Origin of the sequence: Alistipes montrealensis (genome assembly GCF_018362775.1) — a bacterium.
GTDB classification, from domain to species: Bacteria; Bacteroidota; Bacteroidia; order Bacteroidales; family Rikenellaceae; genus Alistipes; species Alistipes montrealensis.
Genome location: NZ_JAGYXY010000009.1, coordinates 1 through 105,738, shown reverse-complemented (window position 1 = coordinate 105,738; position 105,738 = coordinate 1). Strand labels below are relative to the sequence as shown.

The 105,738-nt window shown below is 57.2% G+C and carries 89 protein-coding genes and 3 tRNA genes; 55 read left to right on the top strand and 37 right to left on the bottom strand.

The genetic code is table 11. The features are described from left to right. Positions 1-335: 335 nt before the first annotated feature. Together KG007_RS13880 and KG007_RS13875 are read right to left on the bottom strand one after the other, a co-directional pair. Positions 336-881 (bottom strand): UpxY family transcription antiterminator, encoded by a 546-nt coding sequence (locus KG007_RS13880; RefSeq protein ID WP_213349735.1) that lies wholly within the window; start codon positions 879-881, stop codon positions 336-338. Between the two features lie 404 nt (positions 882-1,285). Then, positions 1,286-2,041 (bottom strand): phage integrase SAM-like domain and Arm DNA-binding domain-containing protein, encoded by a 756-nt coding sequence (locus tag KG007_RS13875; protein WP_249413377.1) that lies wholly within the window; start codon positions 2,039-2,041, stop codon positions 1,286-1,288. Positions 2,042-2,375: 334 nt separating this feature from the next. Between KG007_RS13875 and KG007_RS13870 the strand changes: the two genes are divergently transcribed. The 10 genes from KG007_RS13870 to KG007_RS13825 all read left to right on the top strand — a co-directional run bounded on the left by KG007_RS13870 (position 2,376) and on the right by KG007_RS13825 (position 11,824). Then, on the top strand, positions 2,376-3,650 hold the full coding sequence (locus tag KG007_RS13870; protein WP_213349733.1) for a site-specific integrase: 1,275 nt from the start codon (positions 2,376-2,378) through the stop codon (positions 3,648-3,650). Between the two features lie 40 nt (positions 3,651-3,690). Continuing rightward, a complete protein-coding gene (locus KG007_RS13865) occupies positions 3,691-4,458 on the top strand; it encodes a type IV toxin-antitoxin system AbiEi family antitoxin (RefSeq protein ID WP_249413375.1) in 768 nt (255 codons plus the stop codon). Then, positions 4,451-5,359: a nucleotidyl transferase AbiEii/AbiGii toxin family protein gene (locus KG007_RS13860; protein WP_213349730.1), complete on the top strand. Its 909-nt coding sequence runs from the start codon at positions 4,451-4,453 to the stop codon at positions 5,357-5,359. The genes KG007_RS13865 and KG007_RS13860 overlap by 8 nt, the downstream gene beginning before the upstream one ends. A 595-nt stretch (positions 5,360-5,954) precedes the next feature. Continuing rightward, positions 5,955-6,293: a helix-turn-helix domain-containing protein gene (locus tag KG007_RS13855; RefSeq protein ID WP_213349728.1), complete on the top strand. Its 339-nt coding sequence runs from the start codon at positions 5,955-5,957 to the stop codon at positions 6,291-6,293. A gap of 2 nt (positions 6,294-6,295) precedes the next feature. Continuing rightward, entirely contained in the window at positions 6,296-6,661 is a 366-nt protein-coding gene (locus KG007_RS13850) for a DUF6291 domain-containing protein (RefSeq protein WP_213349726.1), read from the top strand. A gap of 25 nt (positions 6,662-6,686) precedes the next feature. Beyond that, positions 6,687-7,631, top strand: coding sequence for a PriCT-2 domain-containing protein (locus tag KG007_RS13845; RefSeq protein WP_249413374.1), 945 nt, complete (start codon positions 6,687-6,689; stop codon positions 7,629-7,631). Between the two features lie 436 nt (positions 7,632-8,067). Beyond that, positions 8,068-8,403 carry a hypothetical protein gene (locus KG007_RS13840; protein WP_147619861.1) on the top strand — a complete coding sequence of 112 codons (336 nt, stop codon included), beginning with the start codon at positions 8,068-8,070 and terminating at the stop codon, positions 8,401-8,403. A gap of 30 nt (positions 8,404-8,433) precedes the next feature. Beyond that, entirely contained in the window at positions 8,434-9,021 is a 588-nt protein-coding gene (locus KG007_RS14025; protein ID WP_249413373.1) for a hypothetical protein, read from the top strand. Positions 9,022-9,376: 355 nt separating this feature from the next. Further along, positions 9,377-10,138, top strand: coding sequence for a hypothetical protein (locus tag KG007_RS14020; protein WP_249413372.1), 762 nt, complete (start codon positions 9,377-9,379; stop codon positions 10,136-10,138). 273 nt (positions 10,139-10,411) lie between these two features. Next, positions 10,412-11,824: a KAP family P-loop NTPase fold protein gene (locus KG007_RS13825; RefSeq protein ID WP_213349722.1), complete on the top strand. Its 1,413-nt coding sequence runs from the start codon at positions 10,412-10,414 to the stop codon at positions 11,822-11,824. Between the two features lie 114 nt (positions 11,825-11,938). Here the strand turns inward: KG007_RS13825 and KG007_RS13820 are convergent. Continuing rightward, positions 11,939-12,013 (bottom strand) — tRNA-Pro (locus tag KG007_RS13820). A gap of 102 nt (positions 12,014-12,115) precedes the next feature. On the opposite strand from KG007_RS13820, the gene KG007_RS13815 reads away from it, so the two are divergent. From KG007_RS13815 to rpsT, 6 genes are all read left to right on the top strand, one after another. Continuing rightward, positions 12,116-13,255 carry an ABC transporter substrate-binding protein gene (locus KG007_RS13815; protein ID WP_213349720.1) on the top strand — a complete coding sequence of 380 codons (1,140 nt, stop codon included), beginning with the start codon at positions 12,116-12,118 and terminating at the stop codon, positions 13,253-13,255. A gap of 1 nt (position 13,256) precedes the next feature. Continuing rightward, a complete protein-coding gene (locus KG007_RS13810) occupies positions 13,257-14,183 on the top strand; it encodes an energy transducer TonB (protein ID WP_213349718.1) in 927 nt (308 codons plus the stop codon). Continuing rightward, on the top strand, positions 14,184-15,191 hold the full coding sequence (locus tag KG007_RS13805) for an iron ABC transporter permease (RefSeq protein WP_213349716.1): 1,008 nt from the start codon (positions 14,184-14,186) through the stop codon (positions 15,189-15,191). It begins immediately after the preceding gene. A gap of 2 nt (positions 15,192-15,193) precedes the next feature. After that, a complete protein-coding gene (locus KG007_RS13800) occupies positions 15,194-15,958 on the top strand; it encodes an ABC transporter ATP-binding protein (protein WP_213349714.1) in 765 nt (254 codons plus the stop codon). A gap of 232 nt (positions 15,959-16,190) precedes the next feature. Further along, positions 16,191-16,262: transfer RNA gene (locus tag KG007_RS13795), tRNA-Glu, on the top strand. A 190-nt stretch (positions 16,263-16,452) separates the two neighbouring features. Then, complete coding sequence (rpsT, locus tag KG007_RS13790; RefSeq protein ID WP_195461887.1) at positions 16,453-16,704, top strand: 30S ribosomal protein S20; 252 nt, start codon at positions 16,453-16,455, stop codon at positions 16,702-16,704. Between the two features lie 185 nt (positions 16,705-16,889). Here rpsT and KG007_RS13785 read toward each other — a convergent pair whose 3' ends face one another. Further along, positions 16,890-17,465, bottom strand: a complete 576-nt coding sequence (locus KG007_RS13785) for an adenylate kinase (RefSeq protein WP_195461886.1) — start codon at positions 17,463-17,465, stop codon at positions 16,890-16,892. Positions 17,466-17,558: 93 nt separating this feature from the next. Between KG007_RS13785 and thiL the strand changes: the two genes are divergently transcribed. The 4 genes from thiL to rplI all read left to right on the top strand — a co-directional run bounded on the left by thiL (position 17,559) and on the right by rplI (position 19,841). Further along, entirely contained in the window at positions 17,559-18,596 is a 1,038-nt protein-coding gene (thiL, locus tag KG007_RS13780) for a thiamine-phosphate kinase (RefSeq protein WP_213349712.1), read from the top strand. Positions 18,597-18,754: 158 nt separating this feature from the next. Then, positions 18,755-19,099, top strand: coding sequence for a 30S ribosomal protein S6 (rpsF, locus tag KG007_RS13775; protein ID WP_195461884.1), 345 nt, complete (start codon positions 18,755-18,757; stop codon positions 19,097-19,099). 3 nt (positions 19,100-19,102) lie between these two features. Beyond that, the gene (gene rpsR, locus KG007_RS13770; RefSeq protein WP_010265192.1) at positions 19,103-19,381 is read left to right on the top strand and encodes a 30S ribosomal protein S18; all 279 of its coding nucleotides are present in this window, start codon (positions 19,103-19,105) and stop codon (positions 19,379-19,381) included. A 19-nt stretch (positions 19,382-19,400) separates the two neighbouring features. After that, entirely contained in the window at positions 19,401-19,841 is a 441-nt protein-coding gene (gene rplI / locus KG007_RS13765; protein ID WP_195461883.1) for a 50S ribosomal protein L9, read from the top strand. Positions 19,842-19,971: 130 nt separating this feature from the next. On the opposite strand, the gene KG007_RS13760 is transcribed toward rplI, so the two are convergent. From KG007_RS13760 to KG007_RS13745, 4 genes are all read right to left on the bottom strand, one after another. Further along, the gene (locus KG007_RS13760; RefSeq protein WP_195461882.1) at positions 19,972-20,892 is read right to left on the bottom strand and encodes a DMT family transporter; all 921 of its coding nucleotides are present in this window, start codon (positions 20,890-20,892) and stop codon (positions 19,972-19,974) included. Between the two features lie 118 nt (positions 20,893-21,010). Continuing rightward, positions 21,011-21,922 carry a DKNYY domain-containing protein gene (locus KG007_RS13755; RefSeq protein WP_249413371.1) on the bottom strand — a complete coding sequence of 304 codons (912 nt, stop codon included), beginning with the start codon at positions 21,920-21,922 and terminating at the stop codon, positions 21,011-21,013. 401 nt (positions 21,923-22,323) lie between these two features. Beyond that, on the bottom strand, positions 22,324-24,156 hold the full coding sequence (gene rpsA, locus KG007_RS13750) for a 30S ribosomal protein S1 (RefSeq protein ID WP_213349710.1): 1,833 nt from the start codon (positions 24,154-24,156) through the stop codon (positions 22,324-22,326). A gap of 254 nt (positions 24,157-24,410) precedes the next feature. Then, positions 24,411-25,832: a bifunctional metallophosphatase/5'-nucleotidase gene (locus KG007_RS13745; RefSeq protein ID WP_213349708.1), complete on the bottom strand. Its 1,422-nt coding sequence runs from the start codon at positions 25,830-25,832 to the stop codon at positions 24,411-24,413. A gap of 93 nt (positions 25,833-25,925) precedes the next feature. On the opposite strand from KG007_RS13745, the gene KG007_RS13740 reads away from it, so the two are divergent. The 3 genes from KG007_RS13740 (at position 25,926) to gcvP (ending at position 31,390) form a co-directional block, all read left to right on the top strand. Then, complete coding sequence (locus KG007_RS13740) at positions 25,926-27,596, top strand: nucleoside kinase (protein ID WP_213349706.1); 1,671 nt, start codon at positions 25,926-25,928, stop codon at positions 27,594-27,596. Between the two features lie 82 nt (positions 27,597-27,678). Further along, positions 27,679-28,335, top strand: coding sequence for a hypothetical protein (locus KG007_RS13735; protein ID WP_213349704.1), 657 nt, complete (start codon positions 27,679-27,681; stop codon positions 28,333-28,335). Positions 28,336-28,567: 232 nt separating this feature from the next. Then, positions 28,568-31,390 carry an aminomethyl-transferring glycine dehydrogenase gene (gene gcvP / locus KG007_RS13730; RefSeq protein WP_213349702.1) on the top strand — a complete coding sequence of 941 codons (2,823 nt, stop codon included), beginning with the start codon at positions 28,568-28,570 and terminating at the stop codon, positions 31,388-31,390. A gap of 67 nt (positions 31,391-31,457) precedes the next feature. Here gcvP and KG007_RS13725 read toward each other — a convergent pair whose 3' ends face one another. After that, on the bottom strand, positions 31,458-31,943 hold the full coding sequence (locus KG007_RS13725; RefSeq protein ID WP_213349701.1) for a hypothetical protein: 486 nt from the start codon (positions 31,941-31,943) through the stop codon (positions 31,458-31,460). A gap of 134 nt (positions 31,944-32,077) precedes the next feature. On the opposite strand from KG007_RS13725, the gene KG007_RS13720 reads away from it, so the two are divergent. Then, the gene (locus KG007_RS13720; protein WP_213349699.1) at positions 32,078-32,614 is read left to right on the top strand and encodes an FKBP-type peptidyl-prolyl cis-trans isomerase; all 537 of its coding nucleotides are present in this window, start codon (positions 32,078-32,080) and stop codon (positions 32,612-32,614) included. Between the two features lie 107 nt (positions 32,615-32,721). Continuing rightward, complete coding sequence (locus KG007_RS13715) at positions 32,722-33,906, top strand: WG repeat-containing protein (protein ID WP_288332346.1); 1,185 nt, start codon at positions 32,722-32,724, stop codon at positions 33,904-33,906. A 70-nt stretch (positions 33,907-33,976) separates the two neighbouring features. Here KG007_RS13715 and KG007_RS13710 read toward each other — a convergent pair whose 3' ends face one another. The 8 genes from KG007_RS13710 to KG007_RS13675 all read right to left on the bottom strand — a co-directional run bounded on the left by KG007_RS13710 (position 33,977) and on the right by KG007_RS13675 (position 50,585). Beyond that, the gene (locus KG007_RS13710) at positions 33,977-36,274 is read right to left on the bottom strand and encodes a GH92 family glycosyl hydrolase (protein ID WP_213349697.1); all 2,298 of its coding nucleotides are present in this window, start codon (positions 36,272-36,274) and stop codon (positions 33,977-33,979) included. Continuing rightward, positions 36,275-38,761 carry a glutaminase domain-containing protein gene (locus tag KG007_RS13705; protein ID WP_213349695.1) on the bottom strand — a complete coding sequence of 829 codons (2,487 nt, stop codon included), beginning with the start codon at positions 38,759-38,761 and terminating at the stop codon, positions 36,275-36,277. Positions 38,762-38,792: 31 nt separating this feature from the next. Continuing rightward, complete coding sequence (locus tag KG007_RS13700) at positions 38,793-40,970, bottom strand: hypothetical protein (RefSeq protein WP_213349693.1); 2,178 nt, start codon at positions 40,968-40,970, stop codon at positions 38,793-38,795. A gap of 100 nt (positions 40,971-41,070) precedes the next feature. Beyond that, the gene (locus KG007_RS13695) at positions 41,071-41,886 is read right to left on the bottom strand and encodes a DUF3823 domain-containing protein (protein ID WP_195461872.1); all 816 of its coding nucleotides are present in this window, start codon (positions 41,884-41,886) and stop codon (positions 41,071-41,073) included. 18 nt (positions 41,887-41,904) lie between these two features. Beyond that, complete coding sequence (locus KG007_RS13690) at positions 41,905-43,962, bottom strand: RagB/SusD family nutrient uptake outer membrane protein (RefSeq protein ID WP_213349691.1); 2,058 nt, start codon at positions 43,960-43,962, stop codon at positions 41,905-41,907. Between the two features lie 36 nt (positions 43,963-43,998). Beyond that, a complete protein-coding gene (locus tag KG007_RS13685; RefSeq protein ID WP_213349689.1) occupies positions 43,999-47,160 on the bottom strand; it encodes a SusC/RagA family TonB-linked outer membrane protein in 3,162 nt (1,053 codons plus the stop codon). 22 nt (positions 47,161-47,182) lie between these two features. After that, positions 47,183-48,622: a glycoside hydrolase family 76 protein gene (locus KG007_RS13680; RefSeq protein WP_213349687.1), complete on the bottom strand. Its 1,440-nt coding sequence runs from the start codon at positions 48,620-48,622 to the stop codon at positions 47,183-47,185. A 106-nt stretch (positions 48,623-48,728) separates the two neighbouring features. Continuing rightward, a complete protein-coding gene (locus KG007_RS13675; protein ID WP_213349685.1) occupies positions 48,729-50,585 on the bottom strand; it encodes a carboxypeptidase-like regulatory domain-containing protein in 1,857 nt (618 codons plus the stop codon). A 321-nt stretch (positions 50,586-50,906) separates the two neighbouring features. Here KG007_RS13675 and KG007_RS13670 point away from each other — a divergent pair, with 321 nt between their 5' ends. After that, positions 50,907-53,390, top strand: a complete 2,484-nt coding sequence (locus tag KG007_RS13670; RefSeq protein ID WP_213349684.1) for a Kelch repeat-containing protein — start codon at positions 50,907-50,909, stop codon at positions 53,388-53,390. Positions 53,391-53,455: 65 nt separating this feature from the next. Here KG007_RS13670 and KG007_RS13665 read toward each other — a convergent pair whose 3' ends face one another. Then, positions 53,456-54,943: a glycoside hydrolase family 125 protein gene (locus tag KG007_RS13665; protein WP_213349682.1), complete on the bottom strand. Its 1,488-nt coding sequence runs from the start codon at positions 54,941-54,943 to the stop codon at positions 53,456-53,458. 397 nt (positions 54,944-55,340) lie between these two features. On the opposite strand from KG007_RS13665, the gene KG007_RS13660 reads away from it, so the two are divergent. From KG007_RS13660 to KG007_RS13630, 7 genes are read left to right on the top strand one after another with little or no spacing between them, the layout of a single operon-like run. Next, on the top strand, positions 55,341-57,071 hold the full coding sequence (locus KG007_RS13660) for a DUF4954 family protein (protein ID WP_213349680.1): 1,731 nt from the start codon (positions 55,341-55,343) through the stop codon (positions 57,069-57,071). 18 nt (positions 57,072-57,089) lie between these two features. Next, positions 57,090-57,947 carry a vWA domain-containing protein gene (locus tag KG007_RS13655; protein ID WP_213349678.1) on the top strand — a complete coding sequence of 286 codons (858 nt, stop codon included), beginning with the start codon at positions 57,090-57,092 and terminating at the stop codon, positions 57,945-57,947. 2 nt (positions 57,948-57,949) lie between these two features. After that, positions 57,950-58,915 (top strand): WG repeat-containing protein, encoded by a 966-nt coding sequence (locus KG007_RS13650; protein WP_213349676.1) that lies wholly within the window; start codon positions 57,950-57,952, stop codon positions 58,913-58,915. Between the two features lie 23 nt (positions 58,916-58,938). Then, positions 58,939-59,868, top strand: coding sequence for a thioredoxin-disulfide reductase (gene trxB / locus KG007_RS13645; RefSeq protein ID WP_213349674.1), 930 nt, complete (start codon positions 58,939-58,941; stop codon positions 59,866-59,868). Between the two features lie 10 nt (positions 59,869-59,878). Then, a complete protein-coding gene (locus KG007_RS13640; protein ID WP_213349672.1) occupies positions 59,879-60,289 on the top strand; it encodes a hypothetical protein in 411 nt (136 codons plus the stop codon). A gap of 5 nt (positions 60,290-60,294) precedes the next feature. Next, complete coding sequence (locus KG007_RS13635; protein ID WP_213349670.1) at positions 60,295-61,218, top strand: ribonuclease Z; 924 nt, start codon at positions 60,295-60,297, stop codon at positions 61,216-61,218. Further along, positions 61,215-61,970, top strand: coding sequence for an RNA methyltransferase (locus KG007_RS13630; RefSeq protein WP_213349668.1), 756 nt, complete (start codon positions 61,215-61,217; stop codon positions 61,968-61,970). The genes KG007_RS13635 and KG007_RS13630 overlap by 4 nt, the downstream gene beginning before the upstream one ends. A gap of 248 nt (positions 61,971-62,218) precedes the next feature. Here the strand turns inward: KG007_RS13630 and KG007_RS13625 are convergent, their stop codons facing one another. Then, positions 62,219-62,536, bottom strand: a complete 318-nt coding sequence (locus tag KG007_RS13625; protein ID WP_249413370.1) for a hypothetical protein — start codon at positions 62,534-62,536, stop codon at positions 62,219-62,221. A gap of 416 nt (positions 62,537-62,952) precedes the next feature. Between KG007_RS13625 and pdxA the strand changes: the two genes are divergently transcribed. The 5 genes from pdxA to infC all read left to right on the top strand — a co-directional run bounded on the left by pdxA (position 62,953) and on the right by infC (position 67,940). Beyond that, a complete protein-coding gene (gene pdxA / locus KG007_RS13620; protein ID WP_213349663.1) occupies positions 62,953-64,047 on the top strand; it encodes a 4-hydroxythreonine-4-phosphate dehydrogenase PdxA in 1,095 nt (364 codons plus the stop codon). A gap of 27 nt (positions 64,048-64,074) precedes the next feature. After that, positions 64,075-65,007, top strand: coding sequence for a CPBP family intramembrane glutamic endopeptidase (locus tag KG007_RS13615; protein WP_213349661.1), 933 nt, complete (start codon positions 64,075-64,077; stop codon positions 65,005-65,007). Between the two features lie 4 nt (positions 65,008-65,011). Continuing rightward, the gene (locus KG007_RS13610) at positions 65,012-65,212 is read left to right on the top strand and encodes a hypothetical protein (protein WP_195461980.1); all 201 of its coding nucleotides are present in this window, start codon (positions 65,012-65,014) and stop codon (positions 65,210-65,212) included. An 87-nt stretch (positions 65,213-65,299) separates the two neighbouring features. Beyond that, entirely contained in the window at positions 65,300-67,252 is a 1,953-nt protein-coding gene (gene thrS / locus KG007_RS13605; RefSeq protein WP_213349659.1) for a threonine--tRNA ligase, read from the top strand. Between the two features lie 190 nt (positions 67,253-67,442). Beyond that, a complete protein-coding gene (gene infC / locus KG007_RS13600; RefSeq protein WP_317194951.1) occupies positions 67,443-67,940 on the top strand; it encodes a translation initiation factor IF-3 in 498 nt (165 codons plus the stop codon). Here the strand turns inward: infC and KG007_RS13595 are convergent. Further along, positions 67,930-68,241, bottom strand: coding sequence for a hypothetical protein (locus tag KG007_RS13595; RefSeq protein WP_213349657.1), 312 nt, complete (start codon positions 68,239-68,241; stop codon positions 67,930-67,932). The two genes, infC and KG007_RS13595, sit on opposite strands and share 11 nt — an antisense overlap. A gap of 69 nt (positions 68,242-68,310) precedes the next feature. Between KG007_RS13595 and KG007_RS13590 the strand changes: the two genes are divergently transcribed. The 3 genes from KG007_RS13590 to KG007_RS13580 all read left to right on the top strand — a co-directional run bounded on the left by KG007_RS13590 (position 68,311) and on the right by KG007_RS13580 (position 70,854). Continuing rightward, positions 68,311-68,952, top strand: coding sequence for a hypothetical protein (locus tag KG007_RS13590; RefSeq protein WP_213349656.1), 642 nt, complete (start codon positions 68,311-68,313; stop codon positions 68,950-68,952). Positions 68,953-69,065: 113 nt separating this feature from the next. Further along, positions 69,066-70,031, top strand: coding sequence for an acyltransferase (locus tag KG007_RS13585; RefSeq protein ID WP_213349654.1), 966 nt, complete (start codon positions 69,066-69,068; stop codon positions 70,029-70,031). A gap of 169 nt (positions 70,032-70,200) precedes the next feature. Beyond that, on the top strand, positions 70,201-70,854 hold the full coding sequence (locus KG007_RS13580; RefSeq protein ID WP_213349652.1) for an acylneuraminate cytidylyltransferase family protein: 654 nt from the start codon (positions 70,201-70,203) through the stop codon (positions 70,852-70,854). A gap of 31 nt (positions 70,855-70,885) precedes the next feature. Here the strand turns inward: KG007_RS13580 and KG007_RS13575 are convergent, their stop codons facing one another. Next, positions 70,886-71,767 carry a hypothetical protein gene (locus KG007_RS13575; RefSeq protein WP_213349651.1) on the bottom strand — a complete coding sequence of 294 codons (882 nt, stop codon included), beginning with the start codon at positions 71,765-71,767 and terminating at the stop codon, positions 70,886-70,888. Between the two features lie 66 nt (positions 71,768-71,833). Between KG007_RS13575 and KG007_RS13570 the strand changes: the two genes are divergently transcribed. Beyond that, positions 71,834-72,763 carry a glycosyltransferase family 2 protein gene (locus tag KG007_RS13570; RefSeq protein ID WP_195461970.1) on the top strand — a complete coding sequence of 310 codons (930 nt, stop codon included), beginning with the start codon at positions 71,834-71,836 and terminating at the stop codon, positions 72,761-72,763. A 10-nt stretch (positions 72,764-72,773) separates the two neighbouring features. Next, a complete protein-coding gene (locus tag KG007_RS13565; protein ID WP_213349649.1) occupies positions 72,774-73,634 on the top strand; it encodes an alpha/beta hydrolase family esterase in 861 nt (286 codons plus the stop codon). Positions 73,635-73,685: 51 nt separating this feature from the next. Here KG007_RS13565 and clpB read toward each other — a convergent pair whose 3' ends face one another. Then, on the bottom strand, positions 73,686-76,283 hold the full coding sequence (clpB, locus tag KG007_RS13560; RefSeq protein WP_213349647.1) for an ATP-dependent chaperone ClpB: 2,598 nt from the start codon (positions 76,281-76,283) through the stop codon (positions 73,686-73,688). Between the two features lie 374 nt (positions 76,284-76,657). On the opposite strand from clpB, the gene KG007_RS13555 reads away from it, so the two are divergent. The 6 genes from KG007_RS13555 (at position 76,658) to KG007_RS13530 (ending at position 83,901) form a co-directional block, all read left to right on the top strand. Then, a complete protein-coding gene (locus KG007_RS13555; RefSeq protein WP_213349645.1) occupies positions 76,658-77,320 on the top strand; it encodes a hypothetical protein in 663 nt (220 codons plus the stop codon). A 103-nt stretch (positions 77,321-77,423) separates the two neighbouring features. After that, on the top strand, positions 77,424-79,295 hold the full coding sequence (locus tag KG007_RS13550; protein WP_213349643.1) for a DNA polymerase III subunit gamma/tau: 1,872 nt from the start codon (positions 77,424-77,426) through the stop codon (positions 79,293-79,295). A 101-nt stretch (positions 79,296-79,396) separates the two neighbouring features. After that, complete coding sequence (gene tyrS, locus KG007_RS13545) at positions 79,397-80,695, top strand: tyrosine--tRNA ligase (RefSeq protein WP_213349642.1); 1,299 nt, start codon at positions 79,397-79,399, stop codon at positions 80,693-80,695. Between the two features lies 1 nt (position 80,696). Then, entirely contained in the window at positions 80,697-81,050 is a 354-nt protein-coding gene (gene folB / locus KG007_RS13540; RefSeq protein WP_195461964.1) for a dihydroneopterin aldolase, read from the top strand. Positions 81,051-81,100: 50 nt separating this feature from the next. Beyond that, the gene (locus tag KG007_RS13535) at positions 81,101-82,450 is read left to right on the top strand and encodes a sodium-dependent transporter (protein ID WP_213349640.1); all 1,350 of its coding nucleotides are present in this window, start codon (positions 81,101-81,103) and stop codon (positions 82,448-82,450) included. 29 nt (positions 82,451-82,479) lie between these two features. Then, positions 82,480-83,901 carry a calcineurin-like phosphoesterase C-terminal domain-containing protein gene (locus tag KG007_RS13530; protein ID WP_213349638.1) on the top strand — a complete coding sequence of 474 codons (1,422 nt, stop codon included), beginning with the start codon at positions 82,480-82,482 and terminating at the stop codon, positions 83,899-83,901. Between the two features lie 68 nt (positions 83,902-83,969). On the opposite strand, the gene ribH is transcribed toward KG007_RS13530, so the two are convergent. Both ribH and KG007_RS13520 read right to left on the bottom strand, forming a co-directional pair. Beyond that, positions 83,970-84,500, bottom strand: coding sequence for a 6,7-dimethyl-8-ribityllumazine synthase (gene ribH / locus KG007_RS13525; protein WP_195461961.1), 531 nt, complete (start codon positions 84,498-84,500; stop codon positions 83,970-83,972). 9 nt (positions 84,501-84,509) lie between these two features. Beyond that, positions 84,510-85,193 (bottom strand): tetratricopeptide repeat protein, encoded by a 684-nt coding sequence (locus tag KG007_RS13520; protein WP_213349636.1) that lies wholly within the window; start codon positions 85,191-85,193, stop codon positions 84,510-84,512. Positions 85,194-85,298: 105 nt separating this feature from the next. Here KG007_RS13520 and recF point away from each other — a divergent pair, with 105 nt between their 5' ends. After that, complete coding sequence (gene recF, locus KG007_RS13515) at positions 85,299-86,465, top strand: DNA replication/repair protein RecF (RefSeq protein WP_195461959.1); 1,167 nt, start codon at positions 85,299-85,301, stop codon at positions 86,463-86,465. 14 nt (positions 86,466-86,479) lie between these two features. Next, complete coding sequence (locus tag KG007_RS13510; protein ID WP_195461990.1) at positions 86,480-86,752, top strand: DUF721 domain-containing protein; 273 nt, start codon at positions 86,480-86,482, stop codon at positions 86,750-86,752. A gap of 119 nt (positions 86,753-86,871) precedes the next feature. Here KG007_RS13510 and KG007_RS13505 read toward each other — a convergent pair whose 3' ends face one another. From KG007_RS13505 to KG007_RS13495, 3 genes are all read right to left on the bottom strand, one after another. After that, positions 86,872-88,065: an OmpA family protein gene (locus KG007_RS13505; RefSeq protein ID WP_213349634.1), complete on the bottom strand. Its 1,194-nt coding sequence runs from the start codon at positions 88,063-88,065 to the stop codon at positions 86,872-86,874. A gap of 180 nt (positions 88,066-88,245) precedes the next feature. Continuing rightward, complete coding sequence (locus KG007_RS13500; RefSeq protein ID WP_213349632.1) at positions 88,246-90,798, bottom strand: adenosylcobalamin-dependent ribonucleoside-diphosphate reductase; 2,553 nt, start codon at positions 90,796-90,798, stop codon at positions 88,246-88,248. 190 nt (positions 90,799-90,988) lie between these two features. Further along, positions 90,989-91,363 (bottom strand): RidA family protein, encoded by a 375-nt coding sequence (locus KG007_RS13495; RefSeq protein ID WP_213349630.1) that lies wholly within the window; start codon positions 91,361-91,363, stop codon positions 90,989-90,991. A gap of 159 nt (positions 91,364-91,522) precedes the next feature. Here KG007_RS13495 and KG007_RS13490 point away from each other — a divergent pair, with 159 nt between their 5' ends. Together KG007_RS13490 and KG007_RS14065 are read left to right on the top strand one after the other, a co-directional pair. Then, on the top strand, positions 91,523-91,951 hold the full coding sequence (locus tag KG007_RS13490; protein ID WP_213349628.1) for an META domain-containing protein: 429 nt from the start codon (positions 91,523-91,525) through the stop codon (positions 91,949-91,951). Beyond that, positions 91,948-92,394, top strand: a complete 447-nt coding sequence (locus tag KG007_RS14065; RefSeq protein WP_288332271.1) for an energy transducer TonB — start codon at positions 91,948-91,950, stop codon at positions 92,392-92,394. Before KG007_RS13490 ends, KG007_RS14065 begins: the two co-directional genes overlap by 4 nt. A 45-nt stretch (positions 92,395-92,439) precedes the next feature. Here the strand turns inward: KG007_RS14065 and KG007_RS13480 are convergent, their stop codons facing one another. From KG007_RS13480 to KG007_RS13460, 5 genes are all read right to left on the bottom strand, one after another. Next, complete coding sequence (locus KG007_RS13480) at positions 92,440-93,438, bottom strand: malate dehydrogenase (protein WP_213349627.1); 999 nt, start codon at positions 93,436-93,438, stop codon at positions 92,440-92,442. A 75-nt stretch (positions 93,439-93,513) separates the two neighbouring features. Beyond that, positions 93,514-94,110, bottom strand: coding sequence for a recombination mediator RecR (recR, locus tag KG007_RS13475; RefSeq protein WP_195461953.1), 597 nt, complete (start codon positions 94,108-94,110; stop codon positions 93,514-93,516). Then, positions 94,111-94,929: a tetratricopeptide repeat protein gene (locus KG007_RS13470; protein ID WP_213349625.1), complete on the bottom strand. Its 819-nt coding sequence runs from the start codon at positions 94,927-94,929 to the stop codon at positions 94,111-94,113. A 4-nt stretch (positions 94,930-94,933) separates the two neighbouring features. Continuing rightward, positions 94,934-96,799 (bottom strand): BatD family protein, encoded by a 1,866-nt coding sequence (locus KG007_RS13465; RefSeq protein WP_213349623.1) that lies wholly within the window; start codon positions 96,797-96,799, stop codon positions 94,934-94,936. Positions 96,800-97,033: 234 nt separating this feature from the next. Continuing rightward, positions 97,034-98,647: a fumarate hydratase gene (locus KG007_RS13460; protein WP_195461950.1), complete on the bottom strand. Its 1,614-nt coding sequence runs from the start codon at positions 98,645-98,647 to the stop codon at positions 97,034-97,036. Between the two features lie 268 nt (positions 98,648-98,915). Between KG007_RS13460 and KG007_RS13455 the strand changes: the two genes are divergently transcribed. After that, positions 98,916-99,908 carry a class II fructose-bisphosphate aldolase gene (locus KG007_RS13455; protein WP_149886994.1) on the top strand — a complete coding sequence of 331 codons (993 nt, stop codon included), beginning with the start codon at positions 98,916-98,918 and terminating at the stop codon, positions 99,906-99,908. Positions 99,909-100,115: 207 nt separating this feature from the next. Here KG007_RS13455 and KG007_RS13450 read toward each other — a convergent pair whose 3' ends face one another. From KG007_RS13450 to KG007_RS13440, 3 genes are all read right to left on the bottom strand, one after another. Continuing rightward, a complete protein-coding gene (locus KG007_RS13450) occupies positions 100,116-100,562 on the bottom strand; it encodes a hypothetical protein (protein ID WP_195461949.1) in 447 nt (148 codons plus the stop codon). 179 nt (positions 100,563-100,741) lie between these two features. Further along, positions 100,742-101,701, bottom strand: coding sequence for an alpha/beta hydrolase (locus KG007_RS13445; protein ID WP_213349621.1), 960 nt, complete (start codon positions 101,699-101,701; stop codon positions 100,742-100,744). Between the two features lie 175 nt (positions 101,702-101,876). Next, the gene (locus tag KG007_RS13440) at positions 101,877-102,827 is read right to left on the bottom strand and encodes an NAD-dependent epimerase/dehydratase family protein (RefSeq protein ID WP_044054450.1); all 951 of its coding nucleotides are present in this window, start codon (positions 102,825-102,827) and stop codon (positions 101,877-101,879) included. A 114-nt stretch (positions 102,828-102,941) separates the two neighbouring features. Between KG007_RS13440 and KG007_RS13435 the strand changes: the two genes are divergently transcribed. After that, positions 102,942-103,013: transfer RNA gene (locus tag KG007_RS13435), tRNA-Thr, on the top strand. A gap of 226 nt (positions 103,014-103,239) precedes the next feature. On the opposite strand, the gene KG007_RS13430 is transcribed toward KG007_RS13435, so the two are convergent. Beyond that, complete coding sequence (locus KG007_RS13430) at positions 103,240-104,505, bottom strand: Gfo/Idh/MocA family protein (RefSeq protein WP_213349619.1); 1,266 nt, start codon at positions 104,503-104,505, stop codon at positions 103,240-103,242. 172 nt (positions 104,506-104,677) lie between these two features. Then, positions 104,678-105,738, bottom strand: a 1,061-nt coding sequence (locus tag KG007_RS13425) for a 3-keto-disaccharide hydrolase (RefSeq protein WP_213349617.1), incomplete at its 5' end; no start/stop codon positions are given.

Here is a 105,738-nt window from a genome sequence, read left to right as displayed (position 1 = left end):
CCGGGTGCGGGAAGAGTCCACGCACCAGCAGGTACGCGACGAACGTCGAGAAAACAGAGACGACGGTATCGATGGCTAGGATAAGCCACGACGAAAAGTAACGTGACGAAACGTACTTCTCGATTCCTAAACCTGACAATAAATGATAAAGCATGGAGTGAGGCGAAAAATTACCGGAAACCTGACCGACAGGATAGCCGGAATGCAATATGAATCGATCCCTGCCGGAACAGGGATAAGCCGATTATCGGTGACCTAAAATAAAAATTATCGAAATTCCCGCCTGCAGAGAGATCTGCGGACGGAATACGTACAGGTTCGGCAGAATAGACCGATTAATCCGTCGTGATTTTTTCGAGAAAACTGCCGGGAATGTAAGTCGTCGCCACAGCTACGACCCCTTCGATCGAGACGATCAGCCGCCGGTTGCCCTTGATGCGTCTGATATACCCCTCGGCCCCCTTGAAAACACCCTCCGTAACGCGCACCCGGTCGCCCTGGCGGAACTCCGCCGGCACTTCACCGAGGTATTCCAATCCGGGGTCGTCGATCGATGTAACCAGCATAAAGGCATTCATCTCCTGATCGGGAATGACGGCCGGCTTTTTGGTATCCCGGTCGAAATAGACCATCAGCGGAGTAGTCGGCCTTACCCGCTGCATCAGTTCAAGCACCGAGCGTTCGGCCTGCCGGACGAACATCAGTGAAGAGACAGCCGGTTCTCGGCGGCAGATCGTCCTGCCACCGACGGTTGTTTCTATGGAACGTAACGGGATATAGGTTTTTACACCGTCCTGTGCGAGAAGCCTTTCGACATCGAACACCCGGTTGTAAAAAACTTTCAGTGCATACCAGTGCTCTTCGTCACTCTTGTCGAACATAGCTTGCTAAAGGGCATACTTTACAATCCCCCGCAGATAAGAAACCAGCCCGTGCAAGGCAGTTTTTCAGCGAGGCAATCGGGGGTTGGCCGCTTGTAATCCGACACCTGATGCAACCGTTCCTGACCCAGGAACAACACCGAAACCCCTGTAAAAAATGCAACCTCCGAAGAAGAGGCAATTTTTACTACACAAAAGTATGAATTATTGGCTGAATAACCAAACATTTCATTTCAATCTTTTCGATCCAAAAGTTTCAGCAATTAAACAATTGCCTATATATCAATATTTTACACAACAAATAATTATCACATGCGTCCAAATAGACAACAAAACACCCGTTTTGTTCTATTCGGCAATCCGAACGCGATAAAACCCATAAAAAATGCGACCCGAAGGCCGCATTAAACAGGGTTCAAAATTACCGGAAATCTACTCGATCCGTTCTGCCCCCTCCCCTGTGAACAATCAGCGTCGATAATCTTCATCATGTCTGTCTTGCTCAACGCTCGTTTCGGTGTACGGGTGTTGAATTTGCTAATCTTGTACTCGTTGAATGGGTTTTTCTCCCTGCTGACAATCTTTGCCTTAATTGCTCGGTTGAACATCGCCCGTAAAGTCCGCATCTGGAAACTCAATGTCGTTTCCTTATTGCCTTTCGACCGCATCCATCCCTCGAAAGCACTCAAAAACGCTTCGTCTATCTGACCGAACGTATAGGACAGCGGTTTGTCAGCGTTAAAGGATTTGAGCACGTTGTAGGAGTTCAGATAGGCATAAGCATTACCAACCGCTCCCTCCCGCTTGAGTTGTTCCACCGTCCGCAAATAAAAACTCTCTACCGTCTCGGACTGGATTTGCTCACGGGTCTGTTCCTTTACGAGCGTTTCAGCCGTATAGTCTTCATCGCGGGCGGCTTTCTCCAATAATTTGGTTTGATACTCGGATTTGACTTTCAGAATGATTTGCTGGATGTACTTGCGGTCGGGACACTTGGGTTTAGGCTCGTTGCGGTCGAAATCCCAGTTAGACGGATGCACGGAAACACCCAAACTTTTCATCGTCCGTTTACGGTCTTTCGTAATGCGCAACATGAGCGGATGCTCCCCGTTGGCGAGGGTTTTGCTTTTGAAACAAACAACTGAAATAGTGGCGTCCATAGCCTTTTGGCGGTTTACACCACGGTTTCACAGACCGTGTAAACCAACGTAAAAACGGGGTCAGAGGCCACGAATCAATCAACCGCCAACAAACGAAAAAAGGCTCGGCAATCATCAGATTACCAAGCCTTTCCATCAGTCGGGGGGGGGTGACTGGATTCGAACCAGCGACCACACGCCCCCCAGAGGAGAAATTTATTTTTTCCGATAAAAGTAATTAACTTTATTTTAGTATATTTACATCACGTACAGATAATTGCGATTTTGACTTATTGTCATCTATTGCGATTTTTCTTGTACCACTTTTGTACCACCAATTATTTTGCATCGGGAAATGGCCTATTCGGTTCGCATCGTTTTACGGAAATACAAACCCAATTCAATGGGGTATCACATTCTCCAATTATGCGTCACTAAAAACAGCAGTCGCAAGCGCATCAGTCTGAAATTATACGTCGATCCGGCCTATTGGGACAATTCGGCCGAACGACTTATCATCGAACGGAATTTGAAAGGTGAAAAACAGCGGGAGGCCAATAAGAAACGCATTCAGGACAATGCCTTTCTGGACAAGGTCAAGGCCCGCGCCCGCGAGATTATCGAGAAGTTCGAGATAGACGGCATCGACTGGACGCTGAATCAATTTGAGGAAACATTTTTGAGCCCCTCCAAGCAGGGCAAATTCTGCGCATACCTCGAAAGCCATATTCAAACACTGCGGGATACCGGCCACACGGGCAACGCCAAATGCTATTTCGAAACACTTCGGCTGCTCAAATATTACGACGGCAAACTGAATCAACGGCTATTCTCCGACATCGACCTGCGTTACGTGCGCAATTTCGATACGTTCCTGCAAAAGCGAGGTTGTAAGGGCAATACCCGCAAATATTATTTCAAGGCATTGCGAACTATATTGAATCAAGCGAACCGGGAGGGTATCGGCTCGGAGGCAGCCTATCCTTTCGGAAAAGGCGGCTTCGAGATCGCCAAGCTGGAAGAAGCGACGGAGAAGCGTTACCTTCCGCCTCAAGACTTGCAAAAACTCAAAGATACGCCCGCACAGAATCCCCAGAACGAATACGCCCGGCAACTCTTTCTTTTTTCTTACTACTGCTACGGAATGTCGTTCGTCGATATGGCCTACCTTACGACCGATCATATTCAACGGCTGGCCGACGGAAATTATATCGTCTACAAACGCAACAAGATTAAGCACCAAAAGAACGTAACTGCCATCCGAATCCATATCACGCCGGAGATTCAAGGATTGATCGAACGGCTGAAATCTGCCTCGCCAACCGTCGATAACTATTTGTTACCGATTATTACCTGTTCCGGCTATACGGGCGAGAAGCTATACAACCACATCCGAAGCCGTTACGCCAAATATCAAAAATATTTGAAATCGTTGGCCGAAGAACTCGGTATCGATTATCATTTGACCAGCTATGTAAGCCGTCATACAATGGCAATGACCTTGCAATACAATAAAATCCCGCGCGAAATCATTTCGCAGATGCTCGGTCATGCCGACCTCGAAACGACCAACACCTACCTCGACAGCTTCGACAACAAGGTAATCAACGAGGCGGCAAAAGTTTTGTAATAGACTAATAATGGTTTAATATTTTTTGTATATTTGCGCTATGAGCGTAAAAAACAAGTCGAAAATAAACCAGTTACTACAAGGGGTTCCGACTGGAGCCGTGTATCTGACCTCGTGGATGAAGCAAAATAATATACCGCACTCCACCCAACACAGATACGTCGAATCCGCTTGGCTGACCCCCATAGGGACAGGTGCAATGATCCGCACGGGCGATACGCCGACGTTATACGGAGCCATATACAGCCTCAATACACAGGCTGACAAACATCTGACAATAGGAGCCATGTCGGCATTGGAGATACACGGATATTCGCACTACCTTCCGATGGGCAGACCGACCGTTTCGCTGTCTGCGCCACAAAAGGAGTATTTACCGCTTTGGTTCAGAAAATACGACTGGGGCGTTACACTCCGGCTGTTTACCACCGAAATATTCAATTCCGACACCGGAATCACCACCACCCGACAAGGGGTTTTCGAGTTGCCGATCTCTACCCCGGAACGGGCGTTTATGGAGTGTCTGCACCTCGCTCCGCAATATTACGACATTACCGACCTCTATTATGTGATGGAAATGCTGTCGATACTCCCGCCGAAGAATGTACAACGACTGTTGGAGGAGTGCCGTTCCGTCAAAGTGAAGCGGCTGTTCCTCTTTATGGCCGAAAAGGCCCGTCATGCGTGGTTCGAGGCCCTTGACCTCGACCGGATAGACCTCGGCAGCGGCAAGCGGGTAATCGCCAAAGGAGGCGTTTACGATAAGAAATACCAAATCACGATTCCGGCAGAACTGAAAAATGATTAATCAAGAGTACAAAGAGCGCGTGCGGCTGTTGCTCCGCATCATCCCGATTATTTCGACGGAAGAATGTTTTGCCGTTCACGGCGGCACGGCAATCAATCTGTTCGTGCAAAATCTGCCGCGATATTCAGTAGACATCGACCTGACCTACATTCCCGTCAAGCCGCGGGAAGCAAGCCTCGCCCATATCAAAGAACGGCTGAAAGCGGTAAAGGCAAAGATCGAGACTGCGATACCGGGCATTGCAGTACGCGAAGTTCCCAACAAACTGATCTGCACCCATAACGGGCATTTCGTCAAAGTGGAGGTAAACGACGTGAAGCGCGGCATCATTGCACCGCCCATCGAATTACCCTTATGCGACCTTGCCCAAGAAGATTTCGGCGTATTCTGCAAAGCCCGCATCGTGCCGCTGTCGCAACTCTATGGCGGCAAGATCACGGCGGCACTCGACCGCCAGCACCCGCGCGACCTGTTCGATGTAAGTCTGATGCTCGATTATATCAAAGACTTTGACCAGATTAAGCGCGGTTTCATCTTCTGCCTGCTGGGAAGCGACCGCCCGATCTTGGAGTCCCTTAATCCTAATTTCAACGACCAGCGCGACGCCCTGACCAACCAATTTGAGGGCATGTCCTCAACGCCGTTCACCTACGAGCAGTACGAAGCGACCCGCCGCCGACTGGTCGAGTATATCAACGACCATCTGACACCGACCGACAAAGCATTTTTACTCGGATTCGAAGACGGGACGCCGGATTGGGACGCATCGGAATACCGGGATTTCCAGCATTATCCGTCGGTTCAATGGAAACTGCTTAATATACAGAAATTAAAGTCTCACGACCAAAAGAAGCACGAGGATGGATTGAAGAAATTGAAAACGTTCTTTTTCGGTTCATAAAGCTACGTTTGTCATGTATTCCCCGCCTATTAAATACGATGATTTCCTACAAAAATTCTCGACAGAAGCAGATGCGTTTCAATTTTATCAAACGTACTGTGGAATCTATTGTCCCTCATGTGGAGATAAACGGTTTTCTTATTTACGAGATGTCAAGCCCTACATGGCCTACTGCAAAAAATGCCATAAGGAATTCTCGATATTGAAAGATACGATTTTCGTTCGAAAGGAGACAGACTTCAGATTTTGGCTCTACATCGGGTATCTGCATTACCGAATGCAAACAGATATGATAATCGATCGCCTCAACATAGCAGCCTTACAGCGGGACATGCAGGGAACCACCTACAAATCACTGTGTCGCATCAACCGCAAACTGGCACACTGGTTCGATGAGATAGATGCTTCCGACAGAGACAATTTATTCGCATCGCTTCACAGAATATTAAAATAGACCTGTTTTTTGTACTTATAGGGATATTTTCAATGACACTCCCCTGAAATCCTCGGATTTCAGGGGATTTTTTCATATGTAGTCCAACTAAGTATACATTATGATAAAAACAGACGAAAACCCATATAATTCAATAGAAACATGAACAAATTCACCGATGAAACCCCGATCGCAATGCTGACCGTGGGACAACTGAAAAAGATTCTCGGCATCGACCGAATCTTGGGTAATCTTACTGCGAATCAAGCTCCGACCGAGCAAGTAATGACCATCGAGGAGGTCGTGCGCCTGACCGGATACAGCAAGGCGACGATTTACAAATTTACGAGCGACCGAAAGATTCCGTTTCGCAAGCCGGAGCATAAAGGCCGTAAGCTTTACTTTAACCGTGAGGAGGTTCTCGACTGGTTGCAGAGCGAATCACACCCGACGATCGAACAGGAAAACATCCAGAGAATAAACCAATTAAAAAAGCATTAACCATGAAAACTGAAACAACAATGAGCAAGTCAGTATTCGACCCGGAGGTTCCGCCCCGTGAAGGGTTCATCTTCTACCGTACTTTTTACGAAGCGCTGGCCTCGATGAAGAACAGGGCAAGATTACATCTCTATGATGTGATTATGAGATACGCCCTCTATGGCGAGGAACCGACGGATCTCAACGGGGAGCAGATGCGAATTTTCATAATAATCCGCCCCCAGTTGGATGCCAACGAACGGAAACGGCAAGCAAAGTACAAGGAGAAGGCAATCAAAAAGAATAAAAAATCCAACGAATTTTTCACAAAAACTGAAGACGAAGAAAATGACAATTTACCAATACTCAACGATATACAATATGAATAGGTCGCTCCTAAAAGATAATTCTAACATGAAAGAAAACGAATATGACAATGGACACACGGAAAGGCAAACAGTCGGTTCGAATCCCTCAAAACTCCCTCTGATCAAAGTCTCCGTATTCGAGAACTATTACGCGACAGAACCCCTCGACTGTGTTGACCTGATAAAGTGGTTCAAGACAGCCCGATTCAAGGAGCAGGTCATCGCTTTCCGCACGACCTCCAACGAGAAGGTCCGCCAACGGATTAAACGCAACCTGCCGTGCATCACTCCCAGCGGGATATTCAATACTCGGAGCCGTGACGGGCTGGTTCAGCACAGCGGGTTCATATGTATTGACATCGACCACAAGGACAACGGCGTATTCGGGCCGGAGTGGTTCGAGAAGAAGAAACTCGTCGCCAAGACCTTCGACAGCTTGTTCTGTGCAAGTATGTCGATCAGCGGGAATGGCCTGTGCCTGATTTTCCGCATTGCTCACCCGGACATGCACCTGGCACAGTTCGACGCTCTGGTTCGGGAGATCTACGAGAAAACGGGGCTCGTCGCCGACCAAGGGTGTTGCGATGTCTGCCGCTTGCGGGGAGCCAGTTACGATGCCTACCCATACATCAATCCGCACGCAAAGCCTTATCGGGGCGTGCTGAAAGAAAGAACGGCAAGGGCCAAAGTCCGGACAGCCCGGGAAAAGGAGCTGCTCGATGAAAAGGTCTATAAATTAATCAAGAAAATCCGTGAAGAGAAGAAGGATATCACCAACGACTATCACGACTGGTATTGCATCGGATGCGCCTTGGCGCACGAATACGGCAAGGAGGAGGGGCTTCGGTTATTTCATCTGGTCAGCATGCACTCCAAGAAGTATTACCCGACCGAATGCGACGAGCAGTTCGCCAAATGTCTGCGAAGCCGAAAAATCGGGATCGAGACCTTCCTATGGATTTGCAAGAAACACGGGGTGACGTTCAAGTAGCCCACCGTCCCGCACGCGGAGCCGGAACCTTGTCGAAGGGTTCCGGCTTCTTTTTATTATATCTGCATCCCTGCGTAGATAGTACCCGAAAGCATGTTTGGCGAAATTTGCACAACAAGGCCCCGATGGGTGTCGTCAATTGCGAAATATTTTTTACCTTTGTCTTGTCGCGCAAGCGGCGTATATTGGTGAAAGTGTTTCGATTTAACCTCGAATAGGAATCTGGAAAATTCAATTTGCTGAGGGTAAACGACGGCACTCATCACTTGTATTGGTATGCGAGATATAATCCCCATACTATACAGGTGTGGGGTCTTGTGTCAGTTTATTTCAGCAAAGGTATTCCAGAACCTCTATTCGAATAAAACGGGCAGCTCCACACTTTCTTTTTGTAATCATGCCAAGTCGGGGCTGGGTGGCGCAAACACTTACCGTCATGGAGGAAATTACAGCCTACTCGATTCTCAAAGAATTAGGTAACGATGCGTTGTACAAGTACATTTACGAGAACATCGCCGAACTCACCTTTGACTCGCACCGAATTACTAATTATTTTCCGCAAGATTTCCAAGACTGTTACGAACGTATGCTGATCGCACATGCGGACGAAGGCGACATCCGGAATCGGAATGCTATTATTGCAAACCGTATAGGAATCTATCTCGGTCACAACAGCAGGGCCTTGCAGATTGAAAAGATCGGAGAAGTTACGTCTATAAACATGAACGGAGAAGAAACACCGACTTCGCTTTGGAGAAAAACAGCCATGTAACACTACCTTTAACTATCTAATAATAAAACTATGGAAGAATTTTACTCGCCTGTATGGCAGGAATACCTCGGCGGAGTGAGCGGCATTGTATTTACAATCATCATCATTCTTTTATTCGTTTTCACGTTTCGATACTTGCGTAAAAAACCTATTTCGCCCACTGCTCCGTCCCAAGTTCCGCAGGCGCCGGATGAAATGCCCGCTGTTGAAACCTCACAACCAGAACCGCTATTGATTCATTGCCCGGCCTGCGGGACGGAAATATCCCGCTACGCCCCATCATGCCTGAAATGCGGGCATCCAATCTGCCCGACCTCAAATCCAAGAGCTGCGTCGTCGGATCATAACCAGACGATAATCGTTCAAACTCCCGTTCGTCAATCTAACGGGACAGGAACCGCCGGATTCGTTTTATCTCTTATCGCCCTGATTCTGTCATGGCTCCCGGGAGTAGGCTGGGTGGTTTGGTTTCTGGGATTCCTGCTGTCTTTCATCGGCATATTCAAAAGCCCGCGAGGCTTAGCGATTACGGGCTTTATCATTTCGATAATCGACCTGATTATTTTAGTTGCACTGGTCGGAACCCTTGCCGCCATCATAGCCCCATTTTTCTTCTGATATAAAGAACCTTTAACTATGAATCACAACATGGACAATACACCGCAACCCACAGAGCAATGTTTGGAAAAGCCAACAGTCAATATCGGTAAATTAGGATTCATATTATCCCTTATTTCAATCCCCTTATGCCTCATAGCACCGACCAGCCTCCTTTTATCATGTATCGGAGCCTCCTATCGCCGTACAAAACGGACGACTGCCGGAATAATAATTTCAACAGTTACGATGCTATTACTGTTAATTCTTGTCTTTTGCATGTATTTGAGCAACAGACAGCAGCGACAATACGCTCAAGAACTGCAACGATATACCGAGCAACAAGATGCACTGCGATACTAAAAACATGAGACTTATGACCAATACCGACTTTTCAGCCCCCAGAGACATAACTCCCAATCGAATGGGTACAGCAGGTTTTGCCCTTTCCATCGGATATACCATACTGTTTATTCTATATGCAATAGTAGCCGAGGCGATTGCAAACGCCGGAATCCATATGACAGACTCGGTGTTTTCCTATTTATCGATGGTCTTAATACTAAATGTATGGCTACTCGGACTGATATTTCCCATCGGCGGACTGCGCTCACAACCCAAAGGGAAAGCAATAGCAGGATTAATCATCTCTCTATTGCCGATAATTCTGTTTCTATTTACTGCAATAATAGTAAGCCCACAAATATCAACACCTATCCGTTTTGAAAACGAATTAAAAGAACGCAAAACACAGGCCATCGAACGCATCAAGGATGTCCGCACCGCCCAGCGTGCGTTCAGAGCCGAATATCAGCGTTATGCTGAGGATTTCGACGAATTGGAGAGATTTCTTCATGCAAATCCAACCGAATTAAGATGCGACATCGAGCAACTCCGTTACATACCTAATTCCGACAACGAGTTTATCATGGAAACCGGATTTACCAAGACATCCTCTAATCGTACCGCCCCTTTCATAGAAGTTCGCGCCCCTTACAAACTCTTCCTCGATACGATCAAATATAGACGGGAAATCATCGACCTAATTGATGACGAGGTAAATAATTTCAACCGTTATCCCGGCATCAAATTCGGCTCGACAAATGAAGCCGATAATGATATTGGCAATTGGGAATAAAATTAATTTCTCGTATATAATTCCGGTCGAGGATAAAGCACATAGTTATAAGTTGTTATCCACATCCTTTCCGAATCTTCATCCCGACCATTCTTAGTTGTCCCGACCTGCCGCAACCCGGCAGGTCGCTTTGTTAAATCCCGACAGAAGATACTGCGACGCGATTACAGCTCATATAACCACGAACCCGATAAATTCATTATCTGCCTGTTTGGAACGACTGTATAAGGTAATATGATTTTTTGTATCTTTGAGAATAAACTCTATAATAAAATGAAATTCAAACATTCAGACATTGAAATTCCCCGTGAAGACCCTTTCAAAAATTGTAAACTCAATCGTCAGCCTAATGCTATTATATTAACACAAATAGTCCAAAATTACTCTGATAGCTTCGTCTTGTCTATTAACGGAGAATGGGGAACTGGGAAAACCACGTTTATGAAAATGTGGGCAGCATACTTAAAACAACAAGAGATAACATCGATTTATTTCAATGCATGGGAGAATGACTTTATCTCTGACCCAATGATTGCGTTATTGGGAGAACTACAGCAATTAAAGACTTCCAAAACAGCCAAGACATTAAATTCAATATTGGACATTGGGAGTAAAATCGCTATCAAAGCTATTCCAACATTAACCAAAGGCATTGTGAAACATTATTGCGGTAATGAATTAGCAGAAGCCGCAAAAGACGCCCTCAAGGCTGGAGCAGAGATATTCAAAACCGAGGTTATTGAATATGAGAATAAAAAGAATAAACTTGTAACTTTCAAAGAAGAACTATCCAGTTTTATTGAAAAATCTGTTCCTAACAAACCGCTTATTTTCATCGTAGATGAATTAGATAGATGTCGCCCGGACTATGCCGTCGAAGTTCTGGAAAAGATTAAACATTTTTTCTCAATAAAAGGGATTGTTTTTGTCTTATCTATCGATAAAGAACAGTTGAGTAATTCTATACGAGGACATTATGGCAGTGACCGCATCAATGCGGAAGAGTATTTACGCAGATTTATTGATGTTGAATATTTATTGCCGAAACCCGACATTGAATCATATTGCAAATACCTATATGAATACTTTAATTTCAAAGAATTTCTTGAGAGCGACGAAAGGTATCGAAATGGATTAAGCGGCGATAAAAATAATCTTTTAAGATGCGCTACCGAAATCATAAAGGCCCAAAACTATTCGTTGCGACAAATAGAAAAATTATTTGTTCACACTCGTTTAGTGTTATGTTCTTGTAGTAGTCGCCACTATGTATTCCCTTCATTAACGTTTATGTTGATATGTATCAGAACAATTAATCCTCAATATTATCAAAAGATTATAAACCAACAATTAACCCTTGACGAATTAGTCAATTTTATTCCTACTATATTTCCTGTCAACATATTTAACAACAAATCCTCACTCTCTCATACAGCTTCACTATGGGGTTTGGCTGAGTTATTCTATTGTTTTGCTCAAAGTTTTTTGAGAACACCACAACCTTTGCAATTAACAGATGATAATGTAGATTCAAGTAAACCGAAATTGACCTTTACAATTGAATATGTAGATAATGAAAAGTTAGCCAATGCAATCATTGGCTGTTATAGGTTCTATTCTGACGCAGGTTGGGGTCACATTATAAAATCAATTGATCTATTGAACCCCATATTAGAACAAATCTAATTTTCGAATAGCGACCATTTATGTACCACTTGTGTACCACCGTCATTTTTCCGGCCATATACCACAAAAGAAAAATCCTCGATATTCGATTGAATATCAAGGATTTTCCATCAGTCGGGGTGACTGGATTCGAACCAGCGACCACACGCCCCCCAGACGTGTACTCTAACCGGACTGAGCTACGCCCCGATTCCTGCCGCGGAGGATTTCCCTTCGCTTTGGGACTGCAAATATAGTATATTTTTCAAAAACAAACACATTTCCGCAGGATTTTTTTCTATTTTTGCGGAAATGAAACGATTTTCACATTTTTTACTCTCCGCTGCCGCGTGCCTCGCAATAGCCTGCGGAGGCCCCTCGGGACACGCCCTGAGCGACTTTACGACCGAAGTCTATACCCCGTTCTATGCATCGGGATTCGACATCCGCGGAACCGGCAAGGACGCCTCGACGCTCATCACGGTCCACAATCCATGGCAGGGAGGCAGCAATGTAGAGCAACACCTGCTGATCCTGCGCGACGGCGCAAAAGCCCCCGCGAACTTCGACGGACAGGCCGTAAAAGTCCCCGTCCGCCACGTGGTCTGCATGTCGTCGAGCCATGTGGCGATGTTCGACGCCATCGGACAGGTGAAACGCATCTCCGGTGTTTCGGGCATCGACTACATCTCGAATCCCTACGTTCAGGAACACCGTCTCTGCGGCGAGGTCCGCGACGTGGGCTACGATACGAACCTCAATTTCGAACTGCTTGCCGCCATGCGCCCCGACATCCTGCTGCTCTACGGCGTGACGGGTGAAAATACGGTCGTCACAGGCAAACTCCGCGAACTGAATATTCCTTATATATATATCGGCGACTATGTGGAGGAGTCCCCGCTGGGCAAGGCCGAATGGCTGGTCCTTGCCGCCGAGCTCTGCGACCTGCGTACCGCCGGCGCAGACACCCTGCAACGCATCGCTCGCGACTACCATGCCCTGAAGGCACAGCCTGCACCGGATGCGCCCCGTCCGAAGGTAATGCTGAACACCCCCTACCGCGATACCTGGTTCCTGCCCCCGACCCACAGCTACATGATCCGCCTCGTCGAGGATGCCGGCGGAGAATACGTCTATACGAAGAACGATTCGAATGCGTCGGTGGCGGTCGACCTGGAGGAAGCCTACCTGCTGGCCAACGCAGCGGATTTCTGGCTCAACGTCGGTCCCTGCAACACACTGGCGGAACTGACGGCCCAAAACCCGAAATTCGCCAATATCCCGGTCGTACGCGACCGTAAGGTCTACAACAACAACCGCCGCCAAACGCCTTCCGGAGGCTCCGACTTCTGGGAATCGGGCGTCGTGCGCCCCGACCTCGTGCTGCGCGACCTGCGGACAATCCTTTCCGGCGGCAGCGATGCGACCTACTATTACAAACGCCTCGAATAACATGAAAGCCGTCATCGCAATCCTCCTTTCGCTTTTCGCCCTTCAGGCCGCGGCTCAGCCCAAGGAATCCGACGCGTGGTTCCACTACTATTCCGACGGGCGGGCTGTCGCCAAGCGCGACTCGCTTTACGGATTCATCGACCGCAACGGCGTGGAAGTCATACCGTGCCAGTACCAGAAAGCCTACAACTTCAACGACGGCATCGCCATGGTCCGCCACAATTTCGAGGTCTTCGCCATCGACACCCTGGGCAACCGCCTCGACCGGAAGGTCCGAATCCCCAAATTCCGGGGCCAGGAGTTCGAGGGCTTCGTCTATTGGGTCTGGCGCCGCTTCCCGTTCACATCGAGCGACGAATACGCGCAATTGCGCAACCAAACGGCCAACGTCGTCATCACCATCGGCAAGGACGGCCGCATCACGGACTGCGAAAAGGCCGACGACAGTCCGGAATCCATTTTCTGGAAAGTTCATGAAATCATCATGGATTCACCCGCATGGACGCCGGGGGAGGTGGACGGCAAGCCGGTTGAAATCCGTTACCTGCTGCCGATCGAATTCGGCCATTTCCGTCCGCTGAAATGCCGTCCGATCGACGCCGAGGGCCGGTATATGGGCGGCAACCTCGTTTACCCGCTCTTCCGGAACGGCTACGCCTACAATTTCTACGGCTGGTTTTTCGGCAACCTCCGGTTCCGGAACTCGAACGAATACCAGCGCGCCGCATCGGGCCGTGTCCGGGCCGCATTCACCGTCGACACGAAGGGCTCGGTGCGCGACATCGAAATCCTCAGCTTCCACAACGAGGTCTGCCGGAAGAAAACCGTAGAACTGCTCAAGAAATCGCCCCGGTGGATACCGGGAACCGTCGACGGCCAACCCGTAGCCGTCCGCTATGAACTGACGTTCAATTTCAGATTCCGCTAAATGAAAACCCGCAGGACCGCCATCCTCTTCACCGCACTCAGCCTGCTCACTGCGGCGCTCTTCATCGCCGACCTCGCCGTAGGGTCCGTCGCCGTACCGCCGGGCGATGTCTGGGCGGCTCTCACGGGCGGCGCCTGCGATCCTGCCACCAGCGACATCATCCTTAAAATCCGCCTGTTGAAAGCCGTCACCGCACTCTTCGCCGGCGCGGCTCTTGCCGCCAGCGGTCTGGAAATGCAAACCCTTTTCCGCAACCCGCTGGCCGGGCCCTACGTATTGGGCGTCAGTTCGGGCGCCGGACTCGGCGTCGCGCTGTTCCTGCTGGGTGCACCCCTGCTGGGCGTCGCAGGACACTCGTTCATCCAGTCGCTGGGCGTCGCCGGAGCGGCATGGCTGGGCTCGGCCCTCGTGCTGGCCGTCGTCATGGCCGTCAGCCGCCGCATCAAGGACATCATGGTCATCCTGATCCTCGGCATGATGTTCGGCTCGGGCATCAGTTCGGTGGTCGAAATTCTCCAATACCTGTCGAGCGAAGCCGCGCTCAAATCGTTCGTCATCTGGACCATGGGGTCGCTCGGCGACGTTACGGGCAGCCAGCTTGCGCTGCTGCTTCCCGTCGTCACGGCAGGCCTCGTACTGGCCGTCGCCGTCATCAAGCCCCTCAACCTTTTATTGCTGGGCGAGAACTACGCCCGCACGATGGGCCTCAACGTCCAACGCACACGCACGCTGATTTTTCTTTCGACCGTCCTGCTCGCCGGTACGGTCACTGCCTTCTGCGGTCCGGTAGGCTTTATCGGACTGGCCGTGCCGCACCTCGCACGCATGCTTTTCGCCTCGGCCGACCACCGCATCCTGATGCCGGGATCGATGCTCGCGGGCGCCGCCCTGCTGCTGGTCTGCGACCTCGTCGCCAAGAGCCTCGCCCTGCCGATCAACACCATCACGGCCCTGATGGGCATTCCGGTCGTCATCTTCGTCGTCGTTCGCAACCGCAATATTTTCTGAGCATGAGCATCACCCTGCGCCATATCACACTCTCCTACGGCAGCCGCACGCTGCTCGAAAACGTCACGGCCTCCTTCGAACAGGGCTCGCTGACCGCACTGATCGGCCGTAACGGCACTGGTAAAAGCACCCTGCTGCGGGCCGTCGCCGGACTGGGCGAAACCGCCGCCGGCGAGGTGGAACTCTGCGGCCGCCCGTTAGCCGCGCTTACGCCGTTGCAGCGGGCCACAACCGTGGGATTCGTCACCACCGACAAGGTCCGCATCGCCAACCTGGCGTGCGAGGATGTCGTGGCGCTGGGACGCGCCCCCTATACCAACTGGATCGGACGCATGCAGGAGACCGACCGCGCCGTCGTCGAACGGTCGCTGCGCCTGGTCGGGATGTCCGGCTTCGCCCGCAAGACGATGGACCGCATGTCCGACGGCGAGTGCCAGCGGGTGATGATCGCCCGCGTGCTGGCGCAGGACACCCCCGTCATCCTGCTCGACGAACCCACCGCCTTTCTCGACCTCCCCAACCGCTACTCCCTGGCGATGCTGCTCCGGCAGTTGGCCCACGACGAGCAGAAGTGCATCCTCTTTTCGACGCACGACCTCGACGTGGCGCTCTCGCTCTGCGACTCGGTGGCACTGATCGACACCCCGGCGCTGCACCACCTCCCGGCCGACGAAATGGCCCGCAGCGGATTGATCGAACGGCTCTTCTCCGAATCGAACGTCACGTTCGACGCCGCAACCCGGCACATCCGCATCTCGCACGACTGAGCCGATACAGGCCGCCCGTATCCCGCACTCCTTACCGAACGGCTGGCAAACAGCCGTTTATGCCCAGCCGATCTGCATGGCCGCAACGAAATACAGCAATGAATTCCGGCAGGCGCAGACAGGATTTTTTTCGTTCGGACTCTTTTTTCTCATTTTTTTTTGCACAAGTCACTTTTTTGCTTACCTTTGCACCGCTAAAGTAACCCCATTCGGGGTATGCGATAGTGGTAAGGGCCCATTCGTCTATCGGTTAGGACGCAAGATTTTCATTCTTGAAAGAGGAGTTCGACTCTCCTATGGGCTACAAACGAAGGGGCCGGAAAGGCAGCGGCAACGGGAAGGCACACATAGCCCCCGAAACATCGGAAATCGCCGGCAACGACCCCTACGGGTGAAAAACTTTTCGAGGAGCGGACCTGCGGGTCTATCCGAAGGCGGCCAAGGCCGTTTCAAGCCAAGCAACTGAAAAAAGTAAAAATAAAAATTAACGAATTATGGCAAACCATAAGTCATCGAAAAAGAGAATTCGTCAGACCCTGACGAAGCGTGCTCACAACCGTCTGTTCCACAAGACGGCCCGCAACGCCGTGAAGGCTCTGCGCACGACTACCGAGAAGAGCGCCGCCGAAGCACTTCTTCCGAAGGTAACCGCTATGCTCGACAAACTGGCCAAGCACAACATCGTGCACAAGAACAAGGCCGGCAACCTGAAGAGCTCGCTGCAACTGCACGTGAACGCGCTTTAGCCGCTGACCGAAAAAAAGTAAGCGCCGAACCTCTTGAAGGTTCGGCGCTTACTTTTTTTACCGGCCGCAGGAATCGGGTGCAAACGTTCCGCCCTTGCAAGATACGACAGCCAACCGGACCGGCAACGACCCTCAGGATCGTCCGCCCCGCCGAAGGAGAATCGGCTCTCCCCTGCCGCGACCGCCTATTTCAATCCGTCGATCACCGTAGCGATGCGATCGAAAACCTCGTCCATCGTCCCTGTGCCGTTGACCGAGGCGTATTTCCCCTGCGCAGCGTAGTAATCCGACACGATGGCCGTCTGCGCACGATACACGTCCAGACGCCCGCGAATCACCTCTTCCGAAGCGTCGTCGGCACGGCCCGAATCCTTGCCGCGCAGCAGGATGCGGCGAATCAGTTCCTCCTCGGGAACGTGAATGTCGACCATTACATCGACCTGGAGACCGTGTTTGGCCAGGATTTTGTCGAACTCCTCCGCCTGTACCGTGGTGCGGGGGAAACCGTCGAAAATACAGCCGGCGGCATTCATGTGCTCGGTGACATAATGCTCGATCATGCCGATTACGATCTCGTCGGGAGCCAGCCGGCCCGACTTGATGTAGGCCTCCATGCTCTGTCCCAGTTCCGTACCCCGGCGAATCTCGTCGCGGATCACCTCGCCCGTGGAAACGTGATCGATTCCGTAGTGTTCCTTTAAGCGCTGAGCCTGCGTGCCTTTGCCGCAACCCGGAGCGCCGAATAAGACGATATTTACCATAACTAACCCTTTTTGTAATTGGACCGGGCAAAATTACGTTATTTTTTGGGGAAACAAGAGTATTTCCTTAATTTTGTAAAAAATTTTAGATTCATGGATCAGAAAAAACGCACCGAGATCGCTTCGCTCGGACAATTCGGACTCATTGACCTGCTGACCAGCGAGTTCTTCCCGAAAAACGCTTCGACGCTCAAAGGCGTCGGGGACGACGCCGCCGTGATCGCCCCGGCGCGCGGCGAAGCGGTGCTCTGCACGACCGATTCGTTCTACGAAGGCGTCGACTTCGACCTCACCTATTTCCCGCTCAAACACCTGGGCTACAAGGTTGTGACCGCCGGCGTAAGCGACATCCTGGCCATGAACGCCCTCCCGGCACAGATCACCGTATCGCTCGGCGTCTCCTCGAAACTGCCCGTCGAAGCCCTCCGCGACCTCTACGAAGGGATCGCCTTCGCCTGCAAGGAGCAGCAGATCGACCTCGTAGGCGGCGACACGCGCGCTTCGCTGACCGGTCTGGTCATCACCGTCACGACGCTGGGCCACGCCAAAAAAGACGCGGTCGCCTACCGCAGCGGCGCGCAGCAGAACGACCTCATCTGCATCACGGGCAACCTCGGCGCAGCCTACATGGGCCTGCACCTGCTGGAACGCGAGAAACGCGTGCTGGCAGGCCTGAAAAACCCCGAACCGCAGTTCAAAGGCTACGAATACCTGCTTGAAAAATACCTCAAACCGCGCCCCCGCACCGACATCGTCCGGGCGCTGGCCGAGGAAAAAATCCGCCCCACGTCGATGATCGACCTTACGGACGGACTCGCGAGCGACCTGATGCAAATCTGCAAATCGTCCGCCTGCGGCGCGCGCATCTACCTCGAACGCATACCGATCGCCAAACAGACCTCGGCGCTGGCCGAAGAGATGCACGCCGACCCGGTCGTCGCGGCGCTGAACGGAGGCGAGGACTACGAACTGCTGTTCACCGTGCCGCTCGCCATGCAGGAACAGATCATGCGGCTGGGACTGGTGGACGTTATCGGCCACATCACCCCCCAGTCCACCGGCGCCTACCTCATCACGCCCGACGGCGCAGAGATAAAACTCAAGGCCCAGGGATTCCCGGAGTCCGTTTAAAAAGCGGGATTCATGCGCCCGGCCGTTATGCCTCCCGGGTAGTCATTCGCGATAAATCGCCGAAAATGAGAAATTTTTGATCCCTAATTTTTCATTTTTAATTTTAATGCGTATCTTTGCGGTCCCTTTGGGGATTTAATTAACTAATTAAAAGCATTATGAACAATTACGAAACCGTTTTCATTGTCACGCCGGTTCTGTCCGATGCACAGGTACAGGAGGTTGCTGACAAATTCCAGGGTGTTATCACCGAGAACGGCGGTCAGATCGTGAACAAGGAGTCGTGGGGCCTTCGCAAGCTCGCTTATCCTATTCAGAAGAAGACCACCGGTTTCTACTTCCTGGTAGAGTTCACGGGCGAAGGCCCGATCATCAACACGCTCGAGACGCAGTACCGCCGCGACGAGCGCGTGATCCGTTTCTTAACTTTCAAGCAGGACAAATACGCCGTAGAATACTCGGAGAAGCGTCGTGCTAAACTTTCTAACAAGCAGGAGGAGTAAACCATGGCACAGGACAACAAAGCACAGTCGGAAATCCGTTACCTGAATCCCGTATCGGTAGACGTTAAGAAGAAAAAGTACTGCCGTTTCAAGAAACTCGGCATCAAGTACGTAGACTATAAGGACGGAGAGTTCCTCAAGAAGTTCCTCAACGAGCAGGGCAAGATCCTTCCCCGCCGCCTGACGGGTACTTCGCAGAAGTTCCAGAAGAAGGTCGCTCAGGCCGTGAAGCGTGCGCGCCACCTGGCCATCCTGCCCTTCGTAACCGATTGCATGAAATAATTAAAAGGAGGACAAGACCATGGAAGTAATTCTGATCAAAGATATCGAAAACCTGGGCTACGCCAACGACATCGTCAACGTGAAGCCCGGCTACGCCAACAACTACCTGATCCCCCAGGGCTACGCCAAGTCGGCTACCGCCTCTGCCAAGAAGATTCTCGCCGAGAACCTGAAGCAGCGTGCTCACAAGGACGCCAAGATCCTGGCCGACGCTCAGGCACTGGCCGAGACCATCGCCAACCTGCCGCTGTCGCTGGCCGTGAAGGCCGAAGAGGGTAAACTCTTCGGTACGGTTACCGCTACGGACCTTGCCGAGGCGCTCGCCGCCAAGGGCATCACCGTAGACCGCAAGCAGATCAGCGTCGAGGCTATCAAGACCGTCGGCGAGTTCGAAGCTACGGCCCGCCTGCACAAGGACGTGAAGGCTACGATCAAGTTCTCGGTTTCCGCTGCCGAGTAACGCGAAGATACACTTATTACGAAAAGAGCTTCCCCAAAAGGGAGGCTCTTTTCAGTTGATGGCGATACGCTCCGAAGCCCTGTATGTCCACCCCGACCAGGGACTGGAAACCGGTAGTCGCCGACCGCAATTAATGCGGACTCGCCGCAGGCGGATCGACCTGCCGGGGCTTCACCAGATAAGACCGGAGCACCAACCCCACCCCCGCGAAGATCACCAACGCAAAAATCACCGTATCGGCATGCAGCTTATCCAGTCCCATCGCGACGGAAATAGCGATCGCCAGCACGGGCTGCAAATAGGTGTAAATACTCGACACGGTGGGTTGCACGGTCTTGAGTGCATAATTGAGCATCAGGTTCGGAACATAGGTCGGAACCATCAGCACGAAAAGCGCCGGGAACAGGGCGTGATGGGCAATGGCCGTGAAATCGGTGTGTACGATCGGTCCGATACCGAACGGCAGCGCCATGACGGCCGCCGCACAGTAAACCCATCGCAGGACCGTCGTAATGCGGTATTTGGCAATCAGCCGCTTGAACCACACCATATAGACGGAAGTAGCGCAGGCACACAGGAAAATCATCACATTGCCCCAGAGGTGCGAATGGGCGTGGCTCGACGAAGCCCCTGCGAGCACCACCGCCACAGCCCCCGCCATGCCGAGCACAAGGCCTGTGATTTTGAGTTTCGTGAAGCGGTCCATCCCCAGCAGCACCGAGAGCACCAGCACCAGCAACGGCACGATGGTGTCGATAATCGAACCGTCGATCGGCGAGGTCATCGACAATCCGAACATGATGAAAACCTTGCGCAGCACGCCGATCAGCAGCGCAGCGCCGATCAGTTTGCGAATATCTCCGCGCTCGACCTTCTCGGCTTTCTGCCACAGCAGCGGCACGAGCGAAAAGAGCGCCGTAACGATCAGCGACGCCGAAACCAGCGCCATCGGGTGCAGGTAGCGGGGCAGGACGATGTTGTAAAAAGGGTAATCCATCGCCCAAAGGATATTGCACACCAACAGGGCCAGGTGGGGTTTCAGTTTGTTCATCCGTTTCGTCGTTTACCCCGCAGAAAAACAAAAACAATGCCCGAATCCCAACCCGTTCCGCCGCAGAAAAAAAGGCCTTCCCCGCAGGGAAAGCCCGATGTATAACAAAACCCGTCTGCTATCGCCGCTCCGGTATCCGGAACGTGGACGGAGAAGCCCCCGGAACCGCCTTGCCCCGGTAAAAGACCGTCCATGCGTCTTTTCCATATCCCCATCCGAGGTTTTCGAACGAGGACGAGGCGGCGCCCGTCACCTCACGCCCCTCGAAAACCACTTTCCACGGGTCCTTGCCGTAGCCGCCCCCGAGGTTTTCGAACGACGAAGCGGAAACGCCCTCCACCTTCCGGTCCCGATACCAGACCGTCCAACTGTCCTTGCTGTATCCGCCGCCCAGGGCCTCCTCCGACACCGTGCGGTCACGCTGTTCCTCCCCGCACAAGTAGGTATGCCAGGCATCTTTGCCATACCCCCTGCCGAGGCTCTCGAACGACATTGCCGAAGCTCCTTTCACCTCGCAGCCTTCGTAGAACACCTTCCAACTATCCTTGCCGTAACCGCCGCCGAGACTCTGAAACGAGGAGGCCGCAGCCCCTTCGATCTTGCGTCCCCGGTAATAGACCGCCCAGCTGTCCCTGGAGTATCCGTCGCCGAGAGCTTCCAGCGAAGGACTGTTCAGTCCCGACTGTTTCCGGCCCTGGAAAAAGGAGTTCCACGCATCTTTGGCATAGCCCCGGCCGACGTATTCGAACGACGAAGCCGAGGCGTCTTTCATCTCCCGCCCCTCGTAAAACACCTTCCAACTGTCTTTGCCGTAACCGCCGCCCAGATCGGTGAATGAGGAGGCCGCGGCCCCTTCCACCTTCCGGCCCCGGTAAAAGACCGTCCAACTGTCTTTCGAATATCCGCCGCGCCGTTCTTCGTGTCGGGGCTGCACAGCCCGGGTCTCGGCAGCACATGCGCGTCCGTTCCACAACAGACCGCCCGAAAGGACGACCAACACGGCTAACAGGTATAAAATCGGTTTTTTCATGCGATTTCGGTTTGCTTTATTATCTAACCTCAAATATACCGGGTTATTGTCCGCGGAGCAAGGAATCCCCGGTAAATTTTACGACGAAACCGCAAAAAAACGCCCGCTCCGCCCCATAAATCAAGTGCACGGACTCTTCCCGGGTGCAAATCTCCGCCATTTCGGCCCGGCGCCCAAACAGGGTTCCGCTCTTGGCCGGCCCGGAACGCAAACAGCCTCAACGGCCCCACACTTCACAGTCCGCCCCCTGCGCTCCGTCAGACGGCCCGACCGCACGGCCCGAACACCTCCGCTTCGGACCGCCCCGCCGCCCGGAACCAACAGCCGCCGCCCCTACCGCTCCGCACAAAAAAACGCCCGCGCAGGTCTCTGCGCGGGCGTCCGGTTATCGGATACGGAAATTACTCCTCGTCCTCTTTCTTGGCAGCCTTCTTGGCCGACTTAGCCTCGGCAGCCTCCATGGCGCTCTTCAGGGCAGCCAGGCCGGCGATGTCGCCGAGCGTCGTCTTCTCGACCGAAGCGTTGATCTTCTTCACGGTCGACTTCGTAGCATCGGCAGCAGCGCGCTTCTCAGCCTTTTCGGCAGCGACTTCGGCACGCTTGGCCTCCTCGTACGTACGCAGGTGCGAAAGGGTGATACGCTTGGTAGCCTTCGAGAACTCAAGCACCTTGAAGTCGAGCTTGTCGCCCACCTTCGGGGTCGTGCCGTCCTCTTTTGCGAGCTGGCGTGCGGGGCAGAAGCCTTCGATGTTCTCGCCCAGGGCAACCACGGCACCCTTGTCGGTCATCTCGGTAATCGTACCCTCGTGGATGCTGTCCACTGCATACTGGTTCTCGAACTCGTTCCAGGGGTTCTCCTCCAACTGCTTGTGACCCAGGCTCAGGCGGCGGTTCTCCTTGTCGATCTCCAGAACCACGACCTCGATATCAGCGCCTACCGACGTGAATTCGCCGGGATGCTTCACCTTCTTGGTCCAGCTCAGGTCCGAAATGTGGATCAGGCCGTCGATGCCCTCCTCGATCTCGACGAATACGCCGAAGTTCGTGAAGTTACGCACCTTCGCCGTGGTCTTCGTGCCTACGGGATACTTGGTTTCGATATTCTCCCAGGGATCGGGGGTAAGCTGCTTGATGCCGAGCGACATCTTGCGCTCTTCGCGGTCGAGGGTCAGGATAACGGCCTCGACTTCGTCGCCGACCTTCATGAACTCCTGAGCCGAACGCAGGTGCTGGCTCCACGACATCTCCGACACGTGGATCAGACCTTCCACACCGGGAGCGATCTCTACGAATGCACCGTAATCGGCCATAACGACCACACGGCCCTTGACTTTGTCTCCGACCTTGAGGTTCTGGTCGAGTGCCTCCCACGGATGGGCCGTAAGCTGCTTCAGACCCAGCGCGATGCGCTTCTTGGCCTCGTCGAAGTCGAGGATCACGACGTTGATCTTCTGATCGAGCGCCACGATCTCCTCGGGGTGGTTTACACGGCCCCACGAAAGGTCCGTGATATGAATCAGACCGTCTACGCCGCCCAGATCGACGAATACGCCGTACGAGGTGATGTTCTTGACGGTTCCTTCGAGGATCTGACCCTTCTCCAGCTTGGACATGATGACCTGCTTCTGGGCTTCGAGTTCAGCCTCGATGAGTGCTTTGTGCGAAACGACCACGTTGCGGAACTCCTGGTTGATCTTGACAACCTTGAACTCCATGGTCTTGTCTACGTATACGTCGTAGTCGCGGATGGGTTTCACGTCGATCTGTGAACCGGGCAGGAACGCCTCGATGCCGAATACGTCGACGATCATACCGCCCTTCGTGCGGCACTTGATGTAACCCTTGATAATTTCGTCTTTCTCCAGCGCCTCGTTGACACGATCCCAGCTCTTGAGCTGACGGGCTTTCTTGTGCGAGAGGGCCAGCTGGCCGTTCTTGTCCTCGACCGACTCCACGTAGACTTCGATCTTGTCGCCTACCTTCAGGTCGGGATTGTAGCGGAACTCCGAGATGGTGATGATACCCTCGCTCTTATAGCCTACATTGACGATAATTTCGCGCTTGTTGATACCCGTTACGGTTCCCTCGACCACTTCGCCGACGTTGACGTTCGAAAGCGTCTTGTCGTAAGCCTCGGTGATCTGGCCTTTGTCCTGGTCGTAAACACCCAGGTCGTTCTCAAAAGCATTCCAGTCGAAATTTTCGTTTGCGACTACATTCTTTACTTCTTCCATTGTGGAAATTTTGTGCGATTCAATCGCTCGTTAATTGGTTAATATTGAATATCATACCCCACGACCGGCACGTCGTGCGCGTACGCGAGGGCTACAAAGGTAACGCTTTTCAGCGAAAATACAAAATATCAGCGTTTTATTTGCGGCGTCCTGTTCCAACAGCAAAAGCCCCTGCCGAAGCAGGGGCCTTGGAATGAATCGGACCGACGATCGCGGCACGATGCCGCAGACTCCGGAAATAGCCGGAATCGCGGCTATTTCCTGCGCACCTCCTGCCTCGGCCTGTTGTCCGGGGTCAGCGGGCTGTCGTCGTGCAACTCTTCGAGCAGCACGCCGGCCACCGTTATGCCGGTGAACTTCCCGTCGGTGTAATTCAGGTCGTTGTAATTCTTGTAGACATAGTCGCTCACGGCCACCTCGTAGACTTTGCCTTCGCGCAGCTTCGGGAACCGCACGTCGAGGGCGTTGTCCTCAGCGTCGGTCACGATGACATAGGGCGTCGTCGAGATCAGGTCGATGCGGTGCGCCTCCTTGCGGTTCTCCGTGTCGTTGTACTTCGAAACGATCATCCGCCGCATGTCGGCCGGAGTCATCCGCATCAGGGCGATCTCCGTCCCGAACGGCTCCAGGTCGTAAACCTTCGCCGTACTCACGCCGCCCGCCGGAATCGAATCGAGGCGCACCCCGCCGATATGGTAAAACCCGACATCGGCGTCGGTCTCGTCAGCCACCGACCCGGCCATCCAATTGGCGAGGCCCCACTTGTCGATCGTCTCGGAGAATGCCCCCACGGGCTTGTTCAGTTCCGGTTCGGCATAGTAGCGGTCCACTTCGGCCTGATACGACGCGTCGGGCGCATAATCGGCCAGCGGCACGAGGCGGTAATCGACGCTCTCTATCTTTTTGCCGCGGAGCCTGACCACCGTCACACCCACGTTCTGCAAATTCTTCCCGGTCTGCGTCAGCAGCGTGCCGTTCACCCGTTTGTTGATCTGCTCGTGGGTATGTCCGCCGATCACCAGGTCGAACTGCGTCTCCTTGCCGAGCAGTTCCTCGTCACGGTCGTCGCCCATATGCGACACGAGCACCAGCACGTCGACTTCGGGCCGCAGTTCGGCTGCATATTTCATCGCCATCGCCTGCGGATCGGGAAACTCCAGCCCCGCGAAACTCGAAGCGTTGCCCGCGGGATGCCCCGGACCTTCGTAGTTAGTCACCACGCCGACGAATCCGATACGGATGCCGTCCTCGTCCAGCACCGTATAAGGCGGCAACTGCGGGAACGTGCAGGTGTCGCTCACCACGTTGGCACACACCACCTCGAAATCCATGCTGTCGATCATGCGCCCCAGGAAAGCCTGCCCGTGGTCGAACTCGTGGTTCCCGAGCGTCGCCACATCGAAGCCCAGCCGGTTCATCAGTGCGATCACCGGCATCCCGGGCGTCGGCGCCATATCCACATAGGCATTTCCGGTCCAGCGGTCCCCGGCGTCGACCAGCACCACCAGCTGCGCCGTATCGCGGCACGCCTCGACAGCGGCAGCCAGGCGGGGGAAGTTCTGAATCTTCGCGTGCATGTCGTTCGTCGACAGCACCACGAGCGTCCGCTCCCGGGGAGCACAAGCCACGGCGACCGCCGCGAAGAGGATCAGGAGCCCACGAAACATTCTTTTCATATTAGTCGGCATTATTTTTCAACTTGGATTATAATTTGTCAAAAGTACAAATAATTCCTATCTTTACGAATCAAACATTGTAAAAATTTCCCGATGAACGATCTGATAAAAGTCGTCTGCGAGAACCTCTGCGGAGAGCTCGAAGTCCCGATGGGAACCCCGCTGCTGGAGGTTGCCGAACGCCTGACGCCCGGCCTGCATCCTTTCCTCGCGGCCTTCGTCAACAACCGCATCAAAGAGTTGAGTTACAAAATATATGCCCCCGTGACGATCCGGTTCGTCGACATCACCACGTTCGCCGGCATCCGCGTCTACCAGCGCACCGCATGGTTCCTGCTGCAAAAGGCCGTCAAGGACCTCTACCCCGGGCAGACGCTCCACATCCGCCATTCGATGGGCCAGAGCGGCTTCTACTGCGAGATCGACGGCATCGACGAATTCACCCCCGACGACGCCGCGAAACTCCACAGCCGCATGCGGGAACTCGCCGTACGCGACCTGCCCATCACGCGGACGCGCATGCTCACCACCGAGGTCCGCGCCCGCTACGCCGAGGAGGGCCTCACCGACAAAATCGCCCTGCTGGACTCCCGCCCGCGGCTTTACAGCCAACTCTATACGCTCGACGACACGGTGGGTTATTTCTACGGCTCGCTGGCCCCCTCGACGGGCTACGTCACGCTGTTCGACATCGAGCCCTACTACAACGGCTTCTACCTGGCCCTGCCCCTGCGCACAGACCCCGACGCTCTCCACAAGAACGTCCACCAGGAGAAGATGTTCGGCATTTTCCAGGAGTACCAGTCATGGGTCCGGATCATGGGCGTCCCCACCATCGGCGATGTCAATTCGAAGGTGCTCGCGGGCGACGGCGGCGCTTTGATCAAGCTCGCCGAGGCATTCCACGAACGCAAGTTCGCCTGGGTGGCCGACACCATCTACGAAGCCAACCTCACGCGCGGCACACGCATGGTGCTGATCTCGGGCCCCTCGTCGAGCGGCAAGACCACCTCGGCCAAACGGCTGGGCATCCAGTTGGGCGTGCTGGGGCTGAATCCCGTGCTGATCTCGCTCGACGACTACTTCGTCGACCGCGAAAAGACCCCGAAGGACGCCAACGGCGACTACGACTACGAAGCGCTCGAAGCCATCGACCTCGCCCTGTTCAACGACCACCTCGGCCGCCTGATCCGGGGCGAGAGCGTCGACATCCCGCGCTACGACTTTATCACGGGCCGCCGCACCTGGCACAACACGCCGCTGACGCTCGACGAACGCTCGATCCTCATCATCGAAGGCATCCACGGACTGAATCCGCGCCTCACGCCCTCGATCCCCGACGCGCAGAAGTTCCGCATCTACATCTCGTGCTTCACGTCCGTGGCAATGGACAACCTCTCGCGCATCGCCACCACCGACAACCGCCTGCTCCGCCGCCTCACGCGCGACTACCGCCAGCGCGGAGCCGACGCCCTCTCCACGCTCTCGCGCTGGGCCTCGGTGCGCCGCGGCGAGGAGAAGCACATCTTTCCCTACCAGGAGAATGCCGACGTGATGCTCAACTCGTCGCTGCTGTACGAGATTTCGGTGCTGCGTCCCTTCGCCGAAAAAATCCTCCGCGAAGTCCCCGACACGGTTCCCGAATACGATGAAGCGCGGCGCATGCTCAAGTTCCTCGACAACTTCACACCCATCCCGCCCGACGAAATCCCGCCCACTTCGATCCTGCGCGAGTTCATCGGCGGCAGTTCGTTCCAGTATTAGAAAGATAACGGGCGGAAATGCCCTGCATCTAAAATATGTTTTTTCAATAGAAATATTATCGCTGGTATTCATTGACTTATCTATGATTCCGGAATTAAATTACAATAACAAAATACTCTCAACTCAAGAAAGAGATGAATTTTGCAAATTCGCAGATGGACTTATAAATGATTTCGCCGAATCTATCGACGGAATGTATCAGATTGCGATGGAAGTCTCATCGACTGGTAATTCTGCATTTAATGAGATAACCGACACTACAATCAGTATAAGTACTTTTATAAATTTCTCTTTTTGTGACTGCATTGTATTGACAAAATTATTTGTAAGAGCGACAAATCCTTATGAAAAAAGTTTTCTTCGAGGTAAGCTAAAAGTTCAACTCAATGAAAGTTTTAAAAAGCTATATGGGTTTACCGATAAGGGATATAAAGACTCGTATTGCGCAAAGCTGGAAAAAATCATATTAATGTTTCCTGCCTTTAAAGATGAGTTTAACGCTATCTTGTCGGATTTAAAACAAATTTCAAAAAAGCCCTGGTGGAAAGAAGAAAGGAATGTCGAAGTGCATATTGATATTGCCAAACTGTATGAATCAAGGCACGAAGAAATAAATGAAAGCAAAGTTGCTATGGAAACATTGCAATTAACTAATGCTTTCAATCGGTTTAATCGCCTTATGACAAGATTGAATCGAGTGTATATTGCTTATATGGCTTCAAAACTTCAAGGGAGTTAATGTTTTAAATATCCTAATGCATTTCTAAGTAAAACCAGAATTTAGTGGATTAAAGTATACAATTGGATAAAAAATTCGTAATATCCTATACTTTTCCCCGTGCCCGCTGCCGATTATCCCGATCCGGCGGCCCGGCCCGAAATAATCTGCCCGAAATTTTTGCGCGTCCGCGCCAATTATTTACCTTTGTATGCTCGTGTTTCCGAGAGACTGCTACTATTAAATTCATCATATGTTCGACAAGTTTTCCGAACGCCACATCGGCGTCTGCAACGAAAAAGACCTCAAAGCCATGCTCGATGTGATCGGCGTAAAATCGACCGACGAACTCATCGCGCAGGTCATTCCCCAGTCCATCCGGCTCAAAAAGCCGCTCGCACTGCCCGAGGGGATGAGCGAATACGAATTCGCGGCGCACATCCGCGACCTGGCCGACCGCAACCAGCCCTACCGCTCGTTCATCGGCATGGGCTACTACCCTTCGGCCGTCCCGGCCGTCGTCGTGCGCAACGTCTTCGAGAATCCCGCATGGTACACCTCCTATACGCCTTACCAGGCCGAAATATCACAGGGCCGCCTCGAAGCGCTACTGAACTTCCAGACCGCCGTGATCTCGCTCACGGGCATGGAGATCGGCAACTGCTCGCTGCTCGACGAGGGAACCGCCGCCGCCGAGGCGATGGCGATGATGTTCTCGCTGCGCTCGCGCGAGGCCGTCAAGGAGGGCCGCAACCAGCTCTTCGTCGACCGCAACATCTTCCCACAGACGCTTGACCTGCTGCTCACGCGCAGCGAACCGTTCGGTATCGAACTCATCATCGACGAATACGACCAGTACGAATTTACAGGCAGGGAGTTCGGCGCGATCGTGCAATACCCCGCCGCCGACGGCTCCGTGCGCGACTACTCGGATTTCACGGCCGCGGCGCATGCCAAGGACGCCCTGGTGACCGTCGCCGCCGACCTGCTGTCGCTGGCCCTCATGAAAGCCCCCGGCGAATGGGGCGCCGACATCGCCGTCGGTTCGGCACAGCGCCTCGGAAATCCGATGGGCTTCGGAGGTCCCGCCGCCGGTTACCTGACCACGCGCGAGGCGTTCAAACGCAACATGCCGGGCCGCATCATCGGCGTCTCGGTCGACCGGCTGGGCAACCGGGCCCTGCGCATGGCGCTCCAGATGCGCGAACAGCACATCAAACGCGAAAAAGCCACCTCGAACATCTGCACCGCCTCGGCCCTGATGGCCTCCATGACGGGCTTCTACTGTGTCTACAACGGCCCCGAAGGGCTGAAACGTGCCGCCGAAACCGCCCACCTGGCCGCCGCCACCGTTGCCCGTGCGCTGGAGGCGATGGATTATAAATTAACATCGAAGGAGTTCTTCGACACGCTCGAAGTCGAAGCCGAAGCCGCCGTCGTACAATCGCTGGCGCTCGAAAACGGCATCAACTTCTACTATCCCTCCGAAGGCCGCGTGCGCATGTCGTTCGACGAGGTGACCACTCCTGCGGAGATCGAAGCCGTAGCAGGCATTTTCGCCGCAGCCAAAGGCAAGAAAGCCAAGGCGGTAAAGGCCGTCACCGAAAGCAACGTTCCAACTGCCCTGCGCCGTAAGTCACCCTACCTGCAGGAGCCTGTTTTCAGCGCCTACCGCTCCGAAAGCGCCCTGATGCGCTACATCAAGAAACTCGAACTGAGGGACATATCGCTGGCCAACTCAATGATCTCTTTAGGTTCGTGCACCATGAAGCTCAACGCCGCGGCGCTCATGCAGCCGTTGTCGCTGGCCGGCTTCCAGAACATACATCCCTTCGCCCCGGCCGACCAGGCCAAGGGCTATATGGACCTGATCGCCGGGCTGGAACAGGACCTGGCGACGATCACCGGCTTCGCGGCCTGCTCGCTCCAGCCCAATTCGGGCGCGGCGGGCGAATATGCCGGATTGATGGTGATCCGTGCCTACCACCAGAGCCGCGGACAGGGCTACCGCAACGTAGTGCTGATCCCGGCGTCGGCCCACGGCACGAACCCCGCATCGGCAGCCATGGCGGGCATGAAGATCGTCACCGTAGCGTGCGACGCCAACGGCAACATCGACGTGGAGGACCTCGAAGCCAAGGCCAAAGAGTACTCCTCGGAGTTGTGCGGCCTGATGGTCACCTACCCCTCGACGCACGGCGTATTCGAGAGCCGCATCCGCGAGATCGTGGACGCCGTTCACGACGCGGGCGGACAGGTCTACATGGACGGCGCCAACATGAACGCACAGGTGGGCCTCACGAACCCCGGCTATATCGGGGCCGATGTCTGCCACCTGAACCTCCACAAGACCTTCGCCATGCCCCACGGCGGCGGCGGCCCGGGCGTAGGCCCGATCTGCGTCGCAGAGCACCTGAGGGCGTTCCTGCCGTCGCATCCGGTCGTAGCCACGGGCGGCGACGAGGGAATCACGGCCGTCGCTTCGGCCCCGTGGGGTTCGGCGCTGCTCTTCCCGATCACCTACGGCTATATCAAGATGCTGGGAGCCGAAGGGCTGCGTAAAGCGACCGAGATGGCCATCGTCAACGCCAACTACATGTCGGCGGCGCTGGCCCCGGAATACCGCACCTACTATTCGGGCGAAACGGGCCGCGTAGGCCACGAAATGATCCTCGACCTGACCTCTTTCAAGAAGGATTACAACATCGACTGCGGCGACATCGCGCACCGGCTGATGGACTACGGATTCCACGCCCCGACGCTCTCGTTCCCCGTACACGAGACGCTGATGGTCGAGCCGACGGAATCGGAGCCCAAGGAGGAGATGGACCGTTTCATCGAGGCATTGATAAGCATCAAGCGCGAATGCGAGGCGGCCGCCGGACAGCAGGACAACGTCGTGGCGAATGCGCCCCACACCGCCCGGGAACTGGCCGGGAACTGGGAACACCCCTATTCGCGCGAACAGGCGGCCTTCCCGCTCCCGTGGGTCGGCGAGGCGAAGTTCTTCCCCTACGTTTCGAAAATCGACGCGGGCTACGGCGATCGCAACCTCTGCTGCCGCAACTGCGAGTAGACCCGGATTTCCGACCGACAAAAAAACGGATGAGCGAAAACTCATCCGTTTTTTATTTTTCACCGGGTTAAAACATAAATTCGACCCTGAAAATCACGTTTTTCTCATACCTTCGGCCCCCTAACCGCTCTGCAACATCCTGCATCTGGAAACCGATATTAAAAGCCAGCGCACAACGATTCCCGAGGGGCCAGCTCATACCCAACGCCGGGGAAGCATAGAACCCTTCGTCATTTTCCAGAAACCCGTAGCCTGCATCGACCGAGAGAAAAGGCGTCGCCCCTTCGGCGAGCAAATAGCCCCGCACATTGCCGTAGACATGATAATCCAATGTTCCGAGCGAGCTCCGATAGTTAAGTCCGATGCCGGCTCCGGTAAACAGATGCGGATTTATCCGCACGCCGTGCGTCGTTTCCACATTGACCGGGTTTGCGTCCGCCCATCCGATCTGAATGCCGTATCCGGCGGCCAAATGCCCCTGATAGCGGACCTGAGAGAAAACGGCCGTCACTGCAAACAATGCAATAACCGTCAGGAATATTTTTTTCTGCATGATTTTAGCAATGGATTAGCTCTATCAAATATAGAAAAAAAACGACATTTACGCAACTCGTTGCAAAATATAAACTTAATTTCTACCTTTGTCAACTCACAGTAAAAGCAAGATTCACCTAATTATCAAATACAATGAAAGTAGAACAGAACAAAATGGTCGGCGTAGACTACAAGCTCACCGTCGACGGACAGATCGCAGACCAGTCGCGTCCGGGCCAGCCGCTCGAATTCATCTTCGGAACGGGCATGCTGCTTCCGAAATTCGAGGAGGCGATCCTGGGCAAGGAGATCGGCGAATCGGTCGCGTTTACGCTTGAGGCCAAAGACGGCTACGGCGAAGTGATTGCAGACGCCATCGTCGACCTGCCGAAAGATATATTCATGGTAGACGGCAAACTCGCCGAGGACATCCTCTTCGAGGGCAGCCAGGTTCCGATGAGCGACGCCCAGGGCAACCGCATGATGGGTATCGTCAAGGAGGTAGGCGACGCAACCGTGAAAATGGACTTCAACCACCCGATGGCGGGCAAAACGCTCAACTTCGAGGTGGAGGTGGTTTCGGTGCGCGACGTGACGCCCGAGGACCTGCAGGGCGGATGCTCGTGCGGCGACGGCTGCAACGAAGACTGCGGCTGCGAGGACCACGACGGCCACTGCAACTGCCATTAACCGAGAAGGCCTCTTCGGAGGCTTTTTTTTTGCCCTGTTCTTTAGACCGGGCCCGCCTTCCCGAAACCGGAAAATGCGGCGAATCCAAAAATAATCCGTAAATTAGGGTGCTTACTCCCCAGTTCAAGACGGTGTATACCCTTCGCCAATACCTCCTGACCCTGTTCGACTCCCGCGGCCTGACGCGCACGCTGGGAGAAGTCGACGTGTGCCACGACGAACGGGGCCGTCCTGGTTTCAGCGCCGGTAATTCGGCGGCGGTTTTCCGCATCCGCCTCGGCGGGCGCATCCGCTCGCTGCGCTGTTACCTGCGCCCGATGCGCCACCTGAAGGAGATTTACGGCGATCGGCTGCTCGAAAAAGAGCTCTACCTGCACACCTCGGCCCAAACCGGGGTCTGGGTCGATGTCGTCCTCGGCGACTGGATCGAGGGCCTCACCCTGCACGAGGCGGCTGCACAGGCCGCTGCGCTCCGCGACAGGGAATGCCTGCAAATCCTCGCCCGGCTGTTCGACAGGCTGGCCTTCGCGCTGGTTACCGACGACTGCGCCCACGGCGACCTGAAGCCCGAAAACATCATCGTCAGCGACGACGGAACGCTTCATCCGATCGACTTCGACGCCTCATACCTGCCTGCCTTCGCCGGGGAGACGAGCCCCGAACTGGGCACGGCTGCCTACCAGCACCCGGCACGGACTGCTGCGGACTTCGACGAACGGATCGATGACTACCCCGCGGCGCTGATCTCGACGGCATTGCACGCACTGGCTGCCGACCCGACGCTCTGGGACCGCTACGGAAGCACCGACGGACTGCTGTACTGTCCCCAGCGGATTGCCGCCGACGCCGCCTACCGGGAGACGCTCGCGCTGTTCGAACAGCGCGGCATGGCCGTTCAATACCGCATCGCACAACTGCTGCGCGCCCCCTCCCTGCGGCTCTTCGGTCTCGCGGGACTGCTCGCCGAGGCAATCCGCGAAAAACCCGCAGCGGCGGCATCGGACGAGGAGCCCGAACTCTTCGTCGAGAGCGGGCGCTGGGGTTACCGGACTCCGGAATGCGTCGTTATAGCACCGCTTTACGACAGCGGCTTCGACTTCACCGAAGGACTCGCAGCGGTTCAGCTCGGCAGCACGTGGCACTACATCGACACGGCGGGCCGCACACGTCTGAGTTGTCCGGACTGCACCGCCGTCAAACCGTTTCGCGGCGGAAGGGCGCAGGTCGTGCGCAACGGGGAACGGCAGGAGATCGCCCATCCGCTGAAAGCACGCCAGTACCAGGAAGGTTGACACCGGAGCGGGCAACGACAAAACAGGCGCACGATCTGCATCGTGCGCCTGTTTTGTTCGGAATTCCCCGTTACTGCTCCGCAGAGAAGGAATAGGGACGGTCCTGCGGATCGACACCCCGCTTCCGGTTGGGCTCCGCAGACATGCGGAAGTCGATCTTCGCACCGTTGCTGAGCGTCTCGTGCGTCAGGTAGTTCTTCGTACTGGTCTTACCGTCGACTTTCAACTCTTCGACGTAACGCGCGGTCCGGGAGTTGTTCCCGGCGGTAATCTCCAGCGTCTTACCGTTGGCGAGGTGCACGGTCGCCTTTTTGAAGAGCGGCGAACCCAGGATATACTCGTCCGAGCCGGGGCACACGGGATAGAATCCCAGCGAGGAGAAGACATACCACGCCGAAGTCTGGCCGTTGTCCTCGTCGCCGCAATAGCCGTCGGGAGCCGCCGTATAGAGCTTATCCATCACCTCGCGGACCCAGTACTGCGCCCGCCACGGTTCGTCGGCCCAGTTGTAGAGGTAGATCATGTGCTGGATGGGCTGGTTGCCGTGGGCGTAGTTGCCCATGTTCATCACCTGCATCTCGCGGATTTCGTGGATCGGACGGCCGTAGTAGCTGTCGTCGAAATGCGGCGGAATGGTGAAGACCTCGTTCAGGTTCGCGGTGAAGCGCCCGGGACCGCCCATCAGTTCGACGAGGCCCGCCGGGTCGTGGAACACCGACCACGTGTAGTGGAGGCTGTTGCCCTCGGTGAAAGCGTCGCCCCACTTCAGGGGGCTGAACGGCGACTGGAACGTACCGTCCTCGTTGCGGCCCCGCATGAGCGACGAACCGGCGTCGTAGAGATTGCGGTAGTTCATCGCGCGCTCCTTGTAAGGGGCGATTTCACACTCGGGCTTGCCCAGCGCACGGCCCAGTGTGTAGATACACCAGTCGTCGTAGGCGTATTCGAGCGTACGGGCGGCATTCTCGCGGATGCCGACATCGTAAGGCACGTAACCCAGCTTGTTGTAGTACTCCCAGCCGAGGCGCCCGGTCGACGAAACCGTCGGATGCACGCTTTCGGCGCCGTGCTTGACAGCCTCCCAGAGCGTTTCGACATCGTAATCGCCGTACTTGTTCGCACCCTTGATCCATGCGTCGGCCACGACCGAAGCCGAATTGTTGCCGACCATGCAGCCGCGGTGGCCCGGCGAGGCCCATTCGGGCAGGAAGCCACTTTCGAGGTAGGTGTTCACGAGGCCCTCCTGCATCCGGGCATTCATCTCGGGATAAACCAGGTTCAGCAGCGGAAACAACGAACGGAACGTATCCCAGAAACCCGTGTCGGTGAATAGGTAGCCCGGGCGGACCGTACCGTCGAAGGGGCTGTAATGCACGCGGTTGCCCGCAGCGTCGATCTCCGAGAGGTCGCGCGGGAAGAGCACCGAGCGGTAAAGGCACGAATAGAACGTGCGGAGGTTGTCGACATTGTCGTCCTCGATCTCGATACGGCCCAGAACCTCGTTCCAGCGGTCGCGGCCTGCGGCAACGACGGCATCGAACGAGTCGCCGCCCAATTCGCGGAGGTTCAGTTCGGCCTGCTCCGCGCTGATGAACGACGAAGCGACGCGCAACTGCACCTGCTGGCCCTGCCTGGTGCGGAACCCTACGACAGCCCCGGCGTGGTCGGCCGAAGCCTCGGCCGTCCCTTCCGCAAGGAGGCCGTCGGCGACGGCGGCCACATACTGGAACGGCGTGTCGGATTCGATGACGAACCAGTTGCGGAAATTCGCAGGCACACCGCCCGAGTTCTTGGTCGTATAGCCCACGATATGCCGCATATCGGGCAGCACACGGACCTCGGAACCGGAATCGAAGGCGTCGACGACCAGATAGGAGCGTTCGGCCTCGGGATAGGTCAGGCGGAACATCGCGGCACGCTCGGTGGGCGTGATCTCCACCGTCACGTCGTGATCGGCGAGGTAGGCGCTGTAATAATAGGGCTTCGCCACCTCGGCCTTATGCGAGAACCAACTGGCGCGGGCGTCCTCGTCGAACACCGGGCCCGAGGTGACGGGCATCAGGGCAAACTGGCCGTAGTCGTTGATCCACGGCGAGGGCTGGTGGGTCTGCTTGAACCCGCGGATTTTGTCGTCGGTGTAGGTATAGGTCCAGCCGTTGCCCATCCGGCCGGTCTGGGGCGTCCAGAAGTTCATACCCCACGGGCGCGCGATGGCCGGGTAGGTGTTACCGGTCGAAAGTTCGTATTTCGACTGCGTACCGACCAGCGTCGAAACATAATCCACCGGATCGGCGGCGGGTGCGGCAGGCTTCGGGCAGCAGCCGGCCGACAGGACGATTCCCAAAAGGAATGCAAGGGTGCGTTTCATCTATTTTTTGATTTTCGGTTCCAGCATCTTGATCCAGTAACCTCCGACGACGGCACGCGCCATGAAACCGCGGCGGTTGGGTTTGTCGGTGAAGAACCAGTCGGACATCGGCACGCGGTCGACGGTCTGGTTCATGAAGTCGTACATCGGGTCGATGAAACGCTCGAACGTGGCCCTGTCGTCGGCCATCGTCGCGGTCCAGACGATCCAGTCGGCCTTGGTATAGGTCTCACGGTTGTCCAGCGGCAGGCCGTAGCGGTTCTGCTTTGTCAGGTAGTAGGCCAGTTCCTTCGGAGCGACCTCCTTGGGAAAAACGTTAAGTTTCAGCAGCTTGTCCCACACGAGATTGTATTTCTGGCTCCACGTGCCGGGCTTGTCGAACGTCAGGCGGTAGTGGTCGCCGTCGTCGGCCATTTTCACCCACTCCTTCGCCAGTTCGCGTGCTTTGGCGGTGTACTTCCCGGCAACGTCGTGCCTGCCCAGCATCTCGGCCATGCGGCCGTAGCAGGCGATGCCGACGATCGCCTTAATCGAAAGATTGGCGTTGTGGGCGAAGTGGCCCGCGAAATCGTCGGTGCAAAGCTGGTTCTCGGGATCGAGTCCCTTCTCGACAAGATAGTCGGTCCACGTGGTCAGCACGTCCCAATGCTTTTCGGCATAGGCAGCGGAGCCCTCCATCGTGCAGACGGCAGCAGTCAGCGCCAGCATGTTGCCGGCCTCCTCGACGGGCATGTCGCCGCCATAGGTCTGGCCGTTTGCCTGCGGATAGGTTCCCACGTCGTGCGAAGGGAAGGGTTTGGTCCAGCGGCCGCTCTCGCTGTAATAGTAAATATGGTTCATCAATCCTTTGGCCAACTCGGTATTGTAATACAGGAAGAGCGGCGAAGAGGGATAGGTGATGTCGACCGTACCGATCGAACCGTTGCTGTCGTTCTCCTTCGAAAGCCAGAGCAGGTCGCCGTTGGGGGCCTTGACCAACTTGTGCGCGGCGATCGACTGGCGGTAAGCCAGCGCGCAGAGTTCGGCGTAGCGGCGGCCTCCGACCGCAGCAGCAGCCTCCATCAGTTCTTTGTCGAATGCGTAGCAGCGTTTGAGCAGCGAAGCGTATTCCTTGTCGGCGGCGTTCAGCTCGTCGAAGATCGTGCGCGTACCGTCAGCGTTCCAGTAGGGCCGCAGGTTTTCGCCGAAATACTGAATCGACCAGATATCGTCGTAGGCGATCATGATTTTACCCGCAGCGTCCCTGGCATCGCCCAGGTCGCGCACGAGCGCCATGCGGGCCGAACTGTTCTCGCCCGAAACGGCAGAAGGATCGGTGGTCCCGGCGATAAAGGCCGAACGCAGGCGGTCGCTGTTGCCGACCATGCCCCGGGTGTTCTCCTTTTCGGCCGCGAGGTAGAAATAGCCCCAGTCGATGCGCACGTGGTCGCCGCGCTTGGCCAGGATGTTCTGCTCCTTGCTGCCCGACTTGAGGCAGACGAGTCCGTCCTTCTCGAAGCATTCGCTCTGCGACTCCTGGTAAGGCTGGTCGAGCGCCCAGCGGGGCGACGCCTCGACGTAGAGTTCCAGTTCGTGGGGCTTGCCGTCGGCGGAGGTGACGCGGTAGGTCAGGTAGTTGACCGGGCGGCTGATCAGCGCAAGGTCGTCGAGGAACAACGGCGCCGAGAAGGTCAGTTCCAGGTTGACATCCCCGCACGTGAAGGCATAGTGCGTCTGCGTGGCCTGCACGTCGACGGAGGTCTGCACGGCGGTCTTTTCGAGCGCCGTCTGCGTCTCTTTCGGGGTCAGCAGGCCGAAGTCCAGCAAACCGTTGCCCACCGGATTGCGGCACTCGGCGGCGATCAGGTTTTCGCCCTTGCGGAGCGTCGCAACGACGGCTTCGGGGAGTTTCACCATCGCGTTCTTGTTGCAGGTCGAACCGGTATTATGCACTTCGACGCCGTTCACGTAGAAGACGGCATCGTCGTCGTTGGAAAATTCCAGGAAGATTTGCTTCCCGGCCATATCCTCGTCGAGCGTCACCGTGCGGCGCACCCAGATGTTTTCGGTCGTCCAGTCGGTCTTGGCCGTAGGTTCGTTGATCTTCGTGCCGAAGGCCCCGCGGTCGCTCTTCCACGAAGCGTCGTCGTAGGAGGGCGCCTTCCAGTCGCCGGCGGGCTTCACGGTCGTCCAGCGGCCAACCCATTCGCCCTGCTCCGAGGTCGGAACGACAGGCAGCAGCTCGAGGTCCTCAGTGCCCATGAAACGGTAGGCTACGCCGTCGACCTTCAGGGCGCCGATCAGCGGGAAGTCCTTGCCGGTCCAGTGTTTGACCGAACCGTCGTAGAGATTGTCGGTCATCGACCAGGCGCTGGTGTAGGGGTCGATCGTAACGAGCGGATAGGCCGGGGCCCGCAGTTCGCTCTTGATAACTTCGCCCGTCGTCGCTCCCTGCCCGGCACAGGCGGCGGCAGCGAGGGGAATCAGGAATAAAAAGGGATTTTTCATGTATGAAAGTTAGAAATTAGTAGTTCTCGGTTTACCAGCCGATCTCGACGGCCACGCCGTCCGGATCGTTCTCGAAGCGCAGCCGGTAGGTCCGGCTCGCGGCGTCCCATTCGGCGGGGGCAAAAACCTCCCTGCCACCGACCTTCACGCTCCGGGGCTGCTTCGGAAGCAGAACGCGGGCCACACAGATGGTTTCGGCAGGACTTTTGGCCACAAAGGCGTAGCTGTGCCCGGTTACTTTCTCGTCGTAGGCCCGGCAGGCTGCGGCCAACACCTGCGGACGCCGCTTCTGCGCGACACGGCCGACGTTGACGAAAAGGCCCTGTTCGCCCGGACGGATCGTGCGTTCCGTGCAGACGGGAAGTTCCGGATCGTAGAGGTCGACGAGCGTACCGCGCAGCGTGTAAGGCGCGTCGCCGACGCTTTCGTCGAGCACGGCCACCAGGTCGTAGACGCCGCGCTGGAGGTAGAAATTATTTTTGAATGTCAGTTCCCCGCCCTTCGCTCGTCCTTCGTAGAGCGATTTGACGGCCCTGATCAGCGGCTCGTCGCCGCCCTTCGCGAGCACGAACTCCTTGGGATCGGCGCGCAGGATGCAGACCGTGCCTTTGCCGCAGGCATACTCGCCCTGGGGTGCGGCGGCGGGAATGTCCATCTGCGCGAAGAGGTGGTCGGCGGGCGCGGCATAGGCGTTGCCGCCGCTGTTCCACCACTCGCTCACCGTCTGGAACGGATCGTCGTCACGGCCGCAATAGACCAGCACGCCGCCTTTCTTTACCCACTCGGCCAGTTGGGTGTGTGCCTCGGGCGCGAGGGGTTTGAGGTTCGAATAGGTCATCAGCAGCACCTTCGTTGCGGCCAGCGCTTCCCGATAACCCAGGTTTTCGATATGCACGGTCTTCACGGGTACGCCGCGCTTGAGCAGCGGAAGCGTCAGACCGTAGAAGTTGGCCAACTGGGGATCTTCGTAGCCGGCATGGGTCGGAAAACGCTGGAACATCAGCGAATTGGCCATCAGGACGCTGATTCCGGCGGAACCGGTCAGGCGGTTATCGGTGGCGGGCATCGAGTTCAAAGCGTTGATCATCACCTGCATCTGCGTCGAATAGTGGCGCGGGATACGCGCCTTTACTTCGCTGTCGCGGCTGGTTTTGTAGAGCCCTTCGTAGATGCGTTCGGGCCACGGCATCACCTCGTAATCGGCAATCTGGGGATAGAGCAGCTGCGCGGTGAAGGTAGCTTCGTAATTCTTTTTATAGTCGGCCCAGTCGCGCGCCCGGTCTTCGATCGGGTCGGTCAGGAAGAACATCTTGCGGCCCGTGGGGGCGGTCATCGACTCCATCGAGCCGTATTCGAGGTAGGCGGTTTCGAAGACGCGCTCGCGAAGCGTGCCGTCGAAGTAGTTCGGTTCGCGCGACGTGCCGGTCCAGACCTGTGCGATATAGCCGTCGACCGAGGGCAGCGAGGCGAGGCTCGCTTCGGGGCTGACGATCTGCCACTGCGAATAGTTCACCAGCGAGTGGGTCGGGACATAGCATTTCACGTCCATGCCCTTGCTCCGGCCATACTCCTTGGCGTAGGTGAAGACCTCGTTCAGGGCGCGATAGTAGAGGTGGTACTTGAGTTTGTTCGCCAGGTAGGTGTTCTCAGGCGACTCGTGCTGCGGGCGCCAGTCGAAACCGTAGAAGGCTTTCCATTCGCGTTTGAACGCCTCGCTGTAACCGGCCCGGGCCCAAAACTCGGGTTCCTCCATGAAGATGGCGTCGATGCCCGCGTCGATCACACGTTTCACATGCCGCTCCTTGAGGTAACGGAGGTAGTTCTCCGACGGAACGATATAGGGCACGAGGTGTCCGTGCCAGATCGTATCGCCGCTGCGCTGCACCTGACCTTCGTCGAGATGCCACTCACCGTCCCACTTGCCGGTGAAATAGTCCTGGTATTCGCCCCAGGCGATTCCGGTCATGAAATGGGTTGTATAACCCCGTTCGCGCCACGAGGCGACGCGGTCTTCGAACGAGATGCGTTTCGAGCGGTCCGAAGGGTTGCCGCCCACGCCGTAGACCATCACGGCGTCGGCACGGTTGTCGATCGTGGGTCTCCACTCGCGGGAGGACTGGAAAGTCGTCTTTACATCGTCGGGCTGCCGCGCTCCGGCCGGATAAGCGAAGCCGGCGGCCAGCAGGCAAAAAATCCAAAATTTCTTCATGGCTGATCGTTATAACAGTCGGTGTGAAAAAAAGTTTAAGGTTTAAAGTCAGGTTCTTAGCGAAGATAACTTTAAACCTTAAACTCGTATGCAACAGGTTTTACGGAATAATCACTTCCATCGGTTCGCTGTAATTCCAGCGGCGCGTACCGCTGCCGGCCGGCGTGTCGTAGTTGATGCGCGCGGCGGCACGGACGAAGACCTTGCGGCCCGAGGGAACATAACCCTGCGAGCGGATGACCACGGGCTGGCCCAGGAACTCGTTGAAAGCGGAACCCGTGTATTCGAGCTTGCTCGACCAGCGTTCGTCGCGGGCGCGGTAACCCACGCTCGACGAATAGCTGACGAACAACTGGATGTCGGTCACGTTGAGGAACTCGTCCTTCCAGCCGCCCATCGGCTCGATCTTCTCGCGGAAGATCGCGTCGGAAACGCCGCGCGTCACGCGGACCTTGGCCGAAATCTTACCGTCGCTGACCATCGGATAGTCCACGAACTCGACGTTGAGGAAAGGCTCGACCTCGAAGCGGACGTTCTTCACGCCGCTGATTTGCAGCGTCTGTGTCTCGTCGGCCAGAGGCACGCCGCGCTCGTCCTCGCGGACCAGCGGAATGAACGGACCGTCGACGCGGACGTTGTATTCCCCCTTGAAGACCTTCGTGTTCTGGAACGTTCCGTCGGGCATGCAGAAAAAGTCGGGATTGGGCTGGACGTTTTCACCCCAGCTCAGTTCCAGCAGGCGCACGCGGATGCCCTCGCTGCCCTGGTCGGTCAGCACGGGTTTGCCCGTGGCCACGTCGACCACTTCGCCGCGCAGCGTTTCGGCGGGCTCGTCGTAGTTGTCGACCTTGAAAATCTCGCACGAAGTGAAAGCGAGCGAAGCGCACAATAAACTGTATAATGCTATCTTTTTCATAATCTGCGTATCTTAAGGTTAACGGTTCGGCTGCTGGTCGATCACGGGACTCTTCGAAACCTCGCCGCCCGGGATGGCAAAATAGTAGTCGAGAACCGAATAGTTGAAGGTCTTCAGGCTGACCCACTGGAAATGGGCGTCGAAGAAGTACTTGTCGGCCTGGGTCGAATAGAACGGATAGAGACCGCGGAAACGGTAGTTCGAGTTGTTGCTGTAAAGATCCTTGTTGCGGGTTTCGCCCCAGAATCCGTCGCGGCCCTCGTAGTGCCATACGCGCCAGCGGCGCAGGTCCCATTTGATCTTGTGCTCCAGCGCGAGTTCCTTGCGGCGCTCCTTGCGGACGATGTCGCGGCCCGTGCTGGTCGGTGCGATATTGGTCTTGAGCAGTTCGGCCCCGGCGCGCTCGCGGATGTCGTTCACCGCATCGGTAGCCACCTTCGTCAGGTCGGCGCCGTCGGGCGAAGCCACGCCGGCCATCGCCAGTTCGACGGCGGCTTCGGCGGCGTTGAGCAGCACCTCGGCATAACGCATCAGGATGAACGGCTGGGCCGAGTTGCCCTCCTTGGCGACGAACGAAGGATCGGGGTTGAGCCACTTGCGGCCATAGAAGCCCGTCAGGTTAGCCTCGCCGTCCTCGTAGAACGGACCGTTCTCCCCGGCGACCGACATTTTGACACCCTTGACGACGAGCGAGTCCTGGCCGGTACTCTTCGCACTCATGCGGAGCGTCTTGGCGCTGGTATAGATATCCAGTTTCTGGTAAGTCGTTTCGGCGGCGCTGTACGAATAGTCGCTGAAGAACGGCTTAACAGGCGTCGAACCCGTATAGATGCCGGCGCGGGTTTCGTTCTCGCGGTTCTTGAACATGTCGCCCGGGAAAATGACGTAGGCGCGCAGACGCGGTTCCGCATTGGCGAACAAGTCCATCGGTTTGTCGAACATCAGGTAGTTGCCCGAGGTATTCGAAACACCGTCGGTAACTTTGAGCGTACCGTCGCGGTAGCGGTCGAAGCCGTCGAAGAGTTCGATGAAATCGAGCGTCGGGCAGGTTCCGGCTGACAGCGGACCGCGGAAATAGAACGTCGAGCTGTAAGCGTCGTAGCCGTGGGTCAGCGTCGGATAGACATACTCCTTGACATAGATGTTCTCGGGGCTCGAAAGGTCGCTGAACATGTCGACCATGTTCTGGTACTGCGCCTCGCGGTTGGTTGCCGACCATTTCTTCTTGTAGAGCGAATAACCGCCGTTGGCCATCACCTCGCGGGCAGCCTTGTAGGCTTCGGTGAAGTACTTTTTCGAGGCGGCCTCCCAGGTCTTCGAGTCGAAGCCCATGACACGAACGCCCGTCTTGCGGCCCAGGCCCGTCAGGCGGCCCGTCACGGTCTCGTTGTACTTGGCCACGCTGCCGGCATAGAGCATCGCTTCCGACTTGAACGCCAAGGCGATATAGCGGTTCGCATAACCCGTCTTGGAGGCTTCGAGTTTGGGCATCAGCAGCGCAATGGCATTGTCGTAGTCCGAAAGCACCTGGTTCCACGTCTCCTCCTCGGAGGCACGGGGAACTTCGAGTTCGCTGGCCGAAGCCGGGTAGTCGATCACATGCGTCACCAGGGGCACGCCGCCGAAACGGCGGGCCATGGCGTAGAATACCGTGGCGCGCACGTAGTAGGCTTCGCCGAGGTAGTGGTTATAGGTCACCTCGCCGAACGATCCCCGGTATTTGGGCAGCGTTTCGAGCAGGTAGTTGGCGTCGCGCAGCAGTTTGAACGCATCGCCCCAGTAGGCCGTGCGCTCGCCGGTGAACGCCGCACAGATGCCGTCGCGGTTGACGGCCTCGCCCGTGCCTTCGATACCCATGGCGGACAGCCAGCCGTTGTACTCATAACCCCACTGGGCCATGTACTTGAAATCCTCGAAAGGCATGTGACTGTACATGCGGGCCAGGTAAATCTCCATACCGGCCTCGTTCGACAGCAGGTCGTCGGCAGTCACAATATTCTTCGGCGCAAGGTCCAGGTCCACGCAGGAGGTGGCCAGCAACAGTGTGCACAAAGAAGCTATCAGTGTCTTTTTCATAAGTGTCAGATTTGTAATTCGCAACGTTTTGATCTGTTAGAACGAGAGTGCGAGTCCCAGCGTGTAGGTCTTGTTCAGCGGGTAAAGGCGGCCCTGCTCGTCGTCGGGATGCTCGGGATCGACGAATTTCACCCCGGTGATCGTGAAGAGGTTATAGGCGTTGGCGTACACACGCAGGCTCACCGACGAGAATTTGCTGATCCGCGGAATGGTGTAACCCAGTTCGAGGCTCTTCAGGCGCAGGTAAGCGGTGCTCACGCGGTTGAACTCCGAGTTTGCGATCGGCGAATGGCCCGTGTAGGCGTAGTGCCCGCCGGTCCACTTCGTAGAGGGCGCATAGGGGTCGGCCGTCGGGTCGACGGGATGCCAGCGGTCGAGGAACTGCTCCAGCGCACCGCCGCCGTCCTTGCCCCAGATGGCGTAAAGCGGCTCCTGATATTGCATCGAGCCCAGTGCCGAGCCCTGGAAAAGCATGCTCAGGTCGAGGCCTTTCCACGAGCAGGAGAAGTTGAGGCTGAAGTTGAGCCACGGCGTCTGGTCGAAGGCGAAAGGATGCTCGTCGAGCGAGTTGATCTCGCCGTCGCCGTTCCAGTCGACGTATTTATAATCGCCCGGCAGGAGGTTGTTATCCTTGTAGATCGGATAGTTCCAGATGTCGTTCCAGTCCTGGTAACGCCCGGCCGACTCGTAGCCGAACTGCACGCCCTGGAAACGGTTGTTCAGGTTGTCGTGGCGCCAGCGGTCGTAGGAGTTGCCGTAGCCGCCGTTCTGAACCGCTTTGAGGTACTTGTTGCGCGTGATGGTGGCGATACCCCGGAGGTCGTAGGAAAATTCGCCGACCTTGTTGCGGTGGGTGATCTGGAGTTCGAGACCCATGTTGCGGCTGCTGTTGGCATTCAGACGCGGGGCCGTGGCGCCGATAACCGTCTGGAAATCGCCCTCGGGACGAGCGTACAGGCCCGACATGTGGCGGTCGAAGTAATCGAACGAAATGCCCAGCAGGCCGTTCCAGGCCTCGAAGTCGACGCCGACGTTGAACGTACGGGCCGTAAACCACGAAATGCCGATGTTCGGAATGGCTTTCGGGTCGACGCCCATGATCACATTGCCGCCGAAGATATATCCCGGGGCGTACTGGTTATAATAACCGTTTTCGCCGTTGCTGTTCGTCGACGGATAGGTATACCCCATCACCCAGTCGTATTCGGCGCCCGTATCGTCACCCATTTCGCCGTAGCTCGCACGCAGTTTGAATTGGTTGATGAACGAGAGGGCCGAACAGGATTTGAAGAACGGCTCCTCCGAGATGCGCCATCCGGCGGAAATCGAAGGGAAGAAGCCCCAGCGGTGACCCTTGGCGAACTGCGACGAACCGTCGTAGCGGAACTGCGCTTCGAGCAGGTAGCGGTCGTCGTAGGCATAGTTGAGACGGCCGATCAGTGCGCCGTAGGCCTTTTCGTAGATGCTGCCGGAATTGGCGCCGCTGTCCTTGTTCGAATCCGTACCGTTGAACAGGTAGGGGGTCGCAAAGGCCAGTTCGCGCTGGGCGTAGAAGTTGTCGCCCTTGATCTTCTGGACCTCCCAGCCGACCAGCGCGCCGACCTTGTGAACGCCGTTGAACGTGCGGTCGTAGTTGATCGTGATCTGGCCCAGGGTCTGCTGGCGGTCGTAGAACTCGCGCTTGAGCCGGTTGGGCGAACTATTGTTGTAAAGTTTTTGCAGGTAGCTTCCCGTAGTGGGATCGGGGGCATAGAGCGAATACTCCCGCTGGAAGATTTCGTTGTTGTCCATGCGGTAGTCGTAGCTGAGCATTCCCTTGACCGAAAGACCCTGCAAAGCGTGCGTCAGCGTTCCGAGGTCATAGGTCAGCGACGCCGACGACTGGAAGGATTTCTGCTTGTATTTGCGGTAGCCCGAAACGTCGGAGGTCATCTTGGCAACGGTATTCTCGTCGAGGTCGAGACCTTCGTAGTTGAGCATCGTATTCTCGGGGTCGGCATAGGCGGGGAAGAGCACGCCCTGACGCCAGTAGTTGCGGATGATGTCCGTCGAAGTCGAATAGGGATTGTTACGCTCGTCGGCCATGCCGTTGATCTTCAGGTCGAAAGTCAGGCCTTTGAAAATCTCGGTCGTCAGGTTCGAGCGCAGGTTGAATTTATCGTAATTGAGGTCGCCCGAGCGGAAGAAGCCTTCCTGGTAGAAATAGCCCAGGCTGACGAAATACTGCGTCTTCTCGCTGCCGCCCGAAATGCTGACATCGTGCTGCGTCTGCGGGGCGAAATCGGCAAAAATCAGGCTGTTCCAGTCGGTCGTGCGGCGTGCGCCGGTACGGTAGTCCTCGAAATCCTTCTCCAGGTAGACGGGAGCGCCGCCGCTGACCTTGTTCATCGCCATTTCGTTGTAGAGCGTCATGGTCCCGAAAGCGTCGGCCAGCTTGGGCATCTTCGAGGGGACCTGGAACGTATAGGAGCCGTTGTAGCTCACTTTCGCCTTGCCCTGCTGACCTTTCTTGGTGGTGACGAGCACAACGCCGTTGGCGGCGCGCAGGCCGTAGATGGCCGCTGCGGCATCCTTCAGCACCGAAACATCGTCGATGTCGCTGGGATTCATGCGCTGGAAATCCTCCACCGAACGGGGAATGCCGTCGATGATCACCAGCGGGCTTCCCAGACCGCGGATGTCGAAATTGGCGTTATAAGTTCCCGGCTCGGAGCTCTTCTGCCAGACACGAACACCGGCCACGCGGCCCGTGAGCATGTTCTGCGGGTTCTCGCTCTTGGTGTGGATCATCTCCGAACCCCGGACCGCAGCCACGGCTCCCGTAATCGAACCGCGTTTCTGGACGCCGTAACCCACGACCACAACGTCGTTGATCAGCGTTTGGTCGCTGCTCAGCACGACGTTGATCGTCGTACGGCCGTTGACCTTCTCTTCCTTGCCCGTGAGGCCCACGAACGAGAACGAAAGCGTCGCATTGGCCGGAACGGTGATCGTATAGCGGCCTTCGCCGTCGGTCACAGCACCGATATTCGTATTTTTGGCGACGACGGTGGCGCCGACGACCGGTTCATTGCTGCTGTCGGTCACGACTCCGGTCACCGTTGCGTTCTGCGCCCACGCCGAGGAGGTTGCAAAAACAAGGAGGAGACTCATCAGCAGGCCGAAGAAGCCCCGCCGCGGATGTGAAATATTCTCCATAATCATTCGGTTTTAAGTTGGGTTACTTTTCTAATTCGTAGCGGGCCAGCCCGGCATACTCTGCGGCAAAGGCAAAGATGAACTGTCCGTCGACATTGTTCTTGCCGCGGTCCTGGTTCCAGCCTACGAGCAGGTTGGTAGGCAACAGGCCGTTGCGCAGGAAGTGCGACCAGGCGTAGTCGAGATTGGCCTGGAAGCTCGCCAGGGGCGCCGAAACCGACGGGTAGAACTTGTGTCCGTCGACCCAGCCGCGCATCATCACGCCGTTGAACCAGTCGTTGAAGCCCAGGACGCTGTACGTATAGTAGCCCGGGACGTTCTGGTTGAGTTTGCCGAAGTAGTTGAAGCTGGCATCGGAAAGCTGCTGGAAATCCTCCAGGTACTCGCCCAGGCGGGTTACGCGGTAGAGGTCGGCAGCGCCCGAAAGCATCGTGCCGCAGTTGTAGGAGAGCGCTTCGCCTTCGCTGCGCGTCAACTGGGTGTTGGCGCGGTAGCGCACGCCGCCGACCCATTCGTAAGCCACGTCGCAGTTGGGAACGCATCCGCCGCGCATGTCGTGGTAAACGCCGTCGCTGCGGAGCAGCGTCGATTTCTGCCAGTCGTAGACCTTCTTGGCGAAGTCGAGGTAGTAGCGGCTCTTCTTGACCGTCTCGCTCTTGCGCTTCTTGTCGATGTCGATGAAGCGGTGCGTGGTCTGGTCGTCCTTGCCTTTGTAAATCTCGTAGAGCCACACCAGCGGGCTGACCATCGGGCCGTTGCTGCACGAGTGCTTGGTCGTGTAACCGGGGCCCCAGGGAATGCCGCCGTTTTCGTCGCCGTCGACGTTGAGCGTGCAGTCCCAGCCGTCGAGCACATACTCGGTCAGGTACTCGGCCTTTTCGAGGTAGGTTTTGTCGCCGGTCAGTTTATACGCCTCGATGAACTCGCGGATCAGCCACTGCTGGTCGTCGTAAACGTTCAGGACGCCGTCGACCTGCGCCGAACCCTTGTCGCTGCCGCGGTTCACGCCGTAGACGGTCCATTTCCGGGTCTGCGTGAACGAAGTCAGGGTATAGGTTCCCAGGTAGTAATCGGCATTTTCGTAGAGCTGGGCCAGCAGGTCAACGTAACGCTGGAAATGCTGGTCGTAGAGTTCCGGAATACCCTCGCGCTGCTGGGTCTTCAGGCCGCGGAGGATGGCGTTGACGGCCTCGATCGACGAACCGTACATCCAGACACTGGCTTTTTCATCGGGACTGGTCCCCGTGAAAGGATTGTAGTAGCGCGACATGGTCATGCCGGAGCCTTCGAAATAGCATTCTATCGCCCGGTCGACCAGCGCCATGGCCCGTGTCATGTTCTGCACGGACTGTTCGGACGGTGTCTCCGGAATACGGACCGTATTGTCGGGCTCGTTCGTCTTGCTGCATGCAACGGTGGTCAGCATCAGCGAACTGAGCGCAAAAGAAATGATTTTTTTCATAAGTCAGGGTTATCGGTCCCGGCTCCCCGGAGCATCCTCCCGTCCATGGCGGCCCGAAGGCCTGTCCGGAGGAAGGATACCCGCAGAAGCGCAGGATTTTTTCAGATTAGTTCATCTCAACGTCGTAAATGCAGACCTTGCTCTCAGTGCCGTTTTCCTCGCCCTTGTAGACACCGAGGACCAGCACCACGTCTTCGCCGTTGAACTTCGAAAGGTCGTAGACGAACTTGGCATAAGCATCCGGGTTGCCGGGACCGCCGTTCTGGTGGACAAATTTCCAGCATCCGTTGGGGGCTGCCGAGGAAGATGCGGCCGTATTCGATGCCGGAACGATGTGTTCTACCGTGCCGTCGTTTTTGATGGCGGTGATCTTGAAGAACGTAGCTTCTCCGGCGAAGTTGCGGATCCGCAGCGTCAGGTTGTTGCTGCCCTCGGCAATCGAGAACTTCGCATAGAGGTAGGCTTCCGGCTCAATCGTGTTAACCGCCGTGCCGCCGCCGCGCGTCTTGATGATATAACCCTCGCCGGCAAACGGCTCCGGGTCCTTGACGCGGGGAACGAACGACCATTCGGCGGCAATATGGGCGTTGTCGCGCCACGAGTGGTAAGCAACCTGGCGGTTGTCCTTGTTCTTATCGCCTTCGCAGACGGTAACGCCGCTGAACTTCTTCTTGGTGTGCGGCATCGTCGAACGAACCATCTCCATGGTCAGCTTCCAATCCTTGAGGTCGTCGTTGACAGCCGTACCCGTGATATAGTTCCAGCCGTCGATTTTCGCGGTCGAGAAAGCGATACGGCGCAGCACCAGCTGCTTCCAGTAGTCGCCCGTCTTGGCGCGGTAGATACCCACGGCGATCACGACCTCCTTGCCGATGTAGTCGCTCAGGTCGAAGCCGAAGGACTTGTACGAATCCGAACCATAGCTTTCGTTGCCGCCGATCTTCACGGCTGCGGGCTCAGCGGCGGAAAGGTCGATTACCTGGACGCCGAAGACCGCGGGATTCTCGGAGTCGGCATTGTGCGTGCGCACCTGCAGGGTCATCACCTTGTTGTCCTCGGTGATCAGTTTGCTGCCATATACATAGGAGTCGAAGACATCGAGGTCGACGGGATTCTTCTGGTTGGCCCCGTCGTTGCGAATCTGGAGCGTCGTACCTTCGTTCTGCTCCTGCCATGCACCCACGAAATCGAGTGCGGCCATATAGTCGGTCGACCAATCCCAGTGCGGGTAGCTCGTATCGTTTCCGCCGCCGCGGTATTCGCTGTAATACCACTTGTCGGCATCACGCAGGTCGAATGCCGTCTTGCCGCGGAGCACCTCGGGGCTGCCCATGACTACGTCGAGGACGGCGGTGTTATTCTCGAAAGCGTCGCGGCCCATTTTTTTGGTAACGGTCGCGTAATCCTTCAGCGAGAAGGTCAGCTCGTAGGCGTCGAGCGGCAGGTTGGCGATCTCGTACTTGCCGTTCGCATCGGTCATGCCCGTCTGGGTCTCGCTGATGGTCACCTTGACCCCGGCCAGCGGAGCGCCGTCGTTGCGGGCGTCGAGAACCGTACCCGTGATCTTCGCCGCGGCGTAACGCATCTCGATGTTGACCGTAGCCATCGCCTCGGCGTTGAACTTCTGCGGTTTGAGCGTCACGCTCGTAGTCTGGTAAGTCGCCTTCTTGCAGGTAATCATGTGCGAACCCACGAGCACGTCGGTCAGGGTATAGCGGCCGTCGGCCTCGGTAGTAGTCGTAGCCGTCACACTCGTCTCCGTCAAATCTACGATATCGGCGATCGACACCTCGACCCCGCCGAGCACATTGCCCTCGTCGTCCGTCACAACGCCCGAGACCTCTCCGATCGTCTTTTCCGTCTCACCCTTCGTGTCGTCGTCCTTACACGAGCTCACCGAAACAGCCAGCCCTCCGAGGAGCGCCGTAAACGCGAATGTTCGCAATAGTCTGTTTAATCTCATAGTTTTAAGTTGTTAGTAAGTTTTAATAAAAATTTTAAGAAATCGAAAGGCGTTCGCTCGACTTTGGCCTCAATCTCCCGCCGCCTGTATTTTTTTGATAAATTTGAGGTGCGATAGGTTAATTACAGGGTTAAAATCCGGTTAATCGGCAGAAAAAATCATTAATCCCCGATTTTTTAACCCTCCGGAAAGGCTTTTCCGGGAGCCGAACGAGGCGCGAAATTAGCAATCGGATCCGAATCAAGGAGCGGCCGGCCGGTAAAAAATTTTCATATTTCCAATAAATTATTATCTTTGTAAGACCGAACCTCCAAACGTATCATGGGCAGATACTACCATACACTCCTCCTCATTGCACTGACTGCGATCCAAACCGCGTCCGCGCAGGGCCTGAAATTCAACAGCGCCGAATTGCCGATCGACAAGCGGACCTCGTACAATGTCTTCGACGAACGCGTTCCGTCGTTCGCGGACCGGTTCGACATCGAATTCGACATCCGGCTCTATCCGGTCACCGAAATCGGTTACATCCTGCGCATCAAGAACCAGAAGAGCGACAAAATCTACAACCTGTTCTACGACGGGCAGGGCGACGACTTCTTCAAACTCAACGAAGAGGGGAAATGCAACCTGATAACGGCGAAAATCGACCGGGAGGAGTTGCTCGACGCCCATTGGTTCCGCATGAAACTCGCCTTCGACCTCAAAGGCGACTCGATCACGCTGACCATCCACAACCGCACCTTTACGGCGACGCAGGCAAACCTGCCGGACACTTACAGCCCGATCATCATTTTCGGCAAGAGCGACCACATCATCGACGTTCCCTCGTTCGCCATCCAGAACCTCACGGTCGGCAACAGCAAGAATTACACGTTCGAACTCAGCCAGAACGAGGGAAACACGGTCTACGACACCAAAGGGCGCCCGCAGGGCCGGGTCCAGAATCCCGAATGGCTGATCAACGACGCCTATCACTGGCGCTACCGGGCAGCATTCGCATCGCAGAGCGTTGCCGGGACAAATTACAACCCCTTACGCAAGGAGGTTTACTATTTCAACCGGGACACGCTATTCATATACAACGTCCGCACCGAGCAGACCGAAATGCACCGTTTCGCCGAACGTTGTCCGCTGAAACTGGTTCTCGGCATGAACTTCATCGACCCGGCGCACAACAAACTCTACGCCTACGAGGTTTACGACGAGACCTCGCCCGCAGACTGCCCCGCCATGGCCTGCCTCGACCTGGACACCTATCGCTGGAGCACCGAGTGCCGGGAACACATGCCGACGCAGCTGCATCACCACGGGTGTTATTTCGACCCCGAACAGGGCCGTTACACGATTTTCGGAGGGTTCGGCAACATGAGTTACAGCCGCGAGTTCCACACCTACGACCTGCAGGCGAAACACTGGGAGCCGCTGGGCGAATTCAGCGGCGACCCGCTCTTCCCGCGCTATTTCTCCTCGATGGGCTACCTGAAGGAGAACAACTCGATTTACATCTTCGGCGGCATGGGCAACGAATCGGGCGACCAGTCCGTCGGGCGTTACTATTTCTACGACCTGCACCGCCTCGACCTCACGACGGGCCGCATCTCGAAACTCTGGGAAATACCGTGGCGGAAGACCAATTCGGTCCCCGTACGCAACATGGTGATCCTCAACGATTCGTGTTTTTACACACTCTGCTACCCCGAGAGCGTCTCGAACTCCTACCTGCACCTCTACCGCTTCTCGATCGCGGACGGCAGCTACGAAATACTGAGCGACTCGATTCCGATTCGGTCCGACAAAATAACGACCAACGCCAACCTCTACTACGACGCACAACAGGACGACCTGTTCGCCACCGTACAGGAGTTCGACGATGACATCCAGTCGCGGATGAAAGTCTATCGGCTGGCATTCCCGCCCATTTCGGCCGAAGAACTGGCCGGACACGCCAAACCCCGGAGGAGCGATACATCCTGGATGCTGGTGCTAATCATAGTATTAGGTGCGACGGCAATCGGGGGGGGGATTGTGTGGCGCCGGAAGTCCGCAGGTAAAACGCCGGGCGAAGCGCCGGACGAAACAGAAGCCGCAGAGATGTCGGCCCGGCCCAATTCGATCTGCCTGTTCGGTGATTTCATGGTCCGCAACCGCCACAACCGCGATATAACCTACCTGTTCACCACGCGGCAGCGACAGATTTTCTGCCTCGTGCTGCAAAACAGCTTCGAAGACGGCATCTCTTCGCAACGGCTCAGCACGCTGCTGTGGCCGGACAAGCCGGAGGACAAAGTGAAAAACTCGCGCGGCGTGACGATCAACCACCTGCGCAAGACGCTCAGCGAACTGGACGACGTGGAACTGGTTTACAGCAAGGGCTGTTTCCGGCTCGTACAGGGACCGGCCTTTTACTGCGACTATACGCGCTGCATGGAGATTATCTCGGCAGAGCAGATCGGAGAGAACCGCGGGGAACTGGTGCAACTGCTTTCACGCGGAAAATTCCTCAAACACGACGACCAGCCGCTTTTCGACTCGTTCAAGGAGGAGGTGGAACGTACGTTGGAACCCGTCCTGCAAATCGAAATGGAGAAATGCTTTGCGGAGGAGGACTACGGAACGACGCTTGCACTGGCCGAGGCCGTATTCTGCATCGATCCGCTCAACGACCAGGCCTTAGCCTACCTGGTCCGGTCGCTCAACCGGCTGAAACGCAACGAGGAAGCCCGCAGCCGTTACCAAGCCTTCGTCCTCGAATACAAGAAGACGTTCGGGGCCGAATACCCCTATCCGTTCCGGAACCTATAACGACAAGCCCCAACAATAAATGCCGGAGTCTGGGACTCCGGCATTTATTTTCCGAGTTTCGGCCTTTACTGAACCGTGATGCTGTTCAGCAGGTCCGTCTTGCCCTCATTCACCAGCTTCAGGATCAGCTCCCCGAACAGCGTGTTCTGCCACGCGAACCACGAACGCGTAAACTTCGCAGGATCGTCCTTGTGGAAAGATTCGTGCATGAAACCCGTACCCGCATCGGTCGTCAGCAGCATCTCAATGCAGCGTTTGATCTCGGCGTCGTCCGTAGACGTGAAGGCCTTCATCATGATGCTCATCGGCCAGATCATGTCGTAACCGATATGGGGACCTCCGATACCTTCGCCCGCCGAGCCTTTGAAAAAGTAAGGGTTCGATTCGCTCCAGACGAAACGGCGCGTATTCCGGTAAACAGGGTCCTTCACATCCATATCACCCAGGTAGGGCATAGCAAGAAGGCTCGGAACGTTTGCGTCGTCCATCAAAAAGCGGTTCCCGTAGCCGTCGACCTCGAAGGCGTAGATCTTCCCGAATTCCGGGTGATCGCAGGTCGCGTATTTCCGGAGAGCCGTCTCCACCTCGTCGGCCAAAGCACGGCACTCCGAAGCCAGCTGCTTCTCCTTGTTCACCTTCGTCAGGATTTCAGAAGCTTTGCGAAGCGACGTAACGGCGAAGAAGTTCGAGGGAACCAGGAACAGGAACGTCGTGGCGTCGTCCGAGGGACGGAACACCGAGGCGATAAGGCCCACCGGGTTGACAGGGTTGCCCTTGCCGTCGTTGCAGACCGTATCCAACTGGCGTTCCGTGCGACGCTGGAACGTATAGGGACCCACACCATCCTTGCGCTGTTGTTCGCGGAACGTACGGAGGATATTCTTTACCGCGGCAAGCCAGTGTTCGTCGAAGACCGAAGCGTCGCCCGTGATCTTCCAGTACTCGTAGGCTAGGCGAAGCGGGTAGCACAGCGAGTCGATCTCCCATTTGCGTTCGTGGAGTTCAGGGCGCATCTGCGTCTTGTCCTTCATCCACTGGTGGTCCGGGTTCGGATCGTAGGGGTCCAGGAACGCGTTCGCGTAAGGGTCCAGTTCGATGCACTTCATCTGCCGACGGATCACACCGGCGAGCATCCGACGAAGGTGTTCGTCCTTATGGGCCAGTTGCAGGTAGGGCCACACCTGAGCCCCGGAGTCCCGGAGCCACATCGCATGGATGTCGCCCGTATAGACCACCGTATCGTCCTTGCCGTTATCGTCCGTACGGTAGCGAACGGTCGTATCCAGCGTATTGGGAAAGCAGTTCTCGAACATCCAAGCCAGTTTCCGGTTCGTAAGGACGCCTTTGATCCGCGCGATCTCAGATTCGACGGCCGACGATTGGAACAACCGCTCCGATGCCGACGGACGCTTAGTTTGAGTGTAGTCGGGAACTACGGCAGAAACGCGTGTCGCATCCGAGACGATAAGCTGGGCAGCGGACGCCCGCAAGGAAACGCCGAAGCACAGCATCGAAGCCGCAAGGCATAATTTCAGAATTTTGTCAGTTTTCATTCTGTTTAGCATGTTTTATTGGGGATTATTCAATGTTAAAACTCCGCGACTCGCAGGCCAACGAGTCGACGGTATTCGGAGAACGGATGCGAAGACCCTGCATAAGAGGGTGACGGAGTGACGGAAGTGCAGGTCGCCGGATTTCGTTCGGAGACAAAGGTAGAAATTTCCGGGCTTTCCTGCAACGGCCGAAACAAAAAACACGGGACGAAAATGGCTTTCAAGCAAAACACAGTACGGCTCCATTGCCGGAAAACGGTTCCGTCTGCGCAGCGGAACCCGTTGCACAGCCCTTACGACCGCAGAGCCACAGTCGGAAGAAAGTCGAGTTATCGGACCGTGTTCGCGTTATTTAAATGCAATTTGTTATATTTGCATCTGAATAACTCCACAGCAAATGACTCCACTCAGAAAATTAACCTCCTCGGAAACCGCCTCCCTCGAAGCACTCGGCAATTCGGCCGAAGATTGGTCGAAGGTACTGGTCGCAGAGGACTTCCAACCCTTCCAGTTGCTCCAGAGCCATCTGGAAGGAAATATCGAACTCGCAGCCGGGGCCCGCATCATCCGCTCGCGCGTCGCGAATTACCGCATCGGGCCCGGTTCGCTCGTCGAAGGCGTCACCGCCCTCGAATGCCGCCGCCGCTCCTCGTTCGGCAACGGCGTCGGCGTAGCTACAATGAACGAATGCGGAGGCCGCACGGTAAAGATTTTCGACCGGATGTCGGCGCAGACAGCCTACATCATGGCCGTTTACCGCCACCGGCCGCAAACCATCGCCGCATTTGAAAAAATGGTCGGCGCATATACCGAAGGGCGTTCGTCGGAGATGGGCGAAGTGGGCAGCCGCTGCCGCATCGTCGGGGCCCGCTTCATCCGCGAGGTCCGCATCGGTGACGACGTGGAGATCGACGGCGCTTCGATCCTCGAAAACGCCACCCTCTGCGACGGCGCGCACATCGGTGTGGATGTCAAAGCCTACGACTTCATCGCCGCCGAAGGTTCGGTCATCAGCAACGGGTCGATCGTCGAGCGCTGTTTCATCGGCGAAAGCTGCCGCCTGGACAAAGGCTTCACGGCCGCCGAGTCGCTCTTCTTCGCCAACTCGCACTGCGAAAACGGCGAGGCTGCAGCGATCTTTGCCGGGCCTTACACCGTTTCGCACCACAAATCGTCGCTGCTGATCGCCGGCATGTTCTCGTTTTTCAACGCCGGCAGCGGCTCGAACCAAAGCAACCACCTCTTCAAGAGCGGCGCCGTACACCAGTCGGTGCACCTGCGCGGCTGCAAGTTCGCCAGCAGCGCCTACATCATGTCGCCGGCGCTCGAAGGGGCCTTTACGATGGTCATGGGACACCACTCCTACCACCACGACACCTCGGCTTTTCCCTACTCCTACCTGATCGAGAAGGAGGGCCGCACACACCTGATGCCGGGCGCCAACTTCACCAGTTTCGGAGCCGTGCGCGACATCGAGAAGTGGCCCGCCCGCGACCGCCGCTCGGTAAAGCGCGACGTGATCAGTTTCGAAGAGTACAACCCCTATATCACGGGCGCCATGCTCCAGGCCGTGGACATCCTCCACTCGCTCCAGGAGCAGGACCCCGACGCCCCGGTGTTCACCTACAACAAAACCCTGATTCGCTCGGCAGCCCTGCAACGGGGACTCAAGCTCTACAACAAGGCCATCGTGGCGGCGTTGGGCGCGATGCTGGCCAAAGGGACATCGAATCCGCGCTATGACGGCGACGGGCAATGGCTCGACCTGGCCGGGCAGTACATCGCACGCAGCGAGGTCGAAGCGATCCTCGCTGCCGTGGACCGCGGCGAGTTGACGACGACCGACGCCGTGGACAATCGGTTCCGGGTCTTCGCCGTACACTACGACGACTACGCCCACAGTTGGGCCAAGCAGGTTTATGCTTCGATACTGGGCCATACGCCGACCGTCGACGAGATCGAACAGGCCGTCTCGGCAGGCCGCAATGCCCACGCCTCGATGCGCCGCACGACCGACGCCGACCGCGACCGCGACTGTTCGCTCGACATGGCCGTCAGCTACGGCCTCGACTGTACGAGCGAGGAGGAGCGCCGCGAAGACTACTATTCGGTCCGCGGCCTGAAATAGACGAACATACGACGCAACATGTATACACAAAGCATCACACGCACCCACCGCACAGCCTTTATCCTCGCCATCGACGGCTCGGGCTCGATGGCCGAACAAATCCTCTTCCGGGGACGGCAGATGACCAAAGCCCAGGCCGTGGCTTCCGTCACTAACGGCATGCTGTTCGAGCTGATCGAACGAGCCCGCCGCAGCGACGGAGTCCGGGATTACTACGACATCGCCGTCATCGGCTACTCGGGCGACGACGAGGTTTACTCCCTGCTGCCGGGCGGCAAAGAGCTGATTTCCGTGGCGGAACTGGCGGCCGGAGAACCGCCCATAAAGAAAGAGGTGATCGAATACCGCCTGCCGGACGGGAGCGTGGCCCTGCGCGAGATTCCCTCCCCGGTATGGGTGGAGCCCGAAGCCGCGGGGCAGACCCCGATGTGCGAGGCTCTGCGACGCGTGCGCGACATCGCCGCGGAGTGGTGCGCCGACCCGGCCCATGCCGACAGTTTTCCGCCGATGGTCTTCAACATCACCGACGGCGAAGCCACCGACTGCGACGACGCGGAACTGCGCGCCGTGGCCAAACAGATCAAATCGCTCGGCACGACCGACGGCAACGTGCTGCTGGTAAACATACACATCGCCGCGGGCGACACCCCGCACATGGTCTTCTTCCCTTCGGCGGAGGAGGCCTCCTACCCCAACCGCTACGCGGCGGTACTCTACGACTGCTCGAGCCCCATGCCCGAGGTCTTCAACGAAGCGATCCGCGAGGCCAAAGGCCCCGGCGCCCTGCCGCCGTTTCGCGGCATGAGTTTCAACGCCTCGGCCGAGGAACTGATCACCATGCTCAACATCGGGTCCATCAGCGTAAAAACCGAATAGCCATGACACCGACGCTGCAAATCTTCACCCGGGCACTGCTGACGCCCAACCTTTCGTTCGAGACGCTCACCGACGCCCGGGCCGCAACCGGCACGGACGGCCTGCCGCGGCTGATGCGCACGACACGTTTCGCCGAAGCCGAGATCACCTGGGGCGGCCGGCAATGGCTGCTCTCGATGCCGCTTTCGCCCATCGCGCTGACCTCGATCGAGCGCACGGCATCGCAACTCGGACGCCTCAACACCGAATGGCTCACGGAATACCGTATCCTGCGGGGCGAATTGCAGTGGACCGACCCGGCCGGCAGTGAACGGCGTTTCGACCTGGTACTCCAACACCTGCCCGCAGGCAAATCGGTTGCCGAAGCGCTGCATACGCAGCCCGCCGACCGGTTGCTCGCGGCGCTCGACGCCCTGCAGGCGGCCCTGCGGGAACTGGACTTTTCGCACAACAACCTCCGGGCCGACAACCTGCGCTGGGTAAACGGACGGTTTGTCCCGCTGCGTTACCACGACGGCCATTTCGGCTCCCCGGGGGACGATGCGGCTTTCGAGGCTCTGCGGGAGCAGGTCCGGCAAAACGCCGGTCCGATGCAGGTCAGCGATGTGGAGGCCGCATATACTCCGCAGCGCCGCCTGACGGGCCACCGCTGGACAAGCCATGTCTTCGAAGGGCTGGTATGCGTCGAGGACGAAAGCGGATTCGGGTTCGTAGACACGAACAACAACCCCGTGATCCCGGCGCAATATCTCTGGGCAGGCGATTTCCGCGAAGGACGCGCCGAGGTCGAAACACCGTCGGGGATGGGACTGATCGACCGGAAAGGGCGCTATGTCATTCCTCCCGAATACGAGATCGTCGACTATGCGCCTTCGGAAAGCGTCGTCCGCGTGCGCAAAGGCGGCCGTTGGGCGGAATTCGATTACCTGGGACGCCGCCTGACGGAATTTGGAACGAATAATGAATAGAACATGCTAAAACAACTGACAATATGGAAGAACAAGTAAAAGTCCTGATCATCGGCAGCGGCCCCGCAGGGTACACCGCCGCAATCTATACCTCGCGCGCCAACCTCGCCCCGGTGCTTTACGAAGGCATCGAGCCGGGCGGACAGCTTACGACGACCACCGACGTGGAGAATTTCCCGGGACATCCCGACAGCGTGAGCGGTCCCGACCTGATGGGACTGATGCGCAAGCAGGCCGAGCGGTTCGGCGCCGACATCCGCACAGGCAACGTCACGCGCGTAGACCTCTCGTCGCGGCCCTTTCACGTCGTAGTCGACGGCGAAAAGGAGATTAAGGCCGAAACGCTGATCATCGCCACGGGAGCCTCGGCCAAGTATCTCGGTCTCCCCTCCGAAACCAAGTTCCGCGGGATGGGCGTGAGCGCCTGCGCCACGTGCGACGGTTTCTTCTACCGCAAGAAAGACGTAGCCGTGGTAGGCGGCGGCGACACCGCCTGCGAGGAAGCCACCTACCTCGCATCGCTCTGCCGCAAGGTCTACATGATCGTGCGCAAGCCCCACCTGCGCGCCTCGAAGGCGATGCAGCAACGGGTGTTCAACACGCCGAACATCGAAATCCTCTTCGAGCACAACACCGCCGAGGTGCTGGGCGACGAGTCGGGGGTGACGGGTGCGCTGCTGCGCAAAAACGACGGCACGGAGAAGACGATCGACATTGCGGGATTCTTCCTGGCGATCGGACACCACCCCAACACGGAACTTTTCTGCGACCAGTTGAAACTCGACGCCGACGGCTACATCAAGGTCGAAGGCATCAGTTCGCGCACAAGCGTCGAAGGCGTCTTTGCCGCGGGCGACGTGAAGGACCCCCATTACCGCCAGGCCGTTACGGCCGCCGGCTCGGGATGCGTCGCAGCGTTGGACTGCGAACGCTTCCTGCTGATGCAACAATAAAAAACATACAATGAAGAGATACCTCCTGCTGTTGGCAGCAACGTGCTGCATCGCATCGTGCGCCGAAATCCGCACCACTTATATTGGCAAAGCCTATCCGACAACCGGAACCGCGCCGGAACTTTATTTCGACTGGAAGGACGTTCCCTCGGACTACGAAACGATGGGCAGCATCGAGGCGACACCCTTCGGCAAGACGCTGGAGGAGGCGCAGGCCCTCATCGAACGGACTGGCCGGGAGAAAGGGGCCGACGCCATCGTCTTCGAAGGCATCGTGAGCGAAACCTCCGCCCCGACCTACACGACGACCGAAAAGATCGAGAAAAACGACGACGGCAGCAAGACCCGAACGGCCACCACATCCCAGAGCGTCTTCACGACCAACCGACTTTTGGCGACATTCATAAAGTATAAAAAATAGACAGGTTGAGTTTCAGCGTTACCATATTAGGCTCGTCCTCGGCGAAACCCACGTCGAGCCGGCATCCGTCGGCGCAGGCGGTCAACATCCATGAACAATACTACCTCGTGGATGCGGGCGAGGGTGTGCAGCAACAGTTGATCCGCTACGGGGTCAACCCGCTGAAAATCCGCGCCGTGTTCATCTCGCACCTCCACGGCGACCACGTTTTCGGGTTGTTCCCGCTCATCTCGACGCTGGCACTCTACGGACGTAAAACCCCGCTGAAGGTCTTTGCTCCGGCCCCCTTCGGCGAGATTCTGGCCTGCCACCTCAAATACTTCGACAGCGAACTGCCCTACACCGTGTCGTGGACCGAGGTCGACACGACCCGCCACACGCTGCTGCTGGAGAACCGCACGCTCGAAGTATGGAGCATCCCGCTGCGCCACCGCGTACCGTGCGCCGGATTCCTTTTCCGCGAAAAGGAGCCGCCGCTGAATATCGAAAAGTTCAAGATCGCGAAATACGGGCTTTCGGTCGCGCAGATCACCGCCGCCAAACGGGGCGAGGACCTGCAACTGGCCACAGGCGAAGTGATTCCCAACGCCGCACTGACCTACCGTCCTTATGCGCCGCGCTCATACGCCTATCTCTCGGACACGAATTTCTCGGCCAAGGCCGCAGGACTGTGCAAGGGAGTCGACCTGATGTACCACGAGGCGACCTACGCCGCCGCCGAACAGCGGAGCGCCAAAGACCGGGGACATTCGACCACCGCGGACGCCGCAAAAGCGGCCCTGAAAGCGGGCGCCAAGCGGCTCGTGATCGGTCACTACTCGTCGCGTTACAAGGACGATGCGCCGCTGGTCGAAGAAGCGCGGGCGCTCTTCCCGGAGAGCTATCCGGCAACCGAAGGAACCACCTACACCATCGAAAAACAACGATGACAAAAGCCGAAATACAACTCGTCCGCGCACTGGCCGACAAACGCGGCCGCACGGAGCACGGACTTTTTGTCGCCGAAGGGGAAAAACTCATCGGCGAACTGCGGACATCGCACCTGCGCGTACGCAAAATATTTGCATTGGAAGGGGTTTTCGAAGGCCCGGAAGTGGAAATCGTCGCCCCGCGCGAAATGGAACGGCTCTCGTTGCTGAAAACCGCCAACAACTCGCTGGCATTGGTCGAAACGCCGCATTACGACCTGCGGCCGACGCAACTGAAAGGGCGGTTGACGCTGGCGCTCGACGACGTACAGAACCCCGGCAACCTGGGCACGATCATCCGGCTGGCCGACTGGTTCGGAATTACGGACATCGTCTGCTCCGAAACCTCGGCCGACTGTTTCAACCCCAAAGTCGTGCAGGCCACGATGGGGGCTGTCGTGCGGGTACGCGTACACTACACTGACCTGGCGAAACTGCTCACGGAGGCCGCCGCACAAGGGCTTCCGGTTTACGGGACGTTCCTCGAAGGCAAAAATATCTACGACGCGCAACTCGCCCCGGCAGGCATCGTCGTGATGGGCAACGAGGGCCGCGGCATCACGGACGCCGCAGCGCAGGCCGTCACGCAGAAACTCTTCATCCCGCCCTGGCCGGCCGACCGCCGGGGTTCGGAATCGCTGAACGTCGCCATGGCGACGGGTATCATCTGCGCTGAATTCCGCCGACAGGCGAGTGCAAAAGCCGGGAAGTAAAGTCCGAAGGACTGAAAATGGATCGCACCCCGGCAGGGAATACATTTCCAGACCGGGGTGCGGTGCATTTTCTATCGTTCTCGATTTTTCGCGGCTTTGCCGAGCCGCCACAGGAAAAACGGAGCATCGCGACGTAATTCCGGGAACAATACCAAAGAATTACGAGGTATCCCGAGCGGAGGCAAGGGGTGCGACGTAATTCCGGCGACCAAAGGTCGCCGAAGCCGGGCAGAGCCGGCATTCCGGGTCTATTCTGGGTCGTGTGAAGCTGTCGGCGCAACTCCGACAGCACATCCAACAGGCAGTGCCCTCTGTATCCGCCGGACCTGTTCCAGCGCCTCGGCGCACTCCGCGGGTGAAAACAGCCGCGACTCGGCAACCTGCCGGACAGCCTGTCCGAGGGAGGCGACCGCCTGTTCCACTTCGCCCAACTGCGCCGGGGAAGCCGTCGCCAAATCGACTTTCCCCAACAGCACCGACGCACGGCGTGCACAGCGTTCGAAATTGACCAGCACCGGATAATCCCGCCGTTGATCATAAGGGGCCACCCAAAACGTCTCGAACATCAGACGGAACAGAACATCTACGAACTCAGCATTGCATTTTAGCATTTTCCGCTCACTTCTTCTCATCTTTCCAAACTTGTCGGTCCGGAAAAAAGCGCGGGCAGACTTGCTGCTCCACCGCCGGGGTATTGGACGACCCGTAACGTAGAATGCGGCAAATGCCCACGCTGAAAAACAGCGAGAGCATCAACCTTTATTCCTTACGTTACCCGAAAGTGTCCAATTTCCGACGGTAAGAGAAAAGCCGATGCGCTTTTTATCCGTAAAATGTCGACAATCCCCACAGACTGCCATAACAAAGATAATAAAAAATTGCACTCCTGCCGCAAAGCGCGGCAAAAATTCATTTTAATCGAACCGGAAGCATTGTGTATTCTGAATATTTTATAACTTTGTAAGTTGAAATAAAATTGATTATGCCGGAAAACAAATTCAAAATAGGCATCACGCAGGGCGACACGAACGGCATCGGCTGGGAGGTCATCCTCAAAGCGCTCGCCGACCCGCGCATGACGGAGCTTTTCACGCCCGTCGTTTACGGTTCGCCCAAGGCCGCGGCCTATTACCGAAATACCATCGCGGAGATCGAGCAGTTCTCCTTCAACCCCGTGGCGTCGGCCGCCGAGGCCCGCCGCGGAAAGGTCAACCTCGTAGCATGCGGGGAGACGGCCGACATCGCGCCGGGCAAGCCGACGCCCGAAGCAGGCCGTGCGGCCGTGGAGGCGCTGCAAACCGCCATGCGCGACCTGAAAGCAGAGCATCTCGACGCGCTCGTAACCGCTCCTTTCGACAAAGAAACCGTACAGGCGGACGATTTCCGCTACACGGGGCACACCGAATACCTGAGCGCCGAACTGCAGGGCGAGTCGATGATGATCATGTGCAGCGACGTGCTGCGCGTGGGGCTGGTCACCAAGCACATCCCCGTGTCGGAGATCGCCGCGAACATCAAGCGGGAAAAAATCGTCAAAGACCTCCACACGCTGCGCCGCTCGCTCGTCGGGGACTTCGGCATCGTCGAACCGCGCATCGCCGTCATGGCCCTCAACCCCCACGCCGGCGACGGCGGGCTGCTGGGCCGCGAGGAGCAGGAGATCATCAAACCGGCCATCGTCGAAGCGTTCGGCCAGGGCGTGCTGGCCTTCGGGCCGTTTGCAGCCGACGGACTTTTCGCCGGGGGCGGATATGCCAAATACGACGGCATCCTGGCCATGTACCACGACCAGGGGCTGGCGCCGTTCAAGACCTTGTCGCCCGACGGGGTGAACTTCACGGCAGGGCTTTCCGCCGTGCGCACCTCGCCTGACCACGGCACTGCCTTCGACATCGCCGGGCAGGACAAAGCCGACGAACAGTCGATGCGCAATGCGATCTACACAGCCATCGACATCGTGGAACACCGCATCGCCTGGGCCGAATGGACGCGCAATCCGCTGCAACGCGCCGAACGCGAACGCGGAGGCCGCGACGTTTCGGTCCGCGACCTGCCGCAAACCGAAAAGGAGGACTAACAAAACCAGCATACCGATCCGACGCATATGAACCGATTCCTGACAGCGTGGAAACAACGATCGGCGACACTTGCCGAGGCCCGACAGGCAGCTTTCAAGCCGTCGGTGTGGCTGCTTGTACCGATCTTCCTGCTCGTATTCCTGGTCGCACAGCTGACATCGCTGATCGTCGCAGTGCCCGCCGTGTTGCCGGATGTCCTGCAACACGGGCCGGAAGCGATCGACCAGGCGCTCAACGGACCGAAGCTGTGGGTTTCGCTCTTTGCGACGATACCCGTAACGGCGGTATTCATCTTCTACATGAAGCGGATCGAACGCCGTTCCTATCTCTCGATGGGGTTCACGCGCGGCGGAACCGCCAAACGTTATTTACAGGGACTGGGCTGGGGTTTTGCGATGTGTATCGCAGCGCTGGGCATCGCCTGGGCGCTGGGCGGGATGCGTTTCGAAGGTTTCACCGGACAAATCCCGTGGGGAATGCTGTTGCTGCTCTTCGTCGGATTCCTCTTCCAGGGGATGTCGGAAGAGGTGGTCTGCCGCAGTTTTCTGATGGTTTCGGCGGCCAACAGGGCGCCGCTGTGGATAGCCGTAGCGCTCAATTCGCTGATTTTCGCGGCCATGCACCTCGCGAACAGCGGCGTAACGTTCTTTTCTTTTGCGAACCTGGTTCTCTACGGCGTCTTCGCCTCGTTCTATTTCCTGCGCACGGACAACGTATGGGGTATCGCGGCGCTGCACACGGCATGGAACTTCACCCAGGGGAGCGTGCTGGGGGTCGAGGTGAGCGGCCGCGCCATTCAGGACCGGCTCATGCATTTCGGAGCCACAGATGCCCCCGACATGCTGAGCGGCGGCAAATTCGGGCTTGAAGGCGGCGTCGCCACGACGATCGTCTACCTAGCCGGAATCCTTATCCTGGTATTCTGGCCGGACAGGCAGCAGGCTGAAAAGGAGGCGTAAAAAGATGGGAAACAGGAACCAGCGTAAAATGGCGGTCGGCCTGCTCTGGGTATGGGCCGTACTCGAAGGCGGCTGGATATACCTTTACCTCTTCGGGGACACGACCGGGAAACAACTGCTGATGGGGACCATCACCTGCCTGCTGGGTGCAGCCGGAGCGATTGCAACGATGCGCCGGGCCGCCAGGGAGGCAAAACACGAATAGACAAAACACCGGACAACCCGGAAGCGTATTCCGTCTCGTAATTGTGGAAGCGCCGAAGGCTCCGAAAACTTAATTTATAGACAACAAATGATTAAAATCACTTTTCCCGACGGCTCCGTAAGGGAGTATGCCAAAGGGACTACTGCGTATCAGATCGCAGAGAGCATCAGCCCTCGTTTAGCTGCTGACTCGCTCGCGGCCGCGGTAAACGGCGCGACGGTAGACATGACGCGCCCGATCGAAGAAGACGCTTCGGTCAAATTTTACAAATGGGACGACGACGAGGGCAAACATGCCTTCTGGCACACCTCGTCGCACCTGCTGGCCGAGGCCCTCGAGGCGCTCTACCCGGGTATCAAGTTCGGCATCGGCCCGGCCATTGAAAGCGGCTTCTACTACGATGTCGACTCCCCGACGCCCATCACCGAGGCCGACCTGCAAACGATCGAAAACAAGATGGTGGAGCTTTCCCGCAACAAGGAAGCGCTCATCCGCCGCGAGGTTCCCAAAGCCGAAGCGCTGAAAACCTTCACGGAGAAGGGCGACCAGTACAAGGTCGAACTGATCACCGACCTTCAGGACGGAACCATCTCTTTTTATAGTAACGGCGCCTTCACGGACCTTTGCCGCGGCCCCCACATCCCCAACACGGGATATATCAAGGCCGTAAAACTCACCTCCGTAGCCGGGGCTTACTGGCGCGGCAACGAGAAGAACAAGATGCTGACCCGTATCTACGGCATCACGTTCCCCAAGAAGTCGATGCTCGACGAGTACCTGGTGATGATGGAGGAAGCCAAGAAGCGCGACCACCGCAAACTGGGCAAGGACCTCGAACTGTTCTGCTTCTCGCAGCGCGTAGGCCAGGGCCTGCCGTTGTGGCTGCCGAAGGGTGCTGCACTGCGTGACCGCCTGGAACAGTTCCTGCGGGGCGTGCAGAAGGAGTACGGTTACCAGCAGGTGATCACCCCGCACATCGGCAACAAGGAGCTCTACGTCACCTCGGGCCACTATGCCAAATACGGCAAGGACTCGTTCCAGCCGATCCACACCCCGATCGAGGGCGAGGAATACCTCCTCAAACCGATGAACTGCCCGCACCACTGCGAGATTTACCGCTCGAAACCCCGTTCGTACAAGGAACTGCCTGTGCGCCTGGCCGAATTCGGAACGGTATACCGCTACGAACAGTCGGGCGAACTGCACGGACTGACGCGCGTACGCGGATTTACGCAGGACGACGCCCACCTGTTCGTACGCCCCGACCAGCTTCTCGAAGAGTTCGAACGCGTGATCGACATCGTGCTCTATATCTTCAAAACGCTGAAATTCGACAACTATACCGCCCAGATTTCGCTGCGCGACCCCAATAACAAGGAGAAGTACATCGGTTCGGACGAAAACTGGGAAAAAGCCGAGTCGGCCATCATGCAGGCCGCCAAGGAAAAGGGCCTCACGACGGTCGTGGAGCTGGGCGAAGCCGCCTTCTACGGTCCGAAGCTCGACTTCATGGTCAAGGACGCCATCGGCCGCAAGTGGCAGTTGGGAACGATCCAGGTGGACTATAACCTGCCGGAGCGTTTCGACCTCACGTACAAAGGCGCCGACGACCGGCTCCACCGCCCGATCATGATCCACCGCGCCCCGTTCGGCTCGATGGAGCGTTTTGTGGCAGTATTGTTGGAGCATACGGGCGGTAAATTCCCGTTGTGGCTCTCGCCCCAGCAGGTCGTGGTGCTTCCGATCTCGGAGAAGTTCAACGACTACGCCATGAAGGTGGCGGAGTACCTCAACCGCAGCGATGTCCGCACCGAGGTCGACGACCGCAACGAAAAGATCGGCCGCAAGATTCGCGACAACGAACTCAAGCGCATCCCCTACCTGCTGATCGTCGGCGAGAAGGAGGAGGCCGAAGGGTTGGTTTCCGTCCGCGCGCAGGGCGAAGGAGACAAGGGACAGATGTCGCTGGAGGCATTCCGCGACTTCATCGCCGGACTGGTCAAGGAGGAAATCGAGGCCAACAAACTGGAGAAGAAGTAACGACCGACGACCGGTCCCATAACAGCAACGCACCAAATTTATTTAACCATTTTAATACTTAAAGATTATCGCAGCACCGAAACCATTCCCGCCGAGGCCGTTTACCCCCGGGAATAACAGACCAAAACCGGCAACAGGCAACAATCCCCGCTTCGGACGCAGGCCGCCCGAAAAGGAGAATCCCCACCGCATCAACGAACAGATTACGGTTCCCGAAGTGCGTCTGGTGGGCGACAACGTCGAGCAGCCATTGGTGCTTCCGATCCGCGACGCACTGCGTCTGGCGGAAGAGATGGAACTCGACCTGATCGAAATCTCGCCCAAGGCCGAGCCGCCCGTATGCCGTATCGCCGATTACCAGAAGTTCCTCTACCAGCAGAAAAAGAAGGCCAAGGAACTGAAGGCAAACCAGACGAAAGTCGTCGTGAAGGAGATCCGATTCGGCCCCCAGACCGACGACCACGACTACAACTTCAAGCTCAAGCACGCGCAGAACTTCCTTAAGGAAGGGGCCAAAGTCAAGGCTTACGTTTTCTTCCGCGGCCGCTCGATCGTCTTCAAGGAGCAGGGTGAAATCCTGCTGCTGCGCTTTGCCACCGACCTCGAAGAGTTCGCCAAAGTGGAGATGATGCCGAAGCTCGACGGCAAGAAGATGAACATGATGCTCGCGCCCAAAGTCAAGAAATAGCAAAGGGAGCGCAGCCCGGAAAGGGCTTGGAGCAGATACAAAAACAACGACCGCGGTCGGATTTTTCCGGACCGCTGGTTGTTGTTTTTGCGTTTACAGGAAGAGGCCCCGGATCGTGCTGCTCGGCTCCGGCACGCAGGCCCTCTTTGCTGAAATATGCCCGGCTGGAGCGTAATGCAAAAGAAAGTCCGATTAATTTCATACCTTTACGCCCGATAAAAGAGAAATCCCGGCCGGGCGAATTTCCGAGCGGTTCGGACAGCCGAATGCCTGAAATTATACCCGACATTTGCTTCGGCATGGAAATGACTGATAAACAAAACGTTCTCAGAATCGGGGGGGGGCGTTAACAATCAAACTGAAAAAGAAGATGAAAAAATGGTTATTATCCGGATGTCTGCTCGCTTTGACGGCCTGCGGACAAGTGCCGCAGGAACAGATCGATTCGTTGAAAGAGACCATCGCCGATTATGAAGAGAACGGCGCCGGAGCCGAAATGCCGGAGGAATTCCGTGCGTTGCAGGATTCGTTTGCCAAGGTGGAGAAATCGGTGGAGGCCGAAAAAGAAAAAATGTTCAGCAGCTACTCCGCTGCCGAACAGAAGTTGGCGCAGATCGAAAAACAGTTGGACGACATGGCGTTTGCCATCAACGCTCGGAGCGAACAATTTCAGAAGGTGTATAACAAATTTGCGCGGGAGGCCAGCCTGGGGCTCCTCATGTACGCAAGCCTGCCCAAAGACAAAGCCCGGAGCCTGCCCAAAGAGATGAAAGACGACTTGCAGCGCGCCGTGCAGCCCATGCCCCTGCTGAGAGAACTCATGAAGGCCGAAACCTATGCGCAGAAACAGGAAATCCTGGGTCCTCAAGTCGAAAAACTGGAGAAATTGAACGAAATGATGAAACCCTGGCTTTCGAAGCAGAAATACGACGAATGTCTGAAAAAAGTCGAAGCCCAGATGAAAAAGGCAAATCTCAGCAACGGCGGCCAGATCGGGTTCGGATCGTTTTAAATATCCCGGTCCTTAATTCGTACCCGCACGCAAAGCCCGCGGCAGCAAATCCCCTTTGAGATTACAGCGACAAAGACAGAAAAATAATTTTGTTTTTTGTTACCTTTGTGGCAATGATTACCCCGGACGACATATTCCGTATCGCGGACAGGACAACCTTCGACGCCGCGGCGCTGGAGGTATTCCGCCGCCAGGCCCGCGATTGCGCCCCCTACCGCGAATACCTCGCCCGGATCAGCGTCCGGGCGGAGTGCGTGGACACGCCGGAAAAGATTCCGTATCTGCCCATCGGATTATTCAAAACCCACGACATTTACTGCGGGGAGGCGCCGCCCGAGGTCGTTTTCACCTCCTCGGCCACGACGGGCATGACTCCCTCGCGCCACCCGATGCGTTCGCTGGCACTCTACGAACAGGCGTTCCGCACGGCATTCCGGGCCTTCTACGGCAATCCCGCCGAGCTGAGCCTCTATGCCCTGCTGCCCAATTACCTGCGGCGCAAAGGCTCGTCACTGGTCTACATGGCCGACCGGCTGATCGCCGACTGCGGTTCGGGCGGGTTTTACCTCGACGACTACGAAGCCCTGCTGGCCGCCATAGAGCGGGACCCGAAGCCAAAAATCCTGCTGGGCGTAAGCTATGCGCTGTGGGACCTTGCGGAGCGTTACGCCCCGAAACTCCCCGGCACGATCGTGATGGAGACGGGCGGCATGAAGGGCTACCGTGAAGAGATCCCGAAGGAGGAGTTCCACAAAATCCTCTGCAACGCTTTCGGCGTCGGGGAAATCCATTCGGAATACGGCATGGCCGAACTGACTTCACAGGCCTATTCGGCGGGCGGCAACGTGTTCCGCTGTCCGGGCTGGATGCGCGTCACGGCACGCGATGTCAACGATCCGTTCGACCTGCTCCCGGCCCGAACCCGCGGCGGGCTGAACATCGCGGACCTTGCAAACTGGTGGTCCTGCGCCTTTATCCAGACGCAGGACGTGGGCCGCGTCGGAGCCGACGGGTCGTTCGTCGTCGAAGGCCGCATCGACCATTCGGACATCCGGGGTTGCAACCTTTTAGTACAATGAAATACCGGTTGAAATATCAGAAATATACCGCAGCTCCGAATGCCGTTCTCACGGCGTTCCGCCGTGTTTGCAAATCCGCCCCACCCCTAAATCCCCGCCCCGGGCGGGGACTTGGATGCCGCAAGCGGCAAAGTGTCGCTACGACCCCCTTTACAAATTATCAAACTCCATGAAAACCGTCGCATTCGTTCCCATCCGGCTCAACAGCCAGCGCGTCGCAGGCAAAAACCTCCGGCCATTGGGCGGCTCGCCGCTGATGTGCCACATCCTCAAAACCCTGACTTCGGTAGAGGGCATCGACGAAGTTTACGTCTTCTGCAGCGACGAGAGGATTCGCGAACTGCTGCCCGAAGGGGTTCGGCTGCTGCGCCGCGACCCGTCGCTCGACAGCGACACAACGCTCGGCAAAGAGATTTACGACAGTTTCACGGAAAAAGTCGAGGCGGACCTCTACCTGCTCGCACACGCCACTTCGCCCTTCATCCGCGCGGCGACGATCGCCGATGCGCTCGGAAAAGTCCGCTCGGGCGAGTTCGACTCGGCATTCAGCGCCGAGGAGATCCGGACCTTCGCGTGGTTCGGCGGCAAACCGCTCAACTACGCCCTCGACAACATTCCCCGCACGCAGACCATCGAGCCGGTTTATATCGAAACCAGCGCCTTTTTCATCTTTTCGCGCGAACTGTGGCGCAGCCGGGGCCGCCGCATCGGCGAGAGGCCTTACATGGCCGTCGTGGACCGTATCGAAGGACTGGATATCGACTACCCCGAGGATTTCGCGATGGCGGAGATCATCGCGGCAAGCCAGAATTTGCCGAGATAGAAAAAAAGGGCGGTTTTACAACCGCCCTTTTTTATTCTGCGCCCCGCTCGTAGGCATCGATCATCGACCCCTTCGTCCGGTTTATGATCCGCGCCCCGAGCGAGCGGGCATAGTCGCGCAACACCTCGTGACCGCGAAACAACTCGGCGACCTCCGCCAGGTAAACGGCCATCGTATAGGGCCGGCGGGGAACCTTCTGGAAAATCGGCTTCGGAGCTGCCGGGGCGTCGTCGTAATAATGGCCGTCGGACCGGCAAAGGCGGTTTTCGCCGTCGACCGACAAGCCGTCGAGCAACGTATGGTCCACGCCGCAAAGTTCCAGCCTCTTATACCCCAGCAGCAGGGCGATGTACTCGCACACCTGCACCACGGTCCCGAAATTGGCGCTTCCCAGGCCGCGGCGGAAGAGCCAGAACTCCACGCTCCGGAATCCCGAATAAACCTGCGTATGAAACTTTACGATGCGGATATTCGCATTGGGCAGCGCCGCACGGTAGTCGAACCGCTCAGGGTTGTAATACTGCACGTAGAGGTTCATCGGCCACGTCACCCGCTCATTGAGAACCCGGTAAAGTTCCGCAACGCGGTCGCGGTAGACGCTGTCACGGAAAAACATCGGGTCGGAAAGCACGTAATAAGCCGGCCGTACCGTCGTAAAACGCTCGTCCAGTGCAAAATAGTTGACCGCCATAACATCCTTCGCCGTGTGTTCGCCCCGCTCGATCAGCCGCGGCAGGTCTTCGGCCAGCGAAGGCCCGTTGCCGAGGATCAGGACCGAAGGCTTCGGCTCCCCGACCGTCCCGGCGCGGCGGATGTAGTTGCGGAAGTTCTCCTTCACGGCCATCACGGCGAAGTACAGCGCCGTGTCGAAGCTGTTGCGAATGAATGCGATGATTTTCTCGGATGCGGTCATCGGACTGGTTTTATTTGCAAAAGTAGCAAAAGATCAATATCTTCGCAACAAAACCCGGCAGAACAGATGTCAGAACACCCTATTTCGGTCGTCATACCCCTCTACAACAAACAACGCGAGATCGGCGAAGCGGTGCGTTCGGTGCTGGCGCAAACCCTCCTCCCCCGGGAAATCATCGTCGTGGACGACGGGTCGACCGACGGCAGTGCGGAGATCGTACGCTCGATCGGATCACCGCTGGTACGGCTCGTCCCGCAGCCCAATGCCGGGGTATGCGCCGCGCGTAACCACGGCATCGAAGAGTCGACGGGCGAATACATCGCCCTCCTGGACGCCGACGACGCATGGGAGCCGGGATTTCTCGCCGAAATCACCGCAATGATCGACCAATTTCCCGGCTGCGGCATGTACTGCACAGCCTTCAACATTGTCAGCGACGACGGGCTCTACCCCGCACCGACGCCCTCGCAGCGCGGCATCGTCGGGAATTTTTTCCGCGACTCGGCCCACCAGTATATCGCCATTCCGTCGGCCTGCTGCATCCCGCGGCGCGTTTTCGACAATGTGGGACTGTTCCCCGACGGCATGAAGATCGCCGAGGACCTCTACATGTGGATCCGGATTGCCCGCCGTTATCCGGTCTGCTTCTCGCCCGAACGGCTGGTCCGCTACTCGCGGGTCGCATCGAACCGATCGGCGACGAGTTACACCCCCGAACAGACCGTCTATTCGTTCGAAGAACTCTACGACCCCAATGCACCGGAGGAGGACCGGGAATTCGTGGCCCGCGCCGCGCTGGGGAAAGCCCTCGTCATAAGCGCCAAAGGCGGCACGAAGGAGGCCGCCCGCGCCGCCCGGTTCTTCGCCTACACGAAAACCTATCGCCGCACGCTGCGCAAGGTCCGCTTGCTGAACGCCCTGCCCGCCGGTTGGCGCGGCCCGGTGATCCGGTTCTACAACGCGCTGGCCTGGCGCCTCGCCCGCAAAGGACTCTAAACCCAAGACCATGAAATACCTCCTGCAAACCCTGCTGCTCCTGGCTGTCTTCACGAGTTATGCCCGGCAAACGCCCGACCATACGCTCCGCTCGGGCGGCATCGAACGCACGTACAAACTCCACCTTCCGGAAGGGCTGCCCGACGGTGCACCGCTGGTCGTCGTCCTCCACGGCTACGGGGGTCAGGCCCGGCCCGAAAGTTACGGAATGAACGAGGTCGCCGACCGCCACGGCTTCGCCGTCTGCTACCCGCAGGGCGAAAAGGACGGGCGCGGCAAGACCTGCTGGAATGCGGGCTATCCGTTCCAGGCCGGCATGGCCATCGACGACGTGCAGTTCATCACCGAACTGGTGGCGCACCTGCAGCAAAAGCACCATCTGAGCGGGCATAACGTCTTCTGCACCGGGATGTCGAACGGTGGCGAGATGTGCTACCAACTGGCCGTACAGCGGCCCCGGCTGTTCGCCGCCGTGGCCCCCGTCTCGGGGCTGATGCTCGAATGGCTCTACCGGGCCGACGACTCGACGGTTCCCGTACCGCTGTTCGAGATACACGGCACGGCCGACAAAACCTCCGCCTGGGAAGGCGACCCCGAGAACAAGGGCGGCTGGGGCTCCTACCTCCCCGTGCCGCTGGCCGTGCACCACTGGGCCTCGAAAGACCGCTGCAACCGCATCGAATGCGACACGCTTCCGGTCGGCAATCCCGAAACCGGACACCGCGTCGTCGCACACCGGTTCACGGGCGGCACGGACGGCTGCGAAGTGTGGCTCTACGAAGTGATCGGCGGCAAGCATTCGTGGTTTTTCGACCGCGACATCGACACGGGCGAGGAGTTGTGGAAGTTCTTCAGCAAATACATCCGGTAAATAAGAAGGGTTCCGAACGATTCGGAACCCTTTTCATTTTACAGAACGGCGTCAGTTCGAGAACGAAAGCCCGTCCTTTCCGGCGTCGATCGAGATCGGCTTCGAGCGATCGACTTCGCCCGCAAGAATCCGCTTCGAGAGGTCGTTCACGACATAACGCTGGATGACCCGTTTCACGGGACGCGCTCCGTAAAGCGGGTCGTAACCCGCCGCGGCGATCCATTCGCGTGCCTTGTCGCTGTATTCCAGGCGGATGCCGTTCTCCGAAAGCATCTTGCGCACGATGCCCAACTGGATGTCGACAATGCGTTCGATGTCCTTGTGCGTCAGCGGTTCGAACATCACGATCTCGTCGATACGGTTCAGGAATTCGGGCTTGAGCTGCTGCTTCAGCAGGTCGATCACCGCCAGGCGGGTTCGCTCGACCACCTCCTCGGGCAGTTTCTTGCCGTTGAAGGCCTCGGCGAAATTCTCCTGTATTACGTGCGATCCCATGTTCGAGGTCATGATGATAATCGTGTTGCGGAAATCGACCGTACGGCCCTTATTGTCGGTCAGGCGGCCGTCGTCCAACACCTGCAGCAGGATGTTGAAGACATCGGGATGCGCCTTCTCGATCTCGTCGAGCAACACGACCGAATAGGGTTTGCGGCGCACGGCCTCGGTGAGCTGGCCGCCCTCGTCGTAACCGACATATCCCGGAGGCGCTCCGACGAGCCGCGACACGGCATGCCGCTCCTGGTATTCGCTCATGTCGATACGCGTCATCATCTGGTCGTCGTTGAACAGGAACTCCGCAAGGGCTTTCGCCAGTTCGGTCTTGCCGACGCCCGTCGTACCGAGGAAAATGAACGAACCGATCGGCTTGCGGGGATCGTTCAGCCCGGCACGCGAGCGGCGCACGGCATCGGAAATAGCCGCGATGGCCTGCTCCTGTCCGATGACGCGCCTGTGGAGTTCGTCCTCCATATGCAGCAGTTTCTCACGCTCCGAAGCCAGCATGCGCGTCACGGGAATCCCCGTCCAGCGCGATACCACCTCGGCGACATCCTGCGCATCAACCTCCTCCTTGATCATCGACCCGCTGGCCGAAGCGAGGCGGTACTCCTCCTGAAACGCTGCGATCTCCTTCTCGGCCTCCTGAATCTTGCCGTAGCGGATTTCGGCCACCTTGCCGTAGTCGCCTTGGCGTTCAGCCTGCTGGGCTTCGATTTTCAGGCTTTCGATTTTGTCTTTATTCGCCTGGATTTTTTTGAGCAGATCGCGCTGCCCCTGCCACTTGGCGCGCATCTCGGCGTCGCGCGCCTTCAACTCTTCGATCTCCTTGGTCAGGTGCGCCACACGCTCCTTGTCCTTCTCGCGGCGGATGGCTTCGCGCTCGATTTCGAGCTGGCGTACCCGGCGGTCGAGGGTGTCGATCTCCTCGGGCACGGAGTTCATCTCCAACCGGAGCCGCGAAGCGGCTTCGTCCACCAGGTCGATAGCCTTGTCGGGCAAAAAACGCGACGTGATGTAACGCGTCGACAGTTCGACGGCCGCCACGATAGCCTCGTCCTTGATCCGCACCTGGTGGTGGTTCTCGTAACGCTCTTTCAGGCCGCGGAGAATCGAAATAGCATCCTCCTGCGAAGGTTCGTCGACCATCACCTTCTGGAAACGGCGTTCGAGGGCCTTGTCCTGCTCGAAATATTTCTGAAACTCGTCGAGCGTCGTGGCGCCGATCGTCCGCAGTTCACCGCGCGCAAGGGCCGGTTTGAGGATGTTTGCGGCATCCATCGCACCCGACGACTTGCCGGCTCCGACCAGCGTGTGGATTTCGTCGATGAAGAGCAGTATTTCACCCTCGCTCGACACGACCTCCTGCACGACCGCCTTCAGACGCTCCTCGAATTCGCCCTGGTATTTGGCGCCGGCGATAAGGGCTCCCATGTCCAGCGAGTAGATGACCTTCGATTTCAGGTTCTCCGGCACGTCGCCGTCGATGATACGGCGGGCGATACCCTCGGCGATGGCGGTCTTGCCGACACCGGCCTCGCCCACGAGGATCGGGTTGTTCTTCGTACGCCGCGAAAGGATTTGCAGCACGCGGCGAATCTCTTCGTCACGGCCGATAACCGGATCGAGTTTGCCGCTCCGGGCCTGCTCGTTCAAATTGATGGCATACTTGCCCAGGGCATCGAACTGCTGCTCGGAAGTCTGCGAATCGACCGTCGCTCCCTTGCGGAAGGTACGGATGGCCTCGATCAGTTCCTTCTCCGTCGCACCGTTGCGCTTGAGGATATCGGCGGACTGTCCGCGCTCGGCCACAAGGCCCAGCAGCAGGTGTTCGACCGAAGCGTATTTGTCACCGAAGTTCTTCGTAAAATCGACGGCACGCTGGATTACCTTCGAGGTATCCTGCGCAAAGAACTGCTCGCCGCTTCCTTCGACGCGCGGCAGCGAACCCACGGCCCGCTCGGCTTCGTCGCGCAGCCCGCGTACATTCACGCCCACACGCCCCAGAAGGAACGTCGAAAGCGAATCGTCCTCGCGGATCAGCACCGCGAGCAGGTGAAGCGGTTCGACAGCCTGCTGTCCCCGCTCCCGCGCCAGGTTGAGCGCTGCTTGCAGCGCCTCCTGCGCTTTAATGGTTAACGTGTTAATGTTCATAAGTATGTGTTTTTAGAATTTTCTTGTTGTATACCCAACTTCCGCAAAACCCCTGCCAGTCTGCATTTTCAGCCATTGTGTCATCTTTTGTCACATATTGACCGCCAGATTCCGCCAAACTGTCAGCCGCACAACCGGATTCCGGGAATTCGGGAGGGGGACATTCTACCTATCAAATACCGTCCAAAAGGCCATACAGGGCATACAACAGGGGGACAAGAACGTCCTGCGCGCATCTACGACAGCCAAATTTTTCTACCTTCGCAGCCGATAAGCGTCTTTTAGGCAAACAGCAGTCAATACTAACATAAAAACAGGCTCTATGCCGCTTCGTACGATTCATTGTCGCCAAATCATTCAAAACCCATAAAACCATGAAAAAAACTCGTTTTTCCCTGCTGATCGCGGCAGTTGCGTTAGCCGCCACCTCGTGTGATTCGCTCAAATCAGCATTCACTCCCACCAAGATGGACACCATCGAAGCAACGACCAAAGTTGCCGACGCCATCAAGAAGAACATCGACTTCAAAGAGTGGAAAATTTACAAAATCTATTGGATGGAGGGTGAAAGCCTCGAAAACGATCTGTTCTCCGTCCACCTGGAGATGATCAACAAATCCAATGGCTGCTTCACGCAAAGCCTGATCCTCGGCGGACAGACCGCCGGAACGGTCACCGACCTGCGCGACGCCTCCGGCAGCGGTGTCAAAGACCGGAAGTTCGACGAGATCAAGGGTATTACCCCCGAGATGATCAACGCCGAGACTATCCAGAAACAGTACGACGCAGCCAAGGCCTCGATTCCCGAGGAGTACGAATTCCGCAGCATCGGCTCCTATACGATCGCCGAAGCGGTCACTTCGGGCAGCTCGTTCCTCGACCGGGACAAAAAACTCGGCGAGATCAGTTGCGAATTCGAGATCAACGTCATCGAACCGGGCAAGGAGTACGTCGAAAGCGCCGGCAAAAAGTCGCTCCAGTACTACCAGGTAGATTTCAAGGCTTTCGCCGACGGTACGGTCGAAATGGACGAGTAAGACTCCGGCATCGAATTGTAAAAAGCGGGAACCGGTTTCGGTTTCCGCTTTTTTCGTCCCCGCCGGCTCAAATTATTCTTAATTTTCGTATCTTTGCGCTACTATGAGTGATTTCATCGTCAGCGCACGCAAATACCGCCCCGCGACCTTTCGATCGGTCGTCGGGCAGAAACATATCACCTCGACGCTCCAGAACGCCATCGAGCGCGGCCAGTTGGCCCACGCCTACCTCTTCTGCGGTCCCCGCGGCGTAGGCAAAACCACCTGCGCCCGCATCTTCGCCAAAGCTATCAACTGCCTTGCGCCCAACGGCGCCGAAGCATGCAACGAGTGCGAATCGTGCCGCTCGTTCAACGAAGGACGGTCGCTCAACATCCACGAACTGGACGCCGCGTCGAACAACTCGGTGGAAGATATCCGCACGCTGATCGAACAGGTGCGCATCATTCCGCAGGTGGGCCGTTACTCGGTATTCATCATCGACGAGGTCCACATGCTCTCGGCGGCGGCCTTCAACGCCTTCCTCAAGACGCTCGAAGAGCCTCCCGCACACGCCATTTTCATCCTGGCGACCACCGAAAAACACAAGATTATCCCGACCATCCTCTCGCGCTGCCAGATTTACGACTTCAACCGCATCCGCGTCGAGGATTCCGTCGAATACCTCAAATACATCGCCTCGCAGGAGGGCATCACGGCCGATGAAGAGTCGTTGAACCTGATTGCCCAGAAAGCCGACGGCGGTATGCGCGACGCTTTGTCGATGTTCGACAAAGCCGTATCGTTCTGCGGCATGGCGCTCGACTACCGCAATGTAGCCCAGACGCTGAACGTCCTGGACTACGACACTTATTTCGGCGTCACGGAGATGCTCCTCGCGGGCAACTACGTCGACGTACTCGTTACCTTCGACACCGTATTGTCGAAGGGATTCTCGGGCCAGACCTTCATGGCGGGCATGAACCGCCACATGAGGGACCTTCTGATGGCCAAGCGTCCCGAAACGCTGCGGCTGATCGAAATGACCGGAACACTGCTCGAACGATACCGGACGCAGGCGGGCGCCTGCAGTGTCGAGTTCCTGTTCGGAGCCATCTCCGTACTGACGGAGCTCGACGGGAAGATCCGGCAATCGTCGAACCAGCGGTTGCTTGTCGAGCTGGGCCTGATGAAAATCGCGGGGCTCGGCCAAAAAAAAAATGACACCCTGACATCCCCCGGGGAGTATCCGCTTCCCAGCCTGACACCCCGTACGGCGGCAGCGACCGCTCCGGCAGCACCTGCGGCCCCCGTGCCCACGGCACAACCGCAGACAGCCCCGGCAGTCGAACCCGTCGCAGTAGCAGCGCCTGCTCCGGCCGTACCGCAGCAACCTGCGGCGGTTGAGCCCGAGCCTGTCGTGCAACCGGTTCCCGCACCCGCTACCCCGCCCCCTGTGGCAGAGCCCCGGGTGGAAACGGCGCCGGCACAGCCCGCGGCGCCGAAACCTGCGCCCCAGCCTGCCCGGCGACCGCTGATCTCGGGAACCTCCCTTTCGGAACTGCTCGCCTCGGCGGGCGGTGATGCGGACGAAGAGTCCTCCGAGGACGAATTGTCCGAGCCGGAAGCCGTGGCGATCGACCCTGAGTGCGAACGGAAACTGGTGCACGCCCGGGATAAGATCCTGAACCTCATGAAGGAGCGGCGTCCGCGGTTCGTCCCGGCCTTCGAACTGATGACCGTGCGGGACAACACGATTTCGCTGAGCGTACCGACGAGCGAACTGCGCGAGGAGATTCTCCGCAGCAAGACGGGTATGCTGATGCGCATCGCCGAACTGGCGGACATCACGGGAGCCATCGAACTGGAGGTCGTCGTCAACGAGCAGATACGGGCCGCCCGCCCGATCAAGCTCGAAGACCGGGTGAAACACATGACGGAGAAAAACCCGCTGATCGTGGAACTCCGCCAGGCGTTGGATTTAGAAGTGGAATAACCCGCTTAAGAAGCGGAATTTACGGGCGGCGGAACAGTCGCATGGGGTAAAACCCCGATCTGCGCCCGAAAGGAAAAAATTGAAAGAACAGAAAAAATAACATGGCAACAAAGAATTTCATCGAAGAACTCGAATGGCGCGGCATGATTCACACGATCATGCCCGGCGCGAAGGAACAACTCGAAAAAGAACTGACGACGGCTTACCTGGGCATCGACCCCACAGCCGACTCGCTGCATATCGGACACCTGGTAGGCGTAATGATCCTCAAGCACTTCCAGATGTGCGGCCATCGTCCGCTGGCCCTCATCGGCGGCGCAACAGGCATGATCGGCGACCCTTCGGGCAAGTCGCAGGAGCGCAACCTGCTCGACGAGAAAACCCTGCGCCACAATCAGGAAGCGATCAAACGCCAGTTGGCGAAACTGCTCGACTTCGAGTCGGACGCCCCGAACGCCGCACAGATGGTGAACAACTACGACTGGATGAAGGAATTCACGTTCCTCGATTTCATCCGCGACATCGGCAAATGCATCACCGTCAACTACATGATGGCCAAGGACTCGGTAAAGAAACGCTTCAACGGCGAGGGCGACGGCATGTCGTTCACCGAGTTTACCTATCAGTTGGTCCAGGGCTATGACTTCCTGCACCTCTACGAGACGAAAAACTGCAAAATCCAGCTGGGAGGCGCCGACCAGTGGGGCAACATCACCACCGGTACGGAGCTGATCCGCCGCAAGCTGGGTTCCGAAGCCGAAGCCTTCGGTATCACCTGTACGCTGATTACCAAAGCCGACGGCACGAAGTTCGGCAAGACCGAAGGCGGCAACGTATGGCTCGACCCGCGGTATACCTCGCCCTACAAATTCTATCAGTTCTGGCTCAACGTCAGCGACGAAGACGCCCAGCGTTACATCAAGATCTTCACGCTGCTGGACCGCGAGACCATCGACGCACTCATCGCCGAACACGAAGCGGCTCCCCACCTGCGCGTGCTGCAAAAGCGGCTGGCACAGGAGATCACCACGATGATTCACTCCAAAGAGGAGTATGAAAAGGCCGTCGAAGCCTCGGCGATCCTCTTCGGCGGCGCTACATCGGAGGCTTTGCACCGTCTCGACGAGCAGACGCTGCTGCAAGTATTCGAGGGCGTACCGCAATACCGCATCGCCCGAGCCGAACTGGGCCTGCCGTTCATCGACCTGTGCGCCGAGAAGAGCGACATCTTCCCTTCGAAAGGCGAATGCCGCAAGATGGTACAGGGCGGCGGCGTGTCGCTCAACAAGGAGAAAATCGCCGACGCGATGCGTCCGGTGGGCGAAGAGGACCTAATCGCGGGCAAATACCTGCTCGTGCAGAAAGGTAAGAAGAACTACTACCTCGTGATCGCCGAGTAGGATGGAATACCGCATCGTTCTTCAACGCATGGAGTTCCGGGCGCTGCACGGCTGTTACGAACTCGAACGGAAGGTCGGCAACCGCTTTACGGTCGATCTGGAGATCACGGCCGAATTGGGCAATGTGGCTGCCGAAGACAGTGTCGAACAGGCGGTCAATTACCTTACGGTCTACGAAGTCGTTTCGCTCCAGATGCGCATTACCCAACGCACGATCGAACGCGTGGCAATGAACATCATCGAAGCGGTTTACGCCTCCTTCGGGCAAGTCCGGCACGTAAAATGCACCGTCTCGAAACTGGCGCCTCCGCTCGGCGGCAAGCTGGAGAAGGTGAGCGTTGTACTGGAAAAATAAAACACACGCGCACGCGATGCGTGCGCGTGTGTTTTTCAAATAGGACCGATATGCATCATTCACACGGCCGCGCTACCCTGGGCGGCAAATTGAGCGCCGTGCTCGTCGCGGCGGGAAGTTCCGTGGGACTGGGAAACATCTGGCGGTTCCCCTATGTCGCCGGCGACAACGGCGGCGGAGCCTTCCTGGTAATTTACATCCTCTGCGTCCTGCTGCTGGGACTCCCGATCATGGTGGCCGAATTTTCGGTCGGGCGTGCCTCGCACCGCAACGCGGTAGGCGCCTACCGGGCACTCGACCCCAAATGGAGCTTCCTGGGCTACAACGGCGTGATCGCGGCGTTCCTGATCCTGGGTTTCTACTTCGTAGTCTCGGGATGGACCGCCGAATATATGGTTCACTCCGTAACGGGCAGCCTGGCGAAACTCACCACCCCCGACGAATACAAAGGCGTTTTCGAGACCTTCATCCAGAATCCGTGGCGGCCCGTAGTCTACACCTCGCTCTTCGTGCTGGCCACGCATTTCGTAATCGCAATGGGGGTACAGAAAGGCATCGAACGCTCGGCCAAAGTGCTGATGCCGTTGCTGTTCATCATCCTCATCGCACTGTCGATCCACTCGCTGCTGATGCCCGGCGGCGGCGAAGGACTCCGGTTCCTTTTCAAACCCGACTTCTCGAAGGTAGGTCCCTCGACCGTGCTCGTGGCGCTGGGGCAGGCATTCTTCTCGCTCTCGATCGGCATCGGTACGATGGTCACCTACGCCTCCTACTTCAAGCCCGACACCAACCTGCGCCATACGGCGCTGAACGTCACGATCCTCGACACACTGGTCGCCATACTGGCCGGCGTAGTGATTTTCCCGGCGGTTTTCAGCGTGGGCATCGAACCCTCGTCGGGCCCGTCGCTGGTCTTCATCACCCTGCCGGGTATCTTCAATTCAATGCCGCTGAGCATGGTCTGGTCGTCGGTATTCTTTCTGCTGCTGGTCGTCGCGGCGCTCACCTCTACCATTTCTTTACATGAGGTCATCACGGCCTACCTGCACGAAGAATGGCATCTGAGCCGCAAAGCCGCCGCATGGGCCACGACCGGGGCCTGCATGGCGCTGGCTGCCGTAGCGTCGCTGTCGCTGGGCGTACTGAGCGGATGGAGCATCTTCGGGCTCAATATCTTCGACTCGCTCGACTTCCTCACGGCCAACATCCTGCTGCCCGCAGGCGGGTTCTTCACCTGCATCTTCGTCGGATGGCGCCTCGACCAGAAAATACTCAAAGCGCAGATCAGCAACGACGGCACGCTGAAGTTCCGTATTTACGGGGTGTTCATCTTCCTGCTGCGCTACATCTGCCCCGCGGTGCTGCTGCTCATTTTCCTGGATAACCTGGGTCTCTTCTGACGCCCGCCACGTATACCCAAACTACCTTTATGAAACGACTTACACTTCTATTACTGTTCTGCGGACTCGTTGCCGCAGCTTCCGCCCGCCCGATCAAGGGCACGGTGAAATGCGACGGGAAACCCATGGCGGGCGTCACCGTTACGGACGGCTACGCCTTCACGGAAAGCAACGCCGAAGGCGTGTTTACGCTCGACGCCAACGACGAAGCGCTGTTCATCAGCCTCGTAACCCCGTCGGGCTACATTGCGCCGACGAAGCAGGGTGTGCCGCAGTTTTACCTGCCCTACGCCCCTTCGACGAAACGTTACGACTTTGAACTGCGGCCGTGGACGGCGACCGGAGAGGCTTACGAACTGCTGGCCATCGCCGACCCGCAGCCCAAGACCGAGAAGCATTTCGAGCGGCTCTGTACGGAGATCATTCCCGTCCTGCAGGCCGAAACCGCCGCCAAGAAAGCACAGGGAGTGCAGCAGGCCGCCATCCTGCTGGGCGACATCGTCTGGGATTCTCCCGAGCTGTTTGCCCGCGTAAAGGAGCAGTTCGCATCGCTCGGAATTCCCGTTTACGGCGTCATCGGCAACCACGACCATAACCTGAAGAAATATACCGACCGGGAAGCCACCGAGAACTACCGGTCGTTCTTCGGTCCTACCTATTATGCGTTCGACATGGGCCGGACCCACTATATCGTGCTCGACGACATTATCTACCACGGTGAAAAGAAGTACGAAGAACAGATCGACTCCCTGCAACTGCGCTGGGCGGCAACTTATGCCGAACGCCTGCCTGCCGGATCGCGCGTCTGCATAGCCGTGCACGCCCCGATCTTCAAATACTGGAAAGAAAAACCGGTCATGGCGTCGGCCGAGAAACTGATCGACGCCTTTGCCGGCCAGGAGCTCCATTTCATCTCGGGACACACACACATCAATTCGAACTTCGACATTCGCGAAGGAGTCATGGAACACAACGTCGCCCAAATCTGCGGCAACCTGTGGTATGATCCGATCAACAAGGACGGCACGCCCAAGGGCTACCAGCTTTTCCGCGAATGCGGCGGGGATTTCTCGTGGGAATACCAGAGTCTCGACGCTCCTTCGGCGTGGCAACTGCGGACCTGGAAACCCGGAACGGTAAAGGAGTATCCCGGAAGCATCGTCGTCAAAGTCTGGAACTGGGACCCTTACTGGACCGTCGTCTGGTATGAGGACGGCCGTTACCGCGGCTCGATGCAGCGCATCCGGATCGGCGACCCGGACTACGCGGCCTACCTCGACTCGCTGAAAACCGCGGGACAGAAGATCGCCAAGTCGCAGTCTCTGCGCATCTCGGATTTCTTCTTCAAGGCCCGTCCTTCGGCCTCGGCACAGGTTGTCGAAGTGGTCGCCACCGACCGTTTCGGACGCCGCTATTCGGAGCGCATCGCCCTGAAGCAGACTAAAGAATAATACACCGAACCCCAATAAAAAAGCCATCCTTACCGGATGGCTTTTTTTATCGAAGGTAAAACCGAAGTTTAGTTGATGTTGCGGCGGTCGGGCTCATGGTCGGGAGAAGCTGCCTCCATGTCGATCTGCAACTTGACCATGTTGACAGCCGTAGCTGCGGCCTCGTCGCCCTTGTTGCCGTGGCGGCCGCCGCAGCGGTCGAGGGCCTGCTGCATGTCGTTGACCGTCAGCACACCGAAGGCAATGGGCATGTTCCACTGGATTTGCAGTTGCGTAATACCCTGCGTCACGCCCTGGCAGATGAAATCGAAGTGCCGCGTGTCACCCTGGATAACGCATCCGAGGGCGATTACCGCGTCCACGTCGGTATACTCCGCGAAGAACTGCGCACCGAGCGAAAGCTCGAACGTACCCGGGACATACTTGACCTGGATGTTCATATCGGGGCATCCGGCAGCACGCAGCGTACGCACGGCGCCCTCCAACAGGGCCTCGGTGACCTCGCGGTTCCACTCGGCCACGACGATACCGAACCGCATATCAGCGGCCGAAGGCAGGGGTGAGTCGAATTTGGAAAGGTTGTGATTCTTGGTCGCCATCGTCCTTCGTTATTTTACGCTGCCGAGCAGTTTTTCCGCATCGCGGGCCTCCATCGAGGCGGGATACGAAGTCATGATCTCCTCATAGTAAGCAACGGCTTTCTGCTGATTGCCCATAGCCTGCTCCGCAAGACCGGCCTTGCGCAGATACATCGGAGCCGTCAGGTTGTTGTCGGCGGCCTTCACGGCCTTCTCGTAGAACTTCACCGCCTTGGCGTAGTCCTGCTGCTCGACGGCGATGTCGCCCTGCAAACCGTAGTTCTGGGCGTTGATCAACTCTCCGGGAATACCCTTCAGATGCGAGAACTTGGCCAGGTACTTGCCGGCATTCTCCAGGTCGCCCGTACGCAGGTAGCAGATACCTGCATAGTGCTTGGCGAGGTTGCCCGAAGGCGTCGAACCGTACTTTGCGATCACGTCGAGGAAACCTGCGGCGTTGTCGTCGCCCAACAGCGCCAGTTCGAAATCAGGGTTTTCAGCTTCAAAACGCGACTGTGCCTCGGCGATCATCTCGGCAGCCTTCGTAGCACGGGGCTGGAGAATCAGCGAGCGGTAGCCGAAAACGAGAGCTGCGGCAACGAGCAGGCCGAGAAAGATGTAAGACATCAGCCGGCCGTTCTTCTCGAAAAAGAGCTCCGTTCTGTTCATTGCTTCGCCGAGGGTTTCCTGTTCGGCGACGTTCTGCTTTGCCATATTACGTATTGTGTTATTAGTTTATAATTCGTACGATAGTTTGCAAAGATACAAAACTATTCACAATGTGCAATGTCGTGTCCGGATTTTTTGTATTTTTGTCCTATGTATCTGAAGAAAATCGCACTGCTGAATTTCAAAAACATCTCCCAGGAGGAACTCGTGCTGTGCCCCGGCATCAACTGTCTGGTAGGCGACAACGGCGCGGGCAAAACCAACGTCGTGGATGCGGTCTACTACCTGTCGATGTGCAAATCGTCGCTGCAGATGACCGACGGGCAGAGCATCCGCCACGGAGCCGACTTCTTCCTCGTCGAAGGGGCCTACGCGACCGATGCGGGGAAAAACGAAACCGTCGTGTGCAGTTTCTCGCGCAAGGGCGGCAAGGTGCTCAAGCGAAACGGCAAGGAGTACGAACGGCTGTCGGACCACGTGGGGCTGATCCCCGCAGTGATCGTATCGCCGGCCGACAGTGCACTGATCAGCGACGCCGCCGACGAACGCCGCCGCTATCTCAACGCCTTCATTTCGCAGTTGGACCGCGCCTACCTCGGCTCGGTGATGCGTTACAACGCCGTACTGGCCGAACGTAACCGCCTCCTGAAAACCCGGCCCGACGAAACGATGCTTCAGATTTACGACATGCAGTTGTGCGAGCACGGCAAGGCCATTCACGCCCGGCGGCAGGAGTTCGCCGAGCGGCTGCAACCCGAAGTCGCAGCCTATTACCGCATCCTCTCGGACGATCGGGAGCAGGTCGAACTGCACTACAAATCGGAACTGAACGAACGCCCGTTCGAAGAGATCCTGCTCGAAGCGCGGCAGAAAGACATTGTCAACGAATTTACGACAGCGGGTATTCACCGCGACGACCTGGTACTGAAAATCGGGGGTTATCCCTTGCGCAAATACGGTTCGCAGGGGCAGCAGAAATCGTTTCTGATCGCCCTCAAACTGGCACAATACGCCGTTGTCGCCGAAGCGAAGGGCGAGCGGCCCATTCTGCTGCTGGACGATTTGTTCGACAAGCTCGACGCCGGGCGCGTCGAACAACTGATCCGGCTGGTTTCGAACGATACGTTCGGACAGATACTCATCACCGACTGCAATCCGACGCGGCTGAAGCGGATCCTGGACAAGGCAGGCGGAGACTACACCCTTTTCTCGGTCGCCGAAGGGGCCGTGACGCAGGAAAAAGCCGCCGCAGAAACAGCAGAAACAACCGATCCGGAACACGCCGCGCAAACGGAATCAACTAACGAACAGTCATGAGACGGACCAAAACCATGTTGATGGGCGACCTGTTGGAGGAGTTTTTCAAACGCCCCTACATCGCCGCAAAAGTCGCCGAAGGCAAACTGCCGGACACATGGCGCGAAATCGTCGGCGACCGGGCCGCAGAGGTCACCACCGAGCTCAAACTCGAAAAGCACATTCTCTACGTACGCATTCAGTCGAGCGTTCTGCGTTCGGAACTTTTCTACCAGCGCGAGGCGCTCAAGGAGGAGATCAACCGTCGTTCGGGCGTCCGGCTGGTCAACGCCGTTATCGTCCGATAAATTCCGAAACATACCTTATAATATATAGACAAAAAAGAGGCTTCACGCGGAAGCCTCTTTTTTTTCGTTATGGCGGGAAGGTTCTATTTACAGCCCCCCCCCTGTACGGCCCGGCCGGATTATTTGATAATCACAGCGCGGTTGGCCTTTTGGTTGTTCTCGTAAATGTTGGCTGCGTTACCCTTGCCTTCGTAGGTCAGCTGCTTGGGATTCACACCGCATTTTACGAGGAAGTCGTAAACGCTCTTGGCGCGGTTCTCAGCAACCTTCTTGTTGCCGGCAGCAGTACCCGTCTGCTGGTCAGCGTGGCCTTCGATGCTGTACACCTTGTCTTTCGGACCGTTCTTGATCAGGTCGGCCATCAGTTCGAGGCGGGTCTTCTCCTTCGCCGTCAGTTTCGACATGCTGTAATCGTAGAAGATAATCGAAGTCGGGTTCAGGGTATTCACCTTCCTGGCAGCGGCTTCTGCGGCAGCCTTGGCAGCAGCGTCGGCAGCAGCCTTGGCGGCAGCGGCCTCGGCCTGCGCAGCCTTCAGCTTGTTATTCAGGTTTGCATTCTCGGCCTGAGCGGCTTCGAGAGCGGTATTACCGGCAGCCACTGCATTCTGGAAAGCACGAATGTCATCGGCCGTATAGCCCGGGACACCGCGCTCCCAACCACGCTGGTTGAAGCGATAGGTGATACCTGCCGTAGCGGTGAGACCGGCCAGGTAGGAACCGTCCATACGGGCGGGGCAGATCGTCGACTTGGTGAGCAGGCCCTTGAGCTCGATGTTGAAATCGAACGCCGGCGAGAGGCGGAACTTGTTAAGCAGACCTGCCGTGAACGCGAAGTTCTGGCGCGAGCCGGATACATTCTCACGCTGGCTGCGGTCGGTGAAGTTCGAAGCCATGTAACCGAAACCGGCGAACGGCACGGCATACCACGCACGGTCGGCACGGTAACCGCCGATCCAGTTCGATGCATTAAGCATGAAATCCACGTGTCCGAACATGTACGGCCACGTCATCTTGCCGATCTGGGGATCGAAGTTGTTGAACCATCCGCCCTGCAACTGAGCGCGGATACCCGCGATCGGGTGCACCCATTTCGTCAGCGACAGGTTGCCCTCGAACCCGAAGCGGTCGCTGCGGGGGCCACGATTGCTGCCGTTGGAGAAGGCAGTCCCGGTTCCGAAACCGGCCGAAATTTCCCAGTTATCCCAGAATCCGTTCGAAACGAATCCGGCAACGCTCGGCTTTTTAGGCGTTCCTTCAGCGAATGCGGCAGAGGCGAAAGCCACGAGCAAGAAAGTCAAGAATAATTTTCTCATAAATGTTACATCTTTAATACTTTAATACGTCTACATACTTGCTGTAAAAGTAAGCATTTTTTCACAAAAACCATTCAATTCCGGTCAAAAAAACAGGAAAAACAAACTTTTGAGGCTAAAAAAGCCCCGGATGCCTAAACACCGGAGCCTTTTAGAACACGAATCAGGTTGTTTAGACCATTATCCGCACTTGGAATAACCGCATGCCATGCAGGTCAGACAGCCGTTTTGGTAGGCCATATTCTCCTGTCCGCAGCTCGGGCATTTGCCCTTGGACTTCGTGCCGTCGACGATATATTGTTTCAGCGCGCGGCATACGCCCGTCTTCCAGGTATTGATCGACTCGCTGTCCAGGTGCAGGGATTCGATCAGCGACACGGTCTTCTCGATCGGCATTCCGTGGCGCAGCACGCCCGAGATGAGTTTTGCGTAGTTCCAGAACTCCTCGTTGAACAGGCGCGAGATGCCGCCGATGGTGTTCGTATAACCGTAGCGGTCGGTATATTGGAAATCGTAGCGTTTCGTGCCGTCCTCCTCGCGGACCTTGATGATGAAGCCCTTCTTGATCTTCGGGGGAATGAACATCGCGTCCTCTTCGATCTTACCCGTGAAGACCTCGTAGGGACGGCCGTCCTGAAGGCCCACGAAGGCGATCCAGTCCTCCGTGCCGTTTTTGAAACGCACGATGTCGGCCGGGATCGACTTGGGACGCTTCTGCACCTCGCCGGGATGCTCCTCGCACTTTTTCTTGTTCTTGGAGTTCTTCTCCAGCAGCACGCCGTCGCGGCAGCCGTCGCGGTAGACCGTGACACCCTTACAGCCGCACTCCCAGGCTGTGCGGTAAACATCGGCCACCAGCGCCTCAGAGACGTTGTTCGGCAGGTTCACCGTCACCGAAATCGAGTGGTCCACCCACTTCTGGATAGCGCCCTGCATCTTGACCTTGGCCACCCAGTCGATGTCGTTGGCCGTAGCACCATGGTAGGGCGATGCGGCGACCCACTTGTCCAGTTCAGCGTCGGAGATCGTGGCGAGTTTCGACGTGTCGTATCCGTTGGCCTCCAGCCACTTGACGAAATTATGGTGGTAGACGTTATACTCCTGGAACTTTTCTCCCGTTTCATCCTCGTAATCGACATGGGTGTCGACATCCGAAGGATTGATCTTGCGGCGGCGCTTGTAAACGGTGCGGAACACCGGCTCGATGCCCGACGTAGTTTGCGACATGAGCGACGTTGTTCCCGTGGGTGCGATGGTCAGCATGGCGATGTTGCGGCGGCCTACGCGGACCATCTCTTCGTAGAGTGCAGGATCGGCCTCGCGGATGCGGGCGATCATCGGATTATCGACCTCCTTCGCGGCATCGTAAACCGGGAAGGCGCCGCGCTCGGCAGCCATCTTCACCGAAGCCCCGTAAGCGGCAAGGGCGAGGGTCTTCTGCACCTCGACAGCGAAGTCGGTCGCCTCCTGCGTACCGTAGCGCAGGCCCAGTGCGGCGAGCATGTCGCCCTCGGCCGTAATGCCCAGGCCGGTACGGCGGCCCTTCTGCGCCATCTCGCGGATTTTCTTCCACAGTTCCAGTTCCACGCGGCGCACGTCCATATCCTCCGGGTCGTCCTCGATCTTGCGGATGATCAACTCGACCTTCTCCAGTTCGAGGTCGATAATGTCGTCCATCATGTGCATCGCCTTGTACACGTGGTCGCGGAACTTGTCGAAATTGAATTTCGCGTCGGCCTTGAAGGGGTTGTCCACATAGCTCAGCAGATTCATCGCCAGCAGGCGGCACGAGTCGTAGGGACAAAGCGGAATCTCGCCGCAGGGATTGGTCGAGACTGTTACGAAACCATCGTCGGCATAGCAGTCGGGAATGCTTTCGCGGATGATCGTATCCCAGAACAGCACACCCGGTTCAGCCGATTTCCAGGCGTTGTGAATGATCTTCTCCCAGAGTTTCTTAGCGTCGATGTCCTGTTCGTATTTGGGATTGTCCGACTTGATCGGAAACTGCTGGTGGTACTTCTTGCCGGCGAGGGCCGCACGCATGAATTCGTCGTCGATCTTGATCGAGACGTTGGCGCCCGTCACCTTGCCCGTATCTACCTTGGCGTCGATGAACCGCTCGGCATCGGGGTGCTTGATCGACAGCGACAGCATCAGCGCGCCGCGCCGTCCGTCCTGCGCCACCTCGCGCGTCGAGTTCGAATAACGCTCCATGAAGGGCACGATACCCGTCGACGTAAGGGCCGAGTTCAGCACCGGGCTGCCCGTGGGGCGGATGTGCGAGAGGTCGTGCCCCACGCCGCCGCGGCGTTTCATCAACTGCACCTGCTCCTCGTCCATGCGGAAGATGCCGCCGTAGGAGTCGGCGGGATGTTTATGGCCGATAACGAAACAGTTGGACAGCGACGCCACCTGGAAATTATTGCCGATGCCGGTCATCGGTCCGCCCTGCGGAATGACGTACCGGAAATGATCGAGCAATGCGAAAGCATCCTCCTTGGAGAGGGGATTCGGATATTTTTTCTCGATCCGTTCGATTTCGGAAGCGATACGCTCGTGCATCTCGCACGGCGATTTCTCGTAAATGTTCCCGAAAGAGTCCTTGAGGGCATACTTGCTGACCCACACCGTGGCGGCGAGGTCGTCCCCCTCGAAATACTTCTTCGACTCGGCAACCGCATCGTTGTAATTGACTTTCTGCGGCGTGTCGGCTTTGGTGGCTTTTGACATAACTATTTTCTATATTGTTTTTCTATTTTAGATTTTGGCGTCACAGCGGGTAAAACCCGGTTCTACAAAATTGACTCTTTTCCGGCTAAAAAACCAGTCCGGAGGGTCAAACTTATTCACAAATTATCTACAAAAAAAGCAAAAGCGCGCCTCAGGCATCCGGAGCGCGCTTTCGGCCGGACGGCGGCGTTTACTTTGCCGCGACAGCATCGATTTCGACCAACGCCCCCATCGGAAGCGCTGCGACCTCATAGCACACGCGCGCCGGCATTCCGCCTGTAAAAAAACTGGCGTAGACGGCATTCATGGCGGCAAAATCGCCGATCGACTTCAGCAGGACCGTGGTTTTCACCACGTCGGAATAGTCATACCCGGCTTCGCGGAGGATGTGCCCGAGGTTCGTAAGCGACTGGCGTGTCTGAGCCTCGACGCCGTCGGCCATTGCGCCCGTCGCAGCGTCGATCGGGAGCTGTCCCGAGACATAAAGCGCGCCGCCGGCCTCGACAGCCTGCGAATAGGGACCCACGGCTTTAGGCGCACGGGGTGATGCGATGATCGTTTTCATAGATATACGGTTTTTATATTAAAACAGTTGAAAGAGCCCGACAGGAACAAAAACCGGGCGCACTGTCCCGCAACGCCTCCCGGCCCATAAAAATATCGTTACGACACCAAAGGTACGATTTATTCCCTATATTTGTGGTATGATATAAATGGAAAAACAATGAAGATTTTACTCAAAATCGCGATAGTCGCTGTCGCTGCGGCCCTTATGGCCGGATGCTGCAATTGCCGTTCCTACCAGAAAAAGACCCGCCGTCCGCTGGTGGGAACCGAGTGGCAACTGATTCAGCTCGGCGGCAAGGCAATCAAGCCCGAAGAGGGTAAGTTCACGATCACGCTGCTCGCCGAGAACAACCGCATGGCGGGCGTAGGTGCGTGCAACCGCCTGATGGGAACCTACAAGACCGACGAAAAGCGCACGCTGAAGATCGGCCCCCTCGCCTCGACGATGATGGCCTGCCCGGGCATGGAGCAGGAGGACGCTTTCACCAAGGCGCTCGAATCCGTGACCCATTACGACATGGACGGCCCGATGCTGTTGCTGCTCAGCGACGGCGAACTGCGCGCCGTGTTCCAGGCCAAACCGTGACGACACCCGCGAAAATCGGCTGCGCGCTCCTGCTGATTACATCCGCGTGGACGGCCTTCGGGCTGGAGAATGCTACGACAGAACAACAGCAGGCCCAGGTCTCCATTTTCCGCGATTCGCTCCGCCTGATACACTGCGACACGCCGCCCCTGTTCCGGAAAGACGACATCCGAACATTCCGTAAATGGGTGAACGAACGGGTCAGGAATGTCCGGGTCGTCATCGGATGCCCTCCTATTCCACCCCGCGTAGTGGTTTCGTTCGTGATCGACACGACGGGGCGTCTGACCGATATCCGCGTCCTGCAAACGCCCGACCGCAGCCTGTCCGCCGAAGCGGTCCGGGCGCTCGAAAGTTCCCCGCAATGGAAGCCGGGAGAGCTGAACGGGCGAAAGGTTCCCGTGAAAATAGTGCTTCCCGTGGACTTCTGCACATCCAATTAAAAAAGGACCGGATACATCCGGTCCTTTTCAGTTTTGTATTTCCTGTTATTTCAGGTGCGGATTCAGGCGGCCCCACTCTCCGACGGGCGGCAGGATGCCCATCGAGATCACCTCGTCGCGCAGTTTCGAAAGGTGCTCGTAGCTTTCGGTGAGTTTCTTATGCTCTTCGGCAGTGCCCTGCACGTTCTTATACGAAACGCCCTCCTTGGTAATGGAGGTCTCCATCGCCATCAGGATATGTTTGAACTCGTCGTTATGAACGAATACGCCGGCCGGGTATTCGAACGGTTTGCCGCCCATGGCCGCTGCGATCATGCAGATCGAAAGGTAGGCCGGGCTCTGGAACGACGAACGGCCCCGGAGGTCGATAATGTGCTTGCCGCCCTGAATCACCCGCTGCTGCAGGTCGGCCCAGTCGCCTTCGGGCATTTCCTTACCGATCAGCGACGAAAGGGGTTTTCCGGCGACGAGCGTCGTCGAAGCGAAGACTGCCATCTGCTCACCGTGGCCGCCGTAGGTACGGCAGTTACGGATTTCATCGGGCGAAATCTTGAAGTATTTGGCCAGTTCCGAACGCAGACGCGTGGAGTCCAATGCCGCGAGGGTCGAAACCTGCGAAGGCTTCAGTCCTGCATAGATCAGCGTGATGAGACCCGTGATGTCGGCGGGATTGAAGACCACAACGACGTGCTTCACGTCCGGGCAATAAGCCTTGAGGTCTTTGCCGAACTGCGCGGCGATCTCGGCATTGCCTTTCAGCAGGTCCTCGCGCGTCATGCCGGCCTTGCGGGCCGCACCGCCCGACGATACGACGTAAGCCGCATCGGTCAACGCCTCCCGGATGTCGGTCGTCCACGTGATGTTCACCCCCTCGAAGGCGCAGTGGAAAAGTTCCTCAGCCACGCCCTCCAGCGCCGGTCCGTAGGGATCGTAAAGGCAAATGTTGGGCGTCAGGCGCATCATCAGCGCCGTCTGAGCCATGTTCGAGCCGATCATGCCGGCTGCACCCACGATGGTGAGTTTCTCGTTCGTTACAAAATCCATAGTATTCCAATTTTAAGAAAACCGATTCTATCTTACACAGACGACGCCCCCCCGTGAGCCGCACCTTCCGGCGGGCTACTCGATCTCGCGCCGGTTCATCAGCGCGTGGGTGATCGTCAGTTCGTCGACATACTCCAACTCGTCGCCGAAGCCGATACCGCGGGCGATCGACGTAACCTTCAACTCCGGGAACTGCCGCAGGCGGTTCATCAGGTAAAAGAGCGTCGTTTCGCCTTCGACCGAGGTCGAGATGGCGAGGATCACCTCTTTCACACCGCCCCGGGCGATACGTTCGCACAGCAGGTCAATCTTCAGGTCCGAGGGCGAAATACCCTGCATGGGCGAGATGACGCCTCCCAGCACATGGTACATGCCCCGGTACTGCCGCGTATTCTCGACCGACAGCACGTCGGCAACCTGTTCCACGACGCAGATCGTAGCGTGGTCCCGTTCGCGGTCGGCGCAGATCGGGCAGACCTCCTCGTCGGAGAGGTTGTTACACTGCGAGCAGTAGCGTATTTCATTGCGGAAGCGGTCGATGCTGCACGTCATGTCGGCCACCGAATCCCGCTCCATACGCAGGATGTGAATAGCCAGGCGCAACGCCGTGCGGCGGCCTACGCCCGGGAGTTTCGAAAGCTCGCCGACGACATCCTGTAAAAGTTTCGACATTTAAATCGTTTCGATCATTCTGGATTCGAGCCACCCTTTCTTGCCGTCGGCAATGGTGATTTCACACCAGTTGTCGAGGCGGTTGGCAATTTCGACGAGCGTCCCTTCGTGCAGTACGAAGAGGTCTGTCGCCGACTTGTCGGGGGAGCTCTTCACGGCGGTCGAGGCTGCCATCACGACGGCCTGCGTCCGGTCGAGCATCTCGCGCCGTTCGCCCATGGCGAACCAGCTCGTCAGCATGAAGACCGCCACCGCAACGAGGGTCCCGTAAAATCCCGTCTTGCGCAACGACAAACGCTGTGCCAACAGGTAGACCAGGAACAGCGCCAGGGCAAACACCAACGCCCCCAGCGAAAAGAGGCTCCACGCCGTACAACTCATCAGGCGGCGCACGTCGCGCATCCATTCGGTAAAGAAAAATTCGGGTATCTGCTCGATGTTGTCCTTCGTACGGGCCTCGGCGACGCTCAGGTTATAGCGAATGTCGTCGTTGCCGGGAGCCAACCGCAGAGCCCGGTGGTAGAAAAGTATCGACCGGCCCAACTGCCCCTCTTTGAAATAGGCGTTGGCCAGGTTGTAGTAGAGTTTCATGGAACTCAGCCCGCGGGCGAGGATCTGGTCGTAGAACTCCGCGGCAACGTGGTAGTCGCCGTTGATGTAGGCCGTGTTGGCGCGGTCCCACAACTGGTCGGGCGACGCCTCGGCCAACTGTTCCGGAGCCGTCAAAACGGCGGGCTGCGCCAGCGAGTCGGCACTCTCCTGCGCCCTGGCGCAGAGAATGCCCGACAGCAATATAAGGAATAAGATCAATCGCTTCATAACACTATCGTTTTATCACCGATTCGATACGCGAAATCAGATTCACGCCCTCCGAATAGACATCGTTCATGCGCGCCGACTCCACGGGTGAATACTGCGCCTCGTCGCACTGGGTGATGATGGCCGTGAAACGCTGCGAATCTTCGGACGAAACGCCCCGTTTATGCAACTCCTCGCGGACATTTTCTTTTGTGAGGTTGGCGACCGGGATGTTGAACTTATCGCTCATATAGCCCCACAGCGCGCGGAGCATCTCTTCGTAAAAGGCGTGGCGGTTCTGTTCCTCCATATAGCCTTTGGCGGCGCGGAAACGCTGTACGGCGACTTTATTCGCCCGCTTGCCGCGTACGAGGGCGACGTTCTGCGACTCGCGTATCTGCTTGCGCAGGGCCACATAGATCATCGTAAAGATTACCAAGATACCCAACAGAAGAATCCAGTAAGCGGCGCTGAAAATGAACGGGACACGCTCGGAACGCAGCTGCGCACCGCCCAGCTTGATGAAGCGGATGTCCTGTCCCAGCATCTTTACCTCTTCCTTCGACATGCCGCGGCCCTGCATCACCACCGCATCGCCGCTGCCGTGCACATCGGGCGTAACATCGAGCGTCAGCGGCTTCGAGCGGAGCGTCACGTACTGTACACGCTGGGGGTCGAAGTAGGTAAACTCGATCGGTTCGATGTCGTAAGTGCCCTCGGCTCGCGCAATGAAGGGATATTCGAACTGGCGGTAACCGGAGATACCGGTCGACGCCGTGTTGATCGACTCGGTGGTTTTGACGTTATACTGCTCGAACGAAGTCGGCAGCAACAGTTTCGGGGCCTGCACGAAGGTAAGGTTGCCCGTACCGGAAATCTTGACCGTGAAGGTTGCGCCCGAATTGGCCGCAATGCGCTCCGCAGGCGGCTGCGTATCCATCGTAAAACGCCCCACGGCTCCGCTGAAACTGGAGGGAGCTCCCGAAGGAAGCGGCTTGACGGTCACCGTCGTACGCTGGCTCTGCACCTTGCGCGGCACATTGAACACCTCGCGGCCGCCCCCGAAGAAGGGATCGGCATTCCGGCTCTGCACCACCACCTGCGCCACAACGGTCATATCCACGGGGTCGATCGTGAGCGAGCCGACCTGCTGCGGATAGAGCAGGTAATCGTACAGTACACGCGTCTCGTAGACCTTGCCGTTGTAGGTCTCGCGTCCTACACGGGCCGAATTGGGATCACTGAGGTCCTGCGACCAGAATCCGTTGAAAGACGGGGCCGATTCGGGAACGATGTTGACGTAAGGAACCCGCGTATAGAGTTTGAAAGCCACATGCAGCGGCTCGTTTTTATACACGGACGACCGCGAAACCACCGCCCGGAGCAGGATATCGTCCTTGGCGACCTGGCCCTGGACATCCGCCTGGGCATTGCCGGGACGGTTTGTGCCGCCCTGCTGCTGTTGCCGGGCCCCGGAGCCTCCGCCTTCGCTCTCATTCACGATCTCGATCGGCAGCGGTTTGGTCCGGTAAGTCGTGCCGCCCACCTTGGCCTCCGCGGCACCGACCGTTACATTGCCCGCTGCCTGAGGCAGGAGCACGTAGGTGATGCCGTAACTGAAACTTTTGGTAATCGACCCGTTTACATATTGCACCGACGAACCGGTCGAGACGCTCGGCCCGGCAATCACGTCGAAGCCTTCGAACGAAGGGGCCTTGAACGTGTTGGCGTCAGGTTCGGCGTTCAGCGTGAACTCCACGCGGAAAGCCTCGCCGACGGCGACCATCAGCGGCGAACTGGCCTCAAAAGTGACCTTCTCGGCAGCGGATGCCGAGAAGATCGCCAGCACGAAGAGTGCCGTCAGGGATATTTTTGCAACAAAATCTCTCATTGAGCCTGCAATAAAATCGTTTATCCGATTTTACAACGTAAAGTTTTGCCCTTTAGTATTTTTTCATGCGACTAATTAACGACGACCGTTCAAAACGCCGATCCTGCCGCCCGGGCCCCTAAGCCCCTGCCTCGGGCAGGGGTTGGGGCGGGTCGGATTTTCACACGGCGCCACAGGCGGCAATCACGGTGTCCCGATCCTAAAAAAGGCACAAATCAGAATCGTCGATCCGTTCTAGTGCTTGAAGTCGGCGAAAAAGTCGTTCCCTTTGTCATCGACGATGATGAACGCCGGGAAGTTCTCGACATAGATCTTACGCACAGCCTCCATGCCCAGTTCGGGGAAGTCCACGACCTCGACCGATTTGATGGAGTTCTTGGCAAGGATCGCAGCCGGACCGCCGATCGAACCGAGGTAGAAACCGCCGTATTTCTTGCAGGCATCGGTAACCTGCTGCGTGCGGTTGCCCTTGGCCACCATTACCAGCGAACCGCCCTGCGACTGGAACAAATCCACATAGGGGTCCATACGTCCGGCCGTCGTGGGACCGAACGAGCCCGAAGCCATACCCTCGGGCGTCTTGGCCGGGCCGGCATAGTAAACCGGGTGCTTCTTGAAATACTCGGGCATCGGCTTGCCTTCGTCGAGCATCTGCTTGATGCGGGCATGGGCGATGTCGCGGGCCACGATCAGCGTACCGCGGAGGTTCAGGCGCGTCTTGATCGGGTATTTCGTAAGGATCGCGCGCACCTTGTCCATGCCCTCGTCGAGGTCGATGTCCACAGCGGGCGACATGGCGGGAGCCTCGGCCGGCAGGAAGCGTGCGGGATTCTTTTCGAGTTCTTCGAGGAAGATGCCCGACGGGGTGATCTTGGCCTTGATGTTACGGTCGGCCGAGCAGCTCACGCCGATGGCCACGGGACACGAAGCCGCATGGCGCGGGGCACGGATCACGCGCACGTCGTGCACGAGGTATTTGCCGCCGAACTGGGCGCCGACGCCGCTCTGCTGGCAGATTTTCAACACCTTCTCCTCCCACTCCAGGTCGCGGAAGCAGCGGCCGCCCTCGTTGCCCGAGGTGGGCAGTTCGTCGAGGTAACCGGCCGAAGCCTTCTTCACCGTCGAGAGGCACATCTCGGCCGACGTACCGCCGATACAGATCGCCAGGTGGTAAGGCGGACAGGCCGACGTACCGAGGTCGAAGATATGCTGTTTGATGAATTTCGTGAGCGACTCCTCGTTCAGGAGCGCCTTGGTCTGCTGGTAAAGGAACGTCTTGTTGGCCGAACCGCCGCCCTTGGTGATGAACAGGAATTCGTATTCCATGCCGGGCTTGCCGCCGTAGATGTCGATCTGGGCGGGAAGGTTCGTACCCGAGTTTTTCTCTTCGGTCATCGTCTGCGGAACGACCTGCGAATAACGCAGGTTACGGCCCTTATAAGTCTCGTAAACGCCTTTGGCGATACACTCGGCATCGTCGGCCCCCGTGTAAACGTCCTCGCCCTTATGGCCGATGCAGATAGCCGTGCCGGTATCCTGGCAGGTCGGCAGTTCGCCTTCGGCCGAAACGACCTGGTTCAGCAGCATCGTGTAGGCCACGAACTTGTCGTTGTCGGTGGCTTCGGGGTCCTCGAGGATGTTGCGCAGCTTTTCGAGGTGCGCGGAGCGCAGGTAGAACGACACGTCGGCATAAGCCTCTTTCGAAAGCAGTTCGAGGCCCTTGGGGTCGACCTTGAGGATTTTGCGTCCGTCGCACTCGACGACCTTCACGTACTCCTTCGTCAAAAGACGGTACTTGGTTTTGTCTTCCCCCACGGGGAACGGCTCCTGATAAATAAAGTCTGCCATAGCGTAATATGTATGTTATTTGTTTTGTGTTGTCGCCTCAGACCGGCATCCCACCCGGAACAGGGGCGGATATGCCGCCAAAAACCTGCTGCAATGTTTCTGCCCGTCACCGGAAAGTCCCCGCAAATTTACAAAAAACAATCCGGATTGCATAACTATTTCCTGCCCGGGCTGTTATTTTTTTCACAAAAAACGGCTGTTATTTAGAATTTTTAGTAAATTTGTGCGGTTTTTTGAGTGCAATAAATTCACTAATAATTCAAATACTATGGTATCGTACAAAGATCTGGGTCTTGTGAACACGCGCGACATGTTCGCCAAGGCCATCAAAGGCGGTTATGCCATCCCGGCATTCAACTTCAACAACATGGAGCAGATGCAGGCTATCGTTGCGGCTTGCGTCGAGGCTTCGTCGCCCGTAATCCTGCAGGTTTCGTCCGGCGCACGCAAGTATGCCAACCAGACGCTGCTGCGCTACATGGCCCAGGGCGCGGTCGAGTATGCCAAGGAGCTCGGCAAGAACATCCCCATCGTACTGCACCTCGACCACGGCAACTCGTTCGAACTGTGCAAGAGCTGCATCGACATGGGCTTCTCGTCGGTGATGATCGACGGTTCGCACCTGCCCTACGAGGAGAACGTAGCCCTCACCAAGCAGGTCGTTGAATATGCCCACAAGTTCGACGTAACGGTCGAGGGCGAGCTGGGCGTACTGGCCGGCGTGGAAGACGAGGTTTCGGCCGAGCACCACACCTACACGCGCCCCGAGGAGGTCGTAGACTTCGTATCGAAGACCGGCGTGGATTCGCTGGCCATCTCGATCGGCACGTCGCACGGCGCCAACAAGTTCAAGCCCGAGCAGTGCACCCGCAACGCCGAGGGCATCCTGGTTCCGCCCCCCTTGCGTTTCGACATCCTCAAGGAGATCGAGAAGCAGATCCCGGGTTTCCCCATCGTACTGCACGGATCGTCGTCGGTTCCCCAGGAGTACGTGAAGATCATCAACACCCACGGCGGTGCGCTGAAGGATGCCGTAGGTATTCCCGAGGAGCAGCTGCGTGAGGCTGCCAAGAGCGCCGTTTGCAAGATCAACATCGACTCGGACGGCCGTCTGGCTATGACCGCCGCCATCCGTCAGATCTTCGTAGACCAGCCCGCCGAGTTCGACCCCCGCAAATACCTGGGTCCGGCACGCGACGAGCTGAAGAAGCTCTACAAGCACAAGTGCGAGAACGTCCTCGGTTCGGCCGGCAAGGCATAGTCCAAGGATCGGTTCATAATCAAAAAGAGTTCAGGCTTTGGTCTGAACTCTTTTTGTTTTGCATTGCGTTTCCGCATCGCCGGACAGTTCCGCCTGTCTCGCAGTCTCGCACTCGCGGCCAACGGCCGCGTTTATAGATCTTACCCACTCCTAAATCCCCACCTCAGGAGGGGACTTGCCGCATCGCGCAACCGGTTTTACCGGTTTTTATTCAATCACAACCCGGAAGCGGCACTCGGAAGCTCCCTCCAGAACGGTTCCCAGCGTTTCCACCCGGACGGTTTTATCCGGGATCAATTCCTCATAGACAAACAGGATGCTCTGGCGGGAACATTCGCAATGGGTCGGAGCCGCGACGAACCCGGCATCGACCTGCGGACAGAGACACCGGGGATACCCGATCTCATAAACCCGTCCCGGCTCGACGATGTCGGCAAAAAAATATTCCGAGCGGTTGTATTTCGCATACTGCTTGTCCAGGTCGCAGCCGCACTCCTCGAACTGCCGGCGAAGCTCCGCCAGAACGACATCTTTCACACAATTGACGGCACACGGCCGGTAAAGTTTCGCACGCACGTCGGCGGGAAGTTTCCCGATAGCCTCCTCCAGAATCCGGTAAAAGGCTTGTGCCTGCTGCAAGTTATAATTATCCATATTATAATTCATTGGCAATTATGTATTTCATTGGACCAATCCCGCTGTCGACGCCCGTTGTCGCCGCCTACGGCGTCGCATACAAATCCGACCCCTCCCCAACCCTCCCTCAGGGAGGGAGATGACGTACTCTTCGGACGGTGATACATGAAAATATATAATCGCGGTCTTTATTCAATTCACTCCGGTTTGTCACCGATATATTTCCCCACGAACTCCCCGACACGGCGCGTATATTCCTCCCGGTTATCGCGGTACGAGTTCGCGTGCGAAGCTCCCGGAACCACCCACAACTCCTTTTCACCGGGCTTGGCTTCGTAGAGCGGGTAAACCATCGATGTCGGCACATAATCGTCGGCATCGCCGTGGATGAACAGCATCGGAAGCCGGCTCTTTCGCACCTGCTCCAGCGACGAAGCCTCGCGAAAAGTCCAACCGTATTTCAGGCCGCACATCCACCCGGCCACGTCGAGCAGCGGAAACGCAGGAAGCCCGAACTGCTCTTTCAGCTCCTTGGCAAACTGATCCCGGACGCTCGTGTAACCGCAGTCCTCGACAAAACATTTCACATAGGGTTTCTGCGCTTCGCCCGCAACCATCATCGTCGTCGCAGCGCCCATCGAAATTCCGTGGACCACCATACGGGTACGGCCGCCGAAGATTTCGTTGGCAACGTCCATCCACCGCAGCACGTCGAGACGGTCCTTCCATCCCATCTGGATGGCCCGGCCTTCGCTCTGGCCATGATAACTGAGGTCCGGCAGCAGGATGTTGTAACCCAGGTCGTGGTTATAGAGGTAACCGATCATCAGCATCCGCACGGCATTGTCCGTATAGCCGTGAACGATCACCGCCGTACGGTCCGTCGGGCGGGGCGCCGCCGCATAGAGCGCATGCAGCCGCTCGCCTCCGCTCCCGGCGATCACCGTATCCCGCAGGGCCCCGGCACATTCGAGGCTGTCGACCCACGGCCGCAGGAAGGGATATTCGCCGTACATATATTCATACGACGACGCATTCTTGGCCTGCATCGTCGCATCGGGCCGGAGCGAATAGGACAGCATGTAAAGGCTGCCGCCGGCAATGGCTGCCGCCAACAGCACCAAAAGGACAACAACGCTCCGGACGATTCGTTTCATAGCTGCGATTTTCGGTTATTCGATCGGTTCGGACAAAGGCAAATTCCCTGCCCCGGCGTAAAACATAATGACTTCGGCGGCCTCGTCACCCGCAGCGTTCCCGCAGGATAGGCCGGGAGGGTCTCGCCGACCCGGTTTTCGGAGGCAGCGATGAGGGGAATTATCCCGACATCACTCACTCCGCAGCCAGTTTCATACGGATATGCTCCAGCATGTCGTCGGTCATGCGCGAAAGGTCCCATTCGGGTTTCCAGCCCCACTCCTCGCGGGCACAGGTGTCGTCCAGCGAATTGGGCCAGCTTTCGGCAATCTCCTTTTTCACGGGATCGACGTTGTAGTCCATCGTGAATGCAGGCAGGCGTTTTTTGATCTCGGCGCAGATGATCTCGGGCGTAAAACTCATCGACGCGAGGTTGAAGCTGTTGCGGTGGATGAGCGTCGCCGGGTCGGCCTCCATCAACTCGACGCAGGCGCGCAGGGCGTCGGGCATGTAGATCATATCCATATACACGTCTGACGGAACGGGACACGTGAACCGGCCGCTGCGAATCGCCTCGTAGTAAATTTCGACCGCATAGTCCGTCGTGCCGCCGCCGGGCAGCGTGACGCTCGAAATAATGCCCGGGAAACGCACCGAACGGGTGTCGACGCCGTATTTATGGTGGTAATAGTTGCCCAGCAGTTCGCCTGTGACCTTGCAGATACCGTAGATCGTCGTCGGCTGCATGATCGTATCCTGCGGCGTCGAATCCTTGGGCGACGAGGGTCCGAAAGCGCCGATCGACGACGGGGTGAACAGCGCGCAATGGTGCTGGCGGGCCACTTCGAGCGAGTTGTTGAGCGCCCCCATGTTGACGTTCCACGCCATCTGGGGATTGCGCTCGCCCACGGCGGACAGCAGGGCCACGAGGTTGAAAATCGTATCGATGCGGTAACGGGCCACGACCGAGGCCATAGCCGTCGCGTCGAGGGCGTTCAACACCTCGAACGGACCGTCCTCGGCCAACGTCCTGCACTCGCGCATATCGGTTGCGACGACATTCCCGCCGCCGTAAATACTGCGCAAATAAACTGTCAGCTCGGAACCGATCTGGCCGCCTGCGCCTACTATTAAGATGCGTTTCATCTGATTTCTATTATGAATTGGTAGTAAAGGTAGAAAATAATTATGAAAAGTGTACAATTTTTTGGTCTTTTCATTTTTCTTGTGTACTTTTGCACCACTCGAAAGAGAAATGTTGCTGACATAGCTCAGTGGTAGAGCACTTCCTTGGTAAGGAAGAGGTCCCGGGTTCAAGTCCCGGTGTCAGCTCAGAAGACGACACACAACCTTCGGAAGGCGGGTGTCATTCAACAGAAAATCAATTGCATAATCCTTGTAACAAGCTTGTTACAAGGATTTTTCTTTTTCGTTCCAACCAATCTTTCCGAAAACCGGCTGCAACCGATCCGCACAAAACAACACCTCCGGAAACAAAACAGCCGGAAAAACGAATCTTCCGGCTACGACCGGCTCTGCCCGGTCTATGCAATGTAAGTTATCGGAAACGGTATTCGTCCATGCGAATCGTTTCGCCCGTCCGGCGGCTGCGTTCGGCCTCGTAACAGATGCGGTGGCTCTCGATCGAATCCTCGATCGAAGTCAGGAAAACATGGTCGGGGTCGTAGAGCGCCTGAATAAAATCGTCGATCAGATAGAGGTCGGCCCCGGCATGGAAAGGCTGTCCGGCAATGTCCGAAAAGTCGTATGTCCGCTCATAACCGCCGCGGAACTTCCGGACCCGAAGCGTCCGCTCGTCACCGTCGATCTCTCCGCCGGTCATCCAGATATGCGTCCGCCGGAAATCATCGTTGGAGAACATCTCCATCGACAGGCTCACGACGACCGCGTCATCCATCTCCATCGACAGCAACTGTCTATCCACCACATCGTTATCGCAACGGTAGACGCAGCGGCCGAAAAGTCCCGTACGCAGTTCTTCCAGAATGGCATCGTCGAGGGTCATCCCTTCGGGAACGTCGAAACTGGCCACCCAGTCCCGGCGGACATAATAGAGATCGCGCGCCGAAAAGGGGCATTGGGGCTCGATTTTACAGTCGAGACACCGTTCTCCGGCTCCTTCGGGAATATTCTCGGCCCGAAACCATTGCAGCGATCCGAACGACGAGAGTTTCGAACAACGCGAACGGGTCAGCCACAACAGGAAGTCGATGTCGTGACAGCATTTGGCCAGCAGGATGGGATTCGCTTCGCGCACCCGGCGGAAAATCCCACGCACATAGCTGTGCGTAGCCCGGTCCAATCCGACCGATGCAATGTGATTGACGGAGACGATCCGTCCGAACTCGCCGGAAGCGACCAGTTCCCGGATTTTGGCAAAATAAGGATGATAGCGCAGCACATGGCACACTCCGACCCGGACTCCGCGTTCCCGGGCGCGCCGCGCAATCTCACGGCATTCGTCCAGGCGCTGCGCAATCGGCTTTTCGAGCAGAAGGTGGTATCCGGCGTCGATCGCCTTGACGGCCGGGTCGAAATGGGCATTCTCCGGCGTCGAAACCAGCACCATATCGGCCTCGACACGATCGGCAAAGAAATCGTCGTAATTCACATAGCGGCGATCCTCCGGCAGTCCGAACCGGTCGGCCATCGCACGACGGCGCAACTCGTTCAGTTCGACGACGGCCACGAGTTGCAGCCGGTCGGGATAACGACGGGCATATTCGAGGTATTTGTCGGCCCGGTTCCCGGCTCCGATCACGGCGATCTTCACAGGACGGGACACGACCGGTTTAATTTTCATCAGGTCTTCACAGATGTTCGAACAGTCATACATATTCCGGATACAGCCGCAACGTACGGAACCGGGCTCGACAAACCCGGTTATTCGCACTTCCGGACAGCGGCGGTCAAAAGCGGACGGGGTGAAAGCCGCCGCCCGTCCGGAGAAATCCGGACGGGCAACGATTTTCGGCCTATTTACGCCCTGAAGCACTCAGGTCCAACACCCGCAGATTGCGGAACTGAATACCTGCGCCATGCCCCAGCAGACCAAGGTGACCGCTCTTGTTGAACAGTCCCGGATGATTCCGATGGTCGATCATATAGTGGTTCCCCTTCTCGCCCGGGTCGCCTACGCAATGGCCCTGGCAGGCTTCGCGGATGTTGCCGTCGAGAATCACCTCGCCGTTGACCGTCACGGTGATACGATCGCCCACGGCGCGGATTTCCTCCACGTTCCAATCACCGAGCGGCGGGAATTTCACACGTTTGGCTGCAATTACACCGTAAACCGAACCATGCTGCTGGTAGTTTTTGATATCCTTGTAAATCGGTGCGTCGTGGTCGAGAATCTGAATCTCCATCCCCTCGAACGCAGCGTCGACGCCCATCGGCGTGCGGATGCCGATACCGTTGTTGACGCCCTCCCGAATGAAACGGAACTCGAAACGCAGCACGAAGTCGCTGTACTCTTTCTTGGTGTAGAGGTTGCCCGAGCCGCCGTATTGCGCCGTCACATCGATCGTACCGTTCAGCGGCACGTAATTGGTCGTATTGCCGGTCCATTTGTGGAGCGACCGACCGTCGAAAAGCACCTCGAATCCTTCAGCAGCCTCTTCCGCCGAAAGTTCGAAAACAGGCGTCGAAGGCAGCTCGTTTACATATACATTGCGGAATTCGACGGGAGCCGTGCCGGCAATCAGTTCGATGCAACCGCAGATACTGACGGGTTCACCCGGCATATCCGGATTGGTCATCACGGCGTTCTCGACTATTTTCACATCGTTTTCGAAGACGGTGATACGGTCGTCCACGACCTTTACATAGAGTGTATTCCAATTACCCGGCCGGTTATCGGCATCCGCAACACCTTTATCGTCCGCCAGCATACCCGTACCGGACACACCGCCTAAACGAATCTGCGGAATGGCCCTTACCGCGATACCGGCTTCTCCAGGAGTTTTCCAGTCGAGAATCATCTCGAAGTTTTCGTATTGCTTCGGGAATTGGATCGCGGGAGCGTTTGCTTGGGCCG

Bases quoted from the DNA above. Each gene is read 5' to 3' on its own strand.
- KG007_RS13880 (WP_213349735.1), bottom strand. From the start codon at position 881: ATGTTCGACAAGAGTGACGAAGAGCACTGGTATGCACTGAAAGTTTTT.
- KG007_RS13875 (WP_249413377.1), bottom strand. From the start codon at position 2,041: ATGGACGCCACTATTTCAGTTGTTTGTTTCAAAAGCAAAACCCTCGCC.
- KG007_RS13870 (WP_213349733.1), top strand. From the start codon at position 2,376: ATGGCCTATTCGGTTCGCATCGTTTTACGGAAATACAAACCCAATTCA.
- KG007_RS13865 (WP_249413375.1), top strand. From the start codon at position 3,691: ATGAGCGTAAAAAACAAGTCGAAAATAAACCAGTTACTACAAGGGGTT.
- KG007_RS13860 (WP_213349730.1), top strand. From the start codon at position 4,451: ATGATTAATCAAGAGTACAAAGAGCGCGTGCGGCTGTTGCTCCGCATC.
- KG007_RS13855 (WP_213349728.1), top strand. From the start codon at position 5,955: ATGAACAAATTCACCGATGAAACCCCGATCGCAATGCTGACCGTGGGA.
- KG007_RS13850 (WP_213349726.1), top strand. From the start codon at position 6,296: ATGAAAACTGAAACAACAATGAGCAAGTCAGTATTCGACCCGGAGGTT.
- KG007_RS13845 (WP_249413374.1), top strand. From the start codon at position 6,687: ATGAAAGAAAACGAATATGACAATGGACACACGGAAAGGCAAACAGTC.
- KG007_RS13840 (WP_147619861.1), top strand. From the start codon at position 8,068: ATGGAGGAAATTACAGCCTACTCGATTCTCAAAGAATTAGGTAACGAT.
- KG007_RS14025 (WP_249413373.1), top strand. From the start codon at position 8,434: ATGGAAGAATTTTACTCGCCTGTATGGCAGGAATACCTCGGCGGAGTG.
- KG007_RS14020 (WP_249413372.1), top strand. From the start codon at position 9,377: ATGACCAATACCGACTTTTCAGCCCCCAGAGACATAACTCCCAATCGA.
- KG007_RS13825 (WP_213349722.1), top strand. From the start codon at position 10,412: ATGAAATTCAAACATTCAGACATTGAAATTCCCCGTGAAGACCCTTTC.
- KG007_RS13815 (WP_213349720.1), top strand. From the start codon at position 12,116: ATGAAACGATTTTCACATTTTTTACTCTCCGCTGCCGCGTGCCTCGCA.
- KG007_RS13810 (WP_213349718.1), top strand. From the start codon at position 13,257: ATGAAAGCCGTCATCGCAATCCTCCTTTCGCTTTTCGCCCTTCAGGCC.
- KG007_RS13805 (WP_213349716.1), top strand. From the start codon at position 14,184: ATGAAAACCCGCAGGACCGCCATCCTCTTCACCGCACTCAGCCTGCTC.
- KG007_RS13800 (WP_213349714.1), top strand. From the start codon at position 15,194: ATGAGCATCACCCTGCGCCATATCACACTCTCCTACGGCAGCCGCACG.
- rpsT (WP_195461887.1), top strand. From the start codon at position 16,453: ATGGCAAACCATAAGTCATCGAAAAAGAGAATTCGTCAGACCCTGACG.
- KG007_RS13785 (WP_195461886.1), bottom strand. From the start codon at position 17,465: ATGGTAAATATCGTCTTATTCGGCGCTCCGGGTTGCGGCAAAGGCACG.
- thiL (WP_213349712.1), top strand. From the start codon at position 17,559: ATGGATCAGAAAAAACGCACCGAGATCGCTTCGCTCGGACAATTCGGA.
- rpsF (WP_195461884.1), top strand. From the start codon at position 18,755: ATGAACAATTACGAAACCGTTTTCATTGTCACGCCGGTTCTGTCCGAT.
- rpsR (WP_010265192.1), top strand. From the start codon at position 19,103: ATGGCACAGGACAACAAAGCACAGTCGGAAATCCGTTACCTGAATCCC.
- rplI (WP_195461883.1), top strand. From the start codon at position 19,401: ATGGAAGTAATTCTGATCAAAGATATCGAAAACCTGGGCTACGCCAAC.
- KG007_RS13760 (WP_195461882.1), bottom strand. From the start codon at position 20,892: ATGAACAAACTGAAACCCCACCTGGCCCTGTTGGTGTGCAATATCCTT.
- KG007_RS13755 (WP_249413371.1), bottom strand. From the start codon at position 21,922: ATGAAAAAACCGATTTTATACCTGTTAGCCGTGTTGGTCGTCCTTTCG.
- rpsA (WP_213349710.1), bottom strand. From the start codon at position 24,156: ATGGAAGAAGTAAAGAATGTAGTCGCAAACGAAAATTTCGACTGGAAT.
- KG007_RS13745 (WP_213349708.1), bottom strand. From the start codon at position 25,832: ATGAAAAGAATGTTTCGTGGGCTCCTGATCCTCTTCGCGGCGGTCGCC.
- KG007_RS13740 (WP_213349706.1), top strand. From the start codon at position 25,926: ATGAACGATCTGATAAAAGTCGTCTGCGAGAACCTCTGCGGAGAGCTC.
- KG007_RS13735 (WP_213349704.1), top strand. From the start codon at position 27,679: ATGATTCCGGAATTAAATTACAATAACAAAATACTCTCAACTCAAGAA.
- gcvP (WP_213349702.1), top strand. From the start codon at position 28,568: ATGTTCGACAAGTTTTCCGAACGCCACATCGGCGTCTGCAACGAAAAA.
- KG007_RS13725 (WP_213349701.1), bottom strand. From the start codon at position 31,943: ATGCAGAAAAAAATATTCCTGACGGTTATTGCATTGTTTGCAGTGACG.
- KG007_RS13720 (WP_213349699.1), top strand. From the start codon at position 32,078: ATGAAAGTAGAACAGAACAAAATGGTCGGCGTAGACTACAAGCTCACC.
- KG007_RS13710 (WP_213349697.1), bottom strand. From the start codon at position 36,274: ATGAAACGCACCCTTGCATTCCTTTTGGGAATCGTCCTGTCGGCCGGC.
- KG007_RS13705 (WP_213349695.1), bottom strand. From the start codon at position 38,761: ATGAAAAATCCCTTTTTATTCCTGATTCCCCTCGCTGCCGCCGCCTGT.
- KG007_RS13700 (WP_213349693.1), bottom strand. From the start codon at position 40,970: ATGAAGAAATTTTGGATTTTTTGCCTGCTGGCCGCCGGCTTCGCTTAT.
- KG007_RS13695 (WP_195461872.1), bottom strand. From the start codon at position 41,886: ATGAAAAAGATAGCATTATACAGTTTATTGTGCGCTTCGCTCGCTTTC.
- KG007_RS13690 (WP_213349691.1), bottom strand. From the start codon at position 43,962: ATGAAAAAGACACTGATAGCTTCTTTGTGCACACTGTTGCTGGCCACC.
- KG007_RS13685 (WP_213349689.1), bottom strand. From the start codon at position 47,160: ATGGAGAATATTTCACATCCGCGGCGGGGCTTCTTCGGCCTGCTGATG.
- KG007_RS13680 (WP_213349687.1), bottom strand. From the start codon at position 48,622: ATGAAAAAAATCATTTCTTTTGCGCTCAGTTCGCTGATGCTGACCACC.
- KG007_RS13675 (WP_213349685.1), bottom strand. From the start codon at position 50,585: ATGAGATTAAACAGACTATTGCGAACATTCGCGTTTACGGCGCTCCTC.
- KG007_RS13670 (WP_213349684.1), top strand. From the start codon at position 50,907: ATGGGCAGATACTACCATACACTCCTCCTCATTGCACTGACTGCGATC.
- KG007_RS13665 (WP_213349682.1), bottom strand. From the start codon at position 54,943: ATGAAAACTGACAAAATTCTGAAATTATGCCTTGCGGCTTCGATGCTG.
- KG007_RS13660 (WP_213349680.1), top strand. From the start codon at position 55,341: ATGACTCCACTCAGAAAATTAACCTCCTCGGAAACCGCCTCCCTCGAA.
- KG007_RS13655 (WP_213349678.1), top strand. From the start codon at position 57,090: ATGTATACACAAAGCATCACACGCACCCACCGCACAGCCTTTATCCTC.
- KG007_RS13650 (WP_213349676.1), top strand. From the start codon at position 57,950: ATGACACCGACGCTGCAAATCTTCACCCGGGCACTGCTGACGCCCAAC.
- trxB (WP_213349674.1), top strand. From the start codon at position 58,939: ATGGAAGAACAAGTAAAAGTCCTGATCATCGGCAGCGGCCCCGCAGGG.
- KG007_RS13640 (WP_213349672.1), top strand. From the start codon at position 59,879: ATGAAGAGATACCTCCTGCTGTTGGCAGCAACGTGCTGCATCGCATCG.
- KG007_RS13630 (WP_213349668.1), top strand. From the start codon at position 61,215: ATGACAAAAGCCGAAATACAACTCGTCCGCGCACTGGCCGACAAACGC.
- KG007_RS13625 (WP_249413370.1), bottom strand. From the start codon at position 62,536: ATGTTCGAGACGTTTTGGGTGGCCCCTTATGATCAACGGCGGGATTAT.
- pdxA (WP_213349663.1), top strand. From the start codon at position 62,953: ATGCCGGAAAACAAATTCAAAATAGGCATCACGCAGGGCGACACGAAC.
- KG007_RS13615 (WP_213349661.1), top strand. From the start codon at position 64,075: ATGAACCGATTCCTGACAGCGTGGAAACAACGATCGGCGACACTTGCC.
- KG007_RS13610 (WP_195461980.1), top strand. From the start codon at position 65,012: ATGGGAAACAGGAACCAGCGTAAAATGGCGGTCGGCCTGCTCTGGGTA.
- thrS (WP_213349659.1), top strand. From the start codon at position 65,300: ATGATTAAAATCACTTTTCCCGACGGCTCCGTAAGGGAGTATGCCAAA.
- KG007_RS13595 (WP_213349657.1), bottom strand. From the start codon at position 68,241: ATGCCGAAGCAAATGTCGGGTATAATTTCAGGCATTCGGCTGTCCGAA.
- KG007_RS13590 (WP_213349656.1), top strand. From the start codon at position 68,311: ATGAAAAAATGGTTATTATCCGGATGTCTGCTCGCTTTGACGGCCTGC.
- KG007_RS13585 (WP_213349654.1), top strand. From the start codon at position 69,066: ATGATTACCCCGGACGACATATTCCGTATCGCGGACAGGACAACCTTC.
- KG007_RS13580 (WP_213349652.1), top strand. From the start codon at position 70,201: ATGAAAACCGTCGCATTCGTTCCCATCCGGCTCAACAGCCAGCGCGTC.
- KG007_RS13575 (WP_213349651.1), bottom strand. From the start codon at position 71,767: ATGACCGCATCCGAGAAAATCATCGCATTCATTCGCAACAGCTTCGAC.
- KG007_RS13570 (WP_195461970.1), top strand. From the start codon at position 71,834: ATGTCAGAACACCCTATTTCGGTCGTCATACCCCTCTACAACAAACAA.
- KG007_RS13565 (WP_213349649.1), top strand. From the start codon at position 72,774: ATGAAATACCTCCTGCAAACCCTGCTGCTCCTGGCTGTCTTCACGAGT.
- clpB (WP_213349647.1), bottom strand. From the start codon at position 76,283: ATGAACATTAACACGTTAACCATTAAAGCGCAGGAGGCGCTGCAAGCA.
- KG007_RS13555 (WP_213349645.1), top strand. From the start codon at position 76,658: ATGAAAAAAACTCGTTTTTCCCTGCTGATCGCGGCAGTTGCGTTAGCC.
- KG007_RS13550 (WP_213349643.1), top strand. From the start codon at position 77,424: ATGAGTGATTTCATCGTCAGCGCACGCAAATACCGCCCCGCGACCTTT.
- tyrS (WP_213349642.1), top strand. From the start codon at position 79,397: ATGGCAACAAAGAATTTCATCGAAGAACTCGAATGGCGCGGCATGATT.
- folB (WP_195461964.1), top strand. From the start codon at position 80,697: ATGGAATACCGCATCGTTCTTCAACGCATGGAGTTCCGGGCGCTGCAC.
- KG007_RS13535 (WP_213349640.1), top strand. From the start codon at position 81,101: ATGCATCATTCACACGGCCGCGCTACCCTGGGCGGCAAATTGAGCGCC.
- KG007_RS13530 (WP_213349638.1), top strand. From the start codon at position 82,480: ATGAAACGACTTACACTTCTATTACTGTTCTGCGGACTCGTTGCCGCA.
- ribH (WP_195461961.1), bottom strand. From the start codon at position 84,500: ATGGCGACCAAGAATCACAACCTTTCCAAATTCGACTCACCCCTGCCT.
- KG007_RS13520 (WP_213349636.1), bottom strand. From the start codon at position 85,193: ATGGCAAAGCAGAACGTCGCCGAACAGGAAACCCTCGGCGAAGCAATG.
- recF (WP_195461959.1), top strand. From the start codon at position 85,299: ATGTATCTGAAGAAAATCGCACTGCTGAATTTCAAAAACATCTCCCAG.
- KG007_RS13510 (WP_195461990.1), top strand. From the start codon at position 86,480: ATGTTGATGGGCGACCTGTTGGAGGAGTTTTTCAAACGCCCCTACATC.
- KG007_RS13505 (WP_213349634.1), bottom strand. From the start codon at position 88,065: ATGAGAAAATTATTCTTGACTTTCTTGCTCGTGGCTTTCGCCTCTGCC.
- KG007_RS13500 (WP_213349632.1), bottom strand. From the start codon at position 90,798: ATGTCAAAAGCCACCAAAGCCGACACGCCGCAGAAAGTCAATTACAAC.
- KG007_RS13495 (WP_213349630.1), bottom strand. From the start codon at position 91,363: ATGAAAACGATCATCGCATCACCCCGTGCGCCTAAAGCCGTGGGTCCC.
- KG007_RS13490 (WP_213349628.1), top strand. From the start codon at position 91,523: ATGAAGATTTTACTCAAAATCGCGATAGTCGCTGTCGCTGCGGCCCTT.
- KG007_RS13480 (WP_213349627.1), bottom strand. From the start codon at position 93,438: ATGGATTTTGTAACGAACGAGAAACTCACCATCGTGGGTGCAGCCGGC.
- recR (WP_195461953.1), bottom strand. From the start codon at position 94,110: ATGTCGAAACTTTTACAGGATGTCGTCGGCGAGCTTTCGAAACTCCCG.
- KG007_RS13470 (WP_213349625.1), bottom strand. From the start codon at position 94,929: ATGAAGCGATTGATCTTATTCCTTATATTGCTGTCGGGCATTCTCTGC.
- KG007_RS13465 (WP_213349623.1), bottom strand. From the start codon at position 96,799: ATGAGAGATTTTGTTGCAAAAATATCCCTGACGGCACTCTTCGTGCTG.
- KG007_RS13460 (WP_195461950.1), bottom strand. From the start codon at position 98,647: ATGGCAGACTTTATTTATCAGGAGCCGTTCCCCGTGGGGGAAGACAAA.
- KG007_RS13455 (WP_149886994.1), top strand. From the start codon at position 98,916: ATGGTATCGTACAAAGATCTGGGTCTTGTGAACACGCGCGACATGTTC.
- KG007_RS13450 (WP_195461949.1), bottom strand. From the start codon at position 100,562: ATGGATAATTATAACTTGCAGCAGGCACAAGCCTTTTACCGGATTCTG.
- KG007_RS13445 (WP_213349621.1), bottom strand. From the start codon at position 101,701: ATGAAACGAATCGTCCGGAGCGTTGTTGTCCTTTTGGTGCTGTTGGCG.
- KG007_RS13440 (WP_044054450.1), bottom strand. From the start codon at position 102,827: ATGAAACGCATCTTAATAGTAGGCGCAGGCGGCCAGATCGGTTCCGAG.
- KG007_RS13430 (WP_213349619.1), bottom strand. From the start codon at position 104,505: ATGAAAATTAAACCGGTCGTGTCCCGTCCTGTGAAGATCGCCGTGATC.